Origin of the sequence: Bradyrhizobium sp. CCBAU 25360 (assembly GCF_028128695.1) — a bacterium.
GTDB lineage: Bacteria > Pseudomonadota > Alphaproteobacteria > Rhizobiales > Xanthobacteraceae > Bradyrhizobium > Bradyrhizobium ottawaense.
On sequence record NZ_LBJA01000001.1, the window covers coordinates 1,008,639 to 1,095,837 of the forward strand.

An 87,199-nucleotide genomic window follows, 5' to 3' on the forward strand; every position below is an offset into this window, starting at 1 on the left:
ACTCCCAAAGGCGACGGGAAGTCTTATCTTCGGCACATGCGTATGGCGTACGAACTCTGCTTGGCCACCGCCGCCAAGCAAGTCCCCTCGGGGCCCGACTGGATCCACGAAGTGAAGCACGACGGCTACCGGATGTTGGTCATTCGGGAGGACAGCCGCGTGCGCCTCCTGTCGCGTAACGGCACCGACTGGACGAGGCGCTACCCATGGATTGCAGAAGCGGCGCTGAAGAACCGGCAGAAGCACTTCGCAATCGACGGCGAGGCCGTCATCCTCGGTGTTGATGGGGTCTCCGACTTCAACGCCCTGCACAGCCGTAAGCACGACGACGAAGTGCAGCTCTACGCGTTCGATATCCTCGCAATGGGCGGGGATGATTTGCGGTCCCTTCCCCTTCATCTTCGGAAAGCAAATCTGCAGCAGCTATTTGCGCGCCGGCCGGACGGGATCACGGTGGCACCGTTCGACCGCGGCGAGATCGGGCTGGACCTATTTCGCGCGGCATGCCGCATGGGTCTCGAGGGGCTCATGTCCAAACATCGCGATCGGCCTTACCGCGGCGGTCGTCAGAAGCATTGGATCAAAGTAAAGAACCGGAGCCATCCCGCGATGGAGCGCGTTATGGATGCTGTGGTCAGCCCTTCTGCTTGATCCGCACAAGGTGAGCGACTGAGAGCAAAGCGGAAGTCTATGCCCTCGACGACCTTCGACGCTATGACCCGAACCAGTCCGATCAGTAGGAACAATCGTATCAGACCAACGGTTTGCCCGCCGGTCTGTGGCGTGATCTAGACACGTCATCCACCCGGGACGACTGCGAGCCTTCAGCCGACTTGTTGGCGATGGCGGAGTCCTTCGGCAGCGAGTTTACTATCGTTGAAGTGATGCCCGATGAGGGATCAACGACGGAGTTGTGGGTCGCCCTGGCCAAGCCCACTCAGGCGGTAACTCTAGTGCGACCCAAACCGGACCTAACTACTGCTGCTTGATAGCGGCATAAGCCCAACAATGGCGTTAGCGGAGTAGGAATTCATTCCGGAAGGCGAGCCATTCGCAATACTTGTTCGTATCGAGCCCAATCGTCGGCCCGCCTAAACGGAAGCCATCTGAGGCCGGAAATCCGGAGGGAGGGATTTAGCTGAAGAAGCTGGACGACGCTCTTACGCGCTTGATCCAGTCGATTATCGAGCGCGCAGCTGACTGCCATGACTCGAAGAGCTTCGGGGTTCAATCGCTCCCGCAATGATGCTTCTGCCCAATTAATCGCCTCTCCGTAGTGTCCCGCGAAAAAATGTCCATAGGCTAGCGCTGCCTGAAATGACCAAAGTAACGGATCGACCGGACTAGGTCGCATCCCGCGCAACGCACTCTCAATCGCGCGCTCGGGTTGACCGAGCCAGCCACTGATCCAAGCATTGTAACGCCAAGCAAAGGCGGAATTCGGATTCAGGTATAATGCGTTTTCAACCAGGGCAGCACCCGTTTCTACATCACCAACAACATAAGCAAACGCTAATCCGCTCCAGCTCAGCGCATCAGCATAGTTACTACCGAGATCGGCAGGGCGTTCCGCTTCTCTCGTCTCTTGATCGAGGTCGGCCCTGGTCGTCGGCTCGCCGGTTGGACGCATGTGATAGTTGTGATAACCATTGCAACCAGGGATTACCGACGGTGGGAGACTGGCTTATGCCGATCTTTTTCTGCGGGGACATCACTATCGACAATTACGAATTCTACGGCGAATTCGAGCCCAAATACCGAGCCGCCCTCGAAGCGAGTGCTACCTCCCAAAAAGGCGGTTCGCATGGGCCTGACAAAGTCATTGTGCGACAGTTCGGCGGGACCTACCTGCTGGCTCGGTTCACCGGAGTCGCATGGTCGGTGTGGTACGGAACAAACAACCAGAAGAAGCCGCAAATGGTGCGGCTTCAGCCTTGGACGAAATTCCACGACCGCCATTTGAAGAGGCGCCAACTAAGCCTTTTCAAGCAGCCACGTGAATTCGATTGCAATTGGCAACTTTCCTATCGACTACAAAAGTTCAAGGATGACCGCTTCCGCGTGGCACCGAGTGCCTATGAAGGGTTTACCTTGCCACTTGCTGACGGCGCGCCAGAATTTGTCGATTCAAAAGACCTTGAACTCGTTACGAGTAGCAAAGAGGTTCTCTTTGTTGTCAATGTTGTCAATGATCGCGGTGACCATGACCAGCTTGCCATAGACCTCGCGGATGCAATCGCAAACGAGGAACACTGCTGGGTAGTCATGAAAATCATCGATCCGCCGCCTTTGGACGAAGCGGAATCCAACCTCATGGCAGCATTGCTCGAAAACAAGAACATCCACCAAGTTATCGGTGTCATTCCCGCGGATGAGTTGAGAAAATCCGGCGTGCCCATCAGTCGCTCGCTGTCGTGGGAGCGTACTCTCTGCGATGTCGTTGATCACGTCCAACGCGACGGGCTCTTGCCTGGGAATACTCCTCCTCACCTCGTCATCACGTTCGACTACGACGCTGCCCTCTACTTGAAGACGAAGGCTGTGAACCGAAGGGAAAAAAAAGAGCGACAAGTCGAAGCCGGCGATTTGATTTTTTCGATTGGAGGCGCTGAGGGGGAATTTGCGAACACGATTGAAGGCACGATGCCAGGGGCGCAATCCGTATTCGTCAGTGCATTTTCGGCAATACTCCACCAGGAAGTCGACCAAGCTGCGCGGACCGGCACGAACCCGTTGGCGAATATCAAAGACGTCCTCTCGTGTGCGCTAATTGCCAAACGACGATTCTTGGAATCGGGATTCGCAAATACCGGTCTGCACCTTCCTTTCGAACTCGAATGGACGCGGATTGGCAGGGCGCGACGCGGCATGCCGAGACTAGACTATTCTGAGGGTATATTTTCCCACCTTGGTGAATCTTCTCAAGATGTGTCCGCAAAAGCACCGGACCCATTCATCCTTGATGAGCGAAAGATCGAGCAGCGAACGTTTCATAACCCACTGAAACTTGGTGCCGCAGTTGCCAAAACCGTGCAGAAGCACAAGCTAGAACATTATCCGATATTGGCGGACCAATTGCCGAACGAAGGCTTCAGCATCTTCGACAAAGTTGCCGGTAACAAAAAACTAGAGGATTTCAGGAATTATGTCCTCAAGGAGACTGCACCAAAGGGAGTGCCTATCTGCCAGTTCGGCAAGATCAAGACGGCGCATGTCCACGAAATCGAACAGCTGCGAACCATTGGAAAGTTGATGCAATCGTATCTTTCGCATCCGTCCGGTTCAAGCAAGCCGCTTGGAATTGCAGTTTTCGGCCCGCCGGGCGCTGGAAAATCGACGGCGGTCAAGAGCATCATCGAGAACCTTCCGAAAGCGTGCAAGAAACTTGTCCAGGACGCTCGCCACGAGTGCAATCTCTCGGCATTGGTCGATCCCGAAGACCTTGCGCATTATTTTCAGTTAGCGCGCGACGCTGCATTGCGGGGGAGCGTCCCCATTCTATTCTTTGACGAGTTTGACTGCGCGGTCGGAGGTGCTGAATATTTCTGGCTCAAGCATTTCCTGGCACCGCTCCAGGATGGCGAGTTTAGGTCCGGCCATATCGTCTATCCCATCGGCCGAGCGATCTTCGTCTTCGCCGGCGGCGTGTCTGAGACCTTCCCCGAATTTGCAGAGGTCATGGAAGAGAACCGAAAGGCGACGCATTGCTCGCCGGTCGCCAATTCGAATAATACCTCAAATTCCAGAAGAGGCTCGGAACCAAGCGATGAAAGGGCAAGCAAGGAGGAAAGCAGCGCGGGCTTGTCGAGCGGAGCAATTGCAGACAGCACCGCAGCTCAGGTCAACTTCAAGGGCGTTGACTTTCTCAGCCGCCTCCATGGCCATATCGACGTCTTCGGGTTGTCACCCAAAGATGAGGACAAGGCATTTTACCATTCTTCCGATAAGAAGTGGTCAGTGGTAGTCGATCGTTCCTATCTCATGCGGCGCGCCTTCATTCTTCGCAGCCTCCTGCAGTTCCATGTTCCTAGAATCTTCTCTCAAAGCTCACCTCAGGAGGCCCAGATCGACCGCCGTATCGTGGACGCGCTGCTTCTAACGAAAACATTCAAGCATGGAACGCGCTCTATGGAGGCAATCATCCGAATGAGCTCAGTGGAGGGCAAGGACAGATTTGAGCTCAGTCATCTTCCCCCCAATCGCCAGTTGGATATGCACGTGGACAGCGAAAACCTAAGGCATTGTCTGGACCACGCCGAGACTATCTGGAAGGAGTATTTCGAGAGTTCCCAGAAGCCGCCGGCCGTCTCTGAGAGGCCGTGAGGACCACAATCAGCATCACGGTCAATTGACGCTTCTTGCGTCGCCGAGGAGGGAACGACAAGGCGCTTCCGATGATGGCATAAGACTGACAAGGTTGATCGACAGGAGGTGAAGGACTTCGGTTAATGGCCCATCAGAGACCTGCCAGCAGCCCGTCACAACGTCTGCTGCTCAGCGGCTTGGCTGCCAAAACGACGCTCATGACCCTGCTTGTGTGAAAACTCAAAAATCGAAACGCGGCGAAGAATGGTATTCTCCAGTCCCACCTCTAAGTTTAATCCGCTTGCGCGTTGAGCGACTAAAGCGGTCTTGGACGAATAACTTCTTCTATCACGATGGCGCATGTTGGCGTTTTCACACAGCCAAGACCCAAAGCAGAAACCCGCCTGCCGGGTCCTTCAGAAGGTCGATTAGATTGGCCACAACTCTGTGACCCAGCATGGCAATCAAGTCGCTTAGGCGTTCTCTATCTCGGACGGGGCGGCTGCCGAGCGCCGGATCAACCAAGACACTTGCCTGCGACAGGCGCTTGATGATGATATTCGCGAGCTTCGCAATAGACCGAACTGGAGATTTTGCGTGCTTTGCTCCTACAGACTGATCACTCTGCCAACAGCCAGCCGGGTGTGTGACCGACCGAACGGTAGCGACCTCGCATGAACCAAGAGACGGCTAAAGCAATGACGAGGTATAGCACTGCTTGTAGTCCTCCCGTTGTGAGGAATATCGAGTTGATATAGTCGGGATAAGTGCGCGCCACCCAGACAATCGACCAAACCTGAAAGACAGCAAGGGAGGTGCAAACCATCAGCGCGCCCCACTGCCAGGCCTTGATAGATTTGGAGCGAGAGCCCGCTACAATGAAGTTCACTTCAACCCAAAATAATATCGAGACCCCCAAAAGGATTCCGCACGGCGTTGCTTGATCCAGAATGTCCTTTATGCCGATGCGATTGAAGAATAGCCCGTCGATTGATTGGCCGAGCATCACCTTTGACGCCAATTGTAGCTGCTTGGACTGGCTATACGGGTGAAAAGCGTCACCAAGAACATTGCCAGCAGCAAAGAGAGAAATTTGCGCAATAGTAGTTAGAAGCCAAGTCCAGTGCGCGCAACCTGAAAGTCTCTGGGTCAAGGAAGATCTCAATAGGGTCGCAACGACAATCATAAAAATGGTTGTCAGTGCGATTATGACTCCAAAATAGATCACAGACGCGATTGGCTGCTCAAATCTCAAAACCGATAGTAGAGCCTGCATTGCATTTCCTTGAGTGAGTAGTTCTCCGTAGCGAGGATTGAGTATCTGCATCAACTTGTTGATGCTACTGATCAGATAATTTGTTAGAGAGTATAGATATCCCAAAAAGAGAAATCGCAACAAGCTGGGTTGAAGGACGTTATGAGGCCTGAGGACGACGTCCACACGGTGCGGAAGCAGGGGATGAGCACTCAGGAGTTCGAACAACTTATCTCTGAGCGATGGTTGAGGTGGCGTTTTGCCGCTAGTAAGCGCCTCCAACAACGCGTCTCGACCAACCCACTGTGCGGCTCGCGCATCAGCCAAGATTTCGCGAGTGCGCAGGAGTGACCTGTATTCCATAAACAGCAACAATGCCCAAAAAGCAAAAACAGGTACCGTGATGGTCAACGCGCCGACCACTTGATCTGCCCAGTATCGCGCCCATCTCAGGCCATGCGATGAGAAGAAGAGCTTGAGGTCAGCACCGGGTACTCCAAGTGTCGGATCGGTGAAAAGATAATACTGCATTAGAACAACTCTGGCAGGATGGGCGACCAGCCAAACAACAATGATCGTCATCAAGACTAGATTTGCCTGGAGTAAGGACCGGGAAATAAACGCGTACTTGATGTCGCCGTTCCTGAAATGACCAAGCTCGTGAGCAATTCGGGCAAGGAAATTTTGCGGCCTTCTAATGGCCAACAAAAGCATGCCCTGTCCCATCAGGATTGTTCTTTTCCCGCGAAAGCCAAATGCTATCGCGTCGGTGTTCGTGATGTTCTTGTCGTGGAGAAGGATGTCTACTCTGACCCCCGATCTTTCGGACAATTGTGCAATTTTGTCCCGGACCGAATTGTAGGCATCGAGGTTCTGATAGGGTCCAAAGACGTTGTTTCGGCGGCGCGAGTGATAAAAGTAAAATATGCTCGCGAGAACGCTCAGGATGGCGAGCCCGTAGACGCCGCTTTTGGTGGAGTAGAGCCCCGGCTGAAAGCGAGCGTTAAAGGGAGTGGTGAAGTATTCTGGCCCAGGCAGGAACTGGCCGCTCCAAAATGCGATCATCAGTGAGGTTATCAGCAAAACCAAAAAATAAACGTTTGTGCCAGTTGGCAGGTTGTTCGGATTGAGCCTGTGGCACATCCCGTGTCCCGCGCTACCGTCGAAAGCCGTCGCGCAAAGTGGTCGTCAATCGCAACAATGCGGCTTCGTCTAAGTCGAGCGATTTGGCATCAACCGTGAGCTTGGCAATCAGTTCTTCCAGTTTCTCTGGCGCGATTGTTATCGGACTGGGCTTCTTGAAGCGGCTGGCGAACCAATCTCCCAAGCGCTTCTCCAAGGCAAGTCGCGCTTGCTCGGTTGCGCTCTTGATCAGCTGCCCTGTTGCGTCCTTAGCGTTCGCCCAAATGAAATTGAGTATGGGCTTGCACAATACCAGCAGAGCGGCAGAGATCGTGGCGAGGTCGTCTCCAGACGGAACGCCGAACCCGAGTTCATGATCTCGCCTCTTGCCTGATTGCTGCGGTGCCGCAGCAATTGCATCGAAAAAATCAATCTCTTCGGGAGCAACGGTTGCGGCAAGAGCTTTGCCGAGTTGAAGCTCCAACGCGGAATACACATGACTGGACGAGGTTGTCATCGAAGGACATCCAAACAAATGGCAATTGAAAAGGAAAAACAGTGCCATTATGCACGGATTTTGCGCGACTAACAGTTGAAAGTGCGACAGAGTTCGCGACCTAACATGGCTGACGTTGCGGCGCTGGCAAGACACAGATCTACGCACACCGTGTCCGTCGCCACCCGGGTCGACCCGGCGAACGCGGAAGCCGTAGCTCTCGCCACCTATCGATCACGGCTTGACAGTATCGGGTCGATATTCGCTTGGCCGACCGAAGGTCTGACCGTTCCTGTAGTGCGTGGGATCGTATCATCGAGGTCCGGAACTGGCCCGATGGCGACGTTCGGCTTGGCTCAGATATTGTCAGCTGATCGGAGCACAGCGGAAGTGACACGGCGTAGTTCAAATCGGCGTTTTGACCCTGGCTGTGTAAAAACGCGAAAGATCGAAACACGGCTAGAATTACATTCTTCAGTTCGTTCTCTAAGTTTAATGCGCTTGCGAGGTTGGACTGTGCTGCATTGCAAATTCGAATGCTCTGCCCGCCGCTCGGAACGGTCGCCGCGCCGGTGAGGCCGGCCAGCATCATTCTGCCGCGTGCAGACCTTGCTCGTGGGCTCATAACGAACCCCGCGCTTCACGAGCCAGCCACCCTCGACCATTCTCTGTGCCAAGGCATTGGAGCACACGGGCTAATTGCCGCCGGGATGATAAAGACCGTCACTGCGCTCGACGAGAAAGCCGTAAACGCGCGCGAGCCGCAAGGGCTTGAGCATTCCGGTGATGGACGCATCGCTTAGATACCAGCAAGAGATTTTGCAAGGCTCCAGAACCGGTCGCCTATCCTGAGAGAAAGAACGGTTTATGGCCCATTGCTTCCATTAGGGCGTAGCGAGTTGTCTGGGGCCGTCGGGGGTAAAGCGGAAGCACCCCACCGTTGGCCAAATCGGCGCTGTTGACCCGAAGCAGCACTCCAAAGGATCTTTCAGCCCCGCCGTTTCGCCCGAGTACATGTCGCCCAAAGGGCCGCCCTGAGACAGCGGCCTTACCGCTCCCTTGTGCCGGGCGCGTAGCCCTGCGAAGCGCCATAATACGGCTCGCTGTAGCCTTGGTAGTATGGTGCGGACCGGTAGTATTGACGCCACGCATAGCCAAAACCGGATGCTCGACCTGATGGGTTTATGCTGATGGGGATGAAGCACCGCGTGCCGGCGGTGCCCTTGATGTACAGTTGCTGCGTTCACGACCCCGCACAGGCTGCAAGACGCTCAAGGTCAAAATCGCACGCATCGCTTTCTTCCCTTTAAGGAGTTCGTCCCGCCTGCTCAATTTTTGCGATGATGCAGCGTTCCACAGAAATCGTTCTTGCACCGTTTGGTGGGGTCTAAGTGGTAGGCTCAAAGTGGCGGTTCTTTGTTGGTACTCCGAACAATGTTTCTTTCAATCGACCAATCGAAATCCTTCCGCAAACTTGGCGGCACGCTCTTTCGGCTGAAGCTGATCGAACTGTGCACGTGATATGATTTTTTCGCCTGGCCGAGCGGACACTCTTATTGAGGATACTGGGGGCCCCTCCACAAGCGTGTAACCATCACGCATTCGTTGCGCGCGAGTAATGGGATCGAGCCTATCGAATTCCGGTCGCGTGAGGATTTTTCCCCGGCGCGCCGCAGGCGAAGATTCCCTCTTGCCTGCAACGTCAAATACCGCGGGATATTGTTCGACATACTTCATCGCAACTTCCTCCAGCGTTGCCAAGCCGTCGGCTCCGCCTCCGATCAGAGACTTCCCGTCCTCCCCTCGGACTCGAATAACGCGTTGGCCATCGACCGTCTCAATGGCAACGCAGTCATCCAGGTGCTTCTTCAGCAATACCTCGCCGTTCTGTATCACGTTGCGCCCCGTCAAAACTCGATAACTTCCCTCTTGAATTGCAAGTCGCTTCTCATTTTCCTGAGTAATTTTCAGCTCTGTCGCTATTTTTGCGGTCCGGGTCGCAACGTATTCTTCAAGATCCGAAACATTCAGACGATGCTCTAGCAGTGCCATGAACACATTCCGCAGAATGTGTTCCATGCGCACACCCCATGCCTTTGGCCACATCTTCTTGAAGACTTCGATGAATCCGGAAGCAGCAAGAGCGATCCGATCCCCACGGACGCGACGAAGGGAATTGTATCCATACGGTTGCGAAGGATCGCTGGCATTCAGGTAGATCACCTCCGGCGCGCGTCTCGCCGGCACTTGAGCTGCGATGCGTTCCACCAGATCGCCGTGCGGGTCGATGACCGCAAGTCCGTGCCCGCGTTCGATATCCTGGAGCGCCCATGGTCTCGAGCAACGTCGACTTGCCCGTACCGGTCTTACCGATGATGTAGACGTGCCAGCGGTCTTCGTCCTTAATTCCAAAAACTCGCTGGTCGCCATGAAAGTCACCGCGTGCGAAATGTGTGAGATTGGGCGGATGTATATCTCCATGATCGGAGCAATCAGCCGACAATCCCAGAGGTGTGGACGTGCCAGATCGAGCCTGTTTATTGCTGCGTGCAGAACTTGCCTCTGCAAGATTGCGCTTAGCGCACGCCAACAAAATGTGATCGTCGATGCACAGAGCCACGCCTGCGCCTCACCCTCCTCCGCAGCCTCACGTGGCGCACGATTACAGCATGATTTTTGAAATCTATTTGGGCGTCTCCCAAAACGGAGACACCCACACATGGAGCGTTTTCTTATTGCCTTTAAATTGGAAATCGTAAAACCGGTCCAAATCCTGATCACAACGAGCCCACGTTCGTCCTGCCCGCTAGCTTGTCCACTGCGCAAGGGCAGCGCGGGCGACCAAGCAGGCGTCTGCTATGCCGAGCATGGCCATCTCGGTCACTACATCTGGACCGGACTTGACCGAACGAAGGCTGGTCAAAGGATCAGCGGCCGCATCCCGGTCTACAGCTTTGATGAACTACTACTGACCGTGCGCAACTTGCCACCTGATATGCTTTGGCGTCATAACCAAGCGGGTGACTTGCCGAGCGATGATCAGATGACGATCTCTCGGCTGCGACTGTTGGCGCTAGTGACTGCTAATTCCGGCCGGCGAGGATTTACATCTGCCCACTTTGACGTCCTCTCGAATGAAGAGAACCGTCTCGCCATCGCCAAAGCAAATGCAAATGGGTTCACGATCAACCTAAGCGCCGACTCTCTTGCTGAGGCGGACAAGTTCGCCGCACTCGAGATGGCGCCTGACACGGTCGTTCTCCCATCTGACATGATGCGAAATACGGCCACTCCCGAAGGCAGAAAGGTGGTGATCTGCCCGGCTATCACGCACGAGAACGTAACCTGCGCTACCTGCGCTCTCTGGAGTTGATGCTATCTCAAATTGCCAATCAGATAGTCATCCTTTTTGAGGCCCGCGGATAGGAATATATCCGCTAAGCGTGTAGCGACGCGTCACTGCCAGATCGTCGCACGTTTTAGATGTTCTGTACGTCGACATACCTGATTGCTAGAATAACCGCTGAAATTGTGTTGGTGCCATAGCGCAGTCCAACAATGACTGCGCAACGCAGACCTTAGTCCGCGAACAGCGTGAGCTGCGGCACCCCGGTGCTTCTCCATCTCGATTCCGGCGTAAGGTGGTGCACGACCCGATTATACAAATAAAACAACGCCTCAGCGCATCCGACGACTTGTGTTTGCGCACTGCATTGTTCGCCCGGACGATTATTTGATCCAGGAGGATAAGATGTATTTCACTCGCAGAACAGCTTACCGCTTGCGCGCCGTTCTTCTCGCTTCGACTGCCAGCATAATCGTATCCATTGCCGCTGCTCAGACTCCAAGCTGTCCGCCAGCGCCAACCATCGACCAGGGTCGATCACTCGTCGTGACGGATGGAGCTCTCGATAAGACCAAGTTTTCTTTCGCAACCACGATAAACGCGATCCTGACGAGCCTGCAAATACAGACGACGGCTGAGAACAGGGAGAACTTTGTCAAATCGCTCCTCACGTCGATGAACGATGACGACATGGTAAATCCCGTAAGCGGCTTGCGTATGAAAGTCGATATCCGTGCACTGGAGGCCGGTTTAGATCCTAAGAATCTGCTCGATCCCGCCGATCCGGTGGGTTTGGTTCCAATTGCCCTCTTCAATCGGCTCGACCTCGCTCCCCAAGATTGGTCAAACTGCGGAGAGCACCGCATCGTGTATGGCTTCAAGGCGCCGGTGCCAAAGGGCGGCCCAGATAGTCGCTTCTTCTTGATATTTGAGGCCCGGGTCGACAATGCGCATCCGCAGAAGAGCGGGTTCGAGGGTTGCCGAGCCGTGGTCAAATTCTGGCGCGATCTGTCTGACGAGAACGACGCGTCGAAGCGAGCAACCCGCCTTGAGGAGTTCTATTACAAGGGCGCGCCAGGCGTGTCAGGACCAGTCGTACAGGCCAAAAACTACGGAGGCCCGCTCGGCCAGGTTCGCGGCAATCTCTTCATAAACGCGCCGGGTAAGTTTGAATGGCAATTACGCGAATGGATCGTGATTAACTCCGGCGCGCCAACGCCCGCCAGCTTCACTCCAGTCACCGTTAAGGAAAACCCGTTAGCCGAACTCTACAGCGACACGACAGGATCTAACACTCTGGATGTTCCTTTGGAAACGACAGAGCGAACGGAATTCCAGACACAGTTCAAAAACACCTTCCTCAAGAGATTGGTTGAACCCGACGTCTCGCGTCAGTTCCTCACGAATGGCCAGCCCGGTTACGTACCGGAGCTTGACCCAAAGAGCACCGGTTTCGATCCAGGCAAGTACAAGATCGACATTCTCAATCGCATCGGCGCTCGGTTCGACAACCGCTTTAACGAATTCCAAAGCGTATCTCAGGGAAATAAGGATGATCCGAAGACGATCGCTGACGCCTCGGGGCCGATCTTCAAGGCGGGGGCGAGCAGTGCACTGAACGCCTTCGTTATTGATCCGCCACAGAAGCCTACCATTGATGACGTGCTAAATCGCGGAGGGGCCATAACATGCGGCGGCTGCCACCAATTCGCGGCTAACCGCCAAATCGGATCGGTGAGCAGTCAGCTTATTGCGTGGCCGCAAAGTGCGGGTTTCGTGCATGTGACGGAGAGCGGCGCGCTTTCACCTGCGTTGACTGATGTGTTTCTGCCATTCCGATCGGCTCGATTGCAGGAGGCCGCTTGTATCGCTCCCCCAGCCGCGGCGGTTGCTGAGGCGGTGGCGAGCGGACCGCGTTCACTTGTTCTGGAGAATGTTCGCCAAGCATATTGGCAGCAACTCGTTGCTGACGCCCGCGGGCAGAAGCTGGATCTAGCGCGCCGGGCAGTTACGCGCGCGGCGGTGCAGGCAATCGCTGAGCAACGGCAGGAAGAAGATCAAAAGCCTGGCTATTTCGTGACCAACCGCAGGCCCCATTAGAAGCTGTAGGACGGGTCGAGGCCCCGACCCGCCCGGAACAAACAGATGAGCATTCTGTAGGGCTTCTGACAGTTGAGAAAGCTTCTCAATCCTTCGTCTTGGCGGCTTCGAGGGGAGTGACTGCCAGTCAGAGGCAAGACTTCTGGGTCAGCCCACCACCTTTTCACGCGAATAAGCTCGACTTCAGCTTTAGCAGGTGAATGGATCGGGCGCCGCTCACGGACGGAGCAGTTGAAAACGATAAACGGCATCACCGTGGCCAGGGCAAATGGCGTCATGATGGAAGGAACAGCACGCGACCTCAGGCAGATTCGCCGTCAACTAAAGGCGCGAACGTAACACGGCAGCGGCGTTACAATATTGAACGCAGGACGCGAAGGGGGAGGAAGCGATCATGACCAACCATTCATTGTGTCGTTCGCGCGGCCTGTCGCTGGTGAGTGCGATCATACTCGGTGCGGTGCTGTTGCCGACAAGCGGTCTGGTCCCGGCATGGGCGCAAGACCATTGGAAAGTCCATCAAAAGCTGCTCGGCAAGCCCAAGGACGTTCAGCCCGATACGATGGATAAGGCCAAAGACGTGAGCGGCATCGCGTGCGACACGACGAGCGGTTTTCCGCGAGTGTGCCTTCTCGTTGACGACGAGAGCCAGGGGACGCAGGTGGTCATTGTCAGGGACGGAGATCTTGTCGCCGGTCCCTTCATCCGCCTGATGTACGATACCTGGGACGATAAGCCCCTGGAGCTCGACGCCGAGGCGGTCGCGTATGCGGACGGCTCGTTTTACGTGATTGGCTCCCATGGGCGCCCGCGTCATCATCCCGAGGACGCCAAGAAGGAGGCGAAGAACAGGGCCAAGGCCGCGGCGACACGGCGCATTTTCCGGATCAGGTTCGCGCGCGACGCCATCGATCGGGAAACCGGCAACTTGAGCGGCGCCGTCGAGATCATCCCGTCAATTGAATTGGCGCGGCTGATCCCGAGAGAACCGGAACTGACGGCGGCGTTCGACCGCGAACTCGCAGACAATGGCCTGACGATTGAGGGCCTCGCGGTCCGCGGCGGGCAGCTTTATCTCGGCATGCGCGGCCCGGTCGTTTCGAATACCCCGGCGAGCGATTGCGAGGTGGACGGCACGGCCGCGGTCCTGGTCGTACCGATCGAGACCGTTTTCACCGGCGGTTCGGACCAAACCAACTTTAAGCATGTGGATCTGGGCCGCGACACGCACCAGCGGACACGAGGAATCCGGGACATGGCGCCGTATGATGGCGCCTTCCTGATGCTGGCGGGACCGGTGAACGATCCGCCAGACGGCACACCTATTCCGAAGGGCGACTACAGTATCTATCGTTGGGACGGCCACAGCCGCAAGGCGACGCTCCTCGCGGATCTGGGCGGCTTTCCGGAGAAAGTGAAGCCCGAGGCGCTCCTGCCACTCGACCGATCTGGCAACAGCGTGCGCGCGCTGCTGTTTTTCGACGGCCCCTCGGAAGGAGAGCCGACGCCGATCCGTTTCGACCTGCAATAGCTCGCCGAATGCGACTTGCTCCTGGCTCATCCAATAGCGGCTCTGTTCTTGCGAGTGACGCTTGAGTCTGCTCGATGGGGGTATGCACGTCCAATCGGTCCTAAAGGATAACTACCGCTTCACCGGAATGGGCTAGCGATCTACGTCACCGGAGAAATAGCACAATGGCCGGCACATTTTTCTCGGCTGCCGTGATGGCGACGCTTGCATTTGGGCTGATCAAGTGGGGCTTCAGGTTTGTAGTATGGTACACAAGAGATGAGGACCCCCTATTTCGAAAGAAGCTCGACAAACTATGGGACGCTCTTCAAGAGCGTACCGCCGTTCAGGTAACCCGATCGTCTCTCCAGCACGTCGCAAACAGTATGCAATTCTTTACGGGGTCCAGTAAGGGGATGTCCGTCGCAGTCCTCCTGTTTTTGGTTACAAACTTCGTAGCGATCGCCGTTGCCGCTGCTGTGTGGCGCTGCAATATTATTTACTTCACTCATGGCGAGACTTGCTCAAGCTTCTTCGCATACTGGTATTCGTGGCGCTATCCGGCTGCGGAGGAATTCTCAGCATGCTTCGCCGCGATGATTGGACATCTGCTGCTTATCAGTTTTGCGTCACTTCTCCTTTCACAGTGGCTCATCCGCTTAGCTGCATCTGCCGTACATCTGATTTTGTTGGTCGGCCTCTTGATGGGTGCCATTGCGGTCATTGTCATCGCGGGCTTCGCCTCGTGGTGGCTCTACGTTGCCCTCAATCAGTTCACTATGTGGCAAGGCGAGTCAGTGCCTTGCGTCGGAGAGTTGTCGTATTTCCTTTCCGACACCACTCGTCAGAAATTAGAACTTATGTCCAAAAGGGTCGACCGATATGTAAATTCATATCCTGGGTTTGGGATATATTGGGTTGGTGCTTGGCTCGGCGCCATCTCTGCATTCCCGCTTGTGGTAGCTCTCCTAGCAAGCTGCACTTTGCTGCTGATCCGTTCAATGCCAAGGCTACTGAACGACTTCCTAGTGAAGTGCCTTTATCTGATCTCAACAGATAAGGAGCCGGTGCTTAGCTATGTTGGGACCATCGCTGGTGGGATTGCTGCTATCGCTTCGTTCGTTGTTAGTTTGTAGCGATCACGCGAGCTCTTTTCATCAAACACAGCGCCGAAAGCACACCGGAGGGCCGCCCGCTGCGGCTGTTGCGGGAATGGCTGTCAATGCCGGAGCGAGGGCCGTTCGCCCGCAATGGTTACTTCGATGTGATAGGGAACTAGAGTGGGAAGCGTTACAGGGTCTACGTCGGACCTTGGCCAACGTTTTGTGAGATCGACGAAAGGAATCATCTGCAGAAGAGGATTCTGCTCATGCCGGCTCCCTGCCGATCGGAGACGTCATGCTCGCCCAGAAGATCGCGTTGGAGGCACGCGAAGCTGACGTGCTCGCTGTTGCAAATAGGTTCACTCCTAGCGGTTTCCATTTCAGGCAACCCCGACTGCTCGGCTGACGTCGCATCATTGCGCTTCGAGCGGTGGCGCAAGCTGCCTACCAAGTTGGTTTGAGCAATTGCTACTCGTTCCCTCGCATATCAACCGGCACGCTGCGTCGGACTTGGAGCTGATCGACTAAGTCTAGTGCTGGGTTTGATCCAACGCTTTGAGCAATGCGTGGAGAAACGCGCTAGCATGGTCGTACTCTGCATCGCCATCAGCTACGGCCCGCGAGCGTGGGCCCAGTACGCTACCAACCCTCTCTGCCCCGAGGGCGTCAGCGCGCTCTGACCACTGATCCAGAAGTTCTTCGGAAAGGGCTTGGCTCGACGTGAATAATTCAGCAGCCTCAATGCGCCGTCATGCTTGCTGTTGTGTCGGGCAACAGATGCATAGAAAGCAAATAAGCCTCGGAAATCCTCGCGGGATACTGCTCGCTGGGCCATGAACAATGCTCTCGTGAAAACAATAATCAGCGAATAAAATAGAAGCATACAAGTTTTTCAGCGACGCCGAGCATAACCAACTTAAATCACCACTCCAATAAAGAGGGCGGAATTTTTTTAAAATGTAAGTGCGGGAATAACCCCGCTCACTGATGCCACTTGCATTTTCCGGATGGCCGCCCGCCGGCACGGCCGCGTTCCGGGCGCGGAGGCGAGCTGATCCTCCCAATAGCGATCAAGCCGCAGATGCAGCGCCATGGCCTTGAGCGTCTGGATGGCGCATCAGCCGGCGCAGTGCTGCTCACGCGAGATTGCTGTCAAAACGTAGTTTTGTTTCCCGAATTGGCTGGTTGCTGCCCCGTAGGCCCAATCGGTCAGGTCTCCAGACTATTTCTACGTGCATCGCTTCCTAGTTGCGAAATCGACAAATCTAGCGTCTAATCTGTCTGCTTCATTCGTCCTTTTGGATTATCGAGGTATTTCAATCGGAGGACGCAGCGTTTGTTGCGGGCGCGTTGAGCATAGCAGGCACGCGCGCATGGACGTGCTTGGTCAGCTCGTTGGTACGACGCAACCGACGCTGCACTACCTCCCGCCAGAGCTTGGTCTTGATCGTCACTGTCGGACCGAAATCAAGGAGTCAATACCAAGACGAGGGGAGTATAAGATGGACTGGATAGAGCAGTTGCTGGGTTTTAGCCCTGATGGAGGTGACGGTACTACTGAGGCGACAATTGTTCTTGCCGCCTGCGTGGTTGTCGCAATTGTCATTTTTGCTCGTGTGCCCAAGGCAAGGGGCTACGTCCGAAATCTGTTAGGGCTGAAGCATCGCGCATGATTGCGGCCCAAGGCAGAAACGCGGTAATAGCAGATCCGAATTATTGAAATGACCGAAGGTGTCCCACCCGGTCCTCGATATTGATTTTTTGTCACTGTCGACTGCACGAGGGCAATTGCGCCGCGCAGCGTGTCGCACTCCCCAACGTGTGTCGTGAATAGAACCAGGTTGAGGTCGCCGGATAGCGCGAGGTCACTCAGATGAGCAAGTCGACAAAGCGGAAGCGAAGCTCCTCCTCGCCATCCAAAAAGCGATATGTGCGCAAGACCAAACGCACTGCTGCACGTGCCTCTCCCTCATTCAAGCCGCTAAAGCTTAATAAGCAAAAAGTCGCTGCAAAGAAGAAGAAAAAGAAGACAGATGGAAGCGGGCCACTTGAGTGGCTGCTCCCGATGCTAGAGTCGAGCTACACCCCACTGGAGGGGCGGGGCGCACCGTCCCGCTCAGTCACCACGACAACTGCAAGCAGTCTCGATTCAACCAGCACGACCCTGATCGCGCCGGCCCAGCCCACAATCTGGCGCGACGTCCTCCTCGAATACAAGCAACGCAAGGCCGCCGCAGTCGTAGGGCCGGCGGTGGCGCCGGGCGCTCCGCCGATGCCATTTGTCCCAGGTGCGCGCAACTGGCTCCCGTTGGGCCCGAGTGTTGTGATGGATGGCCAAACCGTCGGCAATCAGCCGGTTGCAGGGCGCGTCTCGCGTCTCGCGGTCGCGCCGGGCGGCGCGGTGGTTTATGCTGCCTCGGCTAACGGCGGCGTATTTCGTTCCGCGGATGGCGGAACAACATGGCGGTCCATGATGGACCGCTTCGACTTGGATCCCACGAATTTTGCCACAGCAAGCTTGGTCTGCGGTGCGATCGCACTTGATCCGACAGACCCGAACCGGGTCTATGTTGGCACCGGCGAAGGGGACACGCTGCAACTCTTCCGCTCTCGCGTAACGGGAGCCCTTCCAGCCTACCGCGGGCTCGGCGTGATCCGCACCGACGATGGAGGCGCAAGCTGGGTCGTCGAAGCAAGCTCGCCGGACCTTGCAGGCGAAGCTTTCTTCGCGCTCGCGATCGATCCCGGCAATCGCGAGAATGTCATTGGTGCGACGACCGCTGGACTCTACCGCCGTGTACCTCAGGCCGGAGGTCAATTCCAATGGGTGCAGGAGCGCACTGGAGTGCACACGAGCGTCGTTGCCGCATCAAGCGGCGGCGCTACACGGTTCTTCAGTGCGCAGTGGGGACAGGGTCCCTCTCGGTCAACGGTGGTGCATTCGGACGACGGCGGAGCAACCTGGGCTACCACCGGCACTAATTTCCCAACTACCAACGTTGGGCGCATAGCACTTGCCGTGCAATCAGATAAGCCAAATCTGCTCTATGCATTTGTTACAACTTCGAGCGGATCGCTCCAGGGCGTCTATCGCCTTGATGGCGTGACGCAAGCCTGGAAACCCGTTAACGCTGTGCCCAACGTCCTGCCAGGAGGTCAGGGGGCTTACGACCTAACGATCGTCGTTGACCCTGCCGATACCAACCTAATTTACCTTGGCGGCGATCGCATGGACGCCCCGCCGTGGGGCGGATCGGTCTGGCGTTGCACTATCCAGGCGAGCGGTTCGGCCTACAAGGTGAGCAACTCGGCATCGATCGGTACCCATGCCCACGCCGATATTCACGTCATTTGCCACACGCCCGGCGATCCGAACGAGCTGTGGTGTGGATGCGACGGCGGGGTATTTCTCAACCGCGCCCCCAAAGGCACCGGTGAGTTCGTAAGTCAAAATAATGGGCTCGCGTGCCTCTGCAGCAATTTTATCGCGCAGCATCCAACAGATCCCAACATCCTGTTCAGTGGCCTGCAAGATAACGGCACGGCGCGGACGTCGTCGGGGCCGATCTGGACGCACGTCAGCGGTGGAGATGGTGGCTACTGTTTGATTAACTGGAACACGCCTAATCAGGTGCTCGTGTACATGAACGGGGTCGTGTATCGCTCCACGACGGGAGGTACATCGCACGCGGGCTGGACGCCGGTGTGGAACTTCGGTTGGGCGACGATGACGCAGCCAATTGTCGGTGTGCCTTACAATCCATCAAACCCATCCAGCGCAGACTTGGTGGCGGTCGCGGCTGGTCAGCTTGTATATCTATCGAACAACTTCGCGAGCACTTGGCTCTCGCCGATCACCCTACCTGGTGGGGCTTCGACGGGTGACGCGTTCGCACTTGCATTTGCATCGACAAACCGTCTGTTCATTGGGACGACGCGCGGGCAAGTGTTTCGAGCAGATCGCTTGGGCAATGCATGGCAGATTACGCGGCTCGACGACGCGCCCGCCGCGCCGCTCGGAGTATCGGGCCTTATCACCGATCTTGCAGTGGACTGGGCCGACGCGAATGGCGGCTCCATCTATGTGGCCTTTGGAGGAATGGGAGACCGTCGCAGGGTTTGGCACTTCGACGGAACACGCTGGGAAGTCCGGAGTGGCGTCGGCGGAACCGGCCTCCTTGACGTTGAGCACAATGCTCTGGCCGTTGACCAGATAGCTCCCAACAACGTCTATGTCGGTGCTGATGTTGGCGTCTGGCATTCTCCCGACGGTGGTCTCAATTGGAATCCTCTGGAGAACGGATTACCCGATGCGCCGATATTCGATCTGCAGATTCACCCGACTCAGCGGTTAATGCGGGCGGCGACGCACGGGAGAGGCGTATATGAAATTTCGCTGCAATAAGGAAACATTGAGCATGGTTCAGGGCTACTAGACGTACGTATCGGCAAAGACAATGCAGCTCGGACCGAAACCCGAATCTTCGCTTCGCGGCGGGAGATGATTTGCGGCCTGATAGCAACGACGCTGCCGTTCGGCAGATCGGCCGCACCACAAGAGCCGGCTACACTTGGGTCCGCAGCGCCGTTTGTTGGACTTGCACTGCTGCAAGGCGCGATCAGTTATGTCGGAGGCCGGTTGTCGGCCAGTGCGCTAGGCGATCCGGTCATTTCGGATGTACAGTCCTGGTTCAAAAACGCCATCGCTGAATTGGAGGCATTTGTCTCTGCTGAACTACGACGTCAGCTGGATCAAAGAGCGATGGAGCAGATGCGCGCGGATTTGCCGGGCATCAACACCAATCTTTGTCAGTACTCGAGCCTGCGTGCGAGCAATCGGCCGCGTAACAAGTACCTCCTTGAAAGATGCGACATGACGACCGCAAGCTTGCTCCCGCTGTCGCTATATTACGATCAGGCGCTCTTTGTCACGACGATCGCAACTTACCGACTATTTACGCCGCCGAGGATATTTCGGCTATCGGGCGCTTCGCCAAGGGCGCAGCAAGGTCCTTTAGCAGCCACTTGTTTTTGGCGATGGTTGATTCGGCAGCATTTTCCGCGCGCATGCGCTCAAGGTACTCAGTAGCCACTACACCGAAGGTGTTTGCGGCTGCAATCGATGCGGCGCTGGGTCAACGCCGCCCGCCAGAACCGATCGCGCGTCATCTCGCTTCCGGCGTGCCTGCGCGATAGTCACGTCTGGGAAGGCCCCGAGCGAGAGCATCTTTTCCTTCCGGTGAAATTGATACCGGAAGCGCCAGAGCTTGCTCCCATTGGTTTCGATCAAAAGATGGAGGCCATTGCCGTCAGGGAGCTCACGGGGCTTCGCGGCCAGCACGCCAACTTGGGTAAGCATGGGTCGGCTCCTGCATTACACAGAGCACTTACCCAGAATCCTACCCAAAATTTCAGGTGCTGTCACCGGCGACGATGAAGCAGCATATACTGGGTAGGTGATTGAAGTTTCCAGGTTTTCAGGTTGCCATGGAGAGCTATGTAGCACCATGTAGAGGAGGTGCTGGTGCCCAGGGGCGGATTGCGCTGCCCGACGTTTTGAGCTTTGAAATACCTAGAGAAATTCTAGCAACCGTAGAGAATGTTTACCAGCAATGTTACCCAGGTGAGCCCTGTAAAGCCGCCCTTAATCGGGTCACTCCTCAATCTGGTTATAGTACTTAACAGTGATCATCTTTACGACCTTGCCTCCGGCCGGTCCTGGACGCCCTTCAGGCTTTTGCGTCCTCCATTCGATGCCCTTGGCCGTTCTCCTTTGCCTCCGACCACGAACTTTGAATAGGTACTTCAAGTCGTACTCCATAACGGCCAGCAAATCTTCTCGCATGGGCACTTCGTCGAACCGAACGAAGAGTCTCATCTTCTCCCCGGGAGCAGCGTGGCCTTGCCCCAGAATGGGAGCATCCAGGTCCTTACCGTTGACCGTCGCCCTGAGCGCGAATTCTGCGAATACCAAATCATCGCTATTGTTGACCAGATCTACGAACAGCTCGGCAGACACTTTGCCCGTAGTGCGATTAACCTCAAACTTAAGAGTGGGATCGCCGGCGACTGGTAGGCTGCCGATCGGAGGACGCGGCGCCAGTGCTTGCCGAAGCCAGTCACCCAGGTCCAGAACCAACCAGAGCACTAAAACGACTAAGCCAACAAACCCGCTAAGAAGCCAGCCGATTAGTTGTAAATCAAGGGCGGGCAATTCGAGGAAACGTTGCGCCACCCTGAGTGCCACGGCATCCAGTCCAAGCAGATACGCGAGCGCCCGAGTGATGAGGAATACGAACAATCCCGCCACGATGCTGGTGAGAATCTTTTTCATGGCTTTATCTCAGCAAGCCTCTTCTCTGCCTCGGCGAGGAACAGCACAGTCGCCGCCGTCATGTGGAGCACGTAGGAGACAAGCTCGTCAGGCACTTCCGGTGCAGGCCCAGCGCCAGCACCATGCCCCGCCTGTCTGTTGCGCGGTGTCGATATTGCCGACTCAAGCACGCTCCTGAGCCCATTGAAGTGAGCCTGCCAGTATGCCGGCATGAGATTATTGGACATGCAAACATTCACGAGGTCTTTGGCTGCTGCCTTTGGATCGAACGGCCATTTTCGTTTGGTGCAGATAACCTTCATGGTGCTCTCAAAGCACTTGTAGCAATCCACTAAAGCTTCCTGCTTCTTGCCATGCCTAAAGTGTTCATACGCGCTCAAAAACTCGCCCTGCGCATTATTGAAGGCCTTGCCGCGCAGAACGGTTAATGCAGGTACCACCACCTCTTTATGGACTAGTTGCGAATCGACACGAACTATCTGGCCATCCGTGTATTGATAGCCGACGCCATACTCCTTGAAGCGGGCGTTGAGTTCTTCAAGAGCTTCCTTCGCGATCTTTGCGGCCCTGTCGCCGCGGCCAGCGTAGTTAAACTCACCACACACGTTGTTAATGACTCTAAAGCTCAGCTCAATCGCATCAAGCACTCTTGCGGCGTCCTTCTCCGCCAAAAACCATTCAGTAAGCTCTCGTTGAGCGTCGCGAGGATCGTTCGGGTCCATGTAGCGCGAGACAAGCTTGAAAACACTGTATTCCCGACGGAGCACCTTTGCTATCTCATGATACCACTGCCGCATATCCTCAGAGTGCCATTCGCTCAAGCTCGGCTCACCGATGGCATCGCTCCAGATATGAACAACCTGGGTGCGAAGTCCTTCAGGTATTTCGTCGTAAGTGAAGACATCAGGCGTTTGGCCCAGCTCGCGCTTCCTGCGCTTCGAGTAGAGGTCGAAAACAGCCATCGTTCAGCACCTTTCCTTCACGCCAAGCATACCTCCGCGGCACTGAGTCGCGAACTCGATCAAAGGCGTCTCAACTAATTTTAGGGTGAAACCCCGCGAAAGGTAGGGCGTGGGAGCTGCAGCGCGACTTCCCCCGTATGCCCCGCCACGAGGCCGGAAGCGTGGAAGGAAACGTGCTTGCCTCCCGACCAGCGTTGCGCAGCGGTCTTACGCCTCAAGCCTCAGCAGCAGATTGGCCACCGAGGACGGATAACAGCGACCGCCACACGGGGTCATCTCGCAACCATTCAGCTCGTTGGCGATAGCCTCCAGTGTGACCGCACCCTTTGCCAGGATGGCTGTCACCACCTCCGCGAGGTCTCGGGCGCTTGGTCCGCGTTGGCGGTAACCGCGCGGCGATGGCCGCTGCGTTGCCCTTCCCCGCCCTACTTAAGGCCGCCGCCCATTCGGGGTGCTCGTACGCCTGAACCCGCGGTGCGCCTTCTGGCCGGTCTACGTGATGAGCTTATGTGCCACCTTGAGGGCTTCTTATCCGCACGCAACCTGACCGGATTGCGGGCCTGCCTGGAAGGGAACGGGAGGAAGGGTGTGACGATGGACCTATAAGCCACGTTTGGGAGGCTCCCGTGCGGGAAGTTACTCGCCAACTTGATCCCCATTTTGCTTGGTGACTTCAGCCGCCCGCGACCCTACCGGCTGGGCACCGGCTTGATAGCCAAGCAGATTGCGGAAGTCGGTTTGCAACTCTTTGGTGGCTGGTCCAGAAAGTCTCTCTATCTTCTCCTGAATCTCATGCAACTTCTTGGTCCTGTCTGCGCTCAGGTCTCCTCCAGGATTCACTCCGTAGAGAAACTGGAAAAATGCAAACTTCAACTCGTCAGATATGGCACGCACCTTCTCGGCGGCGGATTCTGGCAGATAAATCTCTTTCGTTCGAAATGCGCGAATGAACTCGTTTGTTGCCTTCGCCGCTTTGATTCCGCGCTCTTCTCGTGACGTGCCACCGGCTGGCTCAAAGGCCTTAGTATAATCGGCTGTCGCGTCTATTGCATCTCGGAGCAGCGCATGAACTTCTGCCAAGACCTCGGCACGCTTCAAGTGAAGATGAGAAAATTCGACATTCCGCTGGGCAGCAGCGATGGCCAGCTCGCTTTTCAGCTGTTCAATCGCGACATCACCTTGGGCTTTGCGTTGCGCTTTCAACCTCTCAAGCTGTGTATCGTTGCTCGCCTTAAGGTCGGCCTTTAGAACTTCCAGCCTCTCCTCATATTCGCTCTTGATCGCCGCTTTGATTTTCTGCGACAAATACGTTCTTGCGACCAAGACGCCGCCACCGGCACCAACGAAGCACGCCAGCGCATAGGTCCCGAGAAGTTCAAAAATGGCCATCCCGATATGCACGGCATTGGCCGCAGCATCCCCAGTCATCTGAAGCTCTCCCTAGCCATCCGGAATTCAAGATATCGTGCTATATTTGCTACCTTTGAACGATTCGCAATGTCCGGCGAGGCGCCGCGGTGAACTCACGAGATGAATTGCTTAAACGCGTGCGAGATGATGTCGATACTATCGGCGATCTCGTTCGACGCGCAAATATCCCCCTAGAGGACGTTCTCGATAAGACGAGCCTTGATGCCCTCTGTGATTCGTTGAGGCTTGATGAGCTGCTGCCGGTTTGATGGACACCCGGTTAAGCTAATCCCACCTTGCGCTCGAACTCAACCGGGCTGAGATAGCCGATGGTCGAGTGCCTGCGGGTCGTGTTGTAGAATCGTTCGATGTAGTCGAACACATCGGCTCGCGCCTCATCTCTGGTCCTGTAGGTTTTGCTCTCCGTCCGTTCGGTCTTGAGCGACGAGAAGAAGCTCTCCATCGCCGCATTGTCCCAGACGTTGCCGGAACGGCTCATGCTGCAGACGATGCCGTGGTCGGCCATTAGGCGCTGGAACTGCTCGCTTCTGTATTGGCTGCCCTGGTCCGAGTGGTGCAACAGCGCATCCGGCTTACCCCGCCGCCAGACTGCCATCAGCAATGCGTCTGTCACGAGCTGCGCCGTCATGGCGGCACTCATCGACCAGCCCACCACCCGGCGTGAGAACAGGTCGATCACCGCTGCGACATAGAGCCAGCCCTCAGCCGTCCAGAGATACGTAAAATCGGCGATCCACTTCTGGTTCGGCCGCTCGGCGGCGAATTGCCGGTCAAGGAGGTTCGCCGGCACGGTCTCGAGCTGCCGATCGCCGCTGTCCTTCGGAAAGCGTCGGCGTCGCGGCCGCGCCCGCAAGCCTTGCAGGCGCATCAGCCGTTCGATTTGATGGAGGCCACAGTCCGCCCCATCGGCGAGCAGATCACGCCACACTCGGCGCGCACCATAGGTGCGATCACTTGCCATGAAGCTGGCCTTGACCTTGCCGCCGAGCTCTTCGTCGCTGCGGGATCTGGCGCTGGGAGAGCGGTTCAGCCAGGCATGGAAGCCCGACCGCGAAACCCCCAGCGCATCGCATAGCCATGCCACCGGCCAAAATCGCCCGGTGCTTCGCGATGAAGGCGAACTTCATGTCGCTTCCTTCGCGAAGAAGGCTGCGGCCTTTTTTAGGATGTCCCGTTCGGCTTTCAGCTTGGCGACCTCACGGCGCAGCCGCTCGATCTCCTGCTGCTCCGGCTTCATCTGCCCGTGGCCTGGGAAGGCCTGCACTGGGTCGGAGCCGAACTCCTTCACCCATTTGCGCAGAACATTCTCATGAACATCCAGGTCGCGGCCGGCTTGCGCCACCGACACCCCACGTTCCCTGACCAGCTTGACCGCCTCGACCTTGAACTCGCGACTGAACTTCCGTCTCTTCATCGCCCACCTCCGGCTTCATGAAACACCTAATCTCGGTGTCCATCAAACCGGCAGCAGCTCATGAGCCAGATTATTGGAGCGAGGAATTTTTCGAAACGATCTTCATTATCCGAGATGGCCTCTATCAATTCCGGAATGATCTCCGCGACAAGGACAACGAGGAAGGCACCTACTCGGCCGAACAGCTGCTCTCTGCCATGGACCGATTGTATGCGGACCTAGAGCGGGCGATGCGGTCCTTGAACCCTGAGGTGATAACAAATGCCCAGGCAGAGATCGCTGCGCTTATGCGTACTCCGTATATTGACGTGCGGCTCATCCAGCAAAGCGTGTCGGAACTCAAGGACGATGTTAATGAGCTGCTCACTCGAACACACATAACGTACCAGCACTTTGAAGTTCATCTCATGCGCGTGCACGATGCTGAGGTGCTTCGTACAGCAAAATTGGTAGTGCAACGCCTGAGCGCCACTGCCTTCGCGATCAAGCTTTCACTGGAGCAGGATGTAGTCTACCAAGGCATATTCCGGTTCTTGCAGCAGGGCGCAGACAAGATCGTTGGTGAGCTGAGCAATCTCGCTGAGCACTTCAAGCGGGCATACAAGGATGAGCGCGAGTTCACTGAGGATCTTTCGTCGCTTGTCGACAAGGGCAGCAAGATTTCGAGAGATATCGCGAAGCTTCTGCATCAAGTTTTCAGCGATAAGCCTATCGAACAAAAGCAACTCCAACTTAAGACTCGGAATTCCTCAACTGGCGAACCGATGGTTTGCGCAACGCGGCTCGGCGACTCCAAAGTTGTCCTTGGCGGGAAGGACGGGTGGATATACGTTCTGGACGTTCAGACCGGCAAAGTTTCCGACCGTCACCGCATTGGTCACCAAACCATCAATTGCCTCGCTCGGTCTTCGATGGTTGTGGTGGCTGGAAGTCAAGACGGACTTGAGACCATCAACCCGGTCACTCTGGTAAGCTTGGAGTATGACTCAATCTATCAAGAGAACGTCTCTGCGGTAGCCATAGCCCCTTGGGGCGCCGTGAGCGGGACCCGGGATGGAATTGCAAGACGCTGGAGCTTGAATGAGGCCACTCTCTCGAAGTACGGCGCAGAAAACCTCAAGCTGGGCAGGAGCATTCAACGCATGAGCTTGCTCGGACAGGAGGTAGTGGTCGCAGCGGGGCAGAATCTCTTCTTCATCGACCATCACTTTGCGGCCGATCGTAAGATACCGATTGATTTTACCATTGTGGACATGTGTCCGATGGACCACACCAGTCTGATCGTCTGCGGCGAGGGAGCGCTCGCCCAAGTTAAGCTCTCGGCGGGCAAGTACACGAAATACATTGCAGCTTCAGAATCTGCAAAATACACGTGCGTTGCTGGTATCGATAGCAAGACCTTCTGTGCTGGAAACGACGATGGAGTGATCACCGTCTTCGATGTTGAGTCTGAGGCCGAAATAGGTGCGGCCAATGTCCAGTTTCCGCTTCGGGGAATGATCCGAGTCAACAATAAGCTGGTCGTTTACGGCGGAGGCTGGAGGGGCAAGGCGCAGAAGACCATCGCCGTTCTTGACTGGGAAGAGATTATTCACAGATCGAAGGAGTTCAATCCCGAGCGATAGGCGGTGTCCCACCCGCCCTGTCCTCGGTTAGCCTCCTCCGTTCAAAGTTTGATCAACCGGCAGGTCAACAACGGTCAATAAGCCTTCAGTTCGTGCTCGCCTCGCCCTGAAGAAGAATGAAGGAAGCGCTCAGCTTATCATCGTTGCCACCCCCTGAAGCACAGCAGCGGCGGCGGCAGCGATAGCAGCATACGCGCTCCAACGTGACTGTGCCCGCGCGGTGCCCGCCAGATCATATGGACGGCCATCCTTATCAAGCACGAAGTTGTCCCGCCGTGCCGTAGTCTGCCCATCAGCCCAAATTTCAACGCGTGCCGAATAGAGCCAAAGGCCAGCAGCAACGAATGCACAGCCGGCCGACGCTTCGTTGACCAAAATCGTCCAATTCACGTAAGCTTGCATATCGCCTCCTCTAACCCTCCTTCTTAAGTGAACTCGCGCTTCGCCTCAGCTACGAAGGACTCACAGAGGTCGACGAAGTCGCTAACGAACTCGACCGCCGGTTTGCTGGCCCAGTCAGGATCGGCAAAAAAGAAACTTTGTTTCTGCGTCGATGGAGATGGCTGCAGGGTCGCGCTTGGGGGCGCCGACCCGGAGTTGCGTGTCTCAGTTGACCCATCTGCTCGGGTGATATTCATCGTTAGCGTAACGGTCATTTCAATAGATGTATCTATTTTAAGGTCAACGTTGGCGGTTGTTTCCTCGGGCGCCTGATGAAGAATGAAGTTCCGACGATTATAGAAGTACTCAAACGTGGGTAACCCGTTAAACTGCCTCCACGCTGTGTCGTGCCACGTCCTGTAACTACCAAATTTTGGAGCGAGTTCCTGACGCAAGTGCTCTACCGCCGCACGTGCATATACAATGGCGGCCTCCAAGTTCGCCGAAAATGGCATACGATCGCTTAATACAGATGATGCCCTTTGCAGCCTTCGCGCTTCGCTCAGAAAGTGCCGTGCCTTTGACAGAGTTAGTTCCGCGGCCAATTGCATATGCGCACTCATCGATCCTGAATTATTGATGCGGACAAATACTGCGTCTCAGTTCGATTGGCTACTGCGTTTGGATTGCTAGCGCGGCCCGGCCTCAATTCAGTTTAGGAGCGGCAATCTGAGAGGTCACCTCGTGGCGACGGCTTTCAAATCTCCCCCGTGCCCTCACCCAACTTGTTTGAACAAGGGCTCTCGCCAACGAGCACGGTCAACCTGTTTCCCGCCCTCCCTAGTCTTCGTGACAGATGTCACCTGCGCAGCCTGCGCTATATATCGAGCAGAATGAGCATCCAACAGGATCGCAGGCGAGACCAGTTTCCCACGCCCCTTCAGTGAGTCAATTTGACTCATACCCTCGTATCCTACTGTTAGTAAAATGTGCATTCTTGGAACAGTCTCCGGCAGCAGAAGCCCAAACGAATGAAGAATTCTCACCTCAAACTAGTCGCGCCGAACGCCGTAGATCGAACAGTCACGGCCAGGCGACTTCCCAACAAGGTGCTCCGGACGCGAGAGCATCTCACGGAGGCGGAAGTGGCAAAGATCATTGAGGCCGCCAAGACCAACCGATGGGGACACCGCGACGCTACTATGATGCTTGTCACCTACCGGCATGGTCTCCGGGCCTGCGAGGTGGTCGACCTCCGCTGGGATCAGGTCGACTTCCCTACTGCAACGCTACATGTCCGGAGGGTCAAGCGCGGTACCCCGAGCACACACCCCATCATGGGTGATGAACTGCGCTCACTGCGTCGTCTCCAAAGGGAGCAATCCCCCGCCTCACCGTTCATGTTCACCTCCGAGCGCGGCGCACCATTCGGGACAGCAGGGTTCGCCCGCATGGTCGAGCATGCCGGTCAAGCAGCCAAACTGCCCTTTAAGGTTCATCCCCACATGTTGCGACATGCGTGCGGCTATAGAGCTAATTTAGTTCGGCTCAATTCGGGGTTGATCTGATCCCAACTTGCAAATCGGACAAATCGTCGAAGGTAATGGAAGCCAAATGCGATTGATCAAGCCGCACTTGTAGCTCAGCCATCGCTGCGTCCTCGAGTTGCGGGCGAAACGTGGACGGATGTTTTCCATCCGGTTGTCAGAGGAGTGAAGCGCCGCTAAGGCCATTATGCCACCGCTAGGGCAAGGTTCGTTGACAACTCTTTAAATGCGAGGCCGGTTGGCTCCAGAACTCCGAACTCGAACGTGGGATTCTGCGGCCAAGTCAGACCATATTGCTGGGCAAATCGCTGGAACTGCCCAGGGTCGGTACGGAGGGCGTGCTCCAGTCGGTTTGTGGACGTTATTACTTTATCTGCAGCTAACGATGCACGAACGGATGTCCCGGCCCCTGTCATACCTCCTGCGGGCTTGTACACCCTGCCATCTATCTCCACCAAGGTGTTGATTCCTATCTTCCGCAGAGCATTGCGCTCATCCTCAGTGTATTTCTTCGCCAAGCCGATGATTTTTTGTCCAGCAGACGCTTTGAGCTCGTGGATTAAGCCTGCGTTCGGCCATTCGTCGGCCATGACCTTCAAGATATGGTCCCGGTTGAAGTCTTTATGCGTCATCACATCCAGCAAATATGCGTCACGCGTATGGAATACACAAAAAAGCAGAGGGTCGTCTCGTTTGACGAACCCATTTGGCTGCATCTCCTGCGAGATATGCAGATGGTGCACCTCCCACTCGATCAGCATGAGATCTAAATCCTGGCGCCGTGCTAGCTTTTTGCTTGAGGGCTCCAGGACCGTGGCTACACGAGTGCTCAGGTGTGGTTTCAGCTCTTCGCCCGTCTCGATCTTTGATATCAGCGCGTCTAGGTCAGCCTTTCGCTGAGTGGTAATTGGATTGGCGGCATAAGCTTTAGAAATGTGGACCTTGCGTGCATTTCGGAAAATGTGACGCCTCATCCAATTATGATATACGATCAGCAATTCACGTGCGTCTTTTCCGGAGATCTCGGAACACACGTCAGGATCATTTCGATCGTACGGCAATGAATCGAGTGCCCATTTTCTTATTGCAGCCTCGAGGTCGATAGCCATTCTGGTCATACCTTTCATGTCGTCTGGCGCTAAGCACTAGTAGTCGACATCGCGCTTAAGGTTTAGTTTCGGGAGGAGCCCGTCAGTGATCCGTTGATGTTATCCGCAGAAGCAGCCCCCACCCGATTTCCCTATCATCTCGGCCGAGCATCATACTTCATAGCGGGGATACTTGGCGAGAGCGGCCGCTTGGTCCTCAAGCTCAACACCATGATATCCATCCGCCACAGTGCGACCTTCAAGAGCGTGCCCGGAGATCACATCAAGCGTTCTGCGGTCAATGCCAGCCCTCACGCCAACGGGCTTGAAGCGGTGCCTCCAGCCGTGATTCGGCGCAACACCCTTATCCGGCACTACTCCGCGGGCAAACTCCGCAAGCCTATTCTTGATGCCCTGCAGTGGTCCAAGCACAGGACCCTGTTCGTCGCCATCCTGGGAAGGCCGCAGGAATAGATGACCAGGAGGTGCAGCTCTCACAAATTCCACAAAGCCCATTTCAATCAGGTGAGGATGCAGAGCCACGTCCCTTGCTTCGTTGGTCTTCACAGTAACTGCCTCGGGCGTGACCGTGAGATACCAGATGCTGCGGCCGTGCTTGTGTAGGTCCTCCTTTCGCAATTGGGCCATCTCACCGACGCGTGCCCCTGTATATGCCATGAGCCACGGCACCCATCGCTTGGCTGCAAATGTCTCCGGCATCTCTCCACCACGCTTCACGCGGAGACTTGACGCAAGGATTGCTTTCGCCTCTGCTTCGGTGAAGGCTTTGCTCCGTAACCTCCGTGGCTTCGTAGCCTTGAGCGTGATACCCTCTGCGGGGTTTCTCTGCATCTTCCCATTTGATACCGCCCATCCAAACACAGCCTTGAGCCCGGAGAGATCGCTATCCTTCACCGTCTTTGCAGAAATCGGCTTCCCAGTACGGGGGGTGATGGTGGCTAAGCGGTGATCCTTGAAGCCAATGACGTCATCCTTGGTCACGCGGCTGGAATCATCATGGCCGAGGAACGCGACGAAGGCTGCCATCGAGTTACTATAGCTCTCGTGTGTGCTCGGCTTAAGGTTGCGGGCCTTTGCCTCCACCCACCAGCCTTCAATCAACGCAGTCAGCGAGCTTCCTTTTAGGACCGATTGCTTGGTGGTAGCACTGTCCCCGTTCGGCGCGACCCAAGAAGGAAAGCGTTCCGACTTTGGGTCGGGAGTGTAGTCGCCTTGAGCATTTCGCAGGCGGACCTCGAACGCATCACGTAGCGCCAGCCAAAAAGCTCTCAGCAGCAGACCGCGCGACGTGGCGTCAAGATCTGAACATCAAGCCGCTGTATCCCGCTTTCTTCGGCGGGCAGCTTGGCCGCCTCCAGGACCAAGCCATTACGGTCGCCGCGCACGGACCGGATGGGCGCCGGGCGAATTTCTCGAATTTCTCTCCGGAGTACGTCGATATTGCCGCGCCCGGCTGTGCCATCGATCAGACTTCCCGACGAGGCGCGAGCGTCAAGAACTTCGGCACCTCGGTAGCGGCCGCTTTCGTGTCGTTCACCGCGGCTCTGATACGGTCGCTCGGGGTGGAAAACCCGAACGCGATAAAGAATCGGCTCATCGCATCGTTACGGTATGTACCGAAACTAGACGGGCTCGTCGCCGCAGCCGGCATTCTCGACCCTGTTAAGGCGGTCAGCGTCTACGAGGACATCGTCGAAAAGTCCGACAAGGGAGCGGCGTGGCTGACTGGACGGTGGAACAGACCGAATTTTGTCAACCTCTGCTCCGACAGAGACGAGCTCGAAGCGAATCGAATTCGCAAGATCACGGTCCTGCCGCAGGACCCTTCGCGTCTTCGGGTGCTCTACGAGAACGCCGATCACCGGGTGAGACCGTTCTTCTGTTCGCCCGCGGGAACTGGGATCGTGATCGACCAAATCACCGGCGGCACTGCGACCGTTCCGTGGAGCGAATTGTTCGATTTCGTTCCCGGCATGAGCTTGACGTAGGCCTCTTGCTGAATGGAAGCCCCCGCCCCCGCTAAGTTTGCCCGCCGGTCTCTAGTTCCGGCAGGAGCCGGCCCCGACGTGAACGTCGAATGATGCGGCCGCCGCCGTCAGGCTGATGTTGCAGATGGCGATCTTACCGGTGCTCGCGGGCTTGCTGCCATTGTCGAAAGCGGTGTTGTTCGAAGTACCCGGATACGGGTCGCCGGCATCACCTCGGTTGAACTGTTTTATGTCTTCGAGCTGGAGCAATCCATCAGCCTGGATGACCGCGACGCCTTCGTTGCTGGGATCGTTTGACAGTGTTGTTGAGCAAGCCGACTTGGGTCACCGCTTTGTTGATCCGCCATATGACGACGCCGGGACCCGTCAAGGAATCGTCGAAGCCCTTCTTCGTCCGGTACTCGAGGAGATAGTAGACATCGTTGGAAACGTTAATCCGCAACGCGTCCGGGAAGTCTTCGACCGGCCGAAGCGTCGCATGGGTCATGTCCTCAGTCACCACGAGCGGCGACACCCACCCGAGGAACGCGTTCGACCACACCGACATATGCGACGGCCGCTCCGGCGTCTTGTTGTCGCCTCCCCAGGAGCCCGCTCCCATGAGGTCCCAGGTTCCCACGCCTTGCGATTTGGCCGACCTGCCGGTGTTGTAGAGATCGGGAAGACCGAACGCATGCCCGAACTCGTGAGCGAACACGCCGATCTCGATCATGCGTTTTCCGTCGCAATCCAGCGCGGGCATGATGACGTAATCGTCTATCCTGATACGGCGACCATCCTTCGCCTTGGCTTTCGTCTCGTAATCCTTGCCGTTCAGATCCGTGAGCCTGAAACGGTGTGACCAGATGTTGTTATTGACCTGGCCGTCAGGGGCACCACACTCGCCTCCCCGCCCTGGATGGACGAACGCGACGAAGTCGACGTAACCGTCGTCATCGTCGGAGTTCGGCACGCCATCGGGTCCATCGTTGTCGTACTTCGAGAAATCGAGATTCTTTTCGGCTGCGGTAAGTGCTGCGACGAGCAGTTCGCCGAGCTTTGCGGTCGAGCACATGCCATTGCAAGGGATTCTCTTCGTGATACCACCCTGCTGCTGCTCCTGCACGACGCCTTCGTAGTAGGAACCCGGCTTGCTGGCTTTCCACCAAGGAAGTACCTGTCCTTCCACCGAAAACTGCCCGTACGAGATCTGCTTGTAGTAATCCGACATAGTGCCGGTGGGCCAAGGCCCTTTGAAAAGCTCTTGCTCGAGATTGGAGACTGAATAGGGGTCTTGTGCCGTGTCCTTGTATTTGAGCGCGATCACGGGGAGCGACCTGCGGCCTTTGATCAGGGTTCCTCCGCGTTCGTCCGCCGCGTCCACGGTCAATATGCCTGTCTCAACGGCGACACGATTGGCAACGATCGATTTTGTAAGATTCAGAAAGGTTTGGTGGTAAACCGACGGAAGCGATCAGCGAATTCCGTGTTGGGATACTCGCCTCCAGCGGCGGACGGCTCTGTAGCCCATGCGGTCGGGACCGAAACGGCCACAACGGAAAGCGTAAAGCTGACGAGGAGAAAATTGCGCATGACAAGCCCATCCGCGCACACCTATGAAAAATGTTGTAGTATAGCTCCAATGCAACCTTAAAAAGATGGCGATGTCAATCGGTTCATCGAGGAGATTTGGCTTGCCCGTCGTCTTCCAAGCTTCGCAGCCATCGCCTTGCTGCAGCCTCGGTTCCGGCGCACGGTCAGACGTCAGGTCCTATCCGCTCGTCCCAGGTGCTTACCCCTTCGCAAGTAATCCAGAACAAAGACAAACTCTTGAATAGCAATCTCGTAGTCGAGGGCGTCCTCGAGAACGAAGGCACGAACTACTTCACTAATTCGCGGTTGGTCATCGAGCAACCCGGCTCGGACAAATCGGTCGTCGTGCGTTTGAGAACACCGCTCGAAATACAACGGCCACCGAGCGGCCAACAGAGCATCCCGCCTACCCAAGCTGATTATCTAGGCAAGAAGGTGAAAATTCAGGGCGTCTTGAAGGAACAGTTCGTCAGAGGGCTGGGCCGAGCGGTCGTGCTGGAGAGCGCCCAGCCCCCATCGATCGAATAGACCTTCATCGTAAGACGGTCCCCGGGGCAAGCCTGACCGGAGCCTGTTGCTGGAGCATCCTGTTCAAGTTCGGATCTTCGAGAGCGGGATTGCGATAGGGCAGTTGTGGCACGCGTCGCACCCGTGGTTTGCTCGCGACATGGGGGGGCTCCGGCGTTACCTCGCCTTGCTGACCTGACGATGCGTCGGGCTGTAGCTGGGGCTGTCTAACCGGCCTGCTGTCGACGACGCGTACCGGTCCAACGACCCGCACGGCCAACGGGCCTGACGGCGGTGTCGGCTCCGACATCGATACGACGAGATGATGCACACCTTCCCGCTGATAACCGGCGCCGGAATCGACTGTATTGACGATGCTGAAGACGAATCCAAAACGGGACCCGACGCTGGCGATTACGTCTACGTCGACGGTGTAGCTCAGCCCACCGTGGTTCTCGGGCCGGATTTGGTCAAGAGTGGCAGCTATCCAGGCTGCAAGACCGAGATGGGTCTGGGAGGGATCGGGTCCTTGGCATTTGTCGCCATAGATGGCGATGGCTTCCGGAATCGAGACGGCGAAATCGACGTGCCCGGTGTGGGTGAACTTTCCGCTGAGCGACCCACCCGGAAAGATGTTGGGCAGCGTAGGATTCGGAATAGGAACGGTAGCCTTCGCATCTCCAGACAACGTGTCTATCAACGTCATATCTAACGACGTCTTCACCAGCCATTTCGAGAGTTGAAAGTGTGCAAATCGTGGGTCAGTGGCGACGGCCGCGATCTCGCATTGGATGCTCTGCTTGAATGTCTCGATCGTCGCGGCGCCGTGCCGCTCGTCCAATGGCAACAACGCGCAACCGCACAAACCCAGTGCGGCGCACAACGCCAGAACACTCTTCATCCTGCCCCCCTTGCTTAGCGCAAGGATGTCGCAACAACTTATAAATGTAAAGGCCCCGACAACCGCGCTGTTTGGAGATAGCCGTCTTGTTGAGGCTTGAAAGACATGAAAGGCATGCGAGACGAACGACAACGAGCTGTCTCGACGGGCTCTACCCCTCGACGTTGAGGCCAGGGAAACTCCTCGGTCACAACTCATGCGCCAATCTCTTCCATTGAAGAGAGATACGTTTCGCCGGCGACATCATCGATATCGAACTATAGCTAAGCGTTCCGCTTGGCCAACATTATGAGGCCCCTTAAAATACAATTGCAAATTGCCGTAAAAAGACGTAACAATCAGCCAGTCGATACCCTCGGTTTACTGCCAGGCTTTGAATTTCGTTTGCCGGCCCAAGATGCCGTTTGACCACATTAACGTTTGGCCGGGATCGACAATTATTTTCTGACGCGCCAGTTTCAGACGCCTTCGAGGTTCGGACAGAAGCGGCCGCGACGATCGCCTTCGCCCTTCTCTTTCCCACACTCGGCTGCGCGGACTGCCCTGCGGAGTCGCAATGGTTACCAAATACGCCGGCTCCCTCCTTTGATCGCCCGCCGCCACATCCGGAGCCGGATTGCGTCTTCTACAAACCGGCTTGGCACAATTTCCTTTTTGCCGCTCGCCCCGTGAACGGAAATCCAGCGTTCTTATCGTATCCGACGATCGGCGATGTATTTGGACCTCAGATCGCCCCTCAGTTCGCGGCGAAGAGGCTGAATTTGCTGGCGGTGGCGCCTCGTGGCCTGAAAGGCTCCAACAATTTCGACGTCGCGACGGTGCGAATTCCCGGTCCGAACGATCCGAGCTCGATAAACGCAGGCGTGCGCCAAGCCGGTTTCGCCGGCCTTCTGATTGATCAAGATGGCCAACCGATCTTCTACGCCATTCACATCAATCAGACGTTCGCCGAATTGGTGTCGGCAAAGAAGCTGACGACGAAGGCTGCGGTCCAGAGTGCTGCCCCTGAACTCGAACTGCCGAAAGGAGCTGTGGAGCTCAAATCGGCTTGGCGAGTCGTTCCGAAAAACAACCCGCCTGCTGATTACATAACAGTCGCCGAGGCAAGCGTGCCCACGTTGAAACGCGAGCTCGAAATTGGTTGTCGATGAGACCGCACCACCTCGAACCGAGACTGTCGCTCTGCTCGCACTCCACGTCGTATTCATTCCCGAGGGGCGCCCTGAATTCGTCTGGGCCACATTCGAGCACGTCGACGGTAATGGCATTCGCGCTCTCGCTCCGCCGGCCGCCGCTCAGCCATCGGTTGAGAACGGTTTACCTGGCGACTCGATGGTCCGATCAGCACGCAGGACTTTGTCTTGTACAAAAGCGGGACTATTGCATCTGCGGCCAATCAATTTCTCACCGAAGCTGCGATGGCAGCCGCATTCGATGAGAAATCGCAGACCTTTACGACCGGCGGGAAGCCAATTCAAACTTCCATCTACCGGATGTTTCCGGGTTCGAAATCTGTTGGGACGCGGACGGACGACGACGGCGAAATCGTAGACCTCAACAAATCCATGACCGCGCTGTTTGCGAAAAGCGCTCCAAACGATGCACGCCGCAATTATCGGCTCGTCGGTGCGATTTGGATGGACAAGCCCGATCAATTCAAGACAAACATGTCGATCGCAAACCCCGCGGGAATGGACACGAACAACCCCGGCAGCGATCGTCCCTGGCGAAGACGGACTCTCCAGTTTGGCCATGGAGTCTTTTACGCAGAACAGCTTCGTCAACTGCTTCAGCTGTCACGATACTCAGGCGGTGACGGACAGCAACGGAAACGTGATCTTGCAGGCTAAGACGCTGAACGTCAGCCACATCTTCTCTAAGTTCGTAGTCGACTCTAAGTGACGCCGGGAGGGGCACATGGGTTTCGACCAAGTGAAAGGAATTCTCGAAGCCGGCATTGCCGCTTGGGTGCAAGCCAAAGGTAGGCCCACGCAACTGGAAAACCACGGCGCGACTTTCAATTGAGACACCAAAGAAAACCTTCTCGCTGCGTCAGGACATGGAAAACGTCTCATTCAACCCGAACTTATCGGGCAAAACGGAGCAGCCACGAACCTAATAATCGATCTAAGGACAGGTATTGCCGGCCCGGCTTTACGTATGCCCAAGGGTGGGCCGTTCATACCGGATGATCAGATCAAGATTATCGATCACGCAAGGGTGCCCGGACTGACCGTCCCGAACCTTAGGAGAGGCGAGATGACTCTCACTAGAAGGACGTTGCTCTCCCACGCCGCGCTTATCGGTCTTCCTCAAGTCGTCGTCGGGACCGGCTAGAGCGGAGACCGGCGCCGTGAGAACGCGACAAAACATCAAGTCGTTCTCGCAGGATCCTCAAAAGGTCGCCGCCTTACGAGCCGGGGTCGGCAAGATGAAGGCCCGTTCACAAGCAAATCGGGACGATCCCCTCGGGTGGTACTATTGGTCGGCGGTCCACGGCACGATGGAGGACCCGGGCAACCTAGGAAATCTGTACAACCAGTGCGAACACACTCGCTTCAAGACCAATCCACTGCGTCCGAGTACCGTGGCGGAGCATTTCATCTCCTGGCATCGACCGTTTCTCTTTTTCTTCGAGGCGACGCTCAAGCGCGCCGCTCAAGAGAGGCCGGCGCCACGACGGCGTTCGAGCTGCCCTACTGGGGATGACGACGTTCGGCCAAAGATCCCGTTTTTTGGGTGCATCATGCCAATATCGACAGGCTCTGGACGGTCTGGACGAAAATGGCGGGCACACCAATCCGAATGATACCGCTTGGAAGCAAAAACCTTCACGTACGATCAGGAAGGGCGCTGTCCCGGGACGCAGTTGCACCAGCACGAACCTTATCACGTACGGACCATATTCTTCACTTTCCCATCCGATGTGCTTCGCATCGTTGATTCGTTTGGATCCCATCACGAACAGCAGCCGCTCGATATGCGGAAACAGCTCCGCTAAGGCACGCGAATTGGGATGCTTCAAGATCATGAGAACGCCGGACTCTTTCGGTTCGCCCTGGAAGTAGGAGTCGGGATCGGCCTGCTGCCAACGTCCACTGAGAGCGAATTGGGTCGCGAACATATTGCCGAGATTGGCAGGAAAAGGGCGACGGCCAGCAATTTTGCCCGGCCCGATCCGCTCGAGCACGTGGATCAGCGGCCGCGTCGGTAAACGGAATGTGTGGCTTCTCCTCTGCTGGCTTCGTAGTTGCAGGCTCTGTCGGCTTTCCGGCCTTGAATAGTTCGGCCAAACCGGCCGCAACGACTCCGATTACAGTTCCGAGCGTCATTCCGCCGGCGAAGAGCACGAGCCGGTCCGCCTCATTGTCGCTGATCTCGAACCTGGTCTGCTTATTTGCCTCATGGAGGCGCTTCATATCCTGCAAGCGATCGACGGTATAGGTCTTATCGTCCTGATCGATGACGTGTGATGTGTCCTGCAAAGGCCGAGGCGTGCGCTCGGTCGTGCGTACGACCTCACGGAAGCCGGATTGAACGAGCGGGCAAGATTTAAGGCTGATGCCCTTCGATCAACGTCAGCCGCCCGCACCTTGTTCGAGCTAGAAGGACATATTTCCGGAGCGCGGTCAGCCGATCTGAACTCGATCATCAGATATCATCCGCACCTGAAGCCGACGACAATGTGCTTCTCGTCCAGAAGAACATTGAGCCGATCGCCGCGCACGTCGGCGCTGGTCGGGATGCCCGGTCCGCTCGGTCTCACGGATTTCGCGCCAGCGATAAGCCGCGCTTCCTCGGCCAATTCTGCTGAAAACGGCTTGCCTATCATGCCGCGGCACGGGTCCGGGTCGCAGGCGGTGCCCGCCTGCGCAGGCACGGCCAACAGCAGCGCAACCAGCAGCGACCCGATCCTTTGACTCAAGGCACACGCTCCCACCTTCGATTCGCAGTGCGCAATCCTGTTGATACAACCGAGCAGTGCGGCTAAAGGTTGTGCATTGTCAATTTGGAATTTTTCCATGCAATTGAAAATCGGAAAGCGGTTTTTTGTTGCGGTCGCCCTCGGAACCATTTCATTCGTTCCGGGCAGTATCGCTGTCGTAGCACAGACCGGACTGCGGCCGGTCGATCCGATCACCGATCCCGGCGAATGCGTCGGGCCGGGCTGCCTCAGGGCGCACGACGCCGGGGCAGTAGCGGCGGGCGCGGCGGCACCGGCCCGCTCAGGTAGCGGCCTTGCTCCCGACATCGTGGATAGCGGCACCTGCGTTGGGCCCGGTTGCACGCGGCGCTTGAGCAGCCGGGCCGCTACGAGTGCAGCGTCGCCCGCCGGTGCTGCAGCTCCTCCGCCCCCGGTTGCGGGATCTGCCGACGGAGGCGTGAATGTGATCGTGGTCCCGGCGACCCGGCAGCCTCCCGGTACGATAGGTCCCAACATCATCGTCGCGCCGGGTACGCCGGTCGGCCCTCCACCCGCCCCACCGTCTCCACGATCGAGCGTTGATCCGGATCGGCAATCTGCGTCCGCGACGACGCATGTCGTACCGCAGGGCGCGACGGCCGTGATCATCTCTGACTCGAATGTCGCAGTCTCCCAGCTTGCGCAGCCAGCGCCGGCTGCGGCGGCGATGCCGCAGCACGGAGCCGGTCCGCAGACCTTCGACAGCGGCCTGACCGACTGCGACATTCCATTCGAAGAATTGGCGACGCGCGCAAAGTCCTGCATAGCCGGCCCGACTGCCGCCGGCCGCCGCTGCGAGCAATACTCCCTTTCGCAGTTCACTGAAGTCGTGCAGATGAGCCAGTACAATAGCGCCGCCGGCCGCTGGGATGCGCTGTGCACCGGCACGCTGATTTCGCCGCAATGGGTGCTGACGGCGGCCCATTGCCTGATCGGGGACGATCCCCCGAGCACGCGAGGCGCCGATCAGGGCGCCGACCTGATGATGGGCGTGGACGAACTCGTCCAATTCCGGATCACCGCGGACAACGCCGTCACGCTGACGGCGGCTGAACGCGAGCGCAAGCTGTCGCGCGCGATCGTCTATGGCCGCTATGGCGGCTCCGCCAAGACCAACAATGTCTACTACGCCGATGACTTGGCGCTGCTGCAACTGGCCTCGCCCTACCCTGCGGACCCGGTCGAAACGGCTCGCCTGGCGAGCGCAGGAGGCTTTCTTCCTGACGCGACGATCGCAGGCTACGGTTTCTCGAACGCCGACCAGGGCACTCTCGGTCGCTTCAATCTGACCTGGCCGGTGCCACTGCAGAAAAATGCTGGCGGCCAGTACAAGTTCAAGCCTGGCCCGGGCGACCATCATCAGAGCGCCTTTTGCCAGGGTGATTCCGGCGGGCCGGTGCTGGCAGGGCGCAATCGAGGATGTCGACGAACCGACAAGAGCAGGGAATTTCGTCCACGGTACATCCAGGGCGTCATTTCCTACAACACGCTGGTTCGTCCTGAGTTCGGCAGCCCGGAGATGCAATGGGCGCACGCCTGCATGACTGCGGAATCGATGGCTATGCAGGATGTGACGATCAAGGAGAGGCGAAACTGGATTTGCGAGCGAACCGATCTTGAAGCCGGCGGATGCTGATGCGCGAAAACGACGTCTTGCGGTTGTGCTAGCACAGGGGTATATTGACGATGTTTCAACTCTAAATTTTATGAGCGTGATATGCGTCGACATCTGTTCGCGTCCATTGCGGCGCTCTCTTTGGTGTTGTTGCCGGCCTTGTCGCATTCAGAAGAAAATTCGGCGAGCAGCCTGGCGGGGAAATGGACTTATCGAAGCTTTCACAACAACCCGACGCCGGTCGCGGATGATCCGAACACGGCTGCAGAGAAGGCGCTGGCGCTGATTTTCGCCGAAGCCGTCTTCTCCTTCGAGATCCCGACGAGCACCACGTTGAAGGGAGCGATCGAGTGGCCGGGTGGCGGGCTCGATCTGCAAGGCACGGTCAAGCAGGATCCCGCCACTGGAGTGCCCACGGTGGAGATCGTGGGTCTCGGGCGTCCCGGCACTGGCACCGCAAATTGGGAATATGACTATCGCGGCCAGCTCAACTATCGTTGGCCGGCCGGCGTCAACCAGGTGCCTGCGCTCGTCGGCAGCGTCATTCGTGCGAAGCCGCATGATGGGGCCCCAGCTGGCTATGTAGCCTCGTTCATCGCGGTGAAGCGGCCCTAGACGCGACGATCACCGGCTTTAAGGATTGCTCGCACCAGACCGATCATTCGAGGTATCGCGCCATGCCGGCCTGCCTATCATCGCACGCTCTCTTCTCGAAGACGGATTTTGGAAGGACATCTTGCTCCCGCCGTCTTGAGCAGGATTTTCAAGGGCGCGTTTCTGCTCGCCTTTGCTCAACTCGCCGGCACCGGGATCGCATCGGGGCAGGTCACGGAGCGCATTGCCGTCGACCCCCCGGTTGCCAATGTCGAGCGTCTATCGCCGCGTGTCGGTGCGCCGGCGCCGGCGGCGGCGGGAGCGCCGTCGCGAGCCGCGCCGGTGGCCGGCGGAGAAGCGGTGATCAACCTGAACATCCAATACACGGACGCCAGGATCTATAATCCGGGGCGCAATCAATACGACTCGGTGAAATTGCGCTCGTATCGCGACGTCCGGGAAGTCGAGGCTCCGAAAGTCCCGTTCGTCGCACCGACGATAGAGATCGACCCCGGCGAGACCGTACGGATCACGCTGAACAACGACAAGCTGCCCGCAGACTCGCGATGCCCGCCGACCGATCCGGACGTCAACAATCCGAACTGCTTTAACCGGACCAACCTACATGCGCACGGTCTGTGGGTCAGCCCCGCCGGCAACAGCGACAACGTGCTGCTGAGTATCAATCAGGGCGTCAGCTTTCAGTACGAGTACAACTTGCCGCCGGATCATCCGGCGGGAACATACTGGTATCATCCGCACAGGCATGGATCGACCGCGCTTCAGGTGTCGAGCGGCATGGCCGGCGCGTTGATCGTCCGGGGCAACCGCCCGCCGGGTCCGGATGGTCATGGCGACATCGATACCTTGCTGCGCAATAGCGATGGAGCAAAGTACCACGAACGAGTCATCCTGCTGCAGCAGATCCAGTACGCGTGCCGGGATGCCAATGGGCAGATCAAGCAAGATGCCAACGGTCTCTACATCTGTGCCTCGACGGATGTCGGGGGGATCGAGGGCTATGATCAGTTCGGCCCGACTACGTGGCGAAAGTCCGGCCGTTACACCAGCATCAATGGTGAAGTGATCCCGACCTTTGCCGGCGCCCGTGCCGGTGCGATCGAGCGCTGGCGCGTCGTCCATGCCGGCGTGAGGGATACGGTCAATCTGCAATTCAAGAAGATGCGGGCGAACGCCGATCCCTATGCGTTGATTGCAGCACAACAGCAGGAGGACTGGGTGACGCGCAACTGTCCCGGCAACGATCTGCTGCCGCAATTCGCCTTCGCCGCCGATGGGTTGACGCGTTCGCAGGTCGTCGAGCGCTCCACCAGCACACTTCAGCCGGGCTATCGCGAGGACGTGCTCGTGGTGTTCCCGGAGGCCGGCGAGTATTGTGTGCTCGACGGAGCGGCGCCCGCCACCAGCACCGTGAACAGCCAGGTGAAGAGCCGTCAGTTTCTCGGCAAAGTATCCGTTGCCGCGGGCGTCGCCGTCGCCGATCCCAAGGCGTACGTCCAGGCGCAGCTCGTCGCAGCTGCGGACAGCTTCATGCCCCTGTCCGCGCGCCAGAAGGTGCGCAACGACCTGACCAACGGCCTTCGCCTCGATTCATTCGTCCCGCACGCCGCGATCGCCGATACCGATATCAAGCCACCGCAACGGGAAGCCAAATTCGAGATCGGGGGGGCGGGTTTCCAGATCAACGGCAAGCCTTACAAGCCGGACCGCATTGACCAGTTGCTGCCGCTCGGCGGCATTGAGGAGTGGAAATTATCCACCGTCAATGCGTTCGGACATCCGTTCCACATCCACGTCAATCCGTTTCAGGTCGCCAAGATCATCAAAGACTCCACCGGCCAGGATGTGAGCGTGAGCGGCGATGCCGACGAGCCCCAATATGCCAACCTGAAGGGCGTGTGGAAAGACACGCTGTTCATCCGCCAAGGCTACACCGCCTACGTGTACACCCGCTATCGCCGCTACATCGGAGACTTCGTCTTGCATTGCCATATACTGGATCACGAGGACCAGGGCATGATGCAGAACGTCCGTATCGGTGTTCCCGACGGGACGGGTGGGATCGCGGCGGCACATCACAATCACTAAGCGCGACGAAACGCCAAATGGATGGAGAAAACTATGATCCGTGCCGCTCGTCCTTCTCCGACTCGCCGCGATCTGCTGGCAGCAGGGGCCGCGCTCGCGGTATCGCAGGCTTTTCCGTCCGTCGCCTCGGCCCAGACGCCAAAATTCCGCCGCTGGGAGATCACCGACCCGGCGATGCCTCCGCGTGTTCTTGCCAGCTACAAGGCAGGGATCAAGAAAATGCTGGCCTTGCCTCCGACCGATCCGCGGAACTGGTATCGTAACGCGATCGTTCATCTCCTCGACTGCCCGCACGGCAATTGGTGGTTCCTGGGCTGGCATCGCGCCTATCTCGGCTGGCTGGAGGTGACGCTGCGCGATCTCTCCGGCGATCCGGAATTCGCCTTGCCCTACTGGGACTGGACCAAGACGCCGCGCGTGCCGCCGGCGATGTTCGACGACGTGCTCGATCCCAACAATGGCGCGTTCATCCCGACGTTCCAGAAATTCAAGACGGCCTTCGAACCGGCCATCACGGCGCTCTACGCATCATTTTCGTCGGCACAGAAGGCCGCGCTGCCCCTCCGGCCGTTTCCGCTCACCACGCCGGCTGATTTCTGGCAGATCTTGGAGCAGATGTTCTTCGACCAGCCAAGCGCACGAGGTCTGACGGCCACCAATCCGGATCTCGATTCCAGCACGAGATTGGCGGTCAGGATGAGCACCATAAGTAGTGCCGTGCGGACGTCGCTGTTTGCCGGCAGCGGCGCTGTCGGCGCTCCGGCCGGCTTCCAGAGTGCGAAGGCTGCCAACCATAGCAGTGGCAGCATCAAGGGCATTCTCGAGAGCGGCCCTCACGACAACGTGCATGGCGCGATGGGCGGCGGCGGCGTTGCCTTCATGATCTCCATGTACTCCCCGGTGGACCCCATCTTCTTCCTGCACCATGGCAATCTGGATCGGCTCTGGACGGTCTGGACGCGCCGGCAGACTGCGTTGGGACGTCCAATCCTTCCGCAGGGCGCCGATCTCACCGCCTGGTCCGACGAGAAGTTCCTGTTCTTCAGCAATGCAAAGGGCGAGCCGGTCTCGCAAACCAAGGCCGGCGACTACGCCGCGACTGTGCTGTTCGACTACGACTATTCGCCGGGTTCGGGCGACGATCAGGTGCCTGCGCCGGGCCCGGTGGCCGAGGCTTCTCCGCAGGTATTTTCCGCCCGGGTGACTTCCGCAGCCGTCGGGGCGGGGACCGCAGCCGGCGGTATCGCCGACGTGCCGGCGGCTGCGCTGGCATCGAGTGCTTCCGCGGACAGCAACCCCGTCGTGGAGGTCACCCTGAACCTCGGTCATGACGACGCCGGCCGCCGCTTTCGCGTGCTGGTGTCCGCCGGTCCGGGCAGCGCACCGGTTGCGGCCGGCGCGATCACCGTCTTCGGCCATCCTCATCACGGCCCGGCCACGTTCACGGTGCCGCTGCCGGATTCGCTGGCTTCGGCCGCCGCGGGGGCAACCGTTCCGCTCGATGTGCGTGTCGTGCCGATCGGGGCTCCGCCTCGTCCCGCGGCGGCTCCGACTGCAGCCGCAGCGCCCGCACCACTTGTCAGCGCCATCCGAATTAGGACAGACTGACGACCGGATGCGAACTGGCTTGCCGACCGGAGTGCTTTTGATCTGCGCCAGCGTGCTGTTTGCGAGCCCGCTGATTGGGCAGGAGAGCGGCGTGATCGAATTGCAGGCGCTGCACCCGCTAGCGGCCGATGAAGCGGTCGAAATTCAGCTCGTGACCGGGCCGATGCCGCGCGGCGCCCGCCTGGAGGTTATGACCGAGCAAGGTGAACTCCTCGGCACAGTCAGATCACTTGGCATTCCGAATGCGCCCCGCGGCGAGACCGCCACGATTCCTGTACCACGGTCGGCTCTTGTAGAGGGGCGGTTGCGATTGCGCCTGCAGATCGTACAAAGCGGTGCCGCGGCGCGCCCACCGCAGCCGAGCGAAATCCGGCACGTCAATCTCGTGACCGTGCCGGCAAGCCGCTAAGGCATGATGGATTAGGCTTGATTATTGCCGTGAAAGAGGTGTGCTCCTTCTCCCGCTCAGCGTAGCGCTACGACCATGCCGGCGAAGCGACCGTTGATCTGCTTGAAGTGATCGAGGTCGAACGCAATCAGAGGAAGGCTGTTACCGCCGCGCAGAACCGCCTGAATTCCGCCGTAAGGCTACGAAAAGCCCCACGCAGGGCGAAGCAAGCCGCGAGGGCTGCGGCAAATGCGCGCTTAAGATGAAGTGATTTGATTGCATCCTGGAATTGTATTAGAGTTGCCTGATTGCATAGAATGCTGATGTTTCCGGTTGGCCCGCGCAGTTTTGTTTTTGCCGGGGGGAAGACCCATGGCTTTCAATTGGCATCCCACGACGGCTCCAGTCCAGACACGCTACGACGATATCTGGTTCATCAGCCCGCAGGTCGGGTGGGGTGTGAACAGTGCTGGCCAGATCGTGCATACCGAAGACGCTGGCACGACTTGGACGGTCCAGCACACGGTCGATGCCGATACTTGGCTCCGCTGCATGAGTTTTACGAGCCCGACCGACGGTTGGGTCGGCTCGATCACGCGGCGGCAGCGCCTGTGGAAGACGGAGGACGGCAAGACCTGGGTCGACATAACCGCTAGCCTGCCGCCACTGCCCAGCGCAATCTGCGGGATCTCCTCGCCCTCGAAGGGAGTCGTCTTTGCTTCTGGGACGCAATATCCGAATCGGGAAGCCGCGATTATGCACACGACAGACGGCGGCCAAACCTGGAATTCGATCTCTATGGCGGCGCACGCCAATCTTCTGATCGATACTTATTTTGTGGACGATCTGCATGGCTGGGTGGTCGGCGGCAACGGCGGGACCACCTACGACAAGTTGAAGCCCGTGATCATGTTCACCGCTGACGGTGGCAAGACCTGGGAAAACACACTGCAGAATTCCGGGATCAACTTCCCGACCGGCGAATGGGGCTGGAAGATCCAGTTCCTGACTCCGCAAGTCGGATTTGTGTCTTTGGAGAACGACACTGCAGCCGCAATTCTGAAGACGACTGACGGCGGCCAGAGTTGGAAGCGAATCCCGATCACCGATCCGCAGCGGAACGTGGAGTTGGAGGGGATCGGCTTCATTAATGAGAAGGTCGGATGGGTCGGCGGGTGGGGCCACGGCTTCACGTCAGGCAATCCAGATGGTACGACCAGTGGGACGATTGATGGCGGCGCGACATGGTTCGACGCCAACGGCGTCGGCCGTTTCCTCAATCGCTTTCGTTTCACCAAGACGGAACCGATCGTCGCTTACGCTTCCGGCGGAACGATTTATCAATGCATCGCGGCGGAAGGCGCCGCGCTGGCCGCATTGGCGGCCGCGCCGTGGATCGCGGAGCCGCCGATTCCAAAGGCGTGGGATACGCTCGACATCACCGCCCAGGTCCCTCAAGACGCAAGGCATCTGGCGATCACGATCTTCGATCCCAGGCAGACGTTGGTGAAGGTCGTGACGGACGAACGCACGCCACAATCGGGCGCGCGCACCTTCTCCTGGAATTTCAAGACCGATGACGGCGTGGATGCCGGCACGGGCCATTTCATGTACCGCGTTCTTGTCGACGGCCAGCCGACAACTGGCATGATCGTCCGCCCAGCGCGCGCAACTCCCGAGGCCCTCGGCGCGCAGGTCGCGGAGTTGATCAAGCGTTTCGCCCCCCGCGCCAGACGCGCGCATGACGACCTCGTACTTCCCGACGTCAACGGCAGGCCAGTATCACTGAAATCGCTGTTCGACATACCACTGGATTTGATGGCCGCGCTTATCCGCGGCGGCTGGATCATTCCGGGCGAGCCCGATCGCAGCATGTTTCTGGTTGCGATCATCGGGACAGGGCCCATGCAGGGCGTGATGGCGCAGGCCGATATCCAGCTGCTGTCAGATTGGATTGCGGCAGGAGCCCCGATCCCGCAAGCAACGAGCTAGTGGACTTCCGAGGGATACCGGAAGGGGGTGAGCAATGTTTTACATGCTGCTGGTGGTAAATGCGGTCATGCGCCATCGTCGCTCCATCCATATCTTTTTGGTTTTCGCCGTTACATGGCTTGCATCGTCTTCTTCCGCTGTAGGCCAGTCAGCTACGACGCCAGAATACGGCCCCGACGGCAGGCTGAAAGCGCCGATCGATTTCGAGGGTTGGATTTTTGTCGGCTCCAACTTGGGTCTTGCCTATAAGGAGGAGCTGCCGACTATGACCTCCGTCGAAGCCGCGCGCGCCGCCCCTCAACTCTTCCATAACGTCTACATCAATCCGGAGGCTTATGAGCATTTCCGGAGAACCAGGACTTTCCCAGAGCCGACGATACTCGTGATGGAAGTTTTTAGCGCCGCAAGCAAGGAGTCGGACGACGTACTGTCGAGCGGGGTTTTCAACGGTGAACGGCGCGGGTTGGAGGTTGCTGTCAAGAATTCGGCGCGTCCCGACGGCCAGACGACGCCATGGGCTTACTACGATTTCAGCGACCAACAACGGTCGTCCAACATTCGCGAGTTCGCACCGGCATTTCCCGACCAGGTCTGCGAGAGCTGTCACCGGCAGCATGCCAGCATGGATAACGTCTGGGTGCAGTTCTATCCGACCTTGCGCAAACTACTGAAGTGACAAATGTTGCATAGCGATTAACTGCGGAGGCTGAGATGCGGGACGACAATGGCAGATTGACGCGGCGCAACCTTCTCAGAACGACCTGCCAGGCGGGCGTTGCAGCCCTGCTTCCTGTCGGCCTCGAAAGTACGCCGGCCTTCGCCGCGATGCCGCAGCGCAAGAACATCGATGACCTCACGCCGACGGAGCTCGACAATTACAAGCACGCATTCAAAATTATTGTCCAACGCGGGCTCGCGTCAGCCACAGCCAAGGATGGCTACGTGTGGCAGGCAGCTCTGCACAATGATTTTGAGCGCGTCCGTCCAGACGGATCTATCGGCGCTTGTGAGCACCGCAGCGAGCTTTTCTTTCCCTGGCATCGGGCGCATCTCGCTGGCTTCGAGGCGCTGTTGCGCGCTGCGGATCCTCCGCGTACCGCCGACGTAAGCCTGCCGTTTTGGGATTGGACGAAGCCAGCGTCGGGGATGCGTTTTCCGACGGCCTTCGAGGACAGGACCTCGCCGCTATTCCATGACGGCCGCGCGCACGCGGTTACGCCTTTGACTCGTCGTATCCAGTGGGATGCGGACGAAATTAGAATCAAGATGGTGCAGGAAACGGATTGGCTCCTGTTCGCAGGTGAGCCGCTTGCTCCGGATGGATCGGGCGGCAGCTATGGATGGGTGGAGAAGGGGCCACACAACACCATCCACGGCGACATCGGCCCCACGATGGGAAATCCGGAGAGCGCATCTCGCGATCCGATCTACTGGTCGTTCCATGCATATATCGACCTCATCTGGGCGCGCTGGCAGCGTGTGCACACCAGTGCAACGTCTCCGCAACCATTCACGACGCCGAACACCAAAATCTGGGTCGAACCGTTCACTCCGGTGATGGCGGACACCGCTCAGACCGCGACAATGCCGGCCGGCTTCGCCTACGGTTACCAGTATGACTTCTCGATCGATGCGCCTGCCGTACCCGTCGCGAGCGCCGCCCGCACACAGCGGGATCTCGAGTCAGTGCAAGCTGGCCCGCGCATTACGACGACGCGCGCAGTGCGCGTTGCAGGCGAGAAGCGGCGAATCTTGCGTGTCCGCGACGTTGCGGTTCTGCCGGACACGACCTATGCGATTCGCGCCTATGTGCATCCGCCCGCCGTAAACATCTCGACGCTCGGCGAGCAGGAGCGCCAGCGCTATCTCGCCGACTCCGCGACAGTCTGGAAAGGGCACGGTCACGCGCATCATCCCACGAACGTGAACTTTGACATTACCAACGCCGTCACAGCGCTCGGGAACGAGTTCACCGTCACGCTGATCAGCGACGCTAAGCCGGCTTCTGATAGTCAGTTCGAAAGTGCGCGCGCAAGCGCCAACGAGCGGATCGCACAGCGGCCACTCTGGGGCACTCTGTCACTGGAAGAGCGATGATGGCTGACCGACGCCCGCTATTCGAGCTGCACATCCTGCCGATGTTTCGCGCGCTTGACGCGATACACATGTTGCGGCTGCCACCCGCAAAGCGCGTGGACTTGTCGAGTTACGACGACTTGAAAAATAAGCATCAGGACGTCCTTGACTTCCTGAACGCGGCAAGTCCGATGCCGCCGAAGTCACATGGGGGGCCCTGGCCGAAGGAATGGATCGACTTGTTCACGCGTTGGAAGACGACCGGCTTCGGGCGGTTGATCAAGCCGGCCGGCTCGAATTTCGATCTCGCCCTGACAGGACCGGACCGCTTCACCCTTAGTTGCGATGTTTTGCTACCTGATGGCAGCGCATCGGCCTGGTTCAGCATCATTCAGGCCACCGCAGACGCCCAGGTCTATGAGATCGTCCTTGAGCAGCCGGATGGGAATCCGCCTGCTCCGACGACCATCACGATCGAGGAGCGGCTTCGCGGCCCGCTCACGACGAATGAAGTCGTAGTGCTGGATAGCGCCGGGCGACATGCACTTAGCATTCCAACCAGCTAAGCCACACTCGAATGCGATTTCCGCGAGAGCGCAGAATTCAGTTCCGTTGAGCCTGTGGCAGTGAGGAAGTCAAACCCCTGCGCCCGCATCGACAATGCCGACGTCGTCAAATGCGGTCTGGACGGCTTTCACCTTTTGATCGCGGTGCCGATCGGACTGGAACAGCGGCCTTGTCGCCAATATCGCCCTCTCCTGCTGTCGATGAACTCGGAGGTGCGAGTTGGATGATTCACGAGCGTCGTGTAGAAAAGCCGTGCCACCTCGACAGGGGTGAATAGCTGCTTGCCGCCGGTCCTTGCGGTCAGAATGTTGAACGCCGCCTTGTTGCGAATGCCGCTGTTGGTGTGCACTCCACCGTGATCCTCGTCGATCGAAACACCGAGATAGTCGTCCCTATGAGCGGGCTGGTTGAACCGGGTCGGCTCACGAAAATCGCGAATTGGCAGCCCGGTTTCGGTGAGATCCTCACCCATCTCCCAATTCCAATTGTCGATGTTTGGGATGTGGCGGTTGGAAACAATGATCCCAAAGATGTCCGAGTAGGTTTCGTTCAACGCGCCCGACTGAAATCGAAATTCAAACGCGCGGTTGAACCGATCAAGCCATGCAGCAATTCGTGCGCGATGATGTCCAGGGCCGCCGCGTAAGAGCGGAACTGCCCATTGACCTGCCGCTGACCGTAGATCATCTGACCGGGGATCCAGGCGGCATTGCGCCACTCGCGCCCGCTGCGGGCCGCCAGCGGATCGCCTGGCTCCGAACATGCATTACGCAACGACCGCACAAAGTCCAGCTGCAGGAATTTCGTCGATTCGGCCACGCCGGCGGCAGCCGGGTACGAGGTCCTTGGCAGCCACGATTCCTATAAACGTCGCGGGTCGGCCGGCCGGATCAGCCGGTCCATTTGGTTTGAGACGATAAGGAACGGCATCGCCGCGCTCTTATGGAGAATCAGAGCTTCTGCGCGGTGGCGCGATAGCAGCGGGTTCGCATCATGACGACGTAAGCCGATACCAACGCTCTCATTGCCTGCGCCAATTACTGCGGTGGCCGGTAGCCTGGTGGCATGCGACACAATGGCGCTCGCTACCTCCACGGGCTTTACCACAAGGGCTTTGATGCCGCTGGATCAATGACTTGCCGCCGGAAATCCGCGTGTCTGCCTAGCGCATCATTACCACACGTTAAGGATGCGGACAGCTTGCGTTCAGAATCGATCCTTTAACCTTGGCGCGTGGTCCTCATACGCGTCGAGGGCAGCGGTATGAGGTTCAACACCGCCCTAATAGGATTGGCCATGGCCAAGCTTGGGAATAAGTCTTCTACCGCACGCATCTCGCATGACGCGCCGGCGTCACTCTCCCCCAACACTACCCCGCCAGTCGCGCGGATTTCGCACGATGCTGCGGCGCGCGCGCCGGGTGATGCCAGCGCGCGCATCTCGCATGACGCCGCGGCAATGGATGCCGTGGTCGTGCCGCTGTCCCGTGATGCCGCGGCGCCGCAGTCCGACGATGCTGTCGCGCGTATCTCCCGCGACACAGCGGCGACCGCAACGGACGATACAGCCGCGCGGATCTCGCACGATGCCGCTGTGATCGCGCCGGTCGAAGTTACGTCGCGCATCTCGCATGCCGCCGTCGTGACCGCTTCTGGCGATGCGGCAGTCGCCACTCCCGAGATCGCCGAGGCTTCGGCCGCCGCCCAAGCGGCGGCGACGGTTTCGCCGCTCAAGCAGTTGCTTGCCTGGGCGAGGTCGGGTGCAAGCCAGCTCATCCGCAATCCGTCGGTCCGCAGGGGGCTGGTGTTGGCGAAGGCGCTTGGCATCGCGGGTGTCTTGGCCGGTGGCATTCAGCAGGTCGCGGCCACCCACGCGCCGCAGTGGGTCGATCCGGCCGCCGAATACCTGTATCTGCGTCAGGATATGGCGGCGTTTACGAACGAGCCGGGCGAACAGCCCCCCGGCCAAGGCAAAATCAACACGACCACCAAGTTTAAGTATGAATTCCGCATCTCGAACCTCGATAGTGCCGGCGTGGTTCGTGGCCGCTTCCATGGCTATTCGGAGGACGGCAAACCCGATCCGCGCTGGTGGTACCTCACGGGCCGTTCGGACGGAAAGCGCGCCATGCTGACCTATCGCAACGAAAAGGGCGTCGTGATGGGCGAGTTGAGCCTCCTGCGTTCGAAGGATGGTTCGGTGTGGGCCGGCCATCTTGTCGGCATCGACCGGAGCATCTCAGACACGGACCTCGTGCAGAGCCCGATCATCGTTGCCCAGTCCGACTATGACTTGAACCGCCTGAAGTCGGATGATTTTCTGAATGAGAGCCCGGTGCTTGTGAAGGGCTACACGCACTAACACTTCAGCCTTCCACGTCGCGTGCACGTGTACGAAAATCAAAACCGGCGAGCGGTGACGCTCGCCGGTTTTTTTATCGCGGATTGGCATCCACAATCAAGCGGCTTCGGTCTCCCCTCGCCGCTTGTCGGTATTCGGCTGCAAGCCATTCAGGTAATCGGCCGGGGCGCGCTGCGCGTGCGATGAAGCGGTGAATATGGCGCGCTTGTCGTTCTTCATCACCTTAATCCACAATCCGACTAGGCGGCGTCCCTCACCTCCGGTGTCAGTTCGAGATCAGCCGAAAGGAACGCGGCCCCGAGTTCGGCGACAAGTTCTTCCACCGCATACTGGCCGAAGCGCCTGCGGCCAGATTCGCGATTGAGACGCTTCTCATCGCGCGTCCAATGCGTTGTCTCGTGCGCGAGGGTCGCGCCAGCAATCCACCGCTCCAGCTCGTAATCTAACTCTCCGGAGATCGGCGAATGATTTCCTGAGGCAACCCTGCAACCATTGCCTCGAACTCTTGTCGCCACCGTCGCGATGATCCTCGAGGGAGGCGATTGTCCCCTCAGTTCAAGTGAGCAGACGTGCGCATGCTCTAACGATCTCCGCGCTGGGCCGCGCCAAAGGATGGGCTCAAGGCGCTATCGGATTACCGCAAGCGCTCGATCGCCCCGCAGATATCCGAAAAGCGAAGCGGCTTTCCCGAGAGGCATGCCTTATGGCTGCGTTGGTTACAATCTAAGTCAAGAGGACGGGCCGGGTGTTAGCCTTCACTACAGGGCAGATCTACGCCGTCACCTCGCGCGAACCGCATCCCGCCTTTCGAGCATTCCGGACAATCAACATCTTGGCGCGGTTCGACCGGCTGCAACTTTCCTGCCAGGGCAGTGATATGCTGGTAGCGCAACGGGCGATCAGCTCGTAAACCCCAGGTAATCCATGAGAAAGTCATTCACCGCATGCTCTGAGGAGACCGCATTAAGACTGATCACGCTGGGATTTGGCTCCTCAATGCCATAGGCTTGGGCCTTCGTTCCGCATCAGTCTTGGCCTCTTTCGCGAGGAGATTGGGATCGATCAGCTGATTGCACCAAAGACAACCCACACCAGGACGAAGAGGTCGAATAGCACTGAATGCATCGATGACTTGCCCCTGCTCATCGGCCCGGACTTTTGAGCCCAGCTGAACGGCTGGAATGAGATATTGGTGGACCAACGCGTTCACGACCAGGCGTGCCCGCATCGAGTCCGCCGCAAGGAAGACGTAGTCGCAGCCTTTGAGGCGGTCCGCGACTGAAGCTTTCGCCACATCAGCATTGAAGTGGACAATATGCGCGGATGGGTTGGCTTACTGAATCAAACGCCGTGCTAACTGAACCTTGGCCGTTCGATTTTCTGCATGGGATTGCGATGCTCCGATCAATCGTGAGAGGTTGGACGCTTGAACCGCATCCTCGTCAACCAGCGTGAAATAGCCAACGCTTAGGCGGGCCAAATATTCCACAAGAGGCTACCGATCCCGCCGAGGCCGACCACCGCAATGTGGGCGCGCGACAAGGTCTCCTGGACTACGCGGCCAAACATCCGAATCTGAAGATCGTATTGATCGTCGGCGAACCCTGACGCGGATGGCGTAGGGACGGCGTGCCGATGCCCCAGCCTCGCGGCGCTGTCCGCCTGGGCTGGGCCTAACCCCTCAGATTTTGTCAACGGGCCCTATCGCGCGAGCCAGCCGGAACCGATGGCGCAAATTTCCAGCCTCTTGCGGGCTGATCCGGCCCTGGACACGAGGCCGGCGAGGCAGTCGAAGCATTCGTCCGCACACCCTGCGAACGGCTGAAAAAATCACTCAGGTAAGTCGCTACGTCAGCATTTGAGCTGCCATTGGCGGCTTTCAGCTGCCTGCAGACGCCTCTCCTCGACGGCTTTGACGATGTCGGGAATCACGTTCTCGTCCATCTCCTTGAGAAATTCCTGCAGCAGCTTGGCGTCGACGGGCGCAAGCCCCTGAAGCATTTCAGGTCTTTCATTGGTCTTGTCGTCTGCATCGCCAGCCATCGTGATCTCCCTGAAGTCTGAAATGGGCTTTCCGTCCTTCAATAGGCTATTTCGTCTTGGTCGGCTGCAAGTAGCGGTCCATCCGCGAGAACCCTACATGGCCGGCATCGGCAAGTTTCAGGCCACCCATTCCGGCAATGGTCTGGCCAACCTTCTTGCGGGCGAAAATCAGTGCACCGTCGCGGCCGTGCAACAACCAGAGGGGCATTGCTTCGCGCAAGCTGGCCCTGGCGTCGATGACTGCACGCGCCTCACAAGGCGGAGGTGTAAGCTACGAGTTGACCTTGATCAAATCTCAGCGGCCGAAGTTTGCCTGCCCCCAATGAACAGCAATAACCGCAGGCCGAATAGCTGCGTCGCACGCCGCACGTAAGCCACAGATGTAATCCCAGCTTTCGCGCGCCGCTCGTCTCCTGTACAACATCACGAACGGAACGTGCAATAGTCGTTTCATTTAACTACTGATTGCGCACGGGTTTCAGACCCGCGCCCCGTGGAGCGAGGCCCTAGGGTGGCGGGGCATGCGTGCCGTATCGAGGTCGATCAGCGTGAACCGTGCGACGTGTCTCAACGGTCGCTCATCCGACAAGCTGGAATGGCCATCATGTACCGTCGTGTCGGTCTTCTGCCGAATGCCAGTCCGCGCCGTAGAGGTGGATCATCTCGTGATGGGACCGATTGATGAAGGCGCGCTCGACGCAATAGCCGGCCGCGAATGAGACTACTATCGCAAGGCCACATGCGACGTAGCCGTCAAGATCCCACAAAATGCTGACGCTGGCGCTTGCGATAAAAGTGACAGCAATGACCGTGTTGCGAAACGCGTTGACCATGTTGCTCGCCAGCCAGTCGCGGAGGAACAACTTAACATTGCGTCGATGACGATTAGCGGCGAAAATGGCCGATCATTCGGCGTCTTTCTGCTGATCGAGTCAGCACTTTCTTGCCGCTATCTTTGCCGCGAGCCACTCGTCAATTTCAGTCTCGCCCCGTCCAATTCGGTTCCTAGCGCAACACGAGCAGCGGCAGAAAACGCGTTGGCGCTGCCAGTTCCGGCAGTTCACTACAGAACACGTAACGCCTACGAGTGCGTGACTTGCTTTGTCCTTTAGATCGGGGCGGCCGCGTGTTGAAACAGCATCAACACTACGGATGGGAACGTGTTGTTCATCACGTTCTTCTTGGACCGCTGGAAACACCAGCTGCAAGACAGGGCCATGGTGATCGCAAACTTCAAGTGCACGGGGCGGTGCGGCCTGCTTCCAGCCCATTCGCCAGGCTATCTCGGAGATCGCAGTGGTCGCCTCTTCCCGCGCAGCCTTGATATGGGTCGCTCCACACCTTCATCGTCGCGCATGAATCGGCCGCCGTCGCGAATATCAGAATAATATCTTTTCATGGATACTCAAACAGCTCCTTGCGGCTCCAAAGATCTGCTGCCATCGAGGTGCCCCCTAGCTCAAATCGAAATTGCGGCGGCGCTCTCGTCGTGTCCGAAGCAGTCCGGGCATGTCTTGGAGGCAGTACCTGTGTCCACCACGAGTATTCCGGGATCCGCTTGTTGCCTCGCTCGGAAGGCAGAACTCTGCGAGTTCCCTGGCTGCAGCTACGGCGCTCTAAATCAAGGCAAATGCGAGCAAGCTAGAGCAGAAAAGTGCGATGCCGACAGCGGTCAGAGCCAAGATTCCTTCCCTTCTCGGTTCAGAATGCATGTCTTCGTCGTTCTCACGGGCGAGTTTGCTGTTCTTTGGCAGCACTACAGCATAATGCATTATCGGCTTTCGCGCTCGCGAGCCGCGGATTCGTAGTTATCCCTCCGCGGCCCTTGTGAAGCATCGGAGCATGACGTTTCGTAGTTGCTCAATGGCTTTCGGATTGATGTCGTCAAATGTGCGGCTTTTTCATTCTTCTAGTGACCTTTGCGATCATGATGTCCGCACGCGGTCAGCTCCATACTGACTTCGCACCGCGACCAACTGCGCCCATGCCACCGGTCAATGCACCATAGCTCAACAACGCTTGGAGCCGCCGCAACTCGAGCTTCCAAACCTAAGGGGACGTAGCCACCCTCACACAGCGCTTTCGATCTGCACCGCAGCTTTCGTCGCGAGCACTCGGCCCGCCCTCTCCTCGGCCAGCCAGGTCTTTTACGAATGCAGAACTGACGCAGCGGCACCTAAGTCCCACGTCGAAGTATTTGGCGCCTAAGCTCCTGTTAAGCTCAACCTTCCGAAAGGGCCGACGTCTGTGGCAGCTGCGACTCGTTGGAAACCGGCGTCTTGCGGGAGTACCGGCCTCATCGCAGCGGTGATCGCCGGAACGGAAGCAAGATGACAGGACGCCGGAGCTGAGACTCTGGTAACTCTCACAAGTTCGATCTTCTGGCGCCATATCGCATCACACCAAGTGTAAGAGTGCACGGAGTCTGGTCGCTTGGGTGGACGGCTAGTTTTAAATCTGCCGCACTCTACGTTTTCAGGGAATGACCTCTTGTAAGCGGTCTGAACTAAGATTGCGTGGAGCGCCTTTTTTCTCGGAGACGGTCAACTCTGAGACCTGGAATGTTCACCTGACGTACGGCATCACTCTAATCGCTTACCGCCACATGCTCGGCGCGTGTCGAAGCGCATCGAGGCCAATCTGCTCGAGACGCTCGCGCTCACTCTCACCTTTGCTGGCGGCTTCCAGAAGCTTCGAGGCGACATATGCCCGCACGCCACCATCACTCCCAGGCACGTTTACACAGACCGTTTCGAGGATCTCACGCAGAAGTGCTGTGGTAGTGGCGTCCAACATCGGAGAATCCCCCCAACTTGAAGGGCGATGATAGCACAGCGCGCTTTCTAGTTGAATCGATCGAGTAACCGAAAAACCAATACCGTTTTGCTTCGATCGATCGTCTGCCTCAGCTCCCTGCACCCCGTGCTTCCGCCTACCCTTTCCCGATCTGTGCCTACCGCCTGCTGGGCCAATTCCGATGTAGTCTTGCAGACCTAGCGAGGCGGCCATCGCGCACGCGGGGGCCCTAAACGCCAAAATCCCTCGCTCGAGTAGAGATTTTCGGCGAATTCCAGCTGGGCGATTGTGCGAAGTTGCGGCGCATGTGCATCGAAGCTGTGACTACCGAGAGCGGAGGAATAAGATATCTGAGGACGACCCAATCAAGGTTCTCTTCGACATGGCCAGCTACTGGGCCACCGTCTGGGCCTTCATCGCGCTCTGCCTCTGGCTCGAACAACAGGTTCTCAATCGGTTGGACATCGAGTCGGGCAGCCTCCAAGTTGCCATCCTTCTTGTGAGCACACCGGCCGTATTCTTGGCGACAGTCCCTCGCATTCAGAAGAACCCCAAAGCGCGGCTGATTTTGGAGCGGGCCCGTTACGTCGCGCTCTTGGTCGCTGCGGCCTTGCTCGGGGCCTATCTTCACGCGAACCACACAGACGATTCGTATGAGAATGCCCTGCGGGAGGGCGCGGTGTTGGCCTGTGCCCAGATCGCGGCTTGCAAGGCGGCAGCAGCGGACTATGCGAACACGCGCTAGCGAGCTAAATCCGTTCCGGTTTGCGGGAGCAGTGCGGAAATTCTCTGCTCATTGGAGCGAGAGACCGCTTGGCCCATAGCCTCCATTCCGGCGGCAGTAATTGCTTCGTTCGGGGCCCATCCCAGCATCGCGTATCGGCCCAGCCTCTAGCCATACGATGGGTTGCAATGACAGATGTCCTCTGCTGTAGTTGTCGTTGGAAATTGTTCCCGTGTTAATTGATAGAGGCGTTTATGACAATGGTTTCTCTTGGTGCCCCATTGGCAGCTGGCACCGCTGACTTCGATACGTCCGGCAAAACCAAATTCAACATTCCTTACGGTCGCGACATCAGGAACGCGAAACCCGTCGTAACGGTCTCATTGACCGGTTTCCATATTGGGGGAGATCGTGGAGTGACCAGCCTATTTGTCGAGGTCACTCACGCCGACCAGAAGGGTTTCGACGTCGAGATCAAGCAAGCAACCGACAAGTCGGTAACTCGAGTCGCTATCTCCTGGATCCTGTTCGCGGCTGCAGGTTAAATCGGTGCCAGCCCGCTGATCACACCGGCGGGCCTTTCTTCCCGTCCGCGCCAGAGCGCGATGCTCAGCCCTCCATAGACCGTCGTGGATCCTATCAAGGTGATGGCGTTTGTAACGTTTGGCGACACCCGCATGTGCCCCTTAGCGGACGTGGGCGATCCGTTAGCCAGCCGGTGTCTGCTTCCAGCCTCCCTCTCCTCAGTAAGGTTTGGTCTCAGAACAAGGCATGCTATAATCCTTCGGGCAAAACAGAACCGTTTTTGACACCAGCTAGCCGGCAGGCTCATGATTGTCATTTATACCTACCCAGTGCGTTCGACGCTGTCTGCGGTCGATCGGTGGCCAGTACTCGTAGACAAATTCCGGGTAGAGTTCGGCGAGGAAAACGGGATTATCAGTTCGGTCTCTGTTGCAGTTCGTCTTGACGATGATGCGTCTTTGCCAAAGGTTTCGCCTTCGAATAATCCAAACGTCAAACTTCACGTCGATGTAGGCAAATCTGCCCACAATGAAGAAGTAACTGACTATCTAATGGTCGTTCAAGGCATGATGTGCCTGCTCGGAACGTTCACAATTGACTTTAACAAACGCCAAGTGAATTGGGAGCCAGAGAATGATGACGAGAGGGCCAAACTAGGCCTGTTTTCTTACAGCGTCACAACGGACAAGGACGTAGAAGATCAATCGCCCTTTACATTCGACTTTATCGCCAGGACGGTGTTCACCGCAGCCAGTTCTTCTCACTATGAAGTGCCGCTGACGTTTCTCCGACGGGGCCTTCAAGACGTGAGAAACGACCGGTTTATTGATGCGTTTTACAATTTTTTCTTTTTCCTCGAAACGCAATTCGCGCCAGGATTCAGCAACCCAAAGGTAGTAGTCGAAAAGCTGTTAGAGGCATCATCGGTAAAGGAGGCGCTGCAGGTTACGCGAGAAAACCTCAGCAAGCACCGGGGCCGCCTCCCAAAAAACGTACTAGTACCGCTGCTCACCTTAGGGGATCGTGAATTGATCACCCATCTGGTGGATACGCGGGGTAATCTTCACCATCACGCTCTCCGGCGGCCTGGAATCTGGCACCCGGAAAGGCCCGAACGATTTGAGGCAGAGGCCCTGATTTTGCAGTCCATTGCCCATTCGATTGCGCTGAATGAGGTATTTTCTCTAATCTACTCCCAAGATCAGGATGATGCGTTCATTAAAGGTGCAAGAGACGTTGGCGCTATGTTCAAGCTTGAGGCGAATATCACGACTCAGGCTGGAAAACTGCAGCCCTTTAACATTCATATTCCGGGAAGAAGACCGCACTACGACATGGTTGTGCGTGCCGATGACGAGGTCAGAAATATGCTTGAGGCGCAGCGACCCGTTATTTACCCCCTACGCTATACGATCGGACCAACTCCGAATGTCGTTTGCGCTTCGTACGAGTGTTTCCTACCGATCAAGAAATAGCCTCAACCCATCCCAACGTGATTGAACCAGAACCGGCTCAGCTTCTTCCCTTCGGAGTCAACGGCCTCCCACTCAACGAGCGCACTTTCGAGATGAGCTTTCTTAACGTGCTTCAAGAATTGATTCTCTGCTTGCCAAAGTACTGATGCGTCTCGCTCTCCGGCGCTCCATCTGTCGTCAGGGACATCCTTTACAAGGATACTGACGGAGCGAGCGAGCGGGATTATAATTCCCTTAGCGATCGATGATCTTGCACAGATCGCGTAACGAAATAGAATTACAACATCCATCCACTGAGCATAGTTCAAGGAAGTGGCTTGGAAAATAGCAATTTGTAAGTGTCGGAGACGATCGACACGGTCGGATGCGAACGACTTTTCGTAGCCCTGACGCCTGTGAGGGCGAAATCCCGTGGTTGCCCCCATGTGAGCCGCATATCTACCCACCCAGCCTCGCGGCGGCTTGATGGACGGAGAATGCATGGTTTTTGTCGGCTAACGGCGCCTTATGCAACTTCGACGGTGGGAAAATTCGCGATGGCGCTCGCCTTTGCCTTGATGGTCACGTCTCCGTAGCCCTCCGACACATTGCGCGGCGCGTGCCCTCGAATGGCATCCAGCACGCGCATCTCAACGCCCTGATCGATGCCGACGGTTTTTGAAGCGATGGCGCCAGCCGTAGCTTGGATCATGCGCTGCAGTCCGGCCGGCATCACCGGAGTACGACCAAGCCGAACCCGTTTTTCACTGAAAATCCGCAATCTCGCTCAAAGACGCAATCAATGTACGATCGTCGGCGTCTAGCATCCGGAGGCCTCTGCAAGTAGACTCAGTCAATTTCAGCGTGCTTATAGCGCGATCAGCTTAACAAGTCGCTGATAATGCCAACGATTTCGTCAGGCCATTGAACCGACCGAGCAGCGCGGGCGCCGAGACAGGTGGTTGCACAGCCCGGACGAAATTCAATTGGGGTCCCTCATGTGAGACCTGACCTGCGGGCAGCGGCCCTTCCCCGCGGGCATCACATTCGCGCCGGACCAACGCCAGACAACTGAATGGCCGTTCAGGCCTGGAGCGAGCCGGCATCGAATTCGATGCTTGCGACCTTCCGAACGCAAACAGACTAGCTATCACTATTCTCGCCGCCGTCGCTGAGCACGAACGCGATATGATAGCCGAATGTACGAAAGCCGCTTTGGGAGTAGCCCGTGATCGCGTGGCTCGGACAGGCCAAAAGGGGCATCCCGAAATTAGACGTTTAGGCAACCCAAATGGCGCGAGCCACCTGAAGCGGTATGGCAACTCTGCCGCCGTATCGGCATTGAAGGCGAACGCCGACGAAACAGCAAGGCGGCTCCGGCCGAGCTCGCTGCTCGCGGGACTGTTCAGTATGCTTTTCGGGCAGCGCATTGCCAAAACCGTCGCCTCGATGACCGCGGCCATGCGCCAGCTAGGTGAGGGTCGGTTCGATGTGGTTTTGCCGGGCCTTGGTCGAAAAGATGAGCTCGGCGATATGGCCGAAGCTGTGATTCGCCCGCAAGCCCAGCGATATCGGCCTTACGCAGGTTCGAAGCAGCCGTAGGGCAGGTGATCGAAGCCGTGTCGGTGCACGACTTAACTGCTGTTGGGTTAGTGACGAACACAGAGCGTGGGAGACGTGGATCATTTTGAACTGAGCGTCCCGCGGAATAGCTGCATCTAAATGGTTCAATTCGCATAAAACATGCGACGCATGCGCTAAATTGGAGCTCAATCAGCACAAGAAACGGGTATTTCAACATCCGGCTTGCGCGACTTGACCGTAGGCGCAAGCTTGGAGCTCCAGTGAGTGTGGGCACTCACTTTATGCTCTCTTCAGCCGCCCTTTGGGGCGTTTCCTCCCTGACTTGGCCGTGCGGAATTTTCGCACGGCCTTTTTTCGCAATGCGACGAAAGCAGATCGCTTACGTCAACCGCACAATTTTCGACCTAAGTTGTGGCCCTACGTTCGAGCCCACGATCGTGCTGCAACCTCTGCGAAGCTGCGAGGGCGTTAGTCAGCCAGGCCGCACGCACGCAACCATGTCAACGAGGCGATCGCGTGCGACTAGCGCCTCACGCGCCTGCGGGCGTTGTCGACCAGGTGAATGACCGCTCCAGCGCAGAGCTGGAGAGCTGGTGAAGGTCAGCGCGTTGATCCGCTTCGCGGTAGAGGCCAATGCCCTGGGACTCCGCGGGATCTTAGGGGCAAGGCTGTGAGGAACGACTTCGATCGCGTGCCCGTTCAAGCTCTAGCGGACCTCAGGCCGCGATGCAGCGTTTGTCGGAGGACTTCAATTCATTCCCAAGCTGCTTGAGACTGTATTGAAACCGGATTGTTTGCAGCATTTCGCGCCTGCTGTGCTGCCGCAATGCAGCTGCGAATGTGCGCATTCGGAGCCGGTAGAAATGGCGAACCATGTCCTTCTCCCCCGTACCGTTTCCAGACACACACTGTCCGACCTGCAAACGATCGGAGCGCAATGCTGCACACTAGTGCGCTCTTGGCACTGATTTGATGCAATCAACAACATATCGACGCTCAGATTCTGTGCGCCAGCGCCGGTTACCCTCCAATTTCTGCATAACCGCTCTCTCTGAGTGGGCTCTAGGACCTGATCGCCGGCATTGGCCGGGCCTGTGCATTGCACGTTCGTCGATCCTACTCAGTTCTATTGTTTGCATATCGTCCTCACTCCGTGCGTGTTGGAGCCTTCCAGTTCGCAGTGGCCGCGCGGAGCTCATCGGGAAGCTGATGGCATTCCTGCCCCCCAGGGAATGTGCCCTGACGGACATCGACCGCCCAGCGTATCAGCGCCTCCTGTAGAACCTCCTTATTCGCGTAGGCGCGAGCGAATTTTGGTCTTTTTACCCTCGACCAGCCCAAAGACGTCGTGGAGTACGAGCACCTGGCCGGACCAGCCTAGCCCAGCTGCAATTCCGATGGTGGGGCACGGTCAGTGCATCGATTGCGCGTTCCGCGAACTCGGCCGGATGCCCTTGAGGACCAAAGCGAGGCAGCCGGTCTCCTGGACGGTGAGCATCATCGATGCAGACGTAACGCTTCAGCTCTTGTCCTCCCCTGTACCTTGAAGCCCCATGACAATGACGCTCTGAGGGGTAGAACCAAGATGCCTCACCGGGATTTCGCAATCACCAAAGCGCGCACGATCCCCAGACGCTTGGCGCCGCCGTCGAGTTTCACGGCTCCGGCACCCCGCTGCAGGAAACCTCCGGCAGTGCATATTGTCTCATCGAGACTGAGATGAAAGCTGAGGAACGGCATGTCGGCCACACCAGGGCACGAGGTCTTGTGCGCAAGGCTGCTGCCGGGTGATGATTCATCATTGCCACACTGGCGGGAAACGTATCGTGGGCGTCCCGGGCAGACATTGCCGATACTATCAGCGACGAGAATGATGTCGCCCGCTGTGTCGGCGATGCGGCCGTGACCGCATCGTAAGCGTCGTCATCGCGATGGTGCGTCCCTCAGTTTTCCATTGCTGCAGGACCGAACGGTGACGCCCTGCAAAGGCGACTCCGAAGTGTGGCTCATGCGCGGAAAATCCTGCGACACTGATCGTTCGACCGGACACGGATAGCTTTTCGTTTAGAAGACGAGAGCGGCTTCACCTCCCGACGCGGAAGCATCGATCAAGGCACCTTCCAAGCGCGACGATACAGTTTTATTTGCTCGAACCACACGGAAGCCGCCGTCGATACGGCGCACTTTGCAACAACAGGAACAGAGCTTTGTTGGCTTCATAGCGCGCCGCGGCTCGGCTGCTTTGCGTTCCCGCCATGACCAACGAGCCATTCGTCGTGGAGATGGACCACGACCACCTTCGACGGCAACGTTCAAGGGAGACTTTGTAAATTGAAACTCGGTCGGACATGGCACCCCGCTCAAGCCATAGCTCCACCCACGATCTATCCTGTGCGCATAGAGTTCACCGGAGGCTGCAATGCCTTTCCCGAGCGTCGAATGCATTCGGGCAAGGCGGTCGATGATCGCCATCCGACAGACTGCGCAATGCGGCCAGACCAACTTCGAAGACCCGATTCTGCCGCTTCAGCAGTAGTTCCGATGGCCTCCTTGCCCGCCCACCTCGGCAAGGCTGATCGATGCGAGTGCCGGAGAGTGTGGGCGGCCGGCTAGAGTTCGCAAGCCGTTCGTGGCCAATACCATAATAGCCGCTCAACTCGCAGCCTGTCTGCGGCAAATGCCGAAGAACGAGTCGAAAGCTGCTTCTCCCAGCATCACACCCGTCCCTGTCCGTCGGTCAGGAAGTGTCCCGTCCTGCAGACAGACCTATCAGGCGAACGGGATCCATGCGAGAGAAGCCAAAAGAAATAGTGCGATGTGAGCGCATCATTGGAGGCGGTCGCGCAAGGTCGGCCGGATGGCCGCTTAGCCGTAGCGCGCTTCTTTAGCCTCTAGCATTGGAACGTATGATTGTTAGCCGTGCTCCGTGTCACTTAGTTTTCACAAAACCCTTGAAAGCGCCTCGCCCGCCTCCCTAGCCTATCGGGTGATGTCGCCCTAGGCATCGCCCGGCTAAGGCACTGTCCAAGTGAGCTCAGTTAGTGGCAGCTGTCAAGCTGCTCGCAACCAGCGCAACCATTTTTGGTCGGCCTCCCGCCGCGACTTGAAGCGGTCGACACACCTTTTGGAGCAAAGCGCCGTTCGCCAGCAGTAGTAGCGGATCAGCCCGAACTTCCCGCCACAAATAGCGCAGCACCTTCCACCATGGAAAGCGTGAGAGTTATTGCGCATGTTTGCCTCCTATTGGCGCCACTTAGATCAGTCCCATGCATTCTCCACTTCCACGTCACAGCGCCCGCACGTGACGTGCGGAGCCGCCAATTCCGGTTCTCGGGTATGCAAGAAGCAGCCGGCGCAGCAGAATGACCCTGATGAGTGTCTACTTGGTGCCGCCTCTAAGAGCCGTTGCGCTAAACTTCCCCACCTATAAATGCTATTTGATCCTGAATAATGCAATGAACGGCATTTGACCGCTCAAATCCTGCAATATTTTAGCTCTGCTTGAGGGTCTTCACCGCAAGAGATCATTCCGGGTCTTTCGCGGTTCTTGCTCGCCGGGCATCAGGCGAACAGATCGGCAGCTTCCCTGATCGTGGCATAAATCTGATCAAGATCTGCGGCTGTAACGCAATAAGGTGGCATCACGTAGATCGTATTCCCGAGCGGACGCAGGAGAATATTTCGGACATTGAAGAAGGCTTGCAGTTTCGGACCGATGCCGGCGAGATAGCCGGCGTCATTTGTTTTCAGATCAAGCGCAGTGATGGTGCCGGTCCGACGAACGTTTGCAAAGCGCGGATCTGTCTGAAACGGCTGAATTGCGTCCTCTTGCAGGGATGCGAGGGTTGACACGCGCGCGCGCGCATCGGAGTTCTGCCAAAGGTCCAGATTGGCCTTTGCGGCGGCGCAGGCAAGCGGGTTCGCCGTATATGAACTCGAATGGAAGAACGTCAAATTGCGATCTTTCGAATAGTGCGCCTGGAAAATATCAGCGCGACAGAGCGTCACTGCGAGCGGAAGCGATCCACCAGTGAGCCCTTTCGAATAGCACGCGATATCCGGAGTGACGTCGGCCTGCTCGCATGCAAACAGCGATCCGGTTCGACCCCAGCCCGTCATGACCTCATCTGCAATGAAGAGAACGCCCCAGTCTTCGCAGATCCGCTTCATCTCCCGCAGCACCCAGGCTGGGTACATCAGCATTCCGCCCGCCCCCAAAATCAGAGGCTCCAGGATTAGGGCCGCCGGCATCTCCTCCCGACACACTGAATGTAATGCACTCAGCGTGTCCCGCTCGCGACCTGTTGCCGGGAACGGGATTGGTGTGACGTCAAATAGCAGAGGTTCATAGGGTGCATTGAACACGCCACGGGCTCCGACCGACATCGCTCCTATCGTGTCGCCATGGTAGGAGTGTTGCAGCACCACGATGCGAGTCCGCTGTTTGCCGATGTTACTCCAATAGCCGAGCGCCATTTTCAGCGCGACTTCGACGCTCGTCGAACCGCTATCTGAGAAGAACACGTACTCAAGAGCAGGCGGCGTGAGCTGCAGGAGTTGAGCCGCAAGCTCCTCGGCTGGCTCATGGGTGTAGCCCGCAAAGATAATCTGATTGAGCTTGCCCGCCTGGTCCTGGATGGCGCTGACAATATGTGGGTGGCAATGGCCGTGGGTCACGACCCACCAGGACGAGATTGCGTCCATGATATGTCGGCCGTCGGCGGTGTGAAGGTAAGCCCCCTCACCGCGCGCGATCCTTGTCACCTCGCCTTGAAGCGCGTGTTGCGTAAACGGATGCCAAATTGGCGAGCTCGGGGTTGGCATGTCAACTGAAATCGTCAGCCCGGAATGAAGACTTGAATGCCGTCTGAAGCGCCTCTGGCGTGAGAGGCGAAAGCAGAGGCAGTCGTCCCAGCCAGCGCACACGGCCAATCTCACGAATGGCAGTCTGAGTTTCTGGATTGCGTTCGCCGATGAACGCAACGCCTAAAATCGTGATCTGCCGCCTTCGAAGAGCCTCGATCGACAGCAGCGAGTGATTGATCGTACCGAGCTTTGTGCCCGCGCAAACCACGACCGGAAGCTGCCACCTCTCAAACACGTCGATGTAGAGTGTATCCCCACTTAGCGGGACCATAAGCCCGCCGGCGCCCTCTATGACAAGAGGCCGTCCTTCCGTGTCTGGCGGACTTATGGAAGCCGCGTCGATGCGAACACCGTCCACTTCGGCAGACTGGTGCGGCGAAGCGGGTGTTCGAAGCCGGTAGAGCTCCGGCACGACTCGATCGGCTGAGAGACGAGCCAACCTTGTGACCGTTTCGGTATCGGTTTCTCCGTTGAGGCCGGCTTGTATCGGCTTCCAATAACTCGCGCCGATAAGATCGGCCAAGCCTGCGGCGAACACAGTCTTACCAATCCCGGTATCTGTTCCGGTCACCACGATGCGCATACTCATCGAGCCTTTCTCTTCGTTTCCTCAGCGAGGGCATCGACCATGGAGACCACATCATCCTCGTTGACGTTCAGCGTCAGTGAAATTCGCAAACGCGCTGTCCCCGCCGGCACTGTGGGCGGCCGAATTCCGCGAATATCGAAGCCCCGATTCTGCATCGCAGAGGCGAGCCGCATCGTGTGAGCATTGTCGCCGACCATGTATGGGAGGATCTGCGAGCTGGACGGACATCGCACGCCGCGGGCTTCCATCTTACGATGCGTGAACGCAACCAGCCTTAAGAGGCGCTGCTGACGCTCGGGTTCCCGCTGCAAGATATGCAGCGCCTCGCTGACGGCCACGGCAATTAAAGGTGACGGAGCGGTCGCGAAGATGAACGGTCGACAACGATTGATCATAAAGTCGCGTAGCACACCGGAAGCAGTGACAAGCGCCCCCGCGACTCCTAACGCCTTGCCGCAGGTATGTATAATCAGGAGATTTTCACGGCGACCGTAATGGCTGGTGAGCCCTCGGCCCTGCTCACCGTAAACGCCAGTAGCATGGGCCTCGTCAACGACCAGGAAAGCGTCGTAGCGATCGGCGAGCGCGACCAGATCATCCAGGGGGGCGAAATCGCCGTCCATACTGTAAAGGCTTTCCGCGACGATCCAGACCCGTCCCATTCCTCCATCCGCGCGCCAGTCGCGAATCGCACTTTCGATGGCTCCGATTTCGTTATGGCCAGCTATCCGAAACTCGGCCCTGCCGGCTCGCGCGCCCTCATGAATACTGGCGTGAACCAGAGAGTCGAGGACGAGCAGATCGCCGCGCTGTGGCAGCGTCGTCAGGACCGCAAAATTTGCGACGTAACCACTCGCAAAAAACAGCGCGGTCTCTGCGCCAAAGAACTGAGCGGCTTCCGCCTCGCATTCATGCTCTTCACAATTGCCGCGCAGAAGTCGCGAACCGCCAGAACCAAGCGGGGCGTCACGTTCGATGGCCGCCAAGACGGCCTTTTTCATACGCGATGCACTCGCAAGCGCCAGATAATCGTTAGATGAAAAATCACTTCCGGCACGCGAATTGAGACCGCGCAAGCGGTTGTCATCTTGCAGGGCGCGCAAGGCCTTGACGTAGGGTCCGAGTTTATCCATTCGCGACGAACTCATTGCGCACTCCACCCGATGCTGCCGGCCTTTCGGCAATAGCCGCCGACGACGGTCTTGAACATGCCACTCAAGTCTTAACGGGCGAGAATGCCATTGTTGCGGTCAACGAGCACGACACGCGGTTGGAACACCTCTGCTTCGGCTTCGTCGAAGCATGCATAAGCAATGACAGTAATTTTGTCTCCAGGCATCGCGAATCGTGCCGCAGCACCATTCAAACCAATGATACCGGACCCACGCGGTGCCTCGATGACATAGGTTGCAAAGCGCGCTCCGGTATCCATGTTGTAGATCTCGACGCGCTCATAGATCAGGACTCCCGCGGCGTCCAGCAACGCACGATCAATCGAGATTGATCCTTCATAGTGAAGATCGGCTTCGGTCACGGAAGCACGATGGATTTGCCCTTCATGAGGGTGATGTTCACTTCACACTCGCCAGTCAGCACCTCGATCCTCGGCGCTCTTTCGCTCGGCCAGCTCAGACTTGATGCCGAGCCGAGCGAACAAGTGCGCGTCGCGATCCAACTTGGGGTTTTTTGTCGTCAGCAGCGTATCACCGATGAAGATTGAGTTCGCGCCAGCCAAAAAGCACAGAGCTTGCAGTTCGTCCGTCATATACTGCCGTCCGGCCGACAACCGGACCACGCTCTTCGGCATCATGATTCGAGCAGTCGCGACCAGGCGCGCCACGGCGATGGGATCAGGACGCTGGGCGGTTTCGTTGACCGGCACGCCCTTGACCTCGTTCCATAGGTTGATCGGCACGCTTTCCGGATGGCTTGGGAGATTTGCAAGCAGCACGAGCATGCCGAGGCGATCCTCGATGCGCTCGCCCATCCCGATGATGCCTCCACAGCAGATCTTGACCCCGGCGCTGCGAACGTGCGCCAGGGTTTCGAGGCGATCTGCTAGCGTACGGGTCTTGATGATGCTGCCGTAAAATTCAGGCGAGGTATCGACATTATGGTTGTAGAAGTCGAGCCCAGCTTCAGAGAGCTTTGCCGCCTGGCTCGCGGTCAGCATACCGAGCGTGACGCAACTCTCCATGCCAAGACCTTTCACGGCCCTGACCATGTCGCACACCTGATCAAGATCGCGGTCTTTTGGACTACGCCAAGCCGCAGCCAGGCAGAAGCGAGTTGCACCTGCATTCTTGGCGCGTTTTGCTGCGGCCAGTACATCGCCACCATCCATCAGGCCGTGGCCTTCAGATCTGTAGCGAAGTGCGCGCTCTGGGAGCAATAGCCGCAATCCTCCGGACAGCCCCCTGTCTTGATGCTAAGTAGGCTAGCGGTCTCGACGTGATTTGGATCGAAGCTCTCGCGATGAACGTTCTGCGCCTGGAATATCAGGTCTGCAAACGGCAGCCCATACAAAGCTTCGGCCTCGACGACCGACCAATCAAAGCGGACAAGCACTTTGTTATCGCGATTGTAGCGCCTGGCTTCTGCGGCAGGATTCATGCATTCATCATTGTCAGCTTGGTAGGAGACCTTCTGAAACTCGATTGAAGCTCGCGCCTTTTCGAGGGCAAAGGTATAAAGGCCTACTCTCGCTCAAAGACGGCGGAAATGCTGCCAGATTGCATGATTTCTGCGAAACGAGCCCTACGCAATATCGATTTCGACTCTAAGCGAGATCATGTTGCGGCCGTTCGTCAGCAAAAGCTCGAGCACCAACCGCGGGCTGCGCGCCAGCGCCGCCATTGCAGCGAGCTCACGTTCGAGATAGTAAACCCAGCTACACTCCCCGGGATTCGCCGACCATCCATGATTCGTCACATAGTGTTGTTCACCGCCAAGGACCAAGCTCAGATTGAGGGCATAATCGAAGGTCTATCGATCCTCACGAAAATCCCACATCCACGTCGGCTGGAGATTGCCCGCAATCGCAAGAGCGACCCACTCGGGAACGATATCGATGTCATCGTTTACGGTGAATTCGACAGCGACGCCGAATTGGCAGCTTACAAGGGGCATCCTTTATACCAGGAATCAATCAGGCGTGCGCGCCCTCTTCGAGAGCTACGGTTTGCGGCGGACTATAGTGTCTAATGCACGCGGGCGCCTGAACGACGGCTGGGCCAAACCACAGTGCGGGCGTCACAAAATGGCGCTCAAATAGTCGCTTCTCGGTCGTCGGGCGAAGCGGCAAGTTCGAATTTAGCCAGTTCGTTGCTCTGACGAGGGGCCTCCTGAAGGAAGTTCTGCGACAAAACAAGAAAAACCTCCAAATATATACATGGCGAGTTCGTCTCGGCTGATTTTCCTCCTCTAAGCTCTTTAGTCTCGCTAAGCAGCTGGTGCGTGCCAGCGCCAAAGAGCAAGACCGAGCCGGTGAGTCGCAAGGCGCAGACAATCCGTGATCGACGCAGGTTGCACCGAGAAGGTGAAGGCAGCTTAACCGGGGAGTTCGGCCCGGACTTCGCTTTCCAAGGGCGCTCAGTGAACGCAATCGAGCTCGAAAAACAGATTGATCGCGCTTTCCTTCCATGGCGGGGCCTCTTAGGGGACCGCCTGCAGATAAAGCAACCGGCAAAAAAGGCGCCCGGCCAGATGGAACGGAACAATTCTCACAGCCCAGAGCAAATGGTTGTCAAATGCATGCCCGCGAATTTGGATGGATCGAACCTGCCGTTGCTATGCGGCGTCTTCGAAATCAACCAAACCTAACTTTTTTGGATAGCGCCGCCAGGAACGAGTTGGGGCGCTACTCATATGTTACCTGTGATCCATTCAGTAGCTACATGGTCAACAATGGACAAGCGTGTTGCAACGGCGTCGCTCTTGGGGGCAATCCGTGGGAAGCTCTCCGCAGTCTACTCGCTAGATATTCGCAACAGAACCGAACAGATCTCCCTCCCTTTCAGGGAGGTGCCGCCGGCTATTTGGGCTACGACCTAAACAGGACACTTGAGCGATTGCCGGCACCTGCGATTGCCGATCGCGCTTTGCCCGAGTGTGTCCTGCATTTCTATGACGTGGTCATCAGCTTCGACCATCGGGATCAAAAGTGCTGGATCGTTTCTACCGGATGGCCGGCTCAGGAGCCAGCGCCTCGACTTGAACGCGCGCGCCGTCGCGCCGACCAGTTCGCTGCCTTGCTTGACATGCCGACGCCAGCTCTAAAGGAACTCCCTAGCACATTAGGCGCATGGCAGTCCAACTTCAGCCTTGACGACTACATCGCGGCCATACAGCGCGTCATCGGCCTCATTTTAGCGGGAGACGTCTTTCAAGCGAACATCGCACAGCGTTTCATTGCGAGGGTGCCGACCTCATTCGACCCGATTAGCTTTTACTGCCGGCTTCGGTCACTCAATCCAGCGCCGTTTGCGGCCCTGTTGCGCTATGGCGAGCTCACCATAGCCTCAAGCTCACCGGAACGTTTCCTCAAGCTCGACGCACGAAACGTCGAAACACGCCCCATCAAGGGCACGATAGCGCGAAGCAATGATTTAGCGGAGGACCAGCACCGCGCGCAGGTCCTAGTCGCGTCCGAAAAGGACCGCGCCGAAAACTGCATGATCGTCGATCTTCTGCGTAACGATCTGTCGCGGGTTTGCACGCCGCACTCGATCGAAGTTGCAGGGTTATGCAACCTCGAATCCCACGCGTCCGTGCATCACATCGTCTCGATTGTCACAGGTGAACTTTCAGAGAGCCAAGACGCCGTTACGCTGCTGCGAGCCTGCTTTCCAGGCGGCTCGATCACGGGGGCGCCAAAGGTGCGATCGATGGAGATCATCACGGAAATCGAGCGAGTGGCTCGACAGGTCTATTGCGGGGCAATCGGCTTCATTGGTTTTGACGGGCATATGGATACCAGCATCGCGATCCGCTCCGTAACTATTGATGGCAATCAAGCCACGTTCCATACAGGAGGCGGGATAACAGCGATGTCGGATCCGCAAGCCGAATACGCTGAGACGCTCGCGAAGGCACAGCGAATCTTTGAAGCTTTTGGTGCTGAGGTACCTGGTCCGCTGTGATCCTCATTATCGATAACTACGACTCTTTTGTCTTCAACATCGGCCGGCATTTTCAGAGGCTAGGCGAGTCAACCGAGGTTGTCAGAAACGACGCGATCAGCGTCGCCGACGTGATCAAGCTTAATCCCCGAGCGATCGTTATCTCTCCTGGTCCCTGCACTCCAAGCGAGGCCGGAATATCTATGGACGTTATCCGCGAACTTTCTGGGCGCATCCCGATTGTCGGGATTTGCCTCGGTCATCAATGTATTGGAAGCGTTTTCGGCGCACTAGTGACGCGAGCGCTGCGCCCCATGCATGGGCGATCCTCTCGCATAATGCATGAAGGGGGCCCGTTATTCGAGGGACTGCCCTCCCCACTTTCCGTCGGTCGCTATCATTCGCTTGTTATCAAGCTCGCCTCGACCTCCACACCGGACCTCGTGGTGACAGCGCGGTCCGAGGAAGGCGAGATCATGGCTCTCGCACATCGCTATCAACCAACTTACGGCGTGCAGTTTCATCCGGAATCGATACTCACCGAATGCGGGTCTCTGCTGCTCAACAATTTCTTGCGGCTCGCAGCCAGTCGTTGAACCAAGGATTTAGGCCAAATCGACGTGAGCAGTCAGCTGAACATCGCAAAAAATGCCGGAGCAGCCAAGCTTCAGCGCTTGCTCGCGGGAACGGAATGAAAGACGAATGAGACGAGGCTCATCGGCGCTGCGGCCGCGGATGTCCTTCTCTGTGGCATAGAACTCGGGGATATGCTTGAGCGCTTCGCCCGCAATGAGCGCGGGGTTCGATTGCAGCCTTTTTTCGCGGGCACCTCGTAATTCGGGGGCCTTAGCTGATCGATCGCGTCGATCCTAAAAGCAGCGGCAGAGCCAAAGCCGTTAGGCATTCTCCGTACGCTCCAGTCTCCGTGTTCACTGTCAGGCCTCGTACGGGAACTCGGTTCAAGTTTGACGTATCCGGCAGCCGAACTCTATGGCGGGCGGCCAGAGCCGCCACTTATGGACCGCATGCACTCGATCGGATGGTCGACGCTACCTATCGCTTGAGGGCCGTCATGCAAGCTAGCCTCACAATTTCGATCACGACTCGGAAGCCGGTGATCATCATTAGCAAGGTTGCGGATAGGGGCGCGCCCGACGAGTCGACTGACGAACCTGAGCCGCCGGGTCATAGATGATGCATGATGACTCAGCTCTTGGAGCCTCCTTGGCCTGCCTCGGTACCGCTGATTGTGATTGGCAGGAACCGGCGCGGTAACTGGGTTGCCCGCGAACTAGGGGGCTCCTTTGGCGACCTTTTTGTCAACCCGCCCAAGCTTTGAAATATGCTCTGGTCGAGAACGGCGGCATGGCGGCCGTTTGCGCAAACGGGCAGCGGAATCGAACGGCTGCCGAGCGAGCGATACGGCTGGGCTCGGCTCAGCGCCTCAAAACCCGCGTCGCCGCGAACTGATAGCCGTACGATCGCCATGCCAGCGCCGGTGCGACTCACCCAGTAGCGCCGAGAAACAGCGCTTCGATGACACGCATCGACGAATTCGATCGAAAACCTCCAATCGGACCATATTTTTAGGCGGGTTATAGCCAGTTCTTTAATGGCCATCAGAATAGCTGCCTTCGCGCATGAGAGCTCGTGCCCTTGTAGCTTACAATGTGCGCCGGATCCGCGTCGAGCCCGGTATTTCGGAGAAGCAATTGGCTACGATGCAGGTTGATCGCTCCTATATGAGGCGGACTCGAGGCCGCCAACAGGCGAACCCGACAATCGATCTTCTCGATCGTCCGCTGCGACGCTCGGGGTTGCTGTCTCCGAGTTGCTGCCATCCAAGGGTGCCCCCCACTCGCTACGTTACGGTCGCAAGCCGAAGCTGGCTCTCAAAAGGACTTAGTCTCCCTGAAAGCACCGATCTGTTGATGCAGATCTGGACCAATATGTCGATCGGCCAGGCGATCATCACCGCGCGTTTATGGAGACGGCATCAACAATAGCAGTCTTGTTTCGGTGATTGTCGACAAACCATTGACCGACTGAAGCCTTTGTAGTCGAATCAACGGACTAACACAAAGTTATAAGAGATTCCCATTCTTCACTTCTGGAGGGGGAGGCGGTGGTTCGGGGCGTTGTCGCTATGGTGCCAATGGATTGTCGAGGCTCGGCAAGGAGCCGCCCTACTCATGGCCTTCGCTCTGTAGAACAACAGGTGTTGTTGAACAAGGGTCGACGGAGATCGTCGCCCGAGGAAGCTCATCCGGATCGATACCGCGTTAATCCGCGCACATTTTCTAATGAAGCTCTGGCAGGACTGGATCGAGTTCTTCCTGCTCGGGCGTCTTGGGTCCATCTTCCGCAAGGTACGCTGCCAGAGCCGCGATACCGGAGTCCGGTGGACGTCGAGCGGGTGCCGATTTTTTGAACGGCACTTGTCCCAACTGCTCGGCAGCTTCGACGCTCATGAGGTGGGGACGGATCGGTCTATCGACGGCGCACTCGATGGTGTGGAAGTCCAGGTGCCGTCCGGATCGATGTCCGACCAATGAAAGATCGGCGTCTGTTCGGATACCAATCCTGCGATCGTCCGCAGCGAGGGGTACCCGCCGACACACATGGTCGTTCCTAATCGGCCGGGGTCCACCTGGGCGATGTGCCGGTTGAAGCTTGCGAAGTTTTCGATCGTTAGAACGTACGCCGGCGGCTCCCGGAAGCGGACGCGATCTGCTTCCTTGGGAGTGATCCCTAGATACAGCGGAGAGATTCGGGAAAGGTCGGCTCTATCGAGGTCGATCTTGCCCGCGATCAGCAGCGGCGGTGCGAAGCGCTCAAGGCCCATTGCCCAGAGTGTTTCGCGTGGCCGCGCGCCAGGCGGAAACTCCAGGATGCCGCTCAGGAGCCGCACGACCGCGCCTTCGATCCGAGCGTTTTGCTGTGCCCCACCGTTCGTCTCGAGAAAGTCTTGTCGACGCCAAGATGCTTGTTGGCCAGGATGGCCCGGGCGAGAACGAATGCGTCGCGCAGTGTCTCGACAGCGGACAAAGCGAACCCGTGCCACGTTTTCCCCCGCCCCATACCTCGGCGACTTGGGAAGCGCTGTTCTTCAGACACTCGTGCATCGCCGACCCGGCGACAAGCCGCACGGCGGCGTCCTCGGCGATGCGCGACGCAGGGTACGGCGGAGATATCGGTATAGGATCGTAGACAGGACGGCTAATGCAGAAGGGCAGTCAATCCGTCGTGTTCTGCGGTTCACGGGCTGGGACTTTCAATCTCGATCTCACGCGCCACTTCGATGATGTTCTCTGGATGGCAACCGTTCTTGAAGAGGGCGTATTTCAGAGCTTCTACGCGGTTGATAAAAAGCCCGCCAAACGCGCCCCGTTTTTCGCACGCAACCCAGTTGCCGGCCCGATTTCTGCCGACATAAACAATCGGCGGAGCGCAGTCACTTGAACCGGAATCGAGGACTTGAATCACACCCCCTCCGGTCAGATGACCGCTCACACTCATGTGGAACAATCCATAGCGGAGGTGCTCCGGCTTGCGATCGTAAAGCGGCTGTCGACTTGTCGTGCTACTCACATCGCAGCATTCAACCAGCATCAGCGACTTCAAAGTTCGGCTATTGGCCGCCAATCGGCTGTGGCCTTGGCGGGGGCAAGCATTCCTCAACCTGGAAGCAATAGCTCAAACGGGAACGGAGTTCTCCTATCAGTTCTGACAGGAGAGATGGCGTTCCGCGACGATGCCCTGTTCGAGCGCGACAACGGCGAAAAATGAGCGTGTGTGTCTTGCGGGGTGTCGCTGTTGATTTGGGGGCAGACGATGCGGTCGATGCTTAAGGGCTTTAATGCGTCCTCACCACTCCGGCTGTTTGCAGATCTTGAATCATCTCGTAAGGGAAGATGTTCACCTTCGGTGCATAGTTGGCCCACGGCAACGCTATCGCATGATCGAGAGCGGTCGCCCCGAGGATAGGCGGTCCGGCAAGCGTCTGTCCTTCGGATCACGACAGCTGCTGGTATGCTAGTGGGGCGGCGGTACGCTCTCGTTTCTGCGTCACTCGCGTCCGTCACGGAATGCCTCCGGTATCCTCGTCAGCGCAAACCGGGGTGGCAGACGAACGATGATCGTGTCACGCTGCGCTCCCTCGCAAACTGTTCTGTGACTTTCCGCAACACCCGCGGCTTGTTACCCGTTCGATCGGGAGGTAAATGTCGCAACACATGAGGCGTTATGTGAAGCTGAAATTCTGCTTAATTAAGCCGGTTCACGCGTCGAATCTGCGGCGTAGTGGGATTGCTGCAGCCAGCTGTCATTGTGGAAATTGGGATTCGTTGAGCCGCTGCAGTCGCCCTGGTCGGAGCAACATCAGGCGCCGGCCAGGCAGCCGCGCCGTCCCGTCGAAGCAAGGGAGCTCGCCGAACCGCCGTCGGATCCTCTATACGAGCTGCGGAAGAAGCTCCGCCTCGAGTACATCGCGCGCATCGCGCCCCGCCCGGAAGATGTCAGACGATTCCTCGAAGGCCAGGTGCCACCATTCGCGACCAGGGAAGCCCGCTTCATGGAAATCGGTACCGTGGACGACTTTCTCGCCTTCGATTGCGCCCGCTGACGGGCGAGATTCCGGTGCAGGTCGCGGCCGGGTTCGATCTGGAACCGCGCCCAGACACGCGCCACAGCGAATGGCTCCGTTGCACAAACTTCCTGGTCAAGCGATCGAGCGCACTCCGGAAGGCGAGGGCGGCTCATGCTCAGTGAGTTCGAAAACTCGAGCGCTCCCGCGGCGCGGAAAAGGCAGCCAACCTCCGCAAAGCGCTGCACTTCCTTCTACGGCGGCAGTTCGTGTTCGCGGGAGATCCTCGGACCGGGACATTCTACAACACGATCATGGATGGCCGCTTCCGCGACGTAGTCGACGGCTTCTTCGATAGCTGCGGATACCGCGTCCATCGCGATCCGGAGGCGCAGTGGGCCGGCATCGTCGCCATGGACTAGGGGCGTACTGGCAGCAGGAGGTGAACGTCGGAGCGGTCGAGGACCGGGCCGTCGTTGTCGCCACCTTGAACGACCTGTTCGACCGGTACCGAGAGATGGCGCAACACGGCGGCGAAGGCGCGATCTCGCCTGCCCGCTTCCGAGACATCCTGCGCAAGGCCGCCCAACGCAGTTTGGTCGAGATCGGTGATTTTGACGACGAGCAGCAGGACTGCGAGATCAGGATCCGTCCGATGCACCATCGACTATCCCATCTGCCCCGCGCTTCATTACGCGAGCATAGCGCACAACTCAACGAACTAGTGGGTTTCATCCCCATCGGACTATCTTGAGGTGGTATGCACCGAGCTTAACGCCATCGCATTCGCAGCGATACTCACAAATACCAGGATCGCGGCGTCCACCGCAAGATATATCCAGCTTATCTCGAATCCGCTATATCATCGAAAGAACGCAACCTTCGCACAGGTAGTTCATTAAGCTAGCGACGCTTCGTGAGGATCGCCCGCATTTGGGTTGAGCGCGCGGAGCACTAGAATATGGTGCAACGTCTGAGCATTTACGGCAATCGTCGCGGTCGATATTTCAGCATCTGTGTGAGCTCGATACTACCCTTTGACTAGGCGCTCCTCCGGCCAGGGCTGAATGCTCTGTGAAGGGCCGAAGCACGCGGCGCGCGAGCCCAGATCTTTCATTTGCACCAAAGCTTTCCTTTCCAGCGTGTCGACTCGACGATCATCCGACCATAACGACAGGCTAGCGTTCGGCGCCAACCCTATGGCGATCATGCAATCTTTTACGCTCCAATAAACTACCAACGCTGGTCATTGATCGACATCACGACAAAACGATATGAACAGTGAAATTTGCGCCAATCGAAGCTCGGCCTTCAGGATTTCTGTATGCAGTATCAGCCACAATCCGTTCGGCCTAACGAAGGTCGTCAATGCGCACAGCCGTCGGCAGTCGAAAGGCTTCACGCCCAGGTCTGCTCGAATGATGAGCTCTCGTTTCTGATGGAAGCGCATGATGGCCGGTCCGCCACAATCGCCCAGCCTCAGGGTCCAAGGGGGTCTGGACGTCTGGCCTGTCGATTGCCAGCTCGCTCGGCTATCGCGATGCCAATGAAGCTTCATGGACCCAGCTCGTCCAGAGCGTCGAACGCATAGTGGACTCAACCGAGCTACCTGTGCTCCTTGACGGTGACGGCGGCTTCGGCAATTTCAACAATGCTCGCCTCCTCGCACGCAAACTTCCTCAAGCTGGCGCGGCGCGCGTCTCGCTTGAGGACAGCTACATCCCGAAGCTGAACTCTCTCATTGGTGAACGGCATCCGCTTGCCGATAGCGATGAATTTTCCGGTCGTTTGCGGGCTGTAAAGGATGCAGTCGCCGACAATCTTGTTCTCGTGGCCAGGATCGAATCGCTGATCGCCCGGCACGGATTGAACGAAGCCATCTTGCGTGCTCACGCTTATGCCGACGCGGGAGTCGACGCAATTTTGATCACTCGCGAAAGAGTACCGCGGACGAGATGCTTTCGTTCGTCACCGAGTGGCGGAACCGGCTTCCTGTCGTGATTGACGACGTACTTTCGAACGCCGCCAGTCTCTGCCTATCGTAATTCGCGTATCTCCACAGTCGCCTCGGCCAATCACTCCATGCGAGCTGCGGCAGCTACAATGCGGCGCATCTGCGATAGCATCGCAGCTCAAGAGAGCGTTGCAAGCATCGAATCTCGTATCGCTCCACTGAGTGAGATATTCGAGCTCCTGAGGTATGACGAACTCGCGGTGACCGAAAAGCAATATCTGCAGCCCAGCTAGTCCATGTCAGCAGGGGATGGCACCTAAACGTTTCCTTTCTTAAACCCGGCCGATCCGCCGCTGACTTCTCGTCGGTCTCGCTCCAGTGTCACCCAGCAAGGCCGCGACCGAACATCCTGGACAGCTCCGGATATGTCTAAACATCTGTCCCTGATGCTCAAGGAAGCTCACGGGGCGGCTGATGCAGGTGCGCGCGTTGATGACAATTCACACCTACCGCTTCAATGTAAGCGTAGCTCTGCGGCCCTTTTTGATTAACGCTTGACGCCTATTTTGAGCGCGTGGTGCGTCGCCGCGGCTTCCATACGTTCGCCAAGGCGTTGACTGCGGCCTCAAGGGCCTTCCTATCGACGACGTTGGGATCGAACCGCTCCGGGCCCCGCGTCTGAACGAGGAGATCCGGCCCGCGCACCTACGTGGTGCGAATCTTCCCCAATGCCGAGAGCTGTTTAAGGCTGGTGCGGACGTCACGAGGCCTGGCTCGAGGACCATCGCTATCTCAACATGGATCTGTTGAAGGAGCACAAGGAGGCGTTACGCCAGGCGGCCTCACGATGCTCAGGCCCACCAAAGGGATGCACGCCACCTCTCGGAGCCGCCGTCGCTCGCCAGCGCTACGCTTTTGGGCAAGCGAGCGACGGCGGCTCCGAAGGGATGGCTCGGCCGGATGCCATGATCAATTTTGCTGAACTTGACGCAGAGAACTAGAATTGGCGCGGGCGTGAGCTGTGTGGTCAGATTTTCTGCCGGAGCATCACGCATCGAGTCTCGGCGTGAGCTTAACAAAGTACAAATTTCGTCGAGTGCTTGCGGGTGCTAGGAACGACGCCGGGAAGCATTGACGCCCGGTCCGGCTGCGCACGAGGCGCGTCCGCGCGCTGGAAAATTGACAGAACAGGAAAGACGGTCTAATGACGCCTGGAGAACACCATAGACCGAGACGCCTGCAGTATCCGTACTGAACTTGTAAAACCGTCGGAGAATTGGATATCAAGTTGAGATTCCGAACACTTCTTCGACCTGCCCGGTGGCGGGAGCGGCATCAATGATAAGATCGGTATTAGTCACGAGAATGTTGTAGCGGCGCAGCGCTTCAGTGACCAAACGCTCAGCGAACTGATCTACGATCTCACCCTCGACATCTGCAGACAGAGTCATACAAGAACGGCATATCATCGATAAATATCGTCTTGCGGACGCACAGCATGGCTTCCTTCGGCGGGCAGAAGGTAAGCATAGCCGGGTCTGAAATCCTCTCTCGTGTGATGGAGAGCAATTGCATTGTGGTCCCCTCAAAGGAGTGAGCCGTCAGATCCAGCGTGCGCAGAATCCTGGCCTGCTTCTTGACGTATGTACCCTTACCGGCAACTGAGACGATCGCGCCAGCAGCTTGGAGGTCGCGAAGCGCCCGTTTAATCGTGATGAGGCTGACTCCGAATTTCTCTCCGAGTATGGCAGTGGACGGAATTGGAGCATCCGGCTGATTAGTCCCATTGGGGATGCGCTTCAGAATCTCCTCGCGTAACGTCACGTGGAGCGATGAGCTGGGACGGAGACCAGAGAACGTACTACCGACTTCGTTCCGCTCTCGCTCTGGCTCAACTTGTTCGTACTCCGGTTGCGGCCAACGGAGCTATCTCGATGGTCGAGCGACGCCCCGTGAGTGCGAACAGAGCTGGCTCCGGAATTCTGGACAGGGCGATAAGTGGAGTTTCTGCCTGACGCCGGGCAAGATTGACCCGCGAATCAGGAGAGACGATGAGCAGACGAACGTCGACACCACGCACCGGAATTCAAGGCGGAGGTGGCGTTAGCCGCGATCAAGGGCGAGATGACGCTGGCCCAGCTGGCTGAGCATTGCGACGTGCACCCGAACCAGATCACGCAGTGGAACGCCCAGCTTCAGGAAGCGGCGGCCGATGCGTTCGGTCCTGGCGGAGGCAACCGAATGAGCGAGCCCGCGGGCGACGTGAAAGCGCTGCACGCCCAGATCGGGGAGCTGACCCTGGAGAACGATTTTTTAGAAGGCGCGCTCAGCAAAGCCGGCCTGCTGAGCGCAAAGCGATGATCGATCGTGAGCACAATCTGCCGATCACCAGGCCGGCGGAAGCTTTGAAGATCAGCCGTGGCAGTGTCTATTATCTACCACGTCCCGTGCCGCCCGCCGACCTCGCAATCATGCAACGGCTCGACAGGCTGCATCTGAAGTTTCCTTTCGCCGGTTCGCGAATGTTGCGAGACCTGCTGGCTGCTGAGGGGAGCAAGATCGGCCCGCCGGCATGTCAAAACGCTGATGCGGCGGATGGAGATCACGCGCCCGAACCAGGTCTGGGCGATGGACATCACCTATATCCCGACGGCGCGGGGCTTCGTGTACCTGGCTGTTGTCCTCGACTGGGCTACCCGTCGGGTGCTGTCGTGGCGCGTCTCGATCACGATGGAAGCCGCATTCTGGTCGAGACGCTGTAGGATGCTCTCGCTCGCCAAGGCAAGCCGGACATCTTCAATACCGACCAGGGCTCGCAGTTCACCGGCGCGGCGTTCACCGGCGTGCTCGCCAGTCACAGCATCGCCATCAGCATGGACGGCCGGGGCGCCTGGCGACAACGTGTTCGTCGAGCGGCTGTGGCGCAGCGTCAAATATGAGGAGGTGTATCTGGCGTCTACGACACCGTGTCGACGCCCGCGCGGCCGATACCTCAACTTTTACAATGGCCGGCGTCCTCACTCTTGAAGGCGGCACCCCGGATCAAGCTTACTTCAACCCGCTGCCGTTCCGCGCGGCAGCTTAATTTTGGCGGAAGCTCCACTTTATCGACGCGGAATTGTGTTCAGAGAACCGGGACCACCTCAAACATGTCGCCTAGGAGCATGGCATACCTAATGCTTGGCACGCTTCTGTCAATCGTTTGGTTACGCCAGCTGGAATTGGGCCCGGTAGCAATCTCCAGGATACAAAAGACGGGATCTTCCTTGGCTTTTGCTAAGCCGATGAGATGTTATGAAACGTCATCGCTTTCAGTTTTTAATCCGAGGCTAATTTCGGAAGCGGCTCTGAACCCTGCCAGATCATGCTCCGTTGAAGAATGATACGCAGTTCGCTCGCGGAAAGCGTTGGACATGGCCACCGAGCGCGAGTATCAGGCCACTTCCTCCATCACGGACATTAGCCCAAAAAGCGCATCACCTGTATGAGCCAAAGTCGGAAAGCGTCGGTAAGCAACGACACCAGAGGCAGGAAACTTCAGTTCGACCGGTTCGGCAGCAACATCACCTAATGGATAGACACGTCCCGCCGGCTGATTCGCCTTGACTTCATCGGCCGGCTTGGCGAATGCCTCGAACAGACCGTCGCAAGGCGCGTAGATGGAGTTGCGCGGGCTTTGATATTTGAGAATCACGGACGAGCTGGGCTCGATGCGATCTATAGCTGGAAGAATTTCATATGCGTGCAGAACCCGTCTCAGGCCACGCTCAGCGATCCGCAGCCCCCGCTGGGAGAGAGTGGCCCCGAAGCCCAGCTCAGTCGTCAGAGCAGGAATTCCGTGTTGCTCAGCAGCAGCGTAGAGGGTTGACCCGGCACCTGCAGCCGGACCATCGGTAATCGCCCCAAATGGTGCGTCAAAGCTTTTCAAAAGCCGCAAAATCGCCGCAGCCTCAGCGTCGTTCCGGCCGGAGCGCGCGAGCGCGACCGGCAAATAGTCCAGCGACCGGCCTCCGGAATGAAGATCGATGACCACATCTGCCAGAGGAAAAAGTTCTGAAGTCACATAGTGAGCGATCATCGCGGTTGGCCCACCATTTGCGTCGCCCGGAAACTCGCGATTGAGGTTACCGCCGTCCAGCGGAGAATTCCGGCGACCAGCGCTAACGGCGGGCCAATTCAGAGCGGGAAGCATAATGATTCGACCGCGCAGATTTGCGCTTGAAGACAACGCCCGCGCGAGATTGCGTAGCGCGATTTGGCCCTCGTACTCGTCGCCGTGCGTTCCTGCTGTTAATAGTGCCGTTGGTCCGCTACCGCCGTTGAAACAGAGTATGGGAACAGGTACCCAGCCATAGGCGGATATCTCGGACGAATATGGGACGCGGGCATAGTCCGCCTGCATTCCAGCTGCCGAAAAATCGATCTTGCTCCACACGCGGCTTTTCATGATTGACCCTGTTCAGTAAGCGATCTGCCTGTCATCGCTCGGCAACGCAAGGGAGTTTTCTTCGCTTGCAGGTCGACGATTAGGGCGGGACCATGCGGGCTTGATATAGATCTTACAGATCGACTGGGCAATCGCTCGGGCGCGAGATGTCGCTCAGAAATTCAGGACCACTTTCCGTAACTCGAACGACTTCTTCGGTCTGATACACGCCGCCCGCCATCTCAAGCTTGGGTTCAAGATGCAGGACCATCTCGCGGCCACCAATCGTTCCAGCGCTGCAGAAGTTTTCTAAAGAGGACCCAACGGTTGCAACCAACGACGCGGAGCGGCGGTGGTCAAAACCTCCTATGAAGTCGATGGAGGCACTGGCGCAAAAGCGTACATCGCGTGTGCGGTAAGTTGTTCGCGTTTCGACGGGGGTGTCTGCACCAACTTTCCCAAAACGGAGGTCAGGCGGGCGAGAATGAAGCATTCGCTATTCGAGGAGCAAAAAGGATCAGCCCAAAGGGCGACACAACCACAAAGCCGAAGAAATTTATCGTGAATTCGCGGCATCACCCGCAACGTCGCGTTCATAGGAGCTTCGATGCTTTCCGTGGCGCTCACGACCTCTTCAGCTATTTCGCAACCTTAAAGGTGCCGCTGAAGGGAGAACTGGCGATTGGCGTCTATAACGCTTGGCCAGACGGCTACCTCAAAGAAGGCGAGATCTCCGGCCCACAATCGGAGATTTTGCGCAAAGTTGTGAAATCGCGTGATGATTGGTTTTGTTGATTTCCAACTAATGTACTTTGGCGCGTTGATCTCGAGGCCCATGGCAAAGCGGATCGAGGCTATTGCTGGCGGTACGTACGTCAGGCCCGATGCAACCGAGTGGCCTTCTCAATCCTGTCGGCGGGCCCTGCGCAACGCTATTCTGGTAAAAGCTGGGATCCACTCAACATTCACAGCTACCGGGACATGGCAGAGCACTCGATATCCACGTCCGTAATTTCTGCGGCAGCGCCTCTCTGGAATACATAGCGCCTGCGGGTGTGCTTAAAGGTAAGCGCTCGCGGGAACCCTTGCTTCGGGACTGGGATGGCTGTGCGAAGAAGCCTCCGGTTAGGACGGAGGCTTCGGATGGGATTGGACAGCAAAAAGGACGTCTATTTGGACGGCTCATCAGCGGGGTCGGTGAGCCGGCTGGAGATTCTTGAAGGGCCGTCAGGACGTCGTGTGCGGTCGGAAGCTGAGAGAGCTCGGATCGCCGCGGAGAGTCTGTTGCCCGGCGTCCAGGTGTCCGAGGTAGCGCGCAAGCACGGAGTGACGCGCTGGCAGGTCTACGATTGGCGACGGCGGCTTCGACAGCGAGGTATGTTGCCGCCGTGCGAGGCGTCTCCACCAACGTTTGCGCCGCTGGTTGTGGAAGATGCGTTGGAGGAGCGTCAGGCTCCGGCGGTCAAGCTTGAGATTGCGATCGGCGATGTCGTGCTGCGGACTGACACAGCCATAGATGCTGACCAGCTATCCCGGGTGATCCGTGCGGTGCGAGCGTCACGATGATCGCGGCCGGTGCTGATCTGAAGATTTACGTTGCCACGCGGCCGATCGATTTCCGCTGTGGCCACGACGGGCTTGCGGCTAAGGTACAGGAGATGCTTCGTCTCGATCCGTTCAGCGGCGCAGCCTTCGTGTTCCGATCGAAACGAGCGGACCGGATCAAGATTTTGGTCTGGGATCGAACGGGTCTGGTGTTGGTGCACAAACGCCTCGAAGGTTGCAAGTTCGTTTGGCCAACGATCGCGGACGGAGTGATGCGCATGTCGCCGGCGATGTTCGCTGCCTTGTTCGAAGGGCTGGATTGGAGATTGGTCCGCCCGGAAGAAGCACGGCGCCCGCAGGTGGCGGGATAACTGCGGCAGAATGACTCGGCAGCTATTTTGATCGTGGCACGGGCGACGGCGATGTGCTCGAAATAGCGCATGAGCATCGCGACACTGCGCGACGAAAACGAACGCCTAAAGGCGCTTCTGGCGCCAACGCAGGCGGCCTTGAGCGAGCATGGGGGCACTGGCGGCATCGGAGGAAGCGCGGCGTCGGCTGGAGGTCATTCTCGGCGAATTGCGACGCGACAAGTTCGGCTCGAAATCCGAGAAGTTACGACCAGATCAGTACCATTTGCCGCTCGAAGACGTGGAGATCGCGCAAGGCATTCTGGACGCGGCGCAGGAAAGAGCCGAGAAGGTCATCCAGGGTCGATCGCGCAGCGATCCGGATCGAGGCTCCCATCGCAATCGCGGCTGTCTGCCTGCCCATTTACCGCGAGTGGAACGGATCATCGAGCCTGCGAGCACGCTCTGTCCGTGCGGTTGCGGCGCCATGACGAAGATCGGCGAGGACGTCAGCAAGCGACTCGACGTGATCCCGGCGCAATGGCGCGTGCTGGTCACACGCCGCCCGAAATACATCTGTCGCCGCTGCTCGGGCCCTGTCGCGCAGGCGCACGCACCGGAACACATCGTGCCCGGCGGGCTGCCGACCGAAGCGGCTATCGCTCATGTGATCGTCTCCAAGTTTGGCGACCACACGCCGTTTTATTGTCAGGCCGAGATCTATGCGCGTCAAGGCATTCGGCTTGATCGGGCGACTCTGGGCAACTGGTCCGGCCGCGCCTGCTTCCATCTTCAGCCCATCGCGGACCACATGCGCCGCCACCTGGCCATGGCGGATCGCCTGTTCATGGACGAGACCACGGCACCGGTGCTTGATCCGGGGCGAGGTCAAACGAAGAAAGGCTACTTCTGGGCGATCGCGTCAGACGACCGTGGCCACAGCGGTCCAAGTCCACCGATCGTGTTGTTCCGATATGCCCCCGGTCGCAGCGGCGCCTTCGCGGAGCAGTTCCTGGACGGCTTTGGCGGAAGCTTGCTGCAATGCGATGCCTGTGACGGATATGACCGGATGACCGAAGTCGTTCGACCGCAAGGGCCTTGGACGCTCGTGCATTGCTGGAGCCATTTGCGCCGGCGCTTTGTGAAATTGGCCCGCAACAGCAAGTCGCCGATCGCCGAGGCCGCCATTCGGCACATCGCCCAGCTTTACGCTATCGAAGCCATGGTGCGCGGCGCATCGCCGGACATCCGGCTGGCCGCGCGCAAGGAGCACTCGCTGCCCATGGTCGCCGCGTTGAAGTCCTGGTTCGAGAAACAGCTGTCGATGATCTCCAGCGGCTCGACGCTCGCCGAGGATATCCGCTATGCGCTCAATCATTGGCAGGGCTGACCCGCTTCCTCGAAGACGGGCGTCTCGAGCTCGACACCAACCCGGTCGAGAACGCCATCCGGCCGATCTGCTTGACCAGGAAAAACGCGCTCTTCGCCGGACATGAAATCGGGGCGGAAAACTGGGCTTTGCTCGCCTCGATCGTCGCCACCTGCAAACTCAACGACGTAAACCCTGCTGCCTACATCGCCGAAACACTCGAGGCGATCATCGACGGCCATCCCCACAGCAGGATCGAAGACCTCATGCCGTGGCGATTCCGCAAAGCGTCAAGCCCGCATCAATAGGGTGACGGCTAAGCGCTTACGCTTAAAGAGCGAATTCAGCTATTCCAATACCATCCGACTGGGCTGGCGGGTCGACATGCTTGTCAATGCGTCGGGAGCGATTGTCGGCAGTTTGGAAGATCCTAACGCCAAGGGATTGGAGCGCCCTTCAAGGCTTAAACGGCAACGAAATAACTAACTCCTTCGCATTTCGACCTGAGGACAAACAATTCCGTGACTTGATCGACGAAGGCCTCACTCAGACAAAAATCGTGAAGCTCGCAAAAACGATCACGAGCTACGGCTTCCCTGAGCGTGACGCAACGTCTTCCGACCTTACAAAAAGACCTTTGCGGAAGCGACTACCGCCAACGACCCAAATTGGCTTCGAGACCTACCGCTCGAGGGCCATTGGCCGGTCCTCTCCCGGTGGTACGTATCGCGATGGGTCCCCGCAGCAGAAGCGTTTGATTTTAGGGCCCAATGGTCATGACCTGGACCAACAACGATACGCTATGCGTTGTTCCGCCACCTGCGTCTCTCCAAGGTTTTGCCATCTCTCGCTACCGGTTTATCGAGCTTCAACGATTGTTCTCCCAAACGCTGCGGCCTTGTGCCCGTGAGATGCATGAGCCGCCAAGCCTCATGGGCCAACGCCGTCAGCTTGCGCGTCAGGCGTTTCCCTTCCGTCTTGTGCTTC

General features: G+C 57.7%; 74 protein-coding genes and 9 pseudogenes. 42 read left to right on the forward strand and 41 right to left on the reverse strand.

The window, feature by feature from the left end; translation table 11 throughout:
* The first annotated feature begins 42 nt into the window (after positions 1–42).
* Complete coding sequence (locus XH81_RS04320; protein ID WP_442868188.1) at positions 43–651, forward strand: ATP-dependent DNA ligase; 609 nt, start codon at positions 43–45, stop codon at positions 649–651.
* A gap of 379 nt (positions 652–1,030) precedes the next feature.
* On the opposite strand, the gene XH81_RS04325 is transcribed toward XH81_RS04320, so the two are convergent.
* Positions 1,031–1,630 (reverse strand): tetratricopeptide repeat protein, encoded by a 600-nt coding sequence (locus tag XH81_RS04325; protein ID WP_271595915.1) that lies wholly within the window; start codon positions 1,628–1,630, stop codon positions 1,031–1,033.
* A 56-nt stretch (positions 1,631–1,686) separates the two neighbouring features.
* On the opposite strand from XH81_RS04325, the gene XH81_RS04330 reads away from it, so the two are divergent.
* Positions 1,687–4,323 carry an ATP-binding protein gene (locus tag XH81_RS04330; RefSeq protein ID WP_271595916.1) on the forward strand — a complete coding sequence of 879 codons (2,637 nt, stop codon included), beginning with the start codon at positions 1,687–1,689 and terminating at the stop codon, positions 4,321–4,323.
* Positions 4,324–4,924: 601 nt separating this feature from the next.
* Here the strand turns inward: XH81_RS04330 and XH81_RS04335 are convergent.
* The 3 genes from XH81_RS04335 to XH81_RS04345 form a co-directional block, all read right to left on the reverse strand.
* Positions 4,925–6,703 carry a M48 family metalloprotease gene (locus tag XH81_RS04335; protein WP_271595917.1) on the reverse strand — a complete coding sequence of 593 codons (1,779 nt, stop codon included), beginning with the start codon at positions 6,701–6,703 and terminating at the stop codon, positions 4,925–4,927.
* Between the two features lie 13 nt (positions 6,704–6,716).
* Positions 6,717–7,199 carry a hypothetical protein gene (locus tag XH81_RS04340; protein WP_271595918.1) on the reverse strand — a complete coding sequence of 161 codons (483 nt, stop codon included), beginning with the start codon at positions 7,197–7,199 and terminating at the stop codon, positions 6,717–6,719.
* Positions 7,200–8,621: 1,422 nt separating this feature from the next.
* Positions 8,622–9,608, reverse strand: coding sequence for a hypothetical protein (locus XH81_RS04345; RefSeq protein WP_271595919.1), 987 nt, complete (start codon positions 9,606–9,608; stop codon positions 8,622–8,624).
* Positions 9,609–9,897: 289 nt separating this feature from the next.
* On the opposite strand from XH81_RS04345, the gene XH81_RS04350 reads away from it, so the two are divergent.
* The 7 genes from XH81_RS04350 to XH81_RS04380 all read left to right on the forward strand — a co-directional run bounded on the left by XH81_RS04350 (position 9,898) and on the right by XH81_RS04380 (position 20,326).
* Positions 9,898–10,551: a DUF7227 family protein gene (locus XH81_RS04350; RefSeq protein WP_271595920.1), complete on the forward strand. Its 654-nt coding sequence runs from the start codon at positions 9,898–9,900 to the stop codon at positions 10,549–10,551.
* Between the two features lie 378 nt (positions 10,552–10,929).
* On the forward strand, positions 10,930–12,624 hold the full coding sequence (locus tag XH81_RS04355; RefSeq protein ID WP_271595921.1) for a hypothetical protein: 1,695 nt from the start codon (positions 10,930–10,932) through the stop codon (positions 12,622–12,624).
* A gap of 394 nt (positions 12,625–13,018) precedes the next feature.
* Positions 13,019–14,155 carry a DUF3616 domain-containing protein gene (locus tag XH81_RS04360; protein ID WP_271595922.1) on the forward strand — a complete coding sequence of 379 codons (1,137 nt, stop codon included), beginning with the start codon at positions 13,019–13,021 and terminating at the stop codon, positions 14,153–14,155.
* A 164-nt stretch (positions 14,156–14,319) separates the two neighbouring features.
* Positions 14,320–15,270 (forward strand): hypothetical protein, encoded by a 951-nt coding sequence (locus XH81_RS04365; protein ID WP_271595923.1) that lies wholly within the window; start codon positions 14,320–14,322, stop codon positions 15,268–15,270.
* Between the two features lie 1,469 nt (positions 15,271–16,739).
* Positions 16,740–16,910: a hypothetical protein gene (locus XH81_RS04370; protein ID WP_271595924.1), complete on the forward strand. Its 171-nt coding sequence runs from the start codon at positions 16,740–16,742 to the stop codon at positions 16,908–16,910.
* A gap of 200 nt (positions 16,911–17,110) precedes the next feature.
* Positions 17,111–19,642: a hypothetical protein gene (locus XH81_RS04375; protein ID WP_271595925.1), complete on the forward strand. Its 2,532-nt coding sequence runs from the start codon at positions 17,111–17,113 to the stop codon at positions 19,640–19,642.
* 96 nt (positions 19,643–19,738) lie between these two features.
* A complete protein-coding gene (locus tag XH81_RS04380; RefSeq protein WP_271595926.1) occupies positions 19,739–20,326 on the forward strand; it encodes a hypothetical protein in 588 nt (195 codons plus the stop codon).
* Positions 20,327–20,329: 3 nt separating this feature from the next.
* On the opposite strand, the gene XH81_RS04385 is transcribed toward XH81_RS04380, so the two are convergent.
* From XH81_RS04385 to XH81_RS04405, 5 genes and pseudogenes are all read right to left on the reverse strand, one after another.
* Positions 20,330–20,596, reverse strand: coding sequence for an Arm DNA-binding domain-containing protein (locus XH81_RS04385; protein WP_271595927.1), 267 nt, complete (start codon positions 20,594–20,596; stop codon positions 20,330–20,332).
* A gap of 294 nt (positions 20,597–20,890) precedes the next feature.
* Positions 20,891–21,571, reverse strand: coding sequence for a hypothetical protein (locus XH81_RS04390; protein ID WP_271595928.1), 681 nt, complete (start codon positions 21,569–21,571; stop codon positions 20,891–20,893).
* Positions 21,568–22,533 (reverse strand): STM4504/CBY_0614 family protein, encoded by a 966-nt coding sequence (locus XH81_RS04395; RefSeq protein WP_271595929.1) that lies wholly within the window; start codon positions 22,531–22,533, stop codon positions 21,568–21,570. The genes XH81_RS04390 and XH81_RS04395 overlap by 4 nt, the downstream gene beginning before the upstream one ends.
* Positions 22,534–23,169: 636 nt before the next feature.
* The gene (locus tag XH81_RS04400; protein WP_271595930.1) at positions 23,170–23,961 is read right to left on the reverse strand and encodes a hypothetical protein; all 792 of its coding nucleotides are present in this window, start codon (positions 23,959–23,961) and stop codon (positions 23,170–23,172) included.
* A 262-nt stretch (positions 23,962–24,223) separates the two neighbouring features.
* Positions 24,224–25,378 (reverse strand): annotated as a pseudogene (locus tag XH81_RS04405) (IS3 family transposase).
* Between the two features lie 35 nt (positions 25,379–25,413).
* On the opposite strand from XH81_RS04405, the gene XH81_RS04410 reads away from it, so the two are divergent.
* Positions 25,414–27,003: a WD40 repeat domain-containing protein gene (locus XH81_RS04410; protein ID WP_271595931.1), complete on the forward strand. Its 1,590-nt coding sequence runs from the start codon at positions 25,414–25,416 to the stop codon at positions 27,001–27,003.
* Positions 27,004–27,132: 129 nt separating this feature from the next.
* On the opposite strand, the gene XH81_RS04415 is transcribed toward XH81_RS04410, so the two are convergent.
* Positions 27,133–27,405, reverse strand: a complete 273-nt coding sequence (locus XH81_RS04415) for a hypothetical protein (protein WP_271595932.1) — start codon at positions 27,403–27,405, stop codon at positions 27,133–27,135.
* A gap of 1,010 nt (positions 27,406–28,415) precedes the next feature.
* Here XH81_RS04415 and XH81_RS38685 point away from each other — a divergent pair.
* The gene (locus XH81_RS38685; protein WP_442868189.1) at positions 28,416–28,952 is read left to right on the forward strand and encodes a tyrosine-type recombinase/integrase; all 537 of its coding nucleotides are present in this window, start codon (positions 28,416–28,418) and stop codon (positions 28,950–28,952) included.
* 164 nt (positions 28,953–29,116) lie between these two features.
* On the opposite strand, the gene XH81_RS04420 is transcribed toward XH81_RS38685, so the two are convergent.
* Both XH81_RS04420 and XH81_RS04425 read right to left on the reverse strand, forming a co-directional pair.
* Positions 29,117–30,058: a hypothetical protein gene (locus XH81_RS04420; RefSeq protein ID WP_271595933.1), complete on the reverse strand. Its 942-nt coding sequence runs from the start codon at positions 30,056–30,058 to the stop codon at positions 29,117–29,119.
* Between the two features lie 132 nt (positions 30,059–30,190).
* Positions 30,191–31,141 (reverse strand): tyrosine-type recombinase/integrase, encoded by a 951-nt coding sequence (locus XH81_RS04425; RefSeq protein ID WP_271595934.1) that lies wholly within the window; start codon positions 31,139–31,141, stop codon positions 30,191–30,193.
* Between the two features lie 89 nt (positions 31,142–31,230).
* On the opposite strand from XH81_RS04425, the gene XH81_RS04430 reads away from it, so the two are divergent.
* Positions 31,231–32,028 (forward strand): S8 family serine peptidase, encoded by a 798-nt coding sequence (locus XH81_RS04430; RefSeq protein ID WP_271595935.1) that lies wholly within the window; start codon positions 31,231–31,233, stop codon positions 32,026–32,028.
* A 51-nt stretch (positions 32,029–32,079) separates the two neighbouring features.
* Here XH81_RS04430 and XH81_RS04435 read toward each other — a convergent pair whose 3' ends face one another.
* The gene (locus XH81_RS04435) at positions 32,080–32,277 is read right to left on the reverse strand and encodes a hypothetical protein (RefSeq protein WP_271595936.1); all 198 of its coding nucleotides are present in this window, start codon (positions 32,275–32,277) and stop codon (positions 32,080–32,082) included.
* A 4-nt stretch (positions 32,278–32,281) separates the two neighbouring features.
* The gene (locus tag XH81_RS04440; protein ID WP_271596001.1) at positions 32,282–33,391 is read right to left on the reverse strand and encodes a M6 family metalloprotease domain-containing protein; all 1,110 of its coding nucleotides are present in this window, start codon (positions 33,389–33,391) and stop codon (positions 32,282–32,284) included.
* Positions 33,392–33,837: 446 nt separating this feature from the next.
* On the opposite strand from XH81_RS04440, the gene XH81_RS04445 reads away from it, so the two are divergent.
* Complete coding sequence (locus XH81_RS04445; protein ID WP_271595937.1) at positions 33,838–34,128, forward strand: hypothetical protein; 291 nt, start codon at positions 33,838–33,840, stop codon at positions 34,126–34,128.
* A 4-nt stretch (positions 34,129–34,132) separates the two neighbouring features.
* Here the strand turns inward: XH81_RS04445 and XH81_RS04450 are convergent, their stop codons facing one another.
* On the reverse strand, positions 34,133–35,008 hold the full coding sequence (locus XH81_RS04450; protein WP_271595938.1) for a hypothetical protein: 876 nt from the start codon (positions 35,006–35,008) through the stop codon (positions 34,133–34,135).
* A gap of 404 nt (positions 35,009–35,412) precedes the next feature.
* Between XH81_RS04450 and XH81_RS04455 the strand changes: the two genes are divergently transcribed.
* Together XH81_RS04455 and XH81_RS04460 are read left to right on the forward strand one after the other, a co-directional pair.
* A complete protein-coding gene (locus XH81_RS04455; RefSeq protein WP_271595939.1) occupies positions 35,413–36,159 on the forward strand; it encodes a hypothetical protein in 747 nt (248 codons plus the stop codon).
* Between the two features lie 210 nt (positions 36,160–36,369).
* Positions 36,370–36,858: a hypothetical protein gene (locus XH81_RS04460; protein WP_271595940.1), complete on the forward strand. Its 489-nt coding sequence runs from the start codon at positions 36,370–36,372 to the stop codon at positions 36,856–36,858.
* Between the two features lie 671 nt (positions 36,859–37,529).
* Here XH81_RS04460 and XH81_RS04465 read toward each other — a convergent pair.
* Entirely contained in the window at positions 37,530–38,198 is a 669-nt protein-coding gene (locus tag XH81_RS04465) for a hypothetical protein (protein ID WP_271595941.1), read from the reverse strand.
* 468 nt (positions 38,199–38,666) lie between these two features.
* Positions 38,667–39,083 (reverse strand): hypothetical protein, encoded by a 417-nt coding sequence (locus XH81_RS04470; RefSeq protein ID WP_271595942.1) that lies wholly within the window; start codon positions 39,081–39,083, stop codon positions 38,667–38,669.
* Between the two features lie 307 nt (positions 39,084–39,390).
* Here XH81_RS04470 and XH81_RS04475 point away from each other — a divergent pair, with 307 nt between their 5' ends.
* From XH81_RS04475 to XH81_RS04515, 9 genes are all read left to right on the forward strand, one after another.
* On the forward strand, positions 39,391–40,608 hold the full coding sequence (locus XH81_RS04475) for a trypsin-like serine protease (protein WP_271595943.1): 1,218 nt from the start codon (positions 39,391–39,393) through the stop codon (positions 40,606–40,608).
* Positions 40,609–40,689: 81 nt separating this feature from the next.
* Positions 40,690–41,202 carry a hypothetical protein gene (locus tag XH81_RS04480; protein WP_271595944.1) on the forward strand — a complete coding sequence of 171 codons (513 nt, stop codon included), beginning with the start codon at positions 40,690–40,692 and terminating at the stop codon, positions 41,200–41,202.
* Positions 41,203–41,310: 108 nt separating this feature from the next.
* The gene (locus tag XH81_RS04485) at positions 41,311–43,290 is read left to right on the forward strand and encodes a multicopper oxidase family protein (RefSeq protein WP_271595945.1); all 1,980 of its coding nucleotides are present in this window, start codon (positions 41,311–41,313) and stop codon (positions 43,288–43,290) included.
* 33 nt (positions 43,291–43,323) lie between these two features.
* Positions 43,324–44,898, forward strand: coding sequence for a tyrosinase family protein (locus XH81_RS04490; RefSeq protein ID WP_271595946.1), 1,575 nt, complete (start codon positions 43,324–43,326; stop codon positions 44,896–44,898).
* A 19-nt stretch (positions 44,899–44,917) separates the two neighbouring features.
* Positions 44,918–45,307, forward strand: coding sequence for a hypothetical protein (locus XH81_RS04495; protein WP_271595947.1), 390 nt, complete (start codon positions 44,918–44,920; stop codon positions 45,305–45,307).
* Positions 45,308–45,658: 351 nt separating this feature from the next.
* Positions 45,659–47,278, forward strand: coding sequence for a WD40/YVTN/BNR-like repeat-containing protein (locus tag XH81_RS04500; protein WP_271595948.1), 1,620 nt, complete (start codon positions 45,659–45,661; stop codon positions 47,276–47,278).
* A gap of 34 nt (positions 47,279–47,312) precedes the next feature.
* Positions 47,313–47,954, forward strand: coding sequence for a cytochrome P460 family protein (locus tag XH81_RS04505; protein ID WP_271595949.1), 642 nt, complete (start codon positions 47,313–47,315; stop codon positions 47,952–47,954).
* Between the two features lie 35 nt (positions 47,955–47,989).
* Complete coding sequence (locus XH81_RS04510; RefSeq protein ID WP_271595950.1) at positions 47,990–49,375, forward strand: tyrosinase family protein; 1,386 nt, start codon at positions 47,990–47,992, stop codon at positions 49,373–49,375.
* Positions 49,372–49,920 (forward strand): hypothetical protein, encoded by a 549-nt coding sequence (locus tag XH81_RS04515; protein ID WP_271595951.1) that lies wholly within the window; start codon positions 49,372–49,374, stop codon positions 49,918–49,920. Before XH81_RS04510 ends, XH81_RS04515 begins: the two co-directional genes overlap by 4 nt.
* A 128-nt stretch (positions 49,921–50,048) precedes the next feature.
* On the opposite strand, the gene XH81_RS04520 is transcribed toward XH81_RS04515, so the two are convergent.
* Together XH81_RS04520 and XH81_RS04525 are read right to left on the reverse strand one after the other, a co-directional pair.
* A complete protein-coding gene (locus XH81_RS04520; RefSeq protein WP_271595952.1) occupies positions 50,049–50,474 on the reverse strand; it encodes a M4 family metallopeptidase in 426 nt (141 codons plus the stop codon).
* Positions 50,471–50,740 (reverse strand): hypothetical protein, encoded by a 270-nt coding sequence (locus tag XH81_RS04525; protein WP_271595953.1) that lies wholly within the window; start codon positions 50,738–50,740, stop codon positions 50,471–50,473. The genes XH81_RS04520 and XH81_RS04525 overlap by 4 nt, the downstream gene beginning before the upstream one ends.
* 477 nt (positions 50,741–51,217) lie before the next feature.
* Between XH81_RS04525 and XH81_RS04530 the strand changes: the two genes are divergently transcribed.
* The gene (locus XH81_RS04530) at positions 51,218–52,282 is read left to right on the forward strand and encodes a hypothetical protein (protein WP_271595954.1); all 1,065 of its coding nucleotides are present in this window, start codon (positions 51,218–51,220) and stop codon (positions 52,280–52,282) included.
* Between the two features lie 96 nt (positions 52,283–52,378).
* Here the strand turns inward: XH81_RS04530 and XH81_RS04535 are convergent.
* From XH81_RS04535 to XH81_RS04555, 6 genes and pseudogenes are all read right to left on the reverse strand, one after another.
* Positions 52,379–52,695, reverse strand: a pseudogene (locus XH81_RS04535) (zincin-like metallopeptidase domain-containing protein); the annotation flags it as partial.
* A gap of 560 nt (positions 52,696–53,255) precedes the next feature.
* A pseudogene (locus XH81_RS38690) lies at positions 53,256–53,771 on the reverse strand (ThiF family adenylyltransferase).
* Positions 53,772–54,133: 362 nt separating this feature from the next.
* Positions 54,134–54,367 (reverse strand): hypothetical protein, encoded by a 234-nt coding sequence (locus XH81_RS04540; protein WP_271595955.1) that lies wholly within the window; start codon positions 54,365–54,367, stop codon positions 54,134–54,136.
* Between the two features lie 4 nt (positions 54,368–54,371).
* Positions 54,372–54,545 carry a hypothetical protein gene (locus tag XH81_RS04545; protein ID WP_271595956.1) on the reverse strand — a complete coding sequence of 58 codons (174 nt, stop codon included), beginning with the start codon at positions 54,543–54,545 and terminating at the stop codon, positions 54,372–54,374.
* A gap of 382 nt (positions 54,546–54,927) precedes the next feature.
* Positions 54,928–55,158: a hypothetical protein gene (locus XH81_RS04550; RefSeq protein ID WP_271595957.1), complete on the reverse strand. Its 231-nt coding sequence runs from the start codon at positions 55,156–55,158 to the stop codon at positions 54,928–54,930.
* Between the two features lie 1,762 nt (positions 55,159–56,920).
* Positions 56,921–57,121, reverse strand: a complete 201-nt coding sequence (locus XH81_RS04555) for a hypothetical protein (RefSeq protein ID WP_271595958.1) — start codon at positions 57,119–57,121, stop codon at positions 56,921–56,923.
* Between the two features lie 382 nt (positions 57,122–57,503).
* Here XH81_RS04555 and XH81_RS04560 point away from each other — a divergent pair, with 382 nt between their 5' ends.
* From XH81_RS04560 to XH81_RS04570, 3 genes are all read left to right on the forward strand, one after another.
* Positions 57,504–57,866 carry a hypothetical protein gene (locus XH81_RS04560; RefSeq protein ID WP_271595959.1) on the forward strand — a complete coding sequence of 121 codons (363 nt, stop codon included), beginning with the start codon at positions 57,504–57,506 and terminating at the stop codon, positions 57,864–57,866.
* Positions 57,867–58,099: 233 nt separating this feature from the next.
* On the forward strand, positions 58,100–58,390 hold the full coding sequence (locus tag XH81_RS04565; protein ID WP_271595960.1) for an H-type lectin domain-containing protein: 291 nt from the start codon (positions 58,100–58,102) through the stop codon (positions 58,388–58,390).
* A 285-nt stretch (positions 58,391–58,675) separates the two neighbouring features.
* Positions 58,676–59,845: a hypothetical protein gene (locus XH81_RS04570; protein ID WP_271595961.1), complete on the forward strand. Its 1,170-nt coding sequence runs from the start codon at positions 58,676–58,678 to the stop codon at positions 59,843–59,845.
* 505 nt (positions 59,846–60,350) lie between these two features.
* Here the strand turns inward: XH81_RS04570 and XH81_RS04575 are convergent.
* On the reverse strand, positions 60,351–60,605 hold the full coding sequence (locus tag XH81_RS04575) for a hypothetical protein (RefSeq protein ID WP_271595962.1): 255 nt from the start codon (positions 60,603–60,605) through the stop codon (positions 60,351–60,353).
* Positions 60,606–61,060: 455 nt separating this feature from the next.
* Between XH81_RS04575 and XH81_RS04580 the strand changes: the two genes are divergently transcribed.
* Positions 61,061–61,426: a HAMP domain-containing protein gene (locus XH81_RS04580; protein WP_271595963.1), complete on the forward strand. Its 366-nt coding sequence runs from the start codon at positions 61,061–61,063 to the stop codon at positions 61,424–61,426.
* Between the two features lie 698 nt (positions 61,427–62,124).
* Here XH81_RS04580 and XH81_RS04585 read toward each other — a convergent pair.
* The 8 genes and pseudogenes from XH81_RS04585 to bioB form a co-directional block, all read right to left on the reverse strand.
* Entirely contained in the window at positions 62,125–62,283 is a 159-nt protein-coding gene (locus XH81_RS04585) for a hypothetical protein (protein WP_271595964.1), read from the reverse strand.
* A 413-nt stretch (positions 62,284–62,696) separates the two neighbouring features.
* Positions 62,697–62,771, reverse strand: coding sequence for a hypothetical protein (locus tag XH81_RS04590; protein WP_271596002.1), 75 nt, complete (start codon positions 62,769–62,771; stop codon positions 62,697–62,699).
* Positions 62,772–62,998: 227 nt separating this feature from the next.
* Positions 62,999–63,304, reverse strand: a complete 306-nt coding sequence (locus XH81_RS38695) for a 3-methyl-2-oxobutanoate hydroxymethyltransferase (RefSeq protein WP_442868196.1) — start codon at positions 63,302–63,304, stop codon at positions 62,999–63,001.
* Between the two features lie 1,665 nt (positions 63,305–64,969).
* Positions 64,970–66,232: an adenosylmethionine--8-amino-7-oxononanoate transaminase gene (locus XH81_RS04595; protein WP_271595965.1), complete on the reverse strand. Its 1,263-nt coding sequence runs from the start codon at positions 66,230–66,232 to the stop codon at positions 64,970–64,972.
* 1 nt (position 66,233) lies between these two features.
* Positions 66,234–66,863 (reverse strand): dethiobiotin synthase, encoded by a 630-nt coding sequence (gene bioD, locus XH81_RS04600; protein WP_271595966.1) that lies wholly within the window; start codon positions 66,861–66,863, stop codon positions 66,234–66,236.
* A complete protein-coding gene (locus XH81_RS04605) occupies positions 66,860–68,011 on the reverse strand; it encodes an 8-amino-7-oxononanoate synthase (protein ID WP_271595967.1) in 1,152 nt (383 codons plus the stop codon). Before XH81_RS04605 ends, bioD begins: the two co-directional genes overlap by 4 nt.
* Positions 68,012–68,085: 74 nt before the next feature.
* Positions 68,086–68,438 (reverse strand): annotated as a pseudogene (gene panD / locus XH81_RS04610) (aspartate 1-decarboxylase).
* Between the two features lies 1 nt (position 68,439).
* Positions 68,440–69,476, reverse strand: a pseudogene (gene bioB, locus XH81_RS04615) (biotin synthase BioB).
* A gap of 306 nt (positions 69,477–69,782) precedes the next feature.
* Between bioB and XH81_RS04620 the strand changes: the two are divergent.
* From XH81_RS04620 to XH81_RS04630, 3 genes are all read left to right on the forward strand, one after another.
* Positions 69,783–70,067, forward strand: coding sequence for a Dabb family protein (locus XH81_RS04620; protein WP_271596003.1), 285 nt, complete (start codon positions 69,783–69,785; stop codon positions 70,065–70,067).
* Between the two features lie 545 nt (positions 70,068–70,612).
* On the forward strand, positions 70,613–72,004 hold the full coding sequence (gene pabB, locus XH81_RS04625) for an aminodeoxychorismate synthase component I (RefSeq protein ID WP_271595969.1): 1,392 nt from the start codon (positions 70,613–70,615) through the stop codon (positions 72,002–72,004).
* Positions 72,001–72,579 (forward strand): anthranilate synthase component II, encoded by a 579-nt coding sequence (locus tag XH81_RS04630; RefSeq protein ID WP_271595970.1) that lies wholly within the window; start codon positions 72,001–72,003, stop codon positions 72,577–72,579. Before pabB ends, XH81_RS04630 begins: the two co-directional genes overlap by 4 nt.
* A gap of 1,871 nt (positions 72,580–74,450) precedes the next feature.
* On the opposite strand, the gene XH81_RS04635 is transcribed toward XH81_RS04630, so the two are convergent.
* Positions 74,451–74,894 (reverse strand): hypothetical protein, encoded by a 444-nt coding sequence (locus XH81_RS04635; RefSeq protein WP_271595971.1) that lies wholly within the window; start codon positions 74,892–74,894, stop codon positions 74,451–74,453.
* Positions 74,895–75,241: 347 nt separating this feature from the next.
* Positions 75,242–75,595, reverse strand: a complete 354-nt coding sequence (locus XH81_RS04640) for a hypothetical protein (protein WP_333913132.1) — start codon at positions 75,593–75,595, stop codon at positions 75,242–75,244.
* A 724-nt stretch (positions 75,596–76,319) separates the two neighbouring features.
* Here XH81_RS04640 and XH81_RS04645 point away from each other — a divergent pair.
* The gene (locus tag XH81_RS04645; RefSeq protein WP_271595972.1) at positions 76,320–76,607 is read left to right on the forward strand and encodes a Wadjet anti-phage system protein JetA family protein; all 288 of its coding nucleotides are present in this window, start codon (positions 76,320–76,322) and stop codon (positions 76,605–76,607) included.
* Positions 76,608–76,837: 230 nt separating this feature from the next.
* A complete protein-coding gene (locus tag XH81_RS04650) occupies positions 76,838–76,990 on the forward strand; it encodes a hypothetical protein (protein WP_271595973.1) in 153 nt (50 codons plus the stop codon).
* On the opposite strand, the gene XH81_RS04655 is transcribed toward XH81_RS04650, so the two are convergent.
* On the reverse strand, positions 76,987–77,232 hold the full coding sequence (locus tag XH81_RS04655; protein WP_271595974.1) for a hypothetical protein: 246 nt from the start codon (positions 77,230–77,232) through the stop codon (positions 76,987–76,989). The genes XH81_RS04650 and XH81_RS04655 overlap by 4 nt on opposite strands.
* Positions 77,233–78,006: 774 nt before the next feature.
* Between XH81_RS04655 and XH81_RS04660 the strand changes: the two are divergent.
* Together XH81_RS04660 and XH81_RS04665 are read left to right on the forward strand one after the other, a co-directional pair.
* A pseudogene (locus XH81_RS04660) lies at positions 78,007–78,815 on the forward strand (isocitrate lyase/phosphoenolpyruvate mutase family protein).
* Positions 78,816–79,197: 382 nt separating this feature from the next.
* Positions 79,198–79,364: pseudogene (locus tag XH81_RS04665) on the forward strand (transposase); the annotation flags it as partial.
* Between the two features lie 441 nt (positions 79,365–79,805).
* On the opposite strand, the gene XH81_RS04670 reads toward XH81_RS04665, so the two are convergent.
* On the reverse strand, positions 79,806–79,973 hold the full coding sequence (locus XH81_RS04670; RefSeq protein WP_271595975.1) for a hypothetical protein: 168 nt from the start codon (positions 79,971–79,973) through the stop codon (positions 79,806–79,808).
* Positions 79,945–80,346: a GntR family transcriptional regulator gene (locus XH81_RS38700; protein WP_442868190.1), complete on the reverse strand. Its 402-nt coding sequence runs from the start codon at positions 80,344–80,346 to the stop codon at positions 79,945–79,947. The genes XH81_RS04670 and XH81_RS38700 overlap by 29 nt, the downstream gene beginning before the upstream one ends.
* Positions 80,347–80,573: 227 nt before the next feature.
* Between XH81_RS38700 and XH81_RS04675 the strand changes: the two are divergent.
* Positions 80,574–81,607, forward strand: a pseudogene (locus tag XH81_RS04675) (IS3 family transposase).
* Between the two features lie 348 nt (positions 81,608–81,955).
* On the opposite strand, the gene XH81_RS04680 reads toward XH81_RS04675, so the two are convergent.
* Both XH81_RS04680 and XH81_RS04685 read right to left on the reverse strand, forming a co-directional pair.
* Positions 81,956–82,969 carry a succinylglutamate desuccinylase/aspartoacylase family protein gene (locus XH81_RS04680; RefSeq protein ID WP_271595976.1) on the reverse strand — a complete coding sequence of 338 codons (1,014 nt, stop codon included), beginning with the start codon at positions 82,967–82,969 and terminating at the stop codon, positions 81,956–81,958.
* Between the two features lie 112 nt (positions 82,970–83,081).
* The gene (locus tag XH81_RS04685; RefSeq protein WP_271595977.1) at positions 83,082–83,441 is read right to left on the reverse strand and encodes a hypothetical protein; all 360 of its coding nucleotides are present in this window, start codon (positions 83,439–83,441) and stop codon (positions 83,082–83,084) included.
* A gap of 68 nt (positions 83,442–83,509) precedes the next feature.
* Here XH81_RS04685 and XH81_RS04690 point away from each other — a divergent pair, with 68 nt between their 5' ends.
* From XH81_RS04690 to XH81_RS04710, 5 genes and pseudogenes are all read left to right on the forward strand, one after another.
* On the forward strand, positions 83,510–83,743 hold the full coding sequence (locus XH81_RS04690) for a hypothetical protein (protein WP_271595978.1): 234 nt from the start codon (positions 83,510–83,512) through the stop codon (positions 83,741–83,743).
* Positions 83,744–84,091: 348 nt separating this feature from the next.
* Positions 84,092–84,514, forward strand: coding sequence for an IS66-like element accessory protein TnpA (gene tnpA / locus XH81_RS04695; RefSeq protein WP_225173071.1), 423 nt, complete (start codon positions 84,092–84,094; stop codon positions 84,512–84,514).
* Entirely contained in the window at positions 84,511–84,864 is a 354-nt protein-coding gene (gene tnpB, locus XH81_RS04700) for an IS66 family insertion sequence element accessory protein TnpB (RefSeq protein ID WP_080134255.1), read from the forward strand. Before tnpA ends, tnpB begins: the two co-directional genes overlap by 4 nt.
* A gap of 148 nt (positions 84,865–85,012) precedes the next feature.
* Positions 85,013–86,520, forward strand: a pseudogene (gene tnpC, locus XH81_RS04705) (IS66 family transposase); the annotation flags it as partial.
* A 468-nt stretch (positions 86,521–86,988) separates the two neighbouring features.
* A partial coding sequence (locus tag XH81_RS04710) for a hypothetical protein (RefSeq protein ID WP_271595979.1) occupies positions 86,989–87,199 on the forward strand: 211 nt, incomplete at its 3' end.

Coding starts and splice junctions, on each gene's coding strand:
- XH81_RS04350 (WP_271595920.1), top strand. CDS start 9,898: ATGGAGCGTTTTCTTATTGCCTTTAAATTGGAAATCGTAAAACCGGTC.
- XH81_RS04365 (WP_271595923.1), top strand. CDS start 14,320: ATGGCCGGCACATTTTTCTCGGCTGCCGTGATGGCGACGCTTGCATTT.
- XH81_RS04420 (WP_271595933.1), bottom strand. CDS start 30,058: ATGAAAGGTATGACCAGAATGGCTATCGACCTCGAGGCTGCAATAAGA.
- XH81_RS04565 (WP_271595960.1), top strand. CDS start 58,100: ATGACAATGGTTTCTCTTGGTGCCCCATTGGCAGCTGGCACCGCTGAC.
- XH81_RS04685 (WP_271595977.1), bottom strand. CDS start 83,441: ATGCTTCATTCTCGCCCGCCTGACCTCCGTTTTGGGAAAGTTGGTGCA.
- XH81_RS04605 (WP_271595967.1), bottom strand. CDS start 68,011: ATGAGTTCGTCGCGAATGGATAAACTCGGACCCTACGTCAAGGCCTTG.
- tnpB (WP_080134255.1), top strand. CDS start 84,511: ATGATCGCGGCCGGTGCTGATCTGAAGATTTACGTTGCCACGCGGCCG.
- XH81_RS04585 (WP_271595964.1), bottom strand. CDS start 62,283: ATGGTTCGCCATTTCTACCGGCTCCGAATGCGCACATTCGCAGCTGCA.
- XH81_RS04595 (WP_271595965.1), bottom strand. CDS start 66,232: ATGCCAACCCCGAGCTCGCCAATTTGGCATCCGTTTACGCAACACGCG.
- XH81_RS04395 (WP_271595929.1), bottom strand. CDS start 22,533: ATGGCTGTTTTCGACCTCTACTCGAAGCGCAGGAAGCGCGAGCTGGGC.
- XH81_RS04500 (WP_271595948.1), top strand. CDS start 45,659: ATGGCTTTCAATTGGCATCCCACGACGGCTCCAGTCCAGACACGCTAC.
- XH81_RS04550 (WP_271595957.1), bottom strand. CDS start 55,158: ATGGTCAACGCGTTTCGCAACACGGTCATTGCTGTCACTTTTATCGCA.
- XH81_RS04480 (WP_271595944.1), top strand. CDS start 40,690: ATGCGTCGACATCTGTTCGCGTCCATTGCGGCGCTCTCTTTGGTGTTG.
- XH81_RS04400 (WP_271595930.1), bottom strand. CDS start 23,961: ATGACTGGGGATGCTGCGGCCAATGCCGTGCATATCGGGATGGCCATT.
- XH81_RS04370 (WP_271595924.1), top strand. CDS start 16,740: ATGGACTGGATAGAGCAGTTGCTGGGTTTTAGCCCTGATGGAGGTGAC.
- XH81_RS04335 (WP_271595917.1), bottom strand. CDS start 6,703: ATGTGCCACAGGCTCAATCCGAACAACCTGCCAACTGGCACAAACGTT.
- XH81_RS04375 (WP_271595925.1), top strand. CDS start 17,111: ATGAGCAAGTCGACAAAGCGGAAGCGAAGCTCCTCCTCGCCATCCAAA.
- XH81_RS04670 (WP_271595975.1), bottom strand. CDS start 79,973: ATGACTCTGTCTGCAGATGTCGAGGGTGAGATCGTAGATCAGTTCGCT.
- XH81_RS04530 (WP_271595954.1), top strand. CDS start 51,218: ATGGCCAAGCTTGGGAATAAGTCTTCTACCGCACGCATCTCGCATGAC.
- tnpA (WP_225173071.1), top strand. CDS start 84,092: ATGGGATTGGACAGCAAAAAGGACGTCTATTTGGACGGCTCATCAGCG.
- XH81_RS04470 (WP_271595942.1), bottom strand. CDS start 39,083: ATGGTTCCGAGGGCGACCGCAACAAAAAACCGCTTTCCGATTTTCAAT.
- XH81_RS04390 (WP_271595928.1), bottom strand. CDS start 21,571: ATGAAAAAGATTCTCACCAGCATCGTGGCGGGATTGTTCGTATTCCTC.
- XH81_RS04680 (WP_271595976.1), bottom strand. CDS start 82,969: ATGAAAAGCCGCGTGTGGAGCAAGATCGATTTTTCGGCAGCTGGAATG.
- XH81_RS04620 (WP_271596003.1), top strand. CDS start 69,783: ATGATTCGTCACATAGTGTTGTTCACCGCCAAGGACCAAGCTCAGATT.
- XH81_RS04555 (WP_271595958.1), bottom strand. CDS start 57,121: ATGTTGGACGCCACTACCACAGCACTTCTGCGTGAGATCCTCGAAACG.
- XH81_RS04640 (WP_333913132.1), bottom strand. CDS start 75,595: ATGCTGGTTGAATGCTGCGATGTGAGTAGCACGACAAGTCGACAGCCG.
- XH81_RS04320 (WP_442868188.1), top strand. CDS start 43: ATGGCGTACGAACTCTGCTTGGCCACCGCCGCCAAGCAAGTCCCCTCG.
- XH81_RS04325 (WP_271595915.1), bottom strand. CDS start 1,630: ATGCGTCCAACCGGCGAGCCGACGACCAGGGCCGACCTCGATCAAGAG.
- bioD (WP_271595966.1), bottom strand. CDS start 66,863: ATGAGTATGCGCATCGTGGTGACCGGAACAGATACCGGGATTGGTAAG.
- XH81_RS04360 (WP_271595922.1), top strand. CDS start 13,019: ATGACCAACCATTCATTGTGTCGTTCGCGCGGCCTGTCGCTGGTGAGT.
- XH81_RS04385 (WP_271595927.1), bottom strand. CDS start 20,596: ATGCTTACCCAAGTTGGCGTGCTGGCCGCGAAGCCCCGTGAGCTCCCT.
- XH81_RS04505 (WP_271595949.1), top strand. CDS start 47,313: ATGTTTTACATGCTGCTGGTGGTAAATGCGGTCATGCGCCATCGTCGC.
- XH81_RS04490 (WP_271595946.1), top strand. CDS start 43,324: ATGATCCGTGCCGCTCGTCCTTCTCCGACTCGCCGCGATCTGCTGGCA.
- XH81_RS38685 (WP_442868189.1), top strand. CDS start 28,416: ATGAAGAATTCTCACCTCAAACTAGTCGCGCCGAACGCCGTAGATCGA.
- XH81_RS04345 (WP_271595919.1), bottom strand. CDS start 9,608: ATGGCGACCAGCGAGTTTTTGGAATTAAGGACGAAGACCGCTGGCACG.
- XH81_RS04450 (WP_271595938.1), bottom strand. CDS start 35,008: ATGAAGAGTGTTCTGGCGTTGTGCGCCGCACTGGGTTTGTGCGGTTGC.
- XH81_RS04570 (WP_271595961.1), top strand. CDS start 58,676: ATGATTGTCATTTATACCTACCCAGTGCGTTCGACGCTGTCTGCGGTC.
- XH81_RS04330 (WP_271595916.1), top strand. CDS start 1,687: ATGCCGATCTTTTTCTGCGGGGACATCACTATCGACAATTACGAATTC.
- XH81_RS04380 (WP_271595926.1), top strand. CDS start 19,739: ATGATTTGCGGCCTGATAGCAACGACGCTGCCGTTCGGCAGATCGGCC.
- XH81_RS04515 (WP_271595951.1), top strand. CDS start 49,372: ATGATGGCTGACCGACGCCCGCTATTCGAGCTGCACATCCTGCCGATG.
- XH81_RS04340 (WP_271595918.1), bottom strand. CDS start 7,199: ATGACAACCTCGTCCAGTCATGTGTATTCCGCGTTGGAGCTTCAACTC.
- XH81_RS04355 (WP_271595921.1), top strand. CDS start 10,930: ATGTATTTCACTCGCAGAACAGCTTACCGCTTGCGCGCCGTTCTTCTC.
- XH81_RS04560 (WP_271595959.1), top strand. CDS start 57,504: ATGGCCAGCTACTGGGCCACCGTCTGGGCCTTCATCGCGCTCTGCCTC.
- XH81_RS04415 (WP_271595932.1), bottom strand. CDS start 27,405: ATGCAAGCTTACGTGAATTGGACGATTTTGGTCAACGAAGCGTCGGCC.
- XH81_RS04510 (WP_271595950.1), top strand. CDS start 47,990: ATGCGGGACGACAATGGCAGATTGACGCGGCGCAACCTTCTCAGAACG.
- pabB (WP_271595969.1), top strand. CDS start 70,613: ATGCATGCCCGCGAATTTGGATGGATCGAACCTGCCGTTGCTATGCGG.
- XH81_RS04655 (WP_271595974.1), bottom strand. CDS start 77,232: ATGGTGCATCGGACGGATCCTGATCTCGCAGTCCTGCTGCTCGTCGTC.